Genomic DNA, 114,574 nt, shown 5'->3' on the forward strand with positions numbered 1-114,574 from the left:
GTTCCGCCCTGAAGTTTTGGCATACTTTGTCGATAACCGGGTCTTTGGCAAAGGAATTCCACTTATGTCCCGCTTATTTCGGCACCTGTTTTTATTTTGCACACTGTCGCTTCTTTCACTCTCTGCACGCAGTCAGCCCGCCTCGGATGATCCGCCCAGCGTCAGCCGTTTCGATGCGGTGCGCATCAACGATCGCCTGAATGTGATGGTGGCTATTCCCGGTAAAAACGGGGGCGCAATGCAGGTCTGGCAGGCTTATGATTGCCAAAAACCTTATGCCGAAGCGCTTTACCGCCACATGGTCGATGCAGAAGGCAGCCCACAAGGCCGGTTTTACGGCAATGAATATGGCCGCTACAGCGCACCTCAGCCTGGCTCAAATCAGGATCCGGCTGTTCTGAAAAAAATCTGCGGATTACCCGAAAGGTCAGTGCTATGGGAAAAAATTGAATCTGCTGATAAGTATGGTGCCACGACACTGATTGACATTGCCAGCCTGAAGCGTGAGGCAGAGATATTGCGGGTCCGGGTCGGCACTGATTATGCGGCCAGCGATTTCGATCCACCCTATGATGCGCCCTACAGTCTAAAGGTCGAAAATTACCGTTTTAACTGCGAAACCGGTGTCAGTACACCGTTATCCGCATTTGATATTGATGACAACGGTTACGTAACCGATTCACTGGATGGAGGCCAGCTGGCGCGCCGTAAAACCGCTTTTGATCTGACGCCTCTGCTGCAAAAAACTTTTGCCCAGCTCTGTACGCTGCCAGATGTTAAGAGATTTCATGCACTGGGCCACTTCAGACCCGCTTCGCATAAATCGCCCGGTTCGATGGCACAACAGATGCTACCCGACCTGAATGGCAATCCGGCCTCGGTGCTGGCCGCCGTCCCGCTTGCCCCTGCCCTGCAGCAACAACTGAAAACCCTGGTCCATCCCTGGGCCACACCGCGTTTTCAGCAGCTCAGCTGGGTCGAAAATAGTCGGGAAGGTCGCGTCAGCGTGCATATGGTGGCGGATGACGCTGGATTTATTCGCAAGCTGGAGGATTACGGTATCTGGAAAGTGCAGCGTCTGACGATTGCCAATGATATCCAGCTCGCCTATACCATGTCGATTTCCTATTCCCCTTCGCGGTTAAAACAACTTAGTTCGACGCTGCGTTATCCGCTAACCGCCGGACAGCACTATCAGAACGACGCGGTGAGTGAGAGTAGCGTGGGCAAGGATGAAGACAGTCATCAGCGGGAAACCTGTGCCGTCTCCAGCGGTGGCGACGCGCGAGAGATTAACCTGGCATTTAGCGGACGCTATCTGAAGGTAACCTGTACCATTGCGACAGACAAACAGCCTGTCACCGTCATAGAGAGTGCCTGGCTTGAAGACCTGCGGATTTTAGCGCCACTAAGGGCAAAAACAGGTGATAAACCGATGGGCGCTATCACCCTGAGTGATGTGAAGATTATTCGCTAGAAAAAAGGGCCGCTTAGCGGCCCTTTTTTTAATCTTTATCTTTCAGGTAACGGCAGAGATAGGAACTTGGCTCGCCAACCTGCAGATGAAACTCGCTGTGACCCGGCACATTAAACACCGAACCCGCTTCAAACCATTTCCACTCGGTCTCACCTGGCAGCAACACCTTAAGCGAGCCGCTAACGACGGTCATCTCTTCCGGCTGGCCGGTACCAAATGTGTATTCACCTTCAGACATCACGCCGACGCTGGCACGACCGGTGCTCGCACTGTCAAAACCAATAGATTTAACTTTTCCGTCAAAATACTCACTAACGTTGAGCATAATAGTTCTCCAGAGCACATGTTGTGTGTCTGGCAGTGTAGAAGGGAACCCGCTGATCTGTCACGCGAAATGATAGTCGTTTGTGATCTGTTCCGGCGGGAGAGATCAGACGCGCAGAGCGAAAAAGCGTTAAGCCAGTATTCCAGGCAGCTTTGTTGTGCGTCGGCAAGGGGATGTCGGGAATAAAGAGGCGATGGGCATAACTCAGGCAACGTACTGACAAACGGCGAAATGACGCTGAATATCAGGCTGGCCTCCCTGCCAGCCGCAATGCTTCACTCTTTTTCGACGTCTTCGTAGCGCGCTTTAGCATCGTGCGCTTCTTCTTCCGTCTCATGCTCACTGATTAATGAATTCGGTTTGGGATGATCAGCACGCAATTCATAAAAGGTTACCTTATTACCTTCAGGCCCCTTTTCAACAGTCACAATTTTCGCTTCACGCGGGTACGGCGGTCTGGTAGGCATACTGTGTCCCTCTTGTCTGAACAACATTCCACAGGACAGGCTGCTGCCTGTCATAGGATAAGTATAGACAATGCCATCTGAAGCGGGATCAAAGCGGGAAAAATCTGAGGGTTAGCTGGCGCGCGCCAGAGAAAGTGACAGCAGAATCTCTTCCACCACACACTCCGGTGCCTGCATGGCATTCACCTGATGATGGGCCGCCGCCTGGTAAAGGTGCGCGCGTTCACGCAGTACATCACTCATCTCGTCAGCAATCGGACGTCCGGTTAAGGTCGGACGCTGGGCCGCTTCAGGTTCGCTTTCCAGTCGCTCTGCCAGCACTTCGGGGGACGCGCTGAGCCAGATCACCTGCCCCTGCTCCTGCATAAAACGGCAGTTCTCTTCAGCCAGGATCATGCCACCGCCCGTGGCAATGACCGTCCTGGGGGCCGTGACTGCTTTCAGCGACTCCGTTTCACGGGCGCGGAAACCTTCCCAGCCTTCCGCCTCGACAATCTCCGTCACGCTGCGTTGCGTGCTGAGTTGCAGATGGTGATCGGTATCCGTAAAGGCGTAGCCCAGCGCCTGCGATAACGCCTCGCCGACCGTGGTTTTGCCGCAACCGCGAGCGCCAATCAAAAAGATGGGTAGTGACATCAGGGCCGTTCCTCCGCCTGACCGCGCGATGCGGCTGCATGGTTAGCTGATTAATGCGACGCATCATAACTGGAAATTATTATGGCCTCCACCTGTCAGGCATGATTTACGCTTTTTCCTCACATGAACAGCGATAATCTCTCTATTTTCAAGGGGAAATGCATGCACGTTTTGTGCATCAGGTGAGTAACCGGGCGCTAAAAAACGCATAAAACGGCGGCTGAAATGGGCTGGCAATATTTGCTTACCGCCCGGATTTTACTTTTCGTGTTGACGACCCCATATACTGATAACAATCGCCACAGGAGAGTCATCATGCAACGCGAAGAACAACAACTGATTGATGGGCTGTTCAGCCGTCTGAAACAGGCCGAAAGCCAGGCCGTGGCACGCGATGCCGCTGCCGAACAATTGATTAACCAGCATCTTCAGGCGCAGCCAGGCGCGCCTTACTACATGACGCAGGCAATCCTGATTCAGGAAGCGGCGCTGAAAAAACTCAATGAGAAAGTGTCAGCGCTGGAAAGCCAGGTGGCACAGTTGCAGCAACAACAACAGCAGCAGCCTGCACAGAGCAGCGGCGGCTTCCTGTCGGGACTGTTTGGCAGCGGTTCGCGTCAGCAGCCTCCCGTTCAGCAGCCGCAGCAACAGTCGCCGTGGAACAGTGCGCCGCAGCAACCGGCACAGCAGCAGTATGCCCCTGCCCAGGCACCCGCGCCACGCGGCACCGGTTTCCTTGGCGGCGCTCTGCAAACTGCCGTGGGCGTCGCGGGTGGTGTCGTGATGGCCGACATGCTGACCAGCATGTTCCACCATTCACAGCCGGAAGAGATTGTGAATATCATCAATGAGCCGCCGCTGCCGGAGGTGAATGATAATCTCAACACCTTCAACGGTGGCGATGACAATGCCGATAACTTTAACGGCGGTAACGACAGCGCCTTCCTCGACCAGAACACGGGCTGGGACAGCAATTATGCCGACAACAGCGATCTCAACGATTTTGGCGGCAACGATTTCGACGACGACGACAGCTTCGTTTAAGTTGAGCGTTTTTGCTGGGTGAGCCAGCTATCCAGTTCATTCGCAAACTGCTGGCGGTCACGCGGACTCATCGTCGCGGGGCCGCCGGTCTGCACGCCGCTTGACCGCAGCGTATCCATAAAATCACGCATCGTCAGGCGTTCGCGTATCGTCGCCGGTGAGTAACGCTCGCCGCGCGGATTCAGCGCTGCTGCCCCCTTCTCAATCACCTCAGCCGCCAGCGGAATATCGGCGGTGATCACCAGATCGCCGGGCTGACAACGTCTGACAATCTCATTGTCCGCCACATCAAAGCCAGCAGGCACCTGCAGCGTGCGCAGATACGGCGATGGCGGCACGCGCAAAAACTGGTTCGCCACAAAAGTGACCGTGGTCGCGGTACGATCCGCCGCACGGTAGAGCACCTCTTTGATCACATTCGGACAGGCATCGGCATCGACCCAGATAAACATCATGATTCCTTACAGTCAGAGAAGCCTGAGATCTTGCCGGGTTCCTCTTAAATGGCAAATTTAATTTGCGCCACGCTTTCCAGCGCGCTTGCAGCTGACTTGTTATTCGGGCTGGCTGAAGTAAGCTAGCTCACTGAGAAAAACGAATAATGTCCTAAGGAGATGGCGATGCTGGCAAAGAAAATCGGATTTATCGGCGGGGGAAACATGGCGAAAGCCATTATCGGCGGACTGGTCAACAGCGGCAAAATCGCCCCGTCTGATATCTTCGTTTACGATCGCAAAGCTGAGACCAACCAGGCGATGGCAGAGCAGTATGGCATCAACGCAGCAGAGAGCGCGGATGCGCTGGCGCGTGAAGTGGACATCCTGTTCGGCGCAGTAAAACCGAATGTCATTCTGAAAGTATTAAAAGAGCTGGCAGGCAGCCTGAAAAAAGAGGCGCTGGTGGTGTCGATTGCCGCTGGCGTGACGCTGGACTCGCTCTCATCCGTGCTGGGTTACGATCGCAAAATTGTCCGCGCAATGCCGAATACGCCCTCACTGGTGAGCGAAGGCATGACCTCGGTAACGCCTAACGTGCTGGTTGAGCAGGCGGAGATCGACGAAGTCGTGGCGATTTTTGAGAGCTTCGGCAAAGCGGCCGTAGTGGATGAATATCTGATTCACTCTGTGGTCGGCGTGAGCGGTTCTGCACCGGCCTACGTGTTTATGTTTATCGAGGCGATGGCGGATGCAGCCGTACTGGGTGGCATGCCGCGTGCTCAGGCCTATCAGTTTGCTGCGCAGGCGGTGAAAGGCGCGGCGCAGATGGTGCTGACCACCGGTAAACATCCGGCTGAACTCAAAGATATGGTCTGCTCTCCAGGCGGCACCACCATTGAAGCGGTGAAAGTGCTGGAAGAAAAAGGCATGCGCTCGGCAGTGATGGAAGCGATGCAGCAGTGCATGGCGAAGTCAGAGAAACTGAGTCGCAGCTAACCGGTGAGAAAGTACGCAGGGCGGCCCGTCAGCCTGGTCCGCCCTGCGTGCAGCTTAACTGATTTTCGCCTGACAGCGCGCCACCGCGTCAGAAAGCGTCATGGGGTGCTGCATCTGCTCCACCAGCTCAGCGGTCAGCGTATACATACCGCATGAGCAGATCGCCGCCAGTTGCCCCTGCTGACCATAAAACGCCATAAACTTTTTATCCTCCAGCGAACCGATTAGCTGGAATTCATCCCATTCTGCCGCGTGGCCAACATACTCATAACGAGTGCCATACTGGGTCGTCCAGAAGAACGGCACCCGATCAAAAGCGACGTTTTGATCCAGCATATTCCATGCGGCAGTCTGTCCCTGCTGATGTGCAACGCGATAGTGCTCAATACGCAGCGGCCCCTGTGCCGCCGGATAGGTGGCGATATCCCCCGCCACCCAGATATTATCAGCGACCCGCAACTGATCATCCGCCTGCAGGCTGCCATCCTCTGCCAGCGGCAGATCGTGAATAAAGTCGGTGGCCGGTTTAACCCCGGTCGCGAACAGCACAACGGTAGCATCCAGCTTGCGTCCGCCCTTCAGCTGCACGCCATTTACCTTCTGGTCACCCTGCAGTGCTTCGATCTCGCCCTGCACCCACTTCACGCCGTTTTGCTCATGAAGCTGGTAGAAATAGCGACCAATCTGCTCGCCAAACCGTTTAGCAAAAGGCAGTGCCTGGCGGGCAATGACTGTGACGTCAATATCGCGGTTACGCAGTGCCGACGCCAGTTCGGTACCGATAAAACTGTTGCCGATAATCACGATTTTATGGCTGGCATCCACCACCTGAAGCAGCTCATCGGTCTGCGCTTTGCTACGCAGCAGATGAACCCCGTCAAGATCGCTGCCCGGCAAATCGGGAAGAACAGGCGTCGCGCCGCTGGCGATCAACAGTTTGTCGAACGCAAGCGTCCCGCCATCGCCGAAGATTAACCGCTGTTGCTGTGCATCCAGCCGGCTCACTGTAGCCTGGAGTCGTTCAACGTGCTCCATCACATCCGCTTTCAGCAGCTGCGGCACTTCGTTAATATCCATTTTTCCCGACGGCACAAATTTGGTCAGCGCCGTGCGGTCATAAGGTGCATCGGCTTCACGCTCGACCAGTATCAGGCGGCCTTTAAAACCTTCATGACGCAGACGCCATAGCGCTGCGCTACCCGCCGCGCCGCCACCTAATACCACATAGACCGGTGCATCTGCCCCGCTGCCAATGGGTGCTGCGGGTGACATCGCTTTGGGGTTTATCAGTACCCGGCCCTCTTCAATGCGAAGCGGGTACTGTTTGAGATCGGCTAACGCCAGCGGTTCACACATTTTGCCATCGGCGATATCAAACGCGGCTTTATGCCACGGGCAGACCAGCCGATCGCCGCAAATCGCGCCCTGTTCAAGCGGTGCGCCAGCGTGTGGACATTTCGCCTGAAAAGCACGGACGTTGTCACCGTCGCGAATCAATAATAGATCAACATCGCCGAGCGTCTTTTTAACCGGCTGTCGCTGCGGCAGATCGTTCAGGTCGACGGTAAATTGATAGTTCACGGCATGGCTCCTTTCACTGTTTCTGGTCTTATGCTGCACGGCAAAAAAGCCCGCTGCGCAATCCCCTACAAACAGTAAGTGTGGCAAAGGAACCGGGAAGCCTGATGAGGAATCTGTTTCAGAAAGATAACCTGCTGTTGTGGCAGGTAATTTAATCGGCGTTGAAGGGGAAGTGAATCCGCATCGGGCGGCAGATAGAAGCGGCCACCTGCGTGGCCGTGGGCATCATCAGCTCTTTTTCAGGCACTGACTCATAAAGGTTTTACGGGCATCGCCTGCCAGTTTTTTATCACCGGCTTCACCGTTACAGCTTTTCATTTTCATCTGCTGCGGTGACATCTGCGACATCTTGCTGTCCTTTTTCAGGCATTCACTCATAAAGGTTTTGCGCGCATCCCCTTTGAGATCCTGTGATTTCGCATGCTGGTTGCACATCGTCATTTTCTCCTGCTGCGGAGTTTTCTCCGCAGCACCTGCCAGCCCGCTGACCAGCAGGCCTGCCATCATCATCGCCATTAAACCGACTTTCATCTTGATAACTCCACAGTGGATTGTCCTCTATTATTCTGGCAGCGAATAAGCAAAGCAGAAAATGTTTGAGGTCAAAGTGATGGGAAGATCCCATTCCCGACCTGTTCCGGGATCAATACTGGCGGGGATGATGGAGCAGCTTTTCAATGTAATTGCGCAGCAGGCGTGCATCGTTATCATCAGCATCAGCCACGTTGTCCATAGCGCTTTCAATGCTGGTGGTGATTGCCAGATGTTGTTGCGGCTCCAGCTTGCGAACCAGCGCAGTGACAACGATCTCCAGTGCTTCAATCTGCGCCATTTGCTCTTTCGCTGTCGCCTCTTTTTCAGCCAGCTTTACCAGTAACTCAGCAATCAGGTTTTTCATGCTGTTGTCTCAGCGGTGGAGAAAAGCTGAAATTATCACCACGCTGGCTAAAAAAACAGAGGGCGACAGCCATTTTTTCAGTGGCTTAGCCCACATTTATCCCATCTGTTCAGCCATTTACGGTTATTTTGCTGGCGAAACGTTTTGTGGGGTTGCACTGCCGCGGTTAAATGTCGCTTGCCTGAAATGAAACAGAGAAGCTTAACGAGGATTTACGAATCCGTGACCCGGCCCGCCACCGTGTCCGCCCCAACCGCCGCCGGGAGGCGGGAAAATACATCCACTTAATGCAGTCACTAATCCCACAACAGCCACCAGCTTAATGATTCGTACCCTATCTACCTCAGAGTGAAAAAATCGGGCTGAGTGTATGAAGCCGCTGGCATGGCGACAAGTGAGATTCCTCTGCTTCAGGCGGCTATTCATCTTTGCTGACCAGACTTAACGTTTTACCGCCAGTATGTCGTCGTATTCTCAACATCCCGGTGAGTTTGTTAACAGGACTATTTGTGTAAATCGGGAGGGTGAACACTTTACAGACTGACGAATTTTGCGCATTGTGAGCGCATTACATTTACAGGATAAAATCATGACTCTCTCTCTGGCTACTTTCAGTGACATCCTCTCCCGGCGCGACTGGGAGAACCCGGTCGTGACCTCGCTGCATCGTCTGGATGCCCATCCGCCATTCGCCAGCTGGCGCGATGAAGCGGCGGCGCGCGATGATCATCCTTCGGCGTCACGGCAATGTCTCAACGGAGAGTGGGGATTTAGTTACTTTGCTCAGCCTGAAGCGGTGCCTGCCAGCTGGTTATTGCAGGATCTGCCGGATGCCAGCACGATTCCGGTCCCGGCTAACTGGCAGATGCACGGCTTCGATGCGCCCATTTACACCAACGTACAATATCCGATTCCCGTTAATCCTCCGCTGGTTCCCGCCGGGAATCCCACCGGATGTTACTCGCTCACATTCACGACTGACACAGCCTGGCTCGATTCGGGACAGACACGCATCATTTTTGACGGCGTAAATTCGGCTTTTCACCTGTGGTGCAATGGGCGCTGGATTGGCTACTCTCAGGACAGCCGCCTGCCCGCCGAATTTGACCTGAGTCCTCATCTGCGACCGGGCAAAAACCGGCTGGCGGTGATGGTGCTGCGCTGGAGCGACGGCAGCTATCTGGAAGATCAGGATATGTGGCGGATGAGCGGCATTTTCCGCGATGTCACATTACTGCATAAACCGCAGGTGCATCTGGCCGACGTTCAGCTGGAAACCCGGCTCAGCCCGGAGTTTACCCGTGCCGAGCTACGCGCCCAGGTCCGCGTCGCCTTACCGCCGGACGCCACCTCGCGCTATCAGCTGCGCCTGACGCTGTGGCAGGGTAAACAGCAGGTTGCGCAGTGTCAGCAGCCGCTGGGCAGCGCGATCATTGACGAACGGGGTCACTATCCTGAACGCGCCCTGCTCAGCCTGCCGGTTGAACAGCCCGCGCTGTGGAGCGCCGAAACGCCCCACCTCTATCGTGCGACGCTGGCGCTGCTGGATGGCGATCAGCAGCTGGTCGAAGTGGAAGCTTACGATGTTGGCTTCCGTCAGGTCACCATCGACAACGGCCTGCTCTGCCTCAACGGCAAACCGCTGCTGATCCGGGGCACCAACCGCCATGAGCACCATCCGGAGCACGGTCAGGTAGTGGATGAGGCGACGATGCGCCGTGACATCGAGCTGATGAAGCAGCACAATTTCAATGCGGTCCGCTGTTCGCACTACCCTAATCATCCGCTCTGGTACCGGTTGTGTGACCAGTACGGGCTTTATGTCGTGGATGAGGCCAATATCGAAACCCACGGCATGCAGCCGATGAACCGGCTCTCCGATGATCCCCGCTGGTTCGCGGCCTACAGCGAACGCGTCACGCGCATGGTGCAGCGCGATCGTAATCACTGCAGCATTATCATCTGGTCGCTGGGCAACGAGTCAGGACATGGCGCCACCCATGACGCGCTCTACCGCTGGGTGAAAAGCAGCGATCCAACCCGTCCGGTGCAGTATGAAGGCGGCGGTGCAGATACCGCCGCAACCGATATTATCTGCCCGATGTATGCCAGGGTTGATGAAGATCAGCCGTTCCCGGCAGTGCCGAAATGGTCGCTTAAGAAGTGGATCGGTCTGCCGGGCGAAACGCGTCCGTTGATCCTGTGTGAATACGCGCATGCCATGGGCAACAGTTTCGGCGGTTTTGCGAAGTACTGGGAGGCCTTCCGTCAGTTCCCGCGACTGCAGGGCGGCTTCGTCTGGGACTGGGTGGATCAGAGCCTGACCCGCCATGATGAACAGGGCAACTCCTGGCAGGCTTACGGCGGTGATTTTGGCGATAAGCCTAACGATCGTCAGTTCTGTATGAACGGGCTGGTGTTTGCCGATCGCACGCCACATCCAGCGCTTTATGAAGCGCAGCGCGCCCAGCAGTTTTATCAGTTTACCGTTGATCCCCGCGATCCGCTGAGCGTTACGATCAGCAGCGACTATCTGTTCCGCCACAGTGATAATGAAGTGCTGCGCTGGTCCATTGAGCAGGAAGGAGAGGTGGTGACAGAAGGCGAAATAGTGCTGGATATCACCGCGCAGAGTCAGCAGCGGATCACGCTGCCTACACCGCCCGCGTTATACGGCGAATGCTGGCTGAACGTCGCGATTCATCAGATCAACGCCACACCCTGGAGCGTTGCTGGCTGGCGCGTCGCCTGGCACCAGTGGGCGCTGCCCTCGGCGCTGGCGATGCCATTACAGCCAGAGGCTGCCGAAGCACCTGTGCTGCACAATGATGCCAGTGACATTGTTGTCACTCATCAGCAGCAACGCTGGCATTTTTCACGCCACAGCGGCGAACTGACGCAGTGGTTTGTCAATGAGGAGCCGACGCTGCTCTCCCCTCTTCAGGACTGCTTTATCCGCGCGCCGCTGGACAATGACATCGGCACCAGCGAAGCGGAACGGGTTGATCCTGATGCCTGGGTTGAACGCTGGAAAACGGCGGGTTATGACCAGATGAGCAGCAGTCTGGTATCGATCACGGCGAATACGTTGTCGCAGGCAGTGCAGATTGAGACGCTGCATGGCTGGCTCGCCAACGGTGAGCTCGCGTTCATCAGCCGTAAACGTTATGTGATCAACGTGCAGGGTGAGTTACACCTACAGCTGTCGGTTGAGCAGTCGCGCGGATTGCCACCGCCCGCACGCATCGGCTTGCGCTGTGAGCTGGCACACATCCCGCAGCAGGTTAGCTGGCTGGGCCTGGGTCCGCATGAAAACTATCCCGACCGCCAGCTGGCCGCGCAGTTTTCCCGCTGGCAGCTGCCGCTGGATCAGCTTTCAACGCCCTACGTTTTCCCCAGCGAGAATGGTCAGCGTGGCGGTACGCGTCAGCTCGACAGCGGCAGCTGGCAGGTCAGCGGCGACTTCGCTTTCTCGCTAAGCCGCTTCAGTCTGGAGCAGCTGCGGGAGACTTCACACCGCCACCTTCTGCGTCCTGAAACGGGCTGCTGGCTGCATCTGGATGCGTTTCACATGGGCGTTGGCGGCGATGACTCCTGGAGCCCCAGCGTCAGTCCTGAGTTTTTACTGACTCAGCAGCGCTGGCAGGCTGAGCTGACGATTTCTCAGCCAGCGGCAGCTCGGTCTTCGGACGCCGGTAAAAACGCTTCAGAAACAGCACATTAATCAGCACCACCACGGCGGTGGCAAAAAAGACCCAGCGGAAACCTGCCACCGCCGACACCGCAGCCCCCAGTAGCGGGCCTGCGACATTGCCGAGATACATAAACGACTGGTTATAGCCGAAGATTCGCCCGGTGATGTTGTCGCGCGAATGACGTACCAGAAGCGTCTGCACCGCAGGCATCATTGCGCCATCGGCGAAGCCCAGCAGAAACCGCAATATCCCCAGCTGTGTCGTGCTGGTCACAAACGACATCGCAACAAACAGCAGCAGCGAGATAACCATTGTCGCCAGCAGGATACGCTGCGTGCCGATGCGATCGCCGAGTCGCCCCAGCCGGGGTGCCGCCAGCAGCGCTGAGACGCCTGGCAGCGCGGCAATCACGCCACTCAGAAAAGCGATATTCTCCGCAGTCGGTGCCAGTTCACGCACAAACAACGTCAGAATCGGGTTCACCGACCCGTTGCACATCTGAATCACCATGGTGGTAAAAAAGAGGCAGAGCATCAGCTTTGGGTTATCCAGCGAGCGGAAAACCTCGCGTCCGCTGAGCTTATCTTTTTTACTGACCGGGATATAACCGGTCTCTTTAATCAGGAACAGCGTCACCAGAAAGCTGACCATCAACAGCACCGCAGTGACAATAAACACCGTACGCAAACCGACCCAGTCGGCCAGCAGCCCGCCCAGCATGGGCCCCAGAATCACCCCGCCAATCTGACCGGTTGAGACACAGCTCAGCGCCCAGCCGCTTCGTTCACGCGGAACCTGAGCCGCCACCAGCGCCATGGCGTTGGGGATATATCCGGAGGTTAGCCCCATCAGGGCACGCAGCAGCAGCAACTGCCAGGCCTCCGTGACAAAAGCCTGCAGCAGGATCACCACGCCCATGCCAAAAGCCGCACGCAGCAGCATCAGTTTACGACCTTTGCGATCGGCCAGGCTGCCCCATAGCGGCGCCACCGCCGCCGAGACCACAAAGGTGATACTGAAGGTAAGACCCGACCAGAGGCTCAGTGATTCGCCACCGGTTACGCCTAGCTGTTCAAGGTAGAGCGGCAGAAACGGGATAATCTGACTAATCGCCAGTCCGGTAAAAAAGCAGCCAAACCAGACCGAGATCAGGTTTATCTTCCAGGGTTCAATAGTGCGTGGCATGAGCAGACGATATAAAGAGAGGGTAGGCTCAGTCTAACGCGCGCATTCTCAGCGTGACCGACAAAACATGGCACAGAGAGTGAAAGAACGGATTCTGCTTTGATTCGGCTCAATTACCGGCACAAATTTCACCGACGCAGGAATTCAGAGTGCGAAGCGCGCGGATGACAGACGGCACTGAAATGCGCTTCTTAAACGCCCCCTCATCAATATGGAAAAATATGTCATTCTGTTACTGACAACCCCGCTCCCCGCTTCTATGTTTAAAAAACCGCCAGCCGTGGCGGTGTGGCGATCATTCTTATCGGTGCGACGTCCTCCGCAAAAAACGGTGCAGACCATCCGGCTACGCTGAGGCAAACCAGCTTATTTCATACAGATACGCCCTTACTCAGCAGTAAGGGGCAGTGGCGTGTTTCAGCGGAGGTGGGGAAATGAGAGTACAACCAAATAGCGCCAGCCGTGCAATCAGCGACTATTTTAAAAGCCCGGCCTGGCGGACACCGCCAGAGTCCGATCTGCTGGCGGTGATCCTGCGTGAAATAATGGAAGCGGGCGAGCCCGCTACCAGTAAAGTGCTGATTGCGCGGGTGATCGATAAACTGGAAGTAGAGGGCGACGAGATGCAGTTGCAGCGTTATCGCACCTTGCTGGCTCAGTTGATCGACACGCAGCCGGAGCCGTAAATCAACCGGCGTCTACTTCACCCAGCGTAACTTATCCGCTTCGCTGACGCTGGCACGTCCGCTGCTGCGCTGAAACAGGCAGAGCTCCCGTCCCCGCTTATTTTTCATGTGCTGCTGCGGGTAGCGTCCCTCCAGCAACAGTGCACTGTAACCTGTGTTGTCGTCATATTCGATCGGTTCGCCCAGCACCCTGACTTTGCTCAGGTGGCTGGCGTTGACGCACGCCTGAACCATCACCTCGCGGCTCTTTTTCCAGGCGTCTTCACTGGACGCATGCGCCAGTGTGCTGCTGAGTAACAACGTGGGCAGAAATGCCACTATGCGTTTCATCTTCTTCTTCGCTCCTGTTCCGGTCCGCGGACGCTAAAAAAATTCCCGCCGGGGCGGGAATAAACAAGACGAGCACTATCTATTGTGTGACGAGGAAGTTTCTCAAACGCGCAGCTATCCTCGCCTGCTGTTATGACAAGCCTATGACATTCTGGCCATTAGCCACAATAAACTGAGCTGATATTGCCATTTTTATCGGCCAGGAAATTAAGCCGGTTGAGATTAAAGTCCATGGTGACGGCTGAATTATAGGGGATCGGACGCACCTGCTGTTCGAAGTGCTGACCCTGCAGTGCGGTCAACGGTTTGCCGATATAGTGTTGAAACTGTGAGGCGCCGCAGCGGTCAGCGTCGGGATCCTGCGCCACACGGGCAGTGTCGGGTTGAGAGGCAGATTGACAGGCGGTTAATGCGAACAGACCGACTACCAGCAGCCCTTTTCCATAAAATCTCACGTTTATTCTCCTGTTGGACGTGTAACACCTTGCCCAAGAGTAGCAAAACGCGCCGGCAGACCTGAACCCTTAAAAGGTAAAGTTGTTACAGCAGGATTAAGCCAACTGCTGGGCAGGCGTCCTTTTGAGATTAATCGCATTTTCAGCCAAAAAAAGTCACCGTGAACCCCTACAATTTCTTAAGAATTTTCTTACCCAGCCCCGTGGAGGTCATAATGGAACTGATTATTTTTGTTGTCTGCGCAATGCTAATGACCGCCCTCGCGGTCAAAGTGCGTTAAGCCATCTCAGGCTGATTTTGCGCCGTTCTTTCCAGCAGCGTTCTGAATGCAGCCAGTGGCATCGGCCGGCCAAGGAAGTAACCTTGCCCTTCTTCGCATGAGAGCTGTTTTAGCTGGTTTAACTGCGCTTCTGTCTCAATGCCTTCTGCTGTGATCGTCAGGGCAAAGGCGCGAGCCAGCGCAATAATCCCCGCGACCACCGACTGTGCCTGCTGCGACTCCGGGAAATCTTTCATCCAGGAACGATCGATCTTCAGGCCATTAAACGGGAAGGTTTTCAGGTAGCCCAGCGCGGCATAGCCGGTGCCGAAATCATCAACAGTCAACCGGACACCCAGCGAACGTAATCCCTGCATGATTTCCAGCGCATGCTGTGGGTGTTCAAAGGTAACGTTCTCAGTAATTTCGAGCTCCAGCCGGGTTGCCGGCAGGCCACTTTTCTCGAGCGCGTTCGCGACTCGTTGCACCAGGTCGCTGGTGCGAAACTCCATTGGCGATATATTGACTGAAACATAGCGTTCGCCGCCCCACCCCAGAGCATCCTCACAGGCGCGCATCAGCACCCAGTCGCTGATGGTGGCGATCAGACCGCTCTCTTCCGCCAGTGGAATGAAGTGGTCGGGCGTTATCCATTGATCCGGGGCAATCTGCCAGCGAATCAGGGCCTCAGCGCCCGCCAGCTGCCCCGTCAGCAGTTGATAGCGTGGCTGATAGTGCAGGCGAAACTCATTGTTCTTCAGCGCTTTCTCAATCCGCCGCGCCATTTCACGTTTATCTTCCCGCTGGCTGGTCATCTCATTGGCATACCAGACCCACTGATTGCGTCCCGCGTCACGCGCTTCATTCAGCGCAATATCTGCCATTTCCAGCAGCGCTTCCGGGTGGCTGGCATCCTGAGGTGCGCAGGCAATCCCCATGCTGATGGTAAGATAGTGGACATGCTGGCCGGTGCTGATCGGTTGCTGAACCTCATGCACCAGCTGAGCACAACGCTGATCGACCCGCTCACGGTTCGCTTCACGTAATACCAGCACAAACTCATCGCCACTCAGCCGCGCCACCAGCTCCTGCGGACCAATACAGCGCTTCAGTCGCTGTGCTATCTGGCTCAGCACCTCGTCGCCTGCTGCATGACCCCAGGTTTCGTTAATCGGCCGGAACTGATCAAGATCGAGTGTGACCAGCGTCAGCGGCGCGGAGCCATCCGTTATTGCAAGGTGTAGCGTCAGAAACTCCAGCAGCTGCATGCGGTTCGACAGGCCGGTTAAGACGTCGTGACGCGACAGGAACTGAATGCGCGCCTCAGCTTCCATACCCTGAGTGATATCCGATACCGTACCGCGAAACCCGATGCGTTTCGCGTCGTGCCAGATGGTTTTTGCCACCAGCTGGCCGATGCGACGATTGCCGTGCGCAGACATGAACTGACAGCGCAGCGGCATCTGCTGTCCGTCCTCCTCCTGACGTCGCAGCCAGGCAACCAGCGAATGGCTGGGATGCGTCAGCAGATGATCGATGTGACGCCCCAGCCAGTGCGTAATGTCATGGCCGGTAACGGTATGAAAGCGCGCTGACAGATAGATTAGCCGGCCCTCTGCATCCGTCTCCCAGATCCAGTCTGACGCCGCCTCAGCGAGATCGCGAAACCGCGCTTCGCTGTTGGCAAGCTCCTGCTGACTGATCGCCAGCATAGCGAAACGCCGATCAGAGATAATTGCATTTGAGAGCGCATGGCGACTGACGCGACGGGTAATTATGGCGATGATGATCGCCATCAACATCAGCAGTGGCAGCAAAAACCAGATCAGGCCCATGCCAGGCATCTTTGAGGTCCAGCGCAGCACAATCGGGTCGCCCATCGGCAACGTTAACATCATCCGGGGTTCACGCAGGGCATCCTCCTCACTGGCTGGCACGCGCAGTTCGCGTACATCCAGCGATGTTCCCAGCGCCTTTAATTTTTCAGGCGTAAACAGACTCACAAATATCATGATGGACGGAGGCCCCGCCACTGGCGTCACCGCCCTCACTTTGCCACTGGTGATAGGGGCAGCAACCACGATGGCGGGCAGATGATTGATCAGCACATCACGATGCATCGCTTTGTTGTTAAGCTGACGTGCCGCCGCAATAAATGCAGAGGTCTCTTTGCCCAGCCAGGCCTCCAGCGGCGTATCCACCAGTTTGCCGTTAATGACTGAATAACGGGTGTTGCCTTTACCATCGACCACGAAAACACCCTCGTAGTGATACTCCTCATACAGGCCTGGACCAAAGTTCTCTTCGTCAAACGCCCAGACTTTGTCCACACTGACATGGAGATTTTGCCAGGCTTCGCCCCAGAACGCATAATCCCGGATATCCGTTACCATCGCCTCCTGACGACTTTTCCACGCCTGCTGCATCAGCAGCCGGTCATGCTCAACCGATACGCTGTTTTGCCGCTGCGCAATCGTCAGCACCATCAGCATCGAGAGCGCCAGCACGCCAAACAGCAGCAGCGAAAGGACACGCAGGCTGCGCCGCGTAAAGCGGACAGTGCGATCTTCAGCAACATGTCTGAATGGCAACGCGGGTGGCGCCGGAGGATTAAAAGTCATTAAGAGTGCCCACTACACAACCAGGGGTTGAGATGAAAGGCCGGCAATACCACACAGGGTGCTGACCCGATTAGTTTCCTCAGTTATCGGCTCGGGCACTCGGGTGTTTAGTCTGCGATAAACATTTTGCGCTTAAATATTGTGTTACAGGCTGACTCGACAGCGATCGGGGGCATTGCTACTATGCGCTTACCTTCGCTGGCTGAGTCGCCTATGAACATCAATTCCGACAGAGTGACCCTGACGCTGTTCTACGTCGGCAGCTTTGTGGTCTATTACCTGGTTACCATGCTGATCACCCTGTTCCCTAATTACGGCGTGCTGCGTAATGACGGCCTGCTGGTGCCCGTGCTCTGTCTGTTTGAATTTGCTGTGATCTACCCGCTTTATCGCTTCTACTGCCAGCGCCGTACCGATTTACCGCTGGGTGAACTTTATACCCTGCAAACCCTGCTCTTTACCGGCGCGTTGTTTGTCCTGATGGCAGCACAGATGCAATTTATGCAGCCGGAAGGCTGGCTGGTGATGCAGGCGCAGCAGGGACGTAATTCGCTGCTTATCCTGCTGTTGACCGCCGTGTTGCTGGCGCCGGTTTTTGAAGAAGTGCTGTTCCGCGGTTTTCTGTTACAGGGGTTTCTGCTGTGGGCGCCGCGCAGCCGCTTTGCCTGTATGCTGCTCACCTCGCTGCTGTTTGCGGTAATGCATACGCAGTATGTGCACTGGCAGACGCTTATCGCCCTGACGCTGTTTTCACTGCTGCTCTGCTATGCCCGGCTGCGGAGCAACAGTCTGGCGCTGCCCATCTTCCTCCACACCCTGAATAACCTGATTGCGCTGCTGCCCGCCTGGTATTTCGCGGGTTAATGCAGGCATCACTCCTCTTCTTACACGCTGACAGACGCCGGCATGACCCTGCGGGCGGACCATAGCTCACACTGACAATGCCGCACCGTCACGTTTGTCTATACTGGATGTTAAAAAGGGATAAAAAGCACCGCAGTCCGTACCACCAGACCGTGCAAAGGAGAGGAACTATGTTGATAGGATTTGTGTTGTTAGTGAGCGCGTGCGGCTACGATGCCTGCGAAGCGCTGCCGGTCTCGGAGCGCATCTATCCGACAAAGGTCGACTGCGAAACGATGGCGAACCGCATTCATAAAGTCAGGCCGAATGTGGTCCTGCTTTGCGGAGAGGTCCATCGCTAATTCAGGACCAGGTTCAATAAAGCGGCGCTGTAACATTGCAAGCTGGCGCTTTAGCGTACAAAATATAAGCTGTTGTTAACCATTACCGTAGTGAATCCCATGAAAACATCACGCCCCCGTCGTCCTGGTGGACGCTGGGTATACTATCTTTTGTATGATGGCATTCTGTGGCCCTGCCCCGTCCGATGGGAGTGGGAGAGCAGCTATGGCGGCTGGTTGCCATTTTACTACACGCCAACCTTTGAATTTGTGGTGGGCGATCCCCGCAAAGCGTATCGCATTGCGCGCAGTGACGTGCGGGCTAAACAACGGCGTGAAGATGCCTTTGTCTGAATAACACGATTATCCCGGCAGACATGAGGCTGTGAGCCGGCAGAGCTCCCCTTCCAGCGCAATCATCACCATCAAAACGTTGCACGGCGTGTGACGCCCGGTCCCCTTCATCGACTCATGCCCAGATCATGGCGGCCCAGCGAATCAACAGCAGACCACCGCAAATGCATAAAAGAACCAGCACCATCTTCCAGTACTTTTTGGCCGCCCGGTATCTTGTCACCTCGGTTTCCTCTCATCAGAAAGCGAAGATGCGCCAGAAGGCGCATCAGTTTCGGTCAGTAACAGGACCGAGGGGATAGCATAACGTCCGGGCCACCAAAAGGCGACCCGTCGCCGGCATCAGTTGTTCAGGGTGTAATCCAGCGTAATTTCCGCATTCAGAACCTGAGAAACCGGGCAGCCTGCTTTGGCTTTATTGATAATCTCGTCGAAAGTTGACGCATCAATGCCTGGCAGAGAGATGGTGCTGGTCAGCGCCACTTTGGTGATGGCAAAGCCGTCGCCTTTTTTGTCCAGCGACACGTCGGCCGTGGTATCAATGCTTTCCGGCGGATGACCCGCGTTACCCAGCATCAGCGACAGCGCCATAGAGAAACAGGCTGCATGCGCTGCACCAATCAGTTCTTCCGGGTTGGTGCCTTTACCGCCTTCAAAACGGGTATTAAAGCCATAAGGTTGCTGGCTCAGCACGCCGCTCTCGGTGCTGACGGTGCCTTTACCTTTGATATCGCCTTCCCAGTGCGCCGAACCTTTCTTGTGAATGGTCATGTCATTCCTCCTGTTGGTAAAGAAGCTAAGTATAGACAATGCATTCATTTTCGCAGGCTAATTCACCGCACGCGGACGTGGCTTGTGCTTGCTGGGGCCAGCAACGCCTCCGCCTGGACCAGTGAATCGCGGGTGATTTCACTAATGGATTTTGCGCCGGTCAGTGTCATGGCAACGCGCATCTCCTTCTCAATCAGGTTCAGCAGGTTTTCAACACCGCGCTGACCGTGGGTCGCCAGCGCATAAATAAAGGCCCTTCCCAGCAGCACGCTGTCTGCGCCCAGCGCGATCATTCTCACCACATCCAGCCCGTTACGAATGCCACTGTCCGCCAGAATCGTGATGTCACCTTTGACGGCATCGGCAATCGCGGGCAGCGCCCGCGCCGAAGAGAGCACACCATCCAGCTGACGTCCGCCATGATTCGAGACCACGATGCCGTCTGCGCCAAAGCGCACCGCATCCCGCGCATCTTCCGGATCGAGAATACCTTTGATCACCATCGGTCCGTCCCAGAACTCGCGGATCCACTCCAGATCTTTCCAGCTGATCGAGGGATCAAAGTTGTTCGCCAGCCAGCCGATATAATCTTCCAGCCCGGTCGGCTTACCCAGATAGGCGGAGATATTCCCCAGATCGTGTGGACGCCCCTGCAGGCCCACATCCAGTGCCCATTGTGGATGAGTAACCGCCTGCCAGTATCGACGCAGCGCCGCATGATTACCGCTCATCCCGGAGTGCGCATCGCGATAGCGTGCACCCGGCGTCGGCATATCCACGGTAAACACCAGCGTTGAGCAACCGGCGGCTTTGGCGCGTTCCAGCGCATTGCGCATAAACCCGCGATCACGCAGCACATAGAGCTGGAACCACATTGGGCGGTTGATCTGCGGGGCCACCTCTTCAATCGGGCAAACCGAGACTGTCGACAGCGTAAACGGAATGCCTTTCAGGGCGGCAGCGCGCGCGGCCTGTACTTCACCCCGACGGGCATACATGCCGCACAGACCGACCGGTGCGAGCGCAACCGGCATCGACAACGTTTCATTAAATAATGTTGTCTCAAGGCTCAGTTCCGACATGTTCTTCAGGATGCGCTGACGCAACGCTACGTCAGACAGGTCCTCCACGTTACGTCGCAGGGTATGCTCGGCGTAGGCACCGCCATCAAGATAGTGAAACAGGAACGGCGGCAGGATACGTTGCGCGGCGGCGCGATAATCACTGGCAGCTGAGATAATCATCAGTCAGATTCCTTAGGGTTGCGTATGTCGTTATCCGGTAAACGGGTGATGCGCGCCTGACGCGCTTCATCTTCATGCAGGCTTTTCATGGTGGTGTGCACAAAACCCAGATGGTGCATCGCCGCCTGACGGGCCGTTTCGGCGTCGCCCGCAAGGATTGCATCAAGCAGCGCCTGATGCTGTTCCGTCAGGCGGCCGAAAATCGCAGGCTGGGTGTACATGCGCTGACGGGTCTGCATCACCGATGACTGCAGCAGCTCAAAAAAACCGCGCATGGTCTGCAGCAGCACCACATTGTGCGACGCCTCGGCAATCGCCAGGTGGAAGCGCACATCCGCCTGCGCGGCGAGATCGGGATCGTCACTCTCCTTGAGTTTCAGGGTGGCGTCGAAAGCGAACTGCAGCTTCTCTTTGTCGCTGTCGGTGGCGCGCAGTGCGGCATGCCAGGCGGTGCTGGCCTCAATGGCATGGCGCGCTTCCAGAATGTCGTAGCGGTAGTCGGGATCGTCGCGCAGTAACTGACGAATCGGCTCGACGATGCGTTGCTCCGACCAGGGAGCCAGCTGCTGACGGAGCCAGGTGCCGCCGCCACGTCGGCTGATCAGCATTCCGCTGCTGATCAGCTGCTGTATCGCTTCCCGAAGCGAGGAGCGGGAGACGCCAAGCTCCGCAGAGAGCTGACGTTCGGCGGGCAGTCGCATACCCGGTTCAAGCTGATGTTCGGTGATATACGCCCGGAGGCGCATCACCAGCGGATCGACATGGCTGTTCATGGGATCATCCACGGGAAGACATAGGCCTGAAGTGTGGTAATCACACCGACCATACAGGTGAAAATCAGGCTGTGTTTAACGGTAAACCGGAACAGGTCGGACTCTTTCCCCACCAGCCCGACCGCTGCACAGGCGATGGCGATCGACTGCGGCGAGATCATCTTACCGGTCACGCCGCCGGTGGTATTCGCCGCCACCAGCAAAATATCGGAGACGCCAATCTGCTGGGCAGTGGTGGCCTGTAACGCGGCAAACAGTGCATTCGATGAGGTATCTGATCCGGTCAGGAAGACACCCAGCCAGCCGAGGAACGGCGAGAAGAAGGTAAATGCGTGGCCGGTGTGTGCCAGCGCCAGTGCCAGCGTCGCAGAGAGGCCGGAATAGTTGGAGATAAACGCAAACGCCAGCACCATTCCGATGGAGTAGATTGGCAGCGCCAGCTCTTTCAGCGTTTCACCAAAGGTCTGCAACGCCGCCTTTGGTTTCATGCGCAGGAACAGCATAGCGATGATGGCTGCGATTAAAATGGCGGTACCCGTGGCGGAAACCAGATCCAGTTTATAGATTGCCGGATAAGGCGTCGCACTGCTGACGACCGGTGGCATCCGCGCCACCAGCTCATTCAGCATCGGAACCGGCACAGCCAGCACCCAGTCATAGAGCGCACCGCCTTTGGCAAACAGCGCTTTAAACGGCGGAATGCTCCAGAGCGTGACGGTGGCAGTAAGAAACAGGAACGGCATCCAGGCACGGATCACCTGGCCCAGCCGATACTTCTGCGGAGGCAGCAGCGGATCGCCCTGCTTCGCCTCTGCATCGGCAAACCGAAAGATACGCACCGGTTTCCAGACCCGCAGGAATAGCGTCAGCGAAACCAGCGAGGCGAGTGACGAGATAATATCGGGCAGTTCAGGACCCAGGAAGTTAGAGCTGAGGAACTGGGCAATGGCAAAGGATCCGCCCGCGACAACCACCGCTGGCCAGGTCTCTTTCACGCCGCGCCAGCCATCCATGATCGCCATGATCCAGAACAGCACAATCAGGGTCAGCAGCGGCAGCTGGCGTCCGGCCATCTGACCGATGGCAAAACTGTCCAGCCCGGTCACCTGGCCCGCCACTATAATCGGAATGCCCATCGCACCAAAGGCGACCGGCGCGGTGTTTACAATCAGGCAGAGGCCGGCGGCGTAGAGTGGATTAAAGCCGAGTCCCACCAGCAGCGCGGCAGTAATCGCCACTGGCGCACCAAAGCCTGCAGCGCCCTCCAGGAAGGCCCCGAATGAGAAGCCGACAATCAGCATCTGCAGACGCTGATCGGGCGTAATCGAGAGGATAGAGGCGCGGATAATATCGAACTGGCCGGTTTTGACCGAGATCTTGTAGACGAATACCGCCGCGACAATAATCCAGGCAATCGGCCACAATCCATAGAGAAAGCCATAACCCACGGCGGCCAGCGCCTGTGCAACCGGCATCTGATAGAGAAACAACGCCACCAACAGCGCCAGCACCACTGTAGTGGTAGCCGCCAGATAGCCTTTCATCTTCAGCTTAATCAGCGCAAAGAAGAAAAAGAGAATCGGGATCAGAGCAACAAGGCTTGAGAGCCAGATATTACCCAGCGGATCGTAGTTTTGTTGCCAGATCTGCATGCCAGTATCTCCAGAGGAAGAGGTGACGAAGCATGTAGCCGCAGCGCTGCATGCCCTGTGCCCCGAATTGGTCAGACCAAAATGCTTTATCGGGGCTTATGGCAAGAGATAGTTAATTTATTGTTAATCCGTGGCAATAGAAGTTGCGCGAATATTTCTGGAGTGTGAACCAGAGAAAATTATTGCTTTGATTGGTCCGACCAAAATCAGCTACTCACGCCGGGAAAGGCCCGCTGATAGCTGCGTGGATGGAAACGCAGAGTCAGGACGACCAGCAGCAGCGTAACCGCCGCCTGCAGAATCCAGATGCTGGCGAACTGGCCGGTGAACGCATGCAGCTGACCGGCGATAAACGGCATGCTGCCCGCAATAATAAAGCCGACGCCCTGCATAAAGGCCACCAGCCGTGCGCCAGTCTGGGGTTTTTCAAGATGATCCAGCGCCAGCACCAGTGCCAGCGGAAACGCCCCGCCCAGTCCGACGCCCGCAATCCCCGCCCAGAGCCACGGCGCCCCTTGTGGCGCAAGCAGAAAGCCGAGCATGCCGCTGAGCTGCATCGCCAGCGTGAACAGCAACAGCGGACGACGATCGCGGCCTCGAGCCAGCAACGGCAACAGCAGCGCACCCGAGACCTGACAGGCGATCATCATACCAAGCAGTGAACCGCCCGCCTGTGTGCTCCAGCCGAGCTGATGATAAAAGTCAGGCAGCCAGGCAACACAGATGGCATATCCTCCGTTCACCAGTCCAAAGCTCAGCGCCAGCGTCCAGGCACGGGTTTTTCGCCACAGCGAAGGCATCTCTGCTGCCTCTGTCCGGGCTGTGGGTGGCGCGGTGGTGATAAACAGCCAGACCAGAATAGCCAGCACCACCGGCAGCGCCCAGCTACTCAGCGCGCCCTGCCAGCCAAAATGTGCGCTCAGCCACGGCGAGATAGCCGCGCCAATTCCGCCGCCCCCCATCAGCGCGGCGGCCCAGAGTCCGGTCACGCCGGCGCTCCGGCTGCCAAAACGCTGACGGATCAATCCCGGCATCGCCATCTGTACAATGCCAATGCCTGCCCCACCCGGCACGGCAGTCAGCACCAGCCAGCGGCCATCAGTAACCAACAGCCGACTCACCAGCGCCAGCAACAGCAGCACCAGACCGCCGAGCAGCAGTCTGCGCACCGCAAAACGCTGCATCAGCGGGGCGCTGATTAACGCAATCGCGCCCATCATCATCATCGGCACCGCAGGTAGCAGCGATGCCGCCAGTGACGACAGACCAATGCTCTGCCGCAACTGGCCGAGTAACGGACTGACCGAAGTCATCAGTGGCCGCATATTGAGTCCTGCCAGCACCAGCGCCGCCAGCAGCAGATTGTTCTCTCTCTTCATCTGAGATCCAAGCAGTTAAAGGTTGCCAGCCTGGCAGCAGTCGCTACTATCTGGAAATGAAATATTACTCTGCCAGGTAGTGGAAAAATGAATCGTCAGCCCATGTTTACCCCGCAGCAGTTGCTTAGCTTTGTGGCGGTGTGCGAAACCTTCAGCTTTACCCGCGCCGCCGACAGAGTGCACCTGTCGCAATCCACTGTCAGCCAGCAGGTGCGGCGTCTTGAAGAGATGTTAGGAAAGGAACTGCTGGTTCGCACCTCGCATCAGGTGCAGATCACCGAAGAGGGCGAAAAACTTTTAGGCTACGCCCGCCGGATTATTGCTCTGAATGGCGAAGCGCACGATGTGCTGAGTGACCAGTGGCGCGACGGCGTGTTGCGCCTTGGCGTGCCGGAGGATTTCGCTGCACCCACTGCCGGCCTGCTGGCGCACTTCAGCCGCGACCATCCGCAGTTGCGGCTGGATGTGATGAGTGGCATGCAGGTGGAGTTGCGTCGCGCCTGGCAGCGTGAAGAGCTCGACATCATGCTGATCAAGCAGCCTTACGGCGAGCGTCCGATGGCGTCGCGTCCCGAACCCCTGCTGTGGCTCGACAGCGCGGAGTGGCCCTGCTTTGAACAGACGCCGGTGCCGCTGGTGCTGTTTCCCCAGCAGGGGCTCTATCGTGACGAGGTGTGCCAGACGCTGGATGCGCTGGGTCGAAGCTGGCGCATTAGCTACAGCAGCGCCAGCCTGGTCGCGCTGGCCGCCGCCAGTGCGCAGGGACTGGGACTCACGTTACTGCCCGCCAGCTGCCGCCTGCCGCAACATCGGGTGCTGGGTCCTGAGCAGGGACTGCCGTTGATTGATACCTTTGAACTGGCACTGTTCTGCCGCCAGCCGCAGGATCCGTTGCAGCGCGAACTGGCAGAGTCACTGGCGGCCTTTGGCCAGCTGCGCTGGCAGTGAGATATCGAATAGTCGTCAGTGGAAAATAACGCAGCAGGGTGAAGCGTCGTTTGTCAGATTAATGTCTTGTTCACTTTGCAGGAGCCTCTGATGCCTATTTCCTCTTCACCGAGCCGCCGCGATTTCCTTGGACAAGGTGTTCGCTGGACCGCCGCAGGCGGCTTACTGGCCGCCGGTCTCGGGCAGGCCAGTGCCGCCACGTCCTCACCTTCACCCGCTATCAATCCCGACCAGTCCACCGCCCTGCCACAGCAGGATCACTACCTGCTGCGCAATGTGAGGCTGGAAGAAGGGTTTATTCGCGAGGATGACGAAATCGTCGCGACCCGGACCGGGCGTTACGACATCAGCGTACGCGACGGTAAAATTGACCAGCTGGTGCCCGCAGGCCAGGGCGACAGCACGCTGCCGTCCTGGGACGCACAGGATGCCCTGCTGCTGCCCGCCACGCAGGATATGCACATTCACCTGGATAAAACCTTCTACGGCGGCCCGTGGCAGGCTCCGCGTCCCCGTCAGGGCAAAACCATCATGGATATGATTGCGCGCGAACAAGTCCTCATTCCGCAACTGCTGCCGCACTCTCAGGCGCGCGCTGAAACCTTGATCGCTCTGCTCCACGCCAAAGGCACCACCCGCGCCCGCAGCCATTGCAACATTGATCCGGTCAGCGGCCTTAGGAGCCTGGAACATCTGCAGGCGGCATTAGCCCGGCACCCCGATTTTCCCTGCGAGATCGTTGCCTTCCCGCAGCACGGCCTGCTGCACTCGCAGGTTGACGGGCTGATGCGCGAAGCAATGCAGCACGGCGTTGAGTATGTCGGCGGGCTGGATCCCACCAATGTCGATGGTGCGATGGAGAGGTCGCTGGATGCGATGTTCCAGATTGCGCTCGATTACCAGCGCGGCGTGGATATTCATCTGCATGAAACCTCCCCTGCTGGCGTGGCGGCGATTCAGTACATGATTGACACCGTGGCGAAGAATCCGGTGCTAAAAGGCAAAGTGACGCTGAGCCACGGTTTCGCGCTGGCGACCCTGACCGGCAGTGCGCTGGACAGGATGATCGAAGGGCTGGCGGAGCAGCAGTTCAGCGTCGCCTCCACGCTGCCGATCGGCAAGCTCACCATGCCAGTTCCACAGCTACAGAAAGCGGGTGTGAAAGTGATGACCGGCACAGACAGCGTCATCGATCACTGGTCACCCTTTGGCACGGGCAGCATGCTGGAAAAAGCGAATCTTTACGCACAACTCTATCGCGGCTCGGATGAATTCTCGCTGTCGCGGGCGCTGGCGATTGCCACAGGCGACCGGCTGCCACTCTCTGCTCAGGGTCAACGCCAGTGGCCCGTGACGGGCGATGACGCGAGTATGATGCTGGTGGCGGCAAGCTGTTCCGCCGAAGCCGTAGCCCGAATTTCGCCCGTCGTCGCGACCTTCTCGCGCGGTAAACCGGTGTTTGCACTGGCCTCAGCCTGACACAGCAAAACCGCATTGGGTTCACAGACGACCAACTGACGTGAAGTGATGGGAGCCTGCGCCTGAAGCAAAGCATCGCGGGCCACCACCCGTTTCACTGAGCCAGACTCAATCGGCCGCGAGCCAGCCCTCCCCCAAAACAACAGAGCCTCCACAAGGGAGGCTCTGCATTTACCTGAGCGAAGTGCGGGTTACGCGCTTTTGGCCCATTGATTATTCGACATTAGTTCCATTGCCAGCGCGTATAAGCGACGATCTTCCTGATCACAGGGCTCATCTTCCGCATAACACGCAATCATCGAAGCGATCTTATCAGCCGATAAGCCCTCTCCATGAATATGCAGTGTCAGTACGGCGCGGCCTACTATTTTAAGCACATTTTCATGTGGTCCCTGGATGCGTTTACTCAATGCAAATACCCTCTACCGGTCGTTGTACCAGGAATATGGCGCGCTAAATATAAAGCAATTAGCTCAGGATTTTTATCGGCACGGAGAGTGATATTTTTTAATGATTAATTCTATTACTGGAGTGATTATTAAGGAATCATCTGATTAACAATGAAATAAATATTTAAAAACGGAGGGTTATAAAACAATGCATGGTCCTGGTAAATTATCGCTTTGAAATGAAAAGCTTTACATTCAGCGAATCGATTAAAAAAAACCGTCTTTTCCAGGCAAACTTCAGTCTATTCCTAAGCGTACCGGCAGAGATAGTTTCATACCGTTAACCATCGAGGTTCCCGTTGCTGTCAGGCGTGCTTTCTGCCAGACTTGCCCCGCAATAATGCCCTACACTTTCAGCCTCAGAGGCCGCGCCCGTGACCGCTTTTTCTACCCTCAATTCGCTTCCCGACAGCCAGCTCGATAACCTGCGCGAGATGGGCTACACCAGCATGACGCCCGTGCAGGCTGCTACGCTGCCCGCCATTCTGCAGGGACGCGACGTGCGTGCGCAGGCGAAAACCGGCAGCGGTAAAACGGCTGCCTTTGGTATTGGTTTACTGCACCATATTGACAGCACCCGCTTTCAGACTCAGGCACTCATCCTGTGTCCAACCCGGGAACTGGCCGATCAGGTGGGCAACGTGCTGCGCCAGCTGGCCCGCTTCACCCGAAATATCAAAGTCCTCACCTTGTGTGGCGGACAACCGATGAGTGCACAGCGTGACTCGCTGGTGCATCCACCGCATATCGTGGTCGGCACGCCGGGTCGTATCCTCGACCACATCAACCGCGAAAACCTCAAACTGGACCAGCTCAACACGCTGGTACTGGATGAGGCAGATCGGATGCTGGAGATGGGTTTCCTCAATGATATGGAAACTATCATTGAGGCGACGCCCGCCTCGCGGCAGACGCTGCTCTTTTCCGCTACGTGGCCCGACGGCATCACCGCCATCAGTACCCGCTTCCAGCGTGATGCGCTGAGCGTGGTAACTGAAGAAGTCAGCGAACTGCCTTCAATTGACCAGCAGTTCTTTGAAGCCAGCCACAATGAAAAACTGGGTCTGCTCATCGCGCTGCTTAGCGACCGTCAGCCCTCATCCTGTGTGGTCTTCTGCAACACCAAACGTGAATGTGACGATGTCGCTGCGGCGCTTAACGCGCGTGATATCAGCGCCCTGCCATTGCATGGTGACCTGGAACAGCGCGATCGCGAACGTGTGCTGATCCGTTTTGCTAACGGCAGTGGACGCGTACTGGTTGCCACCGATGTCGCCGCGCGCGGACTGGATATCAAATCACTGGCGATGGTGGTCAACTACCAGCTTGCCTGGGATCCTGAAATCCACCTGCACCGCATCGGTCGTACCGCACGTGCAGGCGAACATGGCGTTGCCGTCAGCCTGGTTGCTGCCGATGAAATGGCGCGCGCACATGCACTGGAGGATTTCCTGCAGCAAAAACTGCCGTGGGTTTCTGCCAGCACGCTGAAAAAAGGCAGCAGCAAGCCTCTGCCTGCCGCCATGATGACATTGTGTATTGATGGTGGTCGTAAAGCCAAGATGCGTCCGGGAGACATTCTGGGTGCGCTGACCGGTGAAGCGGGTTATCGCGCCGATCAGATCGGTAAAATCGTTCTGACCCCAACCCATGCCTACGTGGCGATTGAAGCGAACCACGCTAAAGCGGCACTGGTGAAACTCAAGCAGGGCAAAATCAAAGGCAAAACCTGCCGGGCGATTCTGCTGAAGGACTGAATAAAATCGGGCGAGGTTATTACCTCGCCCGATTTCTTATGGCTCTTCGATTTGTGTCACATGCAGCGTGGTTTTATCCCCTTTGCCCTGTACCTTACCACTGACACGTACTTTGTCTTCCGCGGTGTAGGTTTTACCATCAAAGGTCTTCTTCGGTGCGATAATCGGTAACGTACCGGTGTTGTCGCGGAACTGATAGCGCTCGCCCTGCTCTTTCTTCACGATGTAACCTTCCAGCGTCACATACCCGCCCTGACGGAAGTCGCGGATCTGATCAATATGTGTCTGACCGGTATCTTCTGAGCCTTTATAGCCCGCATCCTGCTTGTGCTGCGGCGGTGGCACATCACCCGCTTTGTATCCGCCCTCTTCAGCCGACACACCCGCGCTCATCATCACCAGCAACGACGCTAAAATCACTTTTTTCATTTCACACTCCTTTATTGGAAAGGTGTCCATGTTGAACCTTCAGGGTTAAGCCTGGCACAATAATTGGCGTCCGTTTTATTTCACCTTTCTCTTCTCACCTTTTTCCGTTTGCTGCCGATAACCTGTTCACACCCTATTTCACCAGCTGCGTTAATGCAGAGGCAACCATGGATAATTTTCAGAAAGAGATCGATGAGAGAGCGAACCTCGCATTATCGAACAAGTTTGAGCTGCTGCTGTTTCGCTTAGGTTCTGATCAGCTGAAAGGCAAGTCTGAGCTGTTTGGCATTAACGTCTTCAAGCTGCGTGAAATTGTACCAATGCAGACCATCACCAAAGCCGCGGGAATGAGTTCGCCGCTGCTGGGTATGGCCAGTATTCGCGGTCAGTTCATTCCGGTCATCGACCTGCCTGCTGTGGCAGGTTGCGTACCCGAAACGGGCCTTAACCTGCTGCTGGTCACCGAGTATGCCCGTAACACCCAGGCATTTGCCGTGGAATCCGTGGATAACATCGTGCGTCTCGACTGGAGCCAGGTCCATACCGCTGAAGCCGGTATCGGCGGTCGCAACATTACCAGCATCGCCTGCCTGGACACCGATAAGCAGGGCAGCGAGCTGGCGATGGTGCTGGACGTTGAGCAAATCCTGTATGACATCATCCCGTCGTCACGCGGCGTCGAGCCTGAAGCGGCCAAACCGCGCGCCTTCAACTATCGCCCGGGTGCGGTTGCAATTGTGGCAGAAGATTCCAAAGTCGCGCGTCAGCTGCTGGAGCAGGGACTGAAGAGCATGGGCATTCCGGCGCTGATGTTTAACACCGGCCTTGATGCCTGGGAAAAAATTAAGCAGCTAAGCCAGGAAGTGCAGGCTTCAGGCGAGTCGATTCACGACAAAATTGCCCTGGTACTGACCGATCTGGAGATGCCTGAGATGGATGGCTTTACGCTGACCCGCAACATCAAGCGTGACCCGATTCTGAAAACGCTGCCGGTCGTGATCCACTCCTCACTCTCTGGAAGCGCCAACGAAGACCACGTGCGTAAAGTGGGAGCCGACGGCTATGTGGCAAAGTTTGAGCTGAATGAACTTTCAGACGTGATTTTCAACGTTCTCGATACCGCCCGTTAAGTAAACACGGGCCGCAAAGAATGCCCGGCACACTTTTACTTTTTTGATCAGCGGAATCGCTGACCTGACCAGGAAACGACTATGCACATTGAAACTTTACCTGTTACGCCCGCACCTGCGACGCCTTCTCCTCAAAAGGTATTACGTGGCCGTTTACGTCAGCTGGCCTGGATTAGCGCCGTCAGTTTAAGCGTCGCGTTCTGGGTAGGCCTCTACTTTTTAGTTTTCTGAATCCATTCATGTTTGTCTGGATCGGGCTGTCAGCACCACTGCTGACAGCCCTTTTTTTTGCCTGAATTCCGCCTCCGCTCGTTTGTTAACCTTTTCTGATGCTTTTCACTGATTATTTATTCACGCTGCGTGATTACTTAAAAATTATTAAAGATACAACTCCGCACTCCGATAACTGTATGCGCGAGATCACATTTTGCCTGCGGCTGTGACCACAGACTTCAGCACGGCTTTGCGTACAACAGCAGGGAATCTGAGTGTTGCTAATAAATTGATTAATACAATAACGGGGAAAAGAACATGTTCAGCATCAGGAATATGAAGGTCGGAATGCGGCTTGCAGCAGCCTTCGGCATTATTGTGACGTTACTGATAGTGATTGGTGTGACATCTATTACCAGAATTAACAATATCAATACGGCGATCTCGTCGATCGTTGATGATCGCTATGTGAAAGTACGACTGGCATTTGATGTGCGCGATGGCGTCAACGATCAGATCAAATACCTGCGCGGCATGGTGATCGACACGACACATCCGGAAAATAATGTGAAACGTTATGGTCAGCTGGATGAAGCCACGCAACGTACCAACCGCGCCATGAAAAGGATTGAAGACATTCAGGTCACGCCAATCGGTAAGAAAAAGATCGCCGGTCTGCTGGCCTCTTCTCAGGCATTTGAAAAGGTCAAAGCCGAATTAATTACCCTGGTAAAAGCGGGCAACTTTGATGCAGCAAGCATCTATGTGTTGAAATCAATGACGGCTACCCAGAATAAATTCCTGCAGGATGCCGTGGATTTTGCCAACTCTCAGGATGCACAGCTGCGGACTGAAGGTCAGGGTATTGTGGAAAACGGCCAGTCTGCTATCTCCATCACGCTGATTTTCTCCGCACTGGCCATTCTTGCTTCTATCATGCTGGGCTACTTCCTGACCCGTTCAATCGTGCGTCCACTGGTTGCAGCTGTTGATGTCGCTGAACGTGTGGCGGCCGGCGATCTGAGTACCCAGATGCAGGTGACCTCACGCGATGAAACAGGTGTTCTGATGCAGGCATTGCAGCGGATGAACGATAACCTGCTGTCAATTGTGACGGAAGTGCGTACCGGCTCCGACACTATCGCGGTTGCATCAACGCAGATTTCCAGCGGCAACCTTGATCTCTCAACCCGAACTGAGCAGCAGGCCAGCTCCCTGGAAGAGACCGCCTCTGCGATGGAGCAGATGACGTCGACGGTGAAACACAATGCCGACAACGCGCGTGAAGCTAATCACCTGGTTTCCACCACCTCAAGCGTGGCACGTGAAGGTGGCGTGGTCATGGAGCAGGTCATCGAGAAGATGGAAGCCATCGCCCTCTCCTCACGCAAAATTGTCGATATTATCAGCGTTATCGACTCGATTGCCTTTCAGACCAATATCCTGTCCCTTAACGCCGCCGTAGAAGCCGCGCGCGCGGGTGAACAGGGTCGTGGCTTTGCCGTCGTGGCGAGTGAAGTGCGTAATCTGGCACAGCGCTCAGCTTCCGCAGCCAAAGAGATTAAGGTGCTGATTGAAGATTCTGTCGCTAAAGTCGATGAAGGCAGCAAACTGGTGACGCATGCAGGTTCAACCATCGGTGAAGTGGTGAACAGCGTGCAGAGCGTGGCAAACATTATGAGCGAAATCACGATCGCCAGCAGCGAACAGAGCAGCGGCATCCATGAAATCAATCAGGCAATTACTCAGATGGAAGCGGTAACGCAGCAGAATGCCGCGCTGGTACAGGAAGCATCAGCCGCCTCTCAGGCACTGCAGGATCAAGCCGAGCGCATGGCACAGGCGATGAGCGTGTTCAATACCGGCAAGCTTTCTCTGCAACCCGTACTGCGTTAATCCTTCTTAACGGCCCGCCCCGGCGGGTCTTTTTTTACGCGATGATGGAGAGCGGATAGATTTCAGGCGGTTAACACTGTTCCGAGACAAAGAAAGCTGACGCCACCCGACGCGTGCAGGAAGGGTTTAAGGGTTAAGGGTTGAGGGTTGAGGGTTGAGGGTTGAGGTTTGAGGTTTGAGGTTTGAGGTTTGAGGTTTGAGGTTTGAGGTTTGAGGACAGGAATAGCGGACACAAAAAAGGCCGCCAGAGGCGACCTTTTATTACTATAAATGCAACAACGCTATAAAGCTCACTAGCCTTTATCAGAGCGCGCGAAGCTGGCTCTGAGTTGCAATCCTTGCCATGTTCACCTGAACGACGACAGATTTGCAGAAAATGCATTTCGCTCCATGCGGATTGGCTCTTGTAACATCAAAATGTGATGTACGAAACTGTGAGCCATTACAGTGAGGACACTTAAAAGTAATTTTCAGTCCTTAGAGACCAACAACGTTCGCAGCAGCTGGGCCTTTGGCGCCATTTTCTACTGTGAATTCAACTTGCTGACCTTCATCTAATGAACGGAAATCGGTGCCCTGGATTGCAGAGAAATGTACGAATACATCTTTGCTGCCGTCTGCAGGAGAAATGAAACCGAAGCCTTTCTCTGCGTTAAACCATTTAACGGTACCGCGAATTTTGTTAGACATGCTTAAATCCTTAATATATCGAGCCTTCCGGCATAATGGCCTGAGAACAGATTTTAATCAGAACGTAAGAGAAGACTCAAAAAGAAGGGATGTCTCGCGACAAACTTAGAGATGAGAACTGCTTTGGTTACTTACTTTGATAGTGTCTGTTAATCAAACCGACGATTCATTAGGCCACACTTCTCACAGTGACGCAACTCCTAATTCAAATTAATCGTAATCCGTCGACTGGAGAACATGAAAGCGCGAGACTCTCTCAGGGAAGCAGCCTGGCAGGGCTCTGCAGCGATGCGTTCCTGCCGACATAAAGAGAAGTGGAGATACCCACAGAGCAAAAAAAGGGCGAGGCTCACACCTCGCCCAAAATATGCCGATCATCAATCGTAGTAAGGAACCTTACGATCCACGCCGTTGATATTGATCAGCACAAAACCGGTCGGCGCGGTCTTGTTAGTCGGTGTACCCGCCGCAGTCGCCAGCGTCACCACCCCTTTCTCGTTGGCACCGATACCCGCCAGCCCATTGTGCATGCCGAAACGTGCAGCGGGTTTCAGGTTGCTGATTTTGGTGATGTCATCAACCATCGTCATATCTGACTGGAACAGCGAGCAGGAACCGGTATCAAACCGGGTGGGACCCGTGGTCTTCAGATTGAACATGGTCTCGCCGCTATTGGCTTTCAGCTTGACCCAGATTACGGCATAGGTGGTCCCTACCCGGCCATAACGAATGTCCAGCACAGAAGGTTGTCCCATATGGTAAGCATCGGCCCAGACCGTCTCCAGTCGCTGCAGGTTGATCAGGGTTTTACCTGTGGCCGGCATATTTACCGGTGAACCGGCGGTGCCGGACGGCGTGGTGGCATCCGCTTTACCGATCAGCTCCATCACCCATTGCTGGTTAGGCGCCGGGAAATAGAGCTGCCCCAGCCGATACCAGTTATCGGTAGCGGTGTTGTTCACCACTTTATAGCCACTGTAATAGCCGGCACGCAGTGAACCGGTCATGAACGTGCCGTAGTTCTCATCCCGACGGTAGCCATATTCAAAAGTCGATAGCCATTTGTTTCCGGCTATATCATTGGTGATTTTCGCCCCCGCCTGCAGGTTGATATGACGCATCACCACGCGGGCATTGTTGAGATTGAGCGGCGTGGCGCAATCTTCAATGTTAAGCGTTTCGATGTTCCAGCCCCCGTCCGACAGATCACCCGGGTTAGTCGTGTGCTCAATCCAGACGTTGCGCATGACTCCCTGTGTGACGCGCGGCATGTAGAGCGTGGCGTCCCCATAGCCCGACTGGAAGTTAGCATTACACAGCTCAATCGCTGTTGAGTGGTCCCAGTTTCCCTTTGGTGTATTTGACCAGCCGACATCAAACACACGGGAATAGGTACTGGAGCTGTAGATCTGATCGAATTTACTGTCGAGCGTATCCTGCAGTTTAAAGACAGTTCCCCCGGTGCTTTGAGCCTTGAAGCAGAAGATATTGACGATCTGGCCTCCAACAATCGTATTTTCAAAGAATGGCTGAACGTTGCTGCACTGTTCAGGCGTGACGGTGACTTTGAGAGAGGTGTCGACAGTTCCGGCGTTAGCCTGTCCGTGCCAGCAAATGCCTTTAATGACGATTTTGCGCGCATTCACCTTGAATACCGTATTCGCGCTTTTGTCAGAGACAATGGTGGTGCGGGGTGACGATCCGAGTTCGGTATCATCACCGCTGATACCAAAGAACGGCAACTCCGTATCGGTGAGATCGATGGGTGAAATCAGGAAGCGGCCACCCGGAAATCGCACCGGCATCGCTTTCACGTAGGTGTTGTAGGTCTGGGTCCATGCCAGCATCCGCTTGAAAGCATCAGTATCATCGGTGACGCCATCCCCTTTCGCACCGAAGTGCAGAATGTTCACTTCCGTAGGATCGTTGATGGTGCGTTTCCAGTAGAAACCGTTGCCTATCGCCACCGTACCGCCATCATCTTTCAGCGGTGTCGTACTCAGGAAACCGACAAAGTCTGCGCCACCCCGGAAGCTGGAGTCCTTATCGTAATAGCGTTTAAGGCTGGCGACTTCACCTGATTTTGGTGGAACAGTGGTACGCAGTTCAGCAAAAGAGTTAACTTCGATCATAGAATCCTCCTCAGGATCACAGAGATATCGCGCTGAAATCAGCGCACTACTTAGCCGCAGCCGGATGGCCGCAAAGGGAGTCCCACATGTCGTTGTGGGTGTTGATGGCGCGCACCGTACGAACGTCCATTTTTTGCGCGTCATCGCCGTAGGTATAAAGAGGGGAAAAAAGTACGCAGGCAGAGTCGGTAATCGCTACCGGCTCAGGGTTTGTGGTATTTCGACTGCTGCAGCTTGTCACGAGCAGCAGCGTCATCAAGGCTATGGTTGTCGGTCGCCACACGGTTAGCCTCCTCGCGGTTGTGTTGTTGCTGGTGCGCCACCGCGCTAACGCGAGACGCCTCCTGTTGCGCGTTATCGACGTCAGAACGTGCTTTTTGCTGCACTTTGCCGATTTTTTTGCCGCCGAAATAACTGGCGCCCAGCGCCGCAATCACGCCAGCGAGTGCGGCCAGCCAGTGCCAGCTGCCGCCCAGTAAGGTGGTAATGAGAGTCATGGTTTCGCTCCTCCCGCCTGCTCCTTCGCGGTGAGCAGGTTTTTCTGACGAACAAACTGGGCAATCACCCCCATCGCCACCATGAACGCGCCCACGAGCCCCAGGTAGTTGTGTGGCAGAATCGATTTCACGTCTTCCGGCAGCACGTTCCAGGCATCAACGGCGGCAGAGGGGAATGACTGCGCCCAGGCGCTGAGCATGGAGCCCAACGACGCAAGCCAGACAGACCAGGTTTTGAAGAGCAGGCGGGCATGAGAGACAAACTGCAGGGTGGTAAAGCGCTGCAGCAGCAGCAGAATGATGATTGCCGTCAGCACGGCAATGAGAAACATGAGCCATCTCATAGCAGCCCCCTGTAAATCGCATAGGTGCCGGTGCGCATCATCTCCGCATGACGCCGGGCCCGGCCCGGCGTCTGACGCGCCCAGAGGCTGTTCATCATCGCGTCAGCCGCATCACTAAACTGTTCAGCGATGATGGAGGTGAGCATGTTTTTGAACTGCAGGACGCCCTCCACGCCCAGTTGATACGTCATGCTCAGCAACACATCGGTGCGAGCGTCATTGCACTTTGTCAGCGCATCGCGCAGCAGCTCCCTGCCCTGCATCTCCTGAACTTTGTTTTCCAGAATGCACTGCTTCCAGACATCACCGACGCGCCGTGGCACGCGGAAAGTGTAATTACTGAGCGACGCCCCTTTTGGCCCAATGCGTATGCCGCCCGCCACCGTGGGGAAACCCAGCGTGTCGAGATAAGGTGTGTCGACATATCCCTCTTCAAAATTCAGTACTGCGATGATCTGGCTCATACGGACTCCTCAATGACGAATTAAGGCCTTCAGCCTTGTGAAAATAAATACATAACGCCCGCTGATCATTAACAAGCCCGGCACAGCAAAGGGCCTTGCTGAAGCTGCAGCAAAACTAAACAGTAATTCAGCAGATTGCGCCCAATGAGAGCTGGAGATAACAAAGCGTTAGCCGGAACGAAAAACGGCGCGCGCTTCCGCTTCAGCTCACGGCGTAGAGATGAACATGCGGAAGACAGCAATTGTCGAAACTGGGTGTTTCCTGACTGGTCACGCGGGGTGTTGTGATTGCGCGATCAACGCGCGGGGCGACCTGACGCTGGCAGATTTGCTCTGCACGCCTCAGGGTTGGTGGTTCAGCTGGAAAGTTCAATGCCTGATCGATGCTCTGTTGCAGGCTGCTGAGAGGCTGGCGCCGCCGATGGCGACGCGTACGTGCGTTGCCAGTGAAAACGCTTTTGCCATAGTGAATAATCGCCATAACTCCTCCTGTGAATGAGTATTTGGCGATGGGGTGGCAGGCGCGAGCTTTCGGGAAACCGAACGGACCCGAATGTCGTATATCGCGGTCGCACGCTCACCGCCCGGCTGCGTAAGCAGCCAGGTGGAAAGTAAGCGAGGGGAAATAAACGGCATCTGACGACGCTGCATTTGCGCATCCACCCCATCCCAAAGTTCACTGACTTTTGGGTGGTATGATTCGCGCTTGTGCAGCGCCTGAATTGTTTAAGAGCGGGTCATCCCTGAAAAGAACGTCTTCGTTCATCCATGTCCAAATTATTAACAGGTTCTTATGCTTTATCAAACACTGTTGGTTAATTTTTTATTTACTGCTGGTTAAATTTATGAATTTATGCCGATTATTTTTTTGCAGCTCTCCGGAGAAAAGCGGCAGAAACGGCTTTAGCCGAGAATTTGATAGTGTCGCGCCTGGCTCATAATCACTTTTGCGAGCACCTTCAGGCTGGTGACCTCATCACGATTGAGATACCACGTTTCATAGCGTTTATTATCTGATATCACTGCAATTTTTTTATGCTGCAGCTGCAGGCGTTTAAGGTAGAGCTGCTCGTCGAGGGTAAAAATATAGATACCATCGCCGTCAAACATCCGCACGCTGATATCCACAAACAGCTGATCGCGCGGTGCAAAGGTGTCAGCCATAGAATCACTGTTGATAGCGATCAACCGAATGTTTTCCGCCGGACGGCCGTTGAACAGAACCCGTGCCTCATCCAGACCATATTCAATCGCCTGGATAGTCTCGACAAACTCATCGCGCGCGGGCAGGCCCGCAGCACTGCGCTGACCAATGTCGAGGCTATCAATACGAAACACACTCTTTTGGCCAGTGAGTGTACTCATCGCTACAGGTTCAGTGGATTGCTCCATGCCGTACTGGAGCCACTCTACCCTGACGCCTAGCAATTGACTGAGTGCCAGTAAATTGCCGCCATCAGGCACTGACTGCGCGTTAAACCACTTCCACACGCCTGGCGTTGAAATTTTACAGCCTTGCTGCTGCAGAGCTCTGGCAACCTGTTTGTTTCGTCCATGTCCGACAATGCCGGCACTCTCACAGGCCGCTATCAGCCTGGCGGTGAAAGCTTGTCTTGTACTTTCTTTTTTAACCATTAGTTAATAATCAGCCATAGAAGAGATACTGGATGTTATTTTCGTTATTGCTACCAGTTCATTTTATATTACCGCTCGTTTACTACCTAACCGCTTTATCAAGCAATGCTAACTATCATTATCCGCTTCAGCCTGCGGCTAAACAAAAAATATTGCCTCAGGCCGCTTGCAGCCCCGGCTTTCAGGAATGTTCCGTAAGAAATTGCGTGAATATCAGGCAGCATAATTGCCAGGGATGACGAGAACAGAACAGAAAATGATCTGATGCGCAGAAAATCCTATCTTTCACTGGTCCGAAAAATCGGGATAAAAAAAACGGGAGCCTTTGAAAGACTCCCGCTTTGTTAAAAATTATCGTCGTTATGGGCGGAGCGTATCGTCTCCCCACGCTATCCATTTATAGGTGGTCAGCGCCTCTAACCCCATGGGGCCACGGGCATGCAATTTCTGTGTACTGACCGCCACTTCCGCGCCCAGGCCAAATTGACCCCCATCGGTGAAGCGGGTGCTGGCGTTGACATAAACCGCTGACGAGTCGACCTGACGAACAAAACGCGCGGCATTACGCGTATTACGGGTGAGGATAGCATCTGAGTGCTGTGTGCCGTGCGTACGAATGTGATCGATCGCCTCATCCATATCCGCCACCAATTTAACGTTAAGATCCAGCGACAGCCACTCGTCATTGTATTGCTGAGGACTCACGGGTTTAACCGGGGCGGAGCCATGCTGAAGTTGTGCCAGCACGTTGCTGTCAGCATGCAGCGCGATTCCTTCCTGCGCCATTCGCGCGCTGAAAGCTGGCAGAAAACGTTCGGCCATCGCCTGGTCCACCAGCAGCGTTTCTAGTGAGTTACAGGCGCTGGGACGCTGTTTCTTGGCGTTGACGATCACATCAAGTGCCGGTTCAATCTCCATCGTCTCATCAATGTAGATATGGCAGACGCCAATGCCGCCGGTAATCACCGGAATGGTGGAGTTCTCGCGACACAGTTTATGCAGCCCGGCTCCGCCGCGCGGGATCAGCATGTCGACGTAGCGATCCAGCTTCAGCAGCTGATTCACCAGCTCGCGGTCAGGATTTTCAATCGCCTGGACAATGGCTACCGGTAAACCGTGCTGCTTCAGCGCGTTCTGAATGACCCGAACGGTGGCCGCATTGGTGCGCCAGGTCTCTTTGCCGCCACGCAGAATAGCGGCGTTGCCGGTTTTCAGGCACAGACTGGCGACGTCAACCGTCACATTAGGGCGCGCCTCATAAATCACCGCAACGACGCCCAGCGGCACGCGACGGCGTTCAATGCGCAGCCCGCTGTCGAGCTGACCACCGTCGATTAACTGCCCTACCGGATCGGCAAGCTGACAAACCTGGCGCACATCGCTGGCGATGCTGCTGAGGCGTTGCGGATTAAGCGTCAGTCGATCTAATAACGCGGCACTCATGCCGTTCTGACGCGCATCGGCTAAATCCAGCTCGTTAGCCGCCAGAATGTCAGCGCTCTCGGTTTCCAGCCGGTCAGCAATCGTCATCAGAACATCGTTCTTTTCTGCCGTTGACAGATCGGCCACGGTATACGCTGCGGCACGCGCCGCTTTTCCCATCTCTTCAAGCATTGTCCGCTCCTTAACTGACGATCATGTCGTCGCGGTGAACCGCCACCGGGCCATATTCATATCCCAGGATCTCGCTGATCTGCTGACTATGATGACCGGCGATCATTCGCATCGCGTCGCTGTTGTAGCGTGAAACGCCGTGAGCGATATCCCGGCCCTGCAGGCTGCGAATGCGGATCACTTCACCGCGAGAGAAATTCCCCTGGATCGCCCGGATCCCTTTCGGCAGCAGCGAACTGCCACGTTCGATAATGGCTGCCAGTGCACCGTCATCGACGGTAATCTCACCCGCCGGAGGCGCACCGAAAATCCAGCGTTTACGGTTTTCCAGCGGCGATTGCTGCGCATGGAAGCGCGTACCGACCGGCTTGCCATCAATCACATCGCTGATCACGCCGCTGCGGCTGCCCGAGGCGATGATCACATCGATACCGGCACGACAGGCAACATCCGCCGCCTGAAGCTTAGTCGACATGCCGCCAGTGCCGAGCCCGGAAACGCTGTCACCTGCCAGGGCGCGCAACGCATCATCAATGATATGCACATCACTGATCAGCTCAGCCTCAGGATTGTTACGGGGATCGGCGGTGAACAGTCCCTGCTGATCAGTCAGCAGCAACAGCTTGTCGGCGCCGCCGAGCATGGCCGCCAGCGCCGAGAGATTGTCGTTGTCGCCCACTTTGATTTCAGCGGTGGCGACAGCATCGTTCTCATTGATCACCGGCACAATATGGTTATCCAGCAGCGCACGCAGCGTGTCGCGGGCGTTCAGAAAGCGTTCGCGATCTTCCATGTCGGCACGGGTCAACAGCATCTGACCAATATGAATACCGTAGATAGAAAATAACTGTTCCCACAGCTGAATCAGACGACTCTGCCCCACCGCAGCCAGCAGCTGCTTTGAGGCGATGGTCGGTGGCAGTTCGGGGTAGCCCAGGTGCTCGCGTCCGGCGGCCATTGCGCCAGAAGTCACGATCACAATGCGGTGGCCTGCGGCGTGCTGCTGCGCGCACTGACGAACCAGTTCCACCATGTGCGCCCTGTTCAACCGGCGAGATCCGCCGGTAAGAACGCTGGTACCCAACTTGACCACTAAGGTCTGACTGCCACTCATATTTCCTGCCGTAGAGAAAAATTTTTACGAAAGGACGTTTTAACAGGAGTCGATAAGGAAGCCAACAGCCAGCGGGGGAAAAGCACGAAATTACGCGGACAAGGAGGTAGACCAAAAGTTCATGGTTAACAAGAAATCATGAAAAGTGTCATAAAAAGTTCATCACTGACGGGTAAAAAGTCCGTGTTTTACAAAAACTTTCATTTTTTTACGGTGTTCACATTGGGATTGATAGCAAATGAAGAAAAGCACACTGGCCATGCTCCTCTCCACGCTGACGCTGGCTTCTGCCGCGCAGGCTGCCGAAATCTATAACAAAGATGGCAACAAACTGGATTTGTACGGCAAAGTTAAAGCTGAGCACTACATCAGCGATAATGCCAGCCAGGATGGAGACAAGTCCTATACCCGTATCGGCTTTAAGGGTCAGACACAGATTAACGACCTGATGACCGGTTATGGTCAGTGGGAATATCAGTACAACGTTAACAACTCCGAAGGCAGTGACGCCAACAACGGCAATAAAACCCGCCTCGGGTTTGCTGGTCTGAAATTCTCTCAGTACGGTTCGGTAGATTATGGCCGTAACTACGGTGTGCTGTATGACGTTGAAGCCTGGACTGACGTTTTCCCGGAATTCGGCGGTGACGGTACAGCCCGCTCTGATAACTTTATGACACAGCGCGCCACCGGTGTTGCGACTTATCGTAACAATAACTTCTTTGGTCTGGTCGATGGCCTGAAATTTGCGCTGCAGTATCAGGGCAAAAATGACGCGTCCAGTACCAACACCCGTACTGACATTAACCGTCAGAATGGCGACGGCTACGGTGCGTCTCTCGGCTATGCTCTGGGTGATTCTGGTGTGAGCCTGATGAGTGCCATCACCTCATCTGACCGCACCAACCAGCAGCAGGCGCGCGCTTATGGCCGCGGTGACCGTGCGGATTCCTGGGGCGCAGGCGTGAAGTATGATGCTAACAGTGTCTACCTGGCCGCAATCTACACTGATACCCGCAACATGACGCCAATCAGCGGCACCAACCGTACCACCGGCGCAGCCGTTGCGGGCGCAGCCAACAAAGCGCAGAACATTGAACTGGTGGCGCAGTATCAGTTTGATTTCGGCCTGCGTCCATCTATCGGGTATGTACAGACCAAAGGCAAAGATATCGAAAACGGTATCGGCGATGCGGATCTGGTGAAATATATCGATGTGGGCGCGACCTACTACTTCAACAAAAATATGTCCGCCTTCGTTGATTACAAAATCAACCAGCTGGATGACGACAATGCGCTGTCGCTTAACAACGACGACATTGTGGCGATGGGTGTGACTTACCAGTTCTGATTTCAGGCTCGCAAACCGGGCAGATTTGGAGCTGGCAGCAACGCATAAATTCAACACGCAGGGAACACGGTCAGAAGAGGAAAGCGTCCCGGCCAGGACGGCGCGGGCCGAGCGTGCCATGGATGGCGGCTTTTGCGTCTTTCCGATCTGACCGTGTTCTCTGAGAAGGCTCGATCCAACAGCGGGTCAGACTTCAACAAAAATGGCGAGTTTTTAAACTCGCCATTTTTTTCGTCTTTATTTCACTACACTACCCTATCAGGCGCTCAGCTTCACCGGTTTCTCATCAAAATCGCTGGCTGGGATCAGATCCAGCTCGAACTCTTTCAGCATCGCTTTCAGACGGGTATGGAAATTCCGTAAGGTCTCTTCCACGCGCGCCGTGTTCTCTTTCCCTTTGATGGTTGCCACCGACCAGTCACCCTCTTTATCGAACAGACCGATATGGTAGACATAGGTAAAGTGGTCAGCCTGTGCTTCCAGCTCCATCCACCAGCCCCAGAACTCTCGCAATTCCGGTGCCGGTTTCACATTGACGCAGGCAGCCAGGCAGTCGAAGAAGAAACGGGTTTCGCCACATTTCCCATCGCGAATATAAGGCCCAAGCTCCGTAAAGCGCTTAAGCAGGCGACTGCGGGGATGACCACTTGGTAACGTCATGCTGATTCTCCATAGGTTTTGACCGCTATACAGCCTTGATTTCCGGACGGCCAGCACGACGCTACACCGCATGGGCCCGATGACGTCATATTTCACTTAGCGGCAGCCCGGAAGAATTCCGCTACTAGTTGTAGCAAATACTGTAAATTTTGCCAGTCACCTTTTTAAACGCTTCTCCAGCCAGTCACAAATTTCATTCAGCGCCTTATCAAAACTGGCCATCACCGGCTTCACCGGAATTCGCAACGCTTTGCCGTCTGAGGAAGAGTTTGCGATAAGCCTGCTCTCCTCTTCCGGGCTGAAGAGATCGTTTTGCCAGTAGCCCGACAGCATCGGCGTGGGCGTCCGGCGGCCCAGTAATCCCTGGGTTTTAAGCGAATAGCGGTTGAGTTCAGTGCGCAGCGCACTGTCGGAGGCGGTGGCCATACCCAGCCGGCTCGCCAGCATATCCATATACATATCCGGGATCGCATCCTGCAACGCCGTCTGGGTCAGCAGAGCATGCACAATCGGGCCCAGACAGGCGACCCCACGCAACCGCTGCGATTCCAGATAGGCCAGCCGCACGGCCACGTTAGCGCCAAAGCGATAACCGAATGCCGCCACGCGGGTATGGTCGACCCAGGGCACATTGATTAGATCGCGCAGCACCTGCTGATGCAGAAAACTGGTGTCCTGATTCAGCGTCCATTTCACCGAGTTGCCCACTGACGGCACATCAATTGTCAGCATAGCAATGCCACGCGGGGCAAGGTAATCATGGAACAGGCGATAGTGATCGCTCTGTAACGAGTCGAGTGCGCCGCAAAACAGTACGGTGGGATAAGGCGCTTCAACATCCGGCGGCATATGCAGAAAGCCGCTGACCGGACTGCCGCCCGGAATAGCAAACGTCAGGATTTTCAGTTCGCCAGGCAACCGCTGAGTCGCCTCTTCATAGGCACGATTGGCCAGCGTCTGTGCCTGGTCAGCCAGTTCATCGCCTTTTATATAGGGATAAGCCGCAACGCTATAAAGATGGGCCGCATGTAGCCAGTCGTCGCCCGCCTCGCTGTCGTCGGATGCCTCCAGCGCTTTCTGCTGCCAGATGCCCGCCTGCTTAGACCATTCGAAATGCCAGTTGCCGCCGCGAAAACCAATCACGGTGTCGAGCAGCGTCTCATCAGTATGTTCAGCGTTGCTGATGGCAATACGTGCCAGCACTTCACTGATCTCCTGCGGCGTCAGGCCTCGCCATGTCCACATCAGCTTATTCAGCATGCGATACCAGCCGCGCTGGCTGTCACCCTCCAGGGCAGAGTGGACATTCGGGGTAGCGTGATGTTGGCGGCGAACCAGGGAAGAGGTTTCAGGATGTTTAAAGCGCGGCTTGAATAGCTCCTCGCTGAGATTTTTGCTCGACATACTCACTTCTCCTGCAACAGAACGGCGATGGCTAAGTGTACTGTACGGCAATTCGGGGTGCGAGGCTCAGAATGCACAACGCCCGGAAAACCGGGCGTTGTCTGATGTATATCAATCAGTTTTTTACAATCGGCGGGATATAAACGACACCCATATCCCACGGCTGCTCGATCCAGGTATCCTGCGGAATATCGACGATGTAATCATCAACCAGTGAACGACCGGCGGGTTTAGCGAAAATGGTGCAGAAACGCGCTTTCGGATACATTTCGCGAATCGCCTGCGCGGTGCCGCCCGTATCGACCAGGTCGTCGATTACGATAAAGCCTTCACCGTCGCCTTCTGCGCGCTTCAGGACTTTCATTTCACGCTGATGATCGTGGTCATAGCTGGAGATGCAGACGGTATCAACGTAGCGGATACCCAGTTCACGTGCCAGCAGCGAAGCCGGTACCAGACCGCCGCGGCTCACCGCGATAATGCCTGTCCACTGTTCAACAGGGAGCAGACGCTGGGCCAGTTTGCGGGCATGAATCTGAAGCATGTCCCAGGTAACGACGTATTTTTCGCTCATAAATAGAAATCCCAGCCAACCGAGGTGGCGTAAAAATGTGCAACGGGGAAAAGGTTGCGCGAGATTATAAGGAGTTGACGCACTAAAAACCAGCACCCGTGCGCCGGTTGCGGCTTTTTAGCGCGTCTGAGAGCGCACCCGGTAAAAAACAGTGATATTCTCAGGACTGGCTCGTCAGATTCTCTGACGGCGATTTTTCACTGGAAACTCGCGATGTCCGGCCTCGCCGGTACACTGACACAGGAGACCTGTCGTGTCTGAATTGTCTCAACTCTCTCCACAGCCGCTGTGGGATATTTTCGCTAAGATCTGCTCTATTCCCCATCCCTCTTTTCACGAAGAAGCGCTGGCGAACTACATCACTGGCTGGGCTAAAGAGCAGGGCTTCTGGTGTGAGCGCGATCAGGTCGGCAACATCCTGATTCGTAAGCCCGCCACTGCAGGCATGGAAAACCGTACTCCGGTCGCGCTGCAGGCGCATCTGGATATGGTGCCGCAGAAAAATAACGACACCGTTCATGACTTCACCAAAGATCCTATTCAGCCGTGGATTGATGGCGAGTGGGTGAAAGCGCGCGGCACCACGCTGGGCGCCGACAACGGCATCGGCATGGCTTCTGCGCTGGCGGTACTGGCTGATAACAGCCTGACGCATGGTCCGCTGGAAGTGCTGCTGACCATGACCGAAGAGACCGGCATGGATGGCGCTTTCGGTCTGCAACCCAACTGGCTGCAGGCTGAGATCCTGATCAACACCGACTCTGAAGAGGAAGGTGAGATCTATATGGGTTGCGCAGGCGGTATCGATTTCGTCTCCACCCTACCGCTGACCCGTGAAGCCGTGCCTGCTGAGTTCCAGACCCTGAAACTGACGCTGAAAGGGCTGCGTGGCGGTCACTCCGGTGCCGATATTCATATGGGCCTGGGCAACGCTAACAAACTGCTGGCGCGTTTCCTGGCAGCCCACGCGGCTGAACTGGATCTGCGTCTGCTGGCGTTCAGCGGCGGTACGCTGCGTAATGCAATTCCGCGTGAAGCCTTCGCTACCGTCGCGGTAGAAAGCCACAAAGCGGATGCGCTGAAATCAGCGGCAGCGCAGTTCCTGAGCGCCATCAAAAACGAGCACGGCATCAAAGAGCCGAACATTGCACTGGTCACCGAGCCGCTGGCGCATCAGGGCGATGCCCTGAGCACTGACAGCCGCGATCGCTTCCTGAACCTGCTGAACAGCACGCCAAACGGCGTGATCCGCAATTCAGACGTGGCGAAAGGCGTGGTCGAAACCTCACTGAATATCGGTGTAGTAACGATGGAAGCCGATCACGCAGAGATTAACTGCCTGATTCGTTCGCTGATCGACACCGGCCGTGATTATGTGGTGCAGATGCTGACCTCGCTGGGCCAGCTGGCCGGCGCGCAGACGAAAGCGAAAGGCGGCTACCCAGGCTGGCAGCCGGATGCAGACTCCGCCATCATGGCGCTGACCCGTCAGACCTACATCGCGCTGTTTGATAAAACCCCTAACATTCAGGTGATTCACGCCGGTCTGGAGTGTGGTCTGTTCAAAAAGCCGTATCCGGACATGGATATGGTCTCGATTGGGCCAACCATCACCGGGCCGCATTCGCCGGATGAGCAGGTTCACATCGAAAGCGTGGGTCTTTACTGGAAACTGCTGACCACCCTGCTGAATGTGGTGCCAGAAAAGTAATTCTGTCACAAAAAAAGTCAACCAGGCTCCGGCCTGGTTTTTTTATGCCTGTGACTTTTCACCAGCATAATTCGCTACCTTTTTCGCGCTTTCCCCTACTATTCCGCCACGTTCTCACGCTTCGCTGGTCACAGCCGCCATTATGTCCAGATGTCTGGATGGCTAATAAGATTTCGTGCTAGCTTATGCGCTTTCGGCTGTTGCCGCGCCTGAAGGTTCAGGAAAAAATGCGGCCAGTGTTTCTTCAGGAGAATCATCACATGCCAGGGGTAAACTGCCTTGAGATGCGTAATATCTCCATCGCTTTTGGCGGTTTTTCCGCGCTATCGTCGGTGGATTTCCGCAGTGAGGGCCATTCGGTTCATGCGCTGACCGGCGCTAACGGCGCGGGCAAGTCTACGCTGATGGCGATCCTTTCCGGCGCGCACAGTCACTACAGCGGCGAGATCCTGCTGGACGGCGAGCGGGTCTCCATACGTACACCGCGTGACGCGAAACAGCTGGGTATCCATCTGGTTCAGCAGGAAGTGGATGTCGCCTTGGTACCGCAGCTCAGCGTGGCGGAAAACATTCTGCTGGATCGGCTGGCAGAGCCAGGCCACCGCTATCGCTGGGGCGAGATTCGCCGTCAGGCCCGGGCCTTACTGGCTCAGCTCGACGTGGCGCTGGACGTTAACCGGCTGGTGGAGCGCTGCACCCTGGCGGAAAAACAGCAAATTCTGCTGGCGCGGGCGCTGTCGCATCACTGCCGCTTCCTGATTCTCGACGAACCCACTGCCCCGCTGGATCAGCACGAAAGCGAGCGGCTATTTGCCGTGGTGCGTCGTCTTAAGGCCAGCGGTATCGGCGTGGTGTTTATCTCTCACCGTATCCATGAACTCAAAGCGATCTGCGACCAGCTGACGGTGCTGCGTGATGGCCGGTTAATCGAAACCGGCCCGATGGCGGCGCTGAGCGGTGAACAGATCGTGGAGAAGATGCTGGGCCATCAGCTGACCGATATCTTTCCGGCCCGCCGCGAACAACAGGCACAGCCACTGCTGCTGGCGGTGGAAGGATTGCACGATGAGCAGCTGCTGCAGGATATCTCGCTGCGGCTGCATAAAGGTGAAATTCTGGGGATTGCCGGACTGGCCGGTGCCGGCAAAACCGAGCTCTGCAAAGCGCTGTTTGGTGCCAGCAAAAGCCGCGTCAGTGGCGGTGAACTGCACGGTCAGCCGTGGCGACCCCGTTCGCCGCACGACTCGGTCAGTCGTCGTATGGCGCTGGTGCCGGAAGAGCGTCGCAAAGAGGGGATCTTTATTGATGAATCCGTCGCAATGAACCTCAGCGTCAGCGCCGACGACAGCTTTTCGCGCTGGAGCCTGTTTGGTCATCGCCAGGCATGGCGCTGGGCAGAGCAGGTTATACGGCAGTTGCAGGTGCGCACCACCGGTCCGGCACAGACACTGCGACGTCTCTCCGGCGGCAACCAGCAAAAGGTGGCCGTTGGCAAATGGCTGCGCAACAACGCGGATGTGCTGATCTTCGATGAGCCGACCAAAGGCGTGGACATTAAAGCCAAAACCGAGCTGTTCACCCTGATCGATAACCTGGCGCGCGAAGGGAAAGGCATTATTTACGCGTCGGGTGAATTTTCTGAACTGGTCGGTTTATGCGACCGGATTTGCGTGCTCTGGGATGGACGCATCGTGGCCGAGCTGGCTGCACGCGACGTCACTGAAGAGACGCTTTTGCTCTATTCCACCGGAGGAACCCCTGCGTGAGCAGCAAAGAAACCAGCCTGAACCTGACCCCCTCGCCATGGCGTCACCAGTTGTTCGACTTTCTCTACAAATGGGGCATGTTGCTCACGGTAGTGATCCTGATTGCCGCCTTTGGCCTGGCCTCCGACAGCTTCCTTGAACCCAATAACATCATCAATATTCTGCGATCGATTGCCATTGTTACGGTGATTGCGATTGGCGTATCGATATCACTGACCGTGGGCGGCTTTGATCTGTCGGTCGGCTCGACCGCCTCACTGGCGAATGCGTTAGTGATTTCACTGTTTGTCTGGTACGGCTTCGGCACCACCACCGCGATCCTGATTACCCTGGCGCTTTGCACGCTGGTCGGTCTGTTTAACGCCTTCCTGATTGTGATCCTGCGTATCCCCGACATGCTGGCGACGCTGGCGACGCTGTTTGTGATTCAGGGTGTGGCGATGACCTACAGTTTTGGCGGATCGATCACTGAAAACATGGTGCTGCCGAGCGGTGATATGGCGGAAGGCACTATTCCGGCGACGTTTGGCCTGCTCGGCCAGGTGCCAACCATTGTCATCATCATGCTGGTGGTGACCGTCGCCGCGCAGCTGGCGCTGTCTCTGACCAAACATGGTCGCCGGATGTACGCGCTGGGTGGCAATCCGGAAGCGGCGCGCCTCTCCGGCATCCGCACCACCCGTTATCGGGTCCTGGCTTATGTGATCGCCTCACTGCTGGCCGGTCTGGGCGGCATCCTGCTCGCCTCGCGTATTGGTTCATCGCAGGTTAACGCCGGAAGCGGCTACCTGATGGACGCTGTCGCGGCGGCATGGATCGGCTTCTCGCTGGCTGGCTCCGGCAAGCCCAATGCGCTGGGCACGCTGGTCGGCGCGGTGATTCTCGGCGTGCTGCAGAACGGTCTGGTGATGCTCTCTGTTCCCTACTACGCCATGGACATTATTAAAGGACTGGTGCTGGCTTTAGCACTGGCGATTACCTATATCCAGCGCCGCTGAGGCGCGTTTACCGGAGTTGATAACAATGCAAAAAATAACACTCTCGCTGCTGGCCCTGAGCCTGCTGAACGCCAGCGCTGCCTTCGCGGAGACCGTCACGCCGGTACCTGCGGCTATCGCCAGCCATGATGGTCCGATCCGTATTGCGGTGATCCGCAACCTTGGCTCTGATGACAACACCACCCAGTTTGTGGCCGGTGCCATTCAGCAGGGTCGCCAGCTGGGCTTTAAAGTCAGCACCTTCCTGAGCAACGGCGACGATGCGCGCTTCCAGGATTTCGTGAATCAGGCGATCAGCCAGAAATATGACGGCATCGTGCTGTCGCACGGTAAAGCGCCCTACGCCAGCGGCCTGGTGAAGCGCATTGCCGACGCGGGCATCAAGCTGTCAGTATTTGATACGCCGGTAGATAGTCCGATTCCGGGCGTCACCGTCACCGCGCAGGATGACGCTTCACTGGCGCAGCTGTCGCTGGGTCAGCTTATCCATGATTTCAACGGCAAGGCGAATATCGTCAAGCTGTGGGTTGCCGGTTTTCCGCCGATGGAACGCCGCCAGGTGGTCTATGAAAAGCTGCTGAAAGAGAATCCGGGCATTCATCAGCTGGAGTCGATTGGCGCAGTTTCAACAGACGTGCAGGGCGACACCGCCAACAAAATTGGTGCGATTCTGGCGAAATACCCGAAAGGCAAAATCGACGCAATCTGGGGTGCCTGGGATGCCTTCAGCCAGGGCGCTTACAAAGCGCTGCAGGAGAATGGCAGGACCGAGATCAAGCTCTACAGTATTGATGTCTCGAATCAGGATTTGCAGCTGATGCGTGAGAAGAACAGCCCGTGGGTGCAGACGGTAGCAGTCGACCCTAAAACCATTGGCGCGGTGAATATGCGGCTGGTGGCGAAGAAGATTGCCGGTGAAGAGACGCCTGCGACTTACCAGTTTAAAGCGGCATCGATCTCTCAGCAGCAGCTCGGCAGCCAGCCTGGCGCAGTGAACGTCGCGTCGCTGAACAAGATCATTCCGGGCTGGGGCAGCAATGAGGATTTCGTCGCGCCGTGGTTTGCTACCCTGGCGGCGAAATATAAGAAATAATCCGGCGTCAGCCTTGCCGAACGGTGAGGCTGACCGTTACAGACCCAGCAGAAGTTGACGCTCAAGCTGGGGATCGACCATGGTGACATGCAGTCCCACCAGCCGCACGCCGCGCCCGGCACGACGCTCATCCCAGGTTTTCCGGGCGATGGCAATCATGTCCTCTTTATTCAGTACCGGCCAGATATGCTCCTGGGTCGTCTGCTGAAAATCACTGAACTTGAGTTTAACGCCCTGACGCGCCACCTGCCTGTCGGGTCGGATCTGCGTCAGCCGGCGATCCAGCTCGGCATAGAGAAAATCGATAATCTCCAGGCAGGCATCCCAGTCGCTGATATCTTCCGCCAGCGTGCGTTCCACCCCCAGCGATTTACGCTCGCGCTCCACAATGACGCTGCGGTCATCAATGCCATTGCTGCGCTCCCACAGCACCCGGCCAAACTTACCAAAGCGCTTTAACAGTAGCGCCAGATCGGCCTTCTGCACGTCACCGCAGGTCACCAGCCCCATCTCCTCCAGCTTTTTGGCCGAGACTTTGCCAACACCGGGGATCTTCGCCAGCGGCAGCGTCAGCAAAAAACCGGCCATCTCCGGCGGCGTAATCACGAACTGCCCATCGGGCTTATTCAGGTCAGAGGCAATCTTTGCCAGAAACTTAATCGGCGCGATGCCCGCTGAAGCGGTCAGCCCGGTTTCACGGTAGATGGTGGCGCGGATCGCCTGCGCCATCAGTGTGGCAGAGCCGTGACAGTGCGGGCTGTCGGTGACATCCAGATAGGCTTCATCAAGGGAGAGCGGTTCAATCAGCGGGGTGTAGCGGGTAAAGATGTCGCGAATTTGTGCGGAGGCTTCTTTGTAGGCATCGAAACGTCCTGGCAACAAACGGAGATGCGGGCATAGCTTGAGGGCCATGCCAGTTGGCATCGCGCTGCGCACGCCATATTTGCGGGCCGGATAGTTGGCGGTGCTGATGACGCCACGACGTTCACGGCTGCCACCAATCGCGATCGGGATGTCGCGCAGCTGGGGATTATCACGCATCTCCACCGCGGCATAGAAGCAGTCCATATCGACATGAATGATTTTACGCATACCCCCTCCGGCACTGGATAAGTATACAGTTGGCAGGGGTAACTGCAATATTTGTCGCGCCCACAATTAAAGTTTACAAATTTGTGGCCGAATATCCTTCAGTAAATCGCGAATCTGGCTGCCAGCGTCTTGCTAAAAAAACAGACAATGTTTAATGTTGCGCTGCGATAGCGGACAGTTCCGATAATGCAAACAGAGACGCACAATTTGCGTCATGTTCTATTCACCTCAAGGTATACACAGCATGGGCAAAATCGCACTCCTGTTTGCGATGATTTTACTGCCAGCCCTCAGCATGGCAATGACACCCGAACCCGTCCAGACAGCGGCACCGGTCAGCAAAGAATTAAAGAAACAGTTACTGGGTACCCCGGTCTATATCCAGATCTTCAAGGAAGAACGCACCCTCGAACTCTACGGCAAAATCGGTAATGAATACCGCCTGCTGGATACCTACCGCATCTGTAACTTTTCTGGCGGCCTCGGCCCGAAACGCCGTGAAGGCGATTTCAAAAGCCCGGAAGGTTTTTACAACGTGAAGCTGAATCAGCTGAAGCCGGATAGCCGTTTTTATCGCGCGATCAACATTGGCTTCCCGAATCAGTTCGATCGTAATCAGGGCTACAGCGGCAACTACCTGATGATTCATGGCGACTGTAAGTCAATTGGCTGCTATGCCATGACGAACGCCTATATGGATGAGATTTTTACTTATGTGAACGCGGCGCTGCGTAATGGCCAGCAGGATGTCAGCATCAGCATCTATCCGTTCCGCATGACTGACAGCAACATGCAGCGTCACCGCTACTCCAGCGATGCCAGTTTCTGGCAGCAGCTCCAGCCCGGATACGCTTATTTTGCTAAATATCACCAGCCGCCGACGGTCAACGTCGCCAGCGGTAAATATGTGATGAACAGCAGCCCGGCACCGGTTTTAGCCAGTCCCGAAGCGGCCTCCCGTTCATTCCTGGCGCTCTCCAAGGCAGAATAACGCCCATTCACCTGGCGCAATCCGCTGCCAGGTTTCATTGGCCGTCAGTGGCTGCGTAGCAATCACCGTCACCACGTCATGCGGCGTGGTGTGCTGCTGAAAATCAACCTCCACATCCTGATCCAGTAACTGCGCCCGGCCAAAGGGTGCACGACGGGTGATCCAGAAGAGGTTGGTGGAGCAAAAGGCCATCAGATATCGCCCGTCTGACAGCAGCATGTTAAACACGCCCTTCTGCCGCAGCGTGCCAGCCAGCTCCCCGATAAAACGAAACACCGCAGGCCAGTTGCCCGGCGTGCGTGGATAGCGCGTCGCCAGCTGATGCAGGATCCAGCAAAACGCCTTCTCGCTGTCCGTTTCGCCTACCGGCCGGAATGTGCCGGTCTCCAGTTGCCGATACCCCTTGAGCTGTCCGTTGTGCGCATAGGTCCAGTGACGGCCCCACAGCTCACGGGTAAACGGATGGGTGTTTTCCAGCGACACCTGACCACGATTCGCCTGGCGGATATGCGCCACCACCGAATGTGATTTTATCGGGTATTCCTGCACCAGACGCGCAATCGGTGAGTTAAAGCTCGGCAGCGGATCTTTAAACGTACGGCAGCCTTTATCTTCGTAAAAGGTAATGCCCCAGCCATCTTTGTGAGGCCCGGTCCCACCGCCACGCTGAACCAGTCCGGTAAAGCTGAAACAGATATCCGTGGGAACATTGGCGCTCATCCCGAGCAATTCGCACATAGCCACCGCCTCTGATTAAGTGGCCTCCGCCTGTGGGAGGCCAGCGCTGTTACTTCACCATCTCTTTTTCGATCAGCAGCATCAGGATGTGGATCACTTTAATGTGGATCTCCTGAATGCGATCGGCATAACCAAAGTGCGGCACCCGGATTTCAATGTCGGCACTGCCTGCCATCTTACCGCCATCTTTACCGGTCAGGGTGATCACTTTCATTCCCTGCGCACGGGCAGCTTCAATCGCTTTAATGATATTGGCAGAGTTACCGGAGGTTGAGAGGCCCAGCAGCACATCGCCCGGACGCCCTACTGCTTCTATGTAGCGCGAAAAGACATAGTCATAACCAAAATCATTACTGACGCAGGAGAGGTGGCTGACGTCAGAGATGGCAATCGCCGGATAGCCAGGACGATTTTCACGGTAGCGACCGGTCAGCTCTTCGGCGAAGTGCATCGCATCGCAATGTGAACCGCCGTTACCGCACGAAAGTACCTTTCCGCCAGCCTTAAAGCTGTCAGCCAGCAGTACCGCAGCACGCTGGATCGCATGGATATTGGCATCGTCGCTGAGGAATTTATTCAGCGTATCAGCAGCTTCATTGAGCTCAGAGCGGATGATGTCCTGGTACATAGGGATGTCCTTTTTTAGGAGAGGTTAATCGCAGCAAGTTTAACGGAATGGCCGGTCAGCGCAAAGCGTCATGCCACGTCGGTCCGGACTCTAACGCGGAATATTGTTGCCGAAGGTGCTGCAAAAATGGGCTAAAACAGGTTTTTGTGAGGCAGGTTGTAATTGCGATGTAAACAAATTGATAAATGCTCTCAACTGCTCTAAACCTCTCTGTATAACAGGTCAGACCTCTTACTACTTGGAGCGGTTCATTATGATGGTTGTTTCGATACTTGCCACGGTGGCGCTGATTGGCGCCCTGTTCTACCACCGCCTGTCGTTACGGCTCAGCAGCGCCATTCTGTTGCTGTGGACTGCGGCGATGGCTGTTGCGCATCTCTGGACGCCATGGCTGCTGCTGCCACTGGCGATCATTCTGCTGCCGTTTAACCTGCCGTCGCTGCGCCGCAGCCTCTTTTCAACGCCGATCTTTCAGCGCTTCCAGAAAGTAATGCCGCCGATGTCGCGCACCGAGAAAGAGGCCATCGATGCGGGTACCACCTGGTGGGAAGGCGATCTGTTCCAGGGCAAACCGGACTGGCAGAAGCTGCACAACTATCCTCAGCCACGCCTGACTGCCGAGGAGCAGGCCTTTCTTGATGGCCCGGTCGAAGAAGCGTGCCGCATGGCCAACGATTTCCAGATCACCCATGAGCTGGCCGATATGCCGCCGGAACTCTGGGCATATCTGAAAGAGCATCGTTTCTTCGCGATGATCATTAAAAAAGAGTATGGCGGCCTCGATTTCTCTGCCTATGCACAAGCCTGTGTGCTGCAAAAGCTGTCGGGCGTCTCCGGGATTCTGGCGATTACTGTGGGTGTGCCTAACTCACTGGGTCCGGGCGAACTGCTGCAGCACTACGGCACCGAAGAGCAGAAAAATCATTACCTGCCCCGGCTGGCACGCGGCGATGAGATCCCCTGCTTTGCGCTGACCAGCCCGGAAGCAGGTTCAGATGCCGGCGCGATCCCCGATACTGGCGTCGTCTGCATGGGCGAATGGAAAGGTCAGCAGGTGCTGGGTATGCGCCTGACCTGGAACAAGCGCTACATTACACTGGCACCGATCGCCACCGTGCTGGGCCTGGCGTTTAAACTTTCCGACCCGGATCATCTGCTCAGCGACAATGAGAATCCTGGTATTACCTGTGCGCTGATTCCGACCAACACGCCCGGTGTGGAAATTGGCCATCGCCACTTCCCGCTTAACGTGCCTTTCCAGAACGGGCCGACACGCGGCAACGATATCTTTGTGCCGATTGACTATATTATCGGCGGTCCGGAAATGGCCGGCCAGGGCTGGCGGATGCTGGTGGAATGTCTGTCAGTGGGTCGCGGCATTACGCTGCCATCGAACTCAACCGGCAGCCTGAAAAGTGTGGCGCTGGCAACAGGTGCTTATGCCCATATCCGCCGCCAGTTCCGCGTCTCAATCGGTAAGATGGAAGGGATTGAAGAGCCGCTGGCGCGCATTGCGGGTAATGCTTATGTGATGGATGCGGCCGCTACGCTGATCACAGCCGGCATTATGCAGGGTGAAAAACCGGCGGTGCTGTCGGCGATTGTGAAATATCACTGCACCCATCGCGGTCAGCGCGCCATTATCGACGCTATGGATATTGCCGGCGGTAAAGGCATTATGCTCGGGAACAGTAACTTCCTGGCCCGTGCCTATCAGGGTGCGCCGATCGCTATTACCGTGGAAGGCGCGAACATTCTGACGCGTAGCATGATTATCTTTGGTCAGGGCGCGATTCGCTGCCATCCTTATGTACTGCAGGAGATGGCGGCGGCAGCCAGCAACGATGTGAATGCGTTTGATCAGGCGCTGTTCAGCCATATCGGTCATGTGGGCAGCAGCACGATGCGCAGCCTGTGGCTGGGCTTAACTGCCGGACGCACCAGCGCCAGCCCGACCCGCGATGGCACCCGCCGTTATTACCAGCACCTGAACCGCATCAGTGCCAACCTGGCGTTGCTCTCTGATGTGTCGATGGCGGTGCTGGGTGGCAGCCTGAAACGTCGCGAGCGTATCTCGGCGCGTCTGGGCGATGTGTTGAGTCAGCTCTATCTGGCCTCCGCAACCCTGAAACGCTATGACGATGAAGGTCGCAACGAAGCCGATCTGCCGCTGGTTCACTGGGGCGTACAGGATGCACTGCATCAGGCAGAAGTGGCTATTGACGATCTGCTGCGTAACTTCCCGAACCGTCTGGTGGCGGGCGCCTTGCGGATGACGATTTTCGCTGGCGGTCATCACTGCCCTGCTCCGTCTGACCGTCTTGATCATCAGCTGGCAAAAATGCTGCAGCAGCCGTCAGCCACCCGCAGCCGACTGGGCCGTGGCATGTACCTGACGCCGAGTAAACATAACCCTGCCGGTCAGCTGGAACAGGCGCTGCAGGATGTGATGGCGGCAGAAGGGATTCATGACAGGCTGTGCAAACAGACGAAGCAGCACCTCTCCTTTACCCGTCTGGACGCGCTGGCGAAGCGTGCGCTGGATCAGGGCTGGATTGATGCCAAAGAGGCGGAAGTGTTGCAGCGTGCCGAAGTCAGCCGTCTGCGTTCGATTAACGTCGATGAGTTTGAGCCGGAGGCACTGGCAGTACCGGTGCCAGAGAAAGCCCCTCAGCCTGCATCACGCGCGAGTGAGGCGGCATAGGGTTAGCGTTGCATCGGCTCAGGGAGCATACGCCTTCCGTAAAGACGCAAAAACGCCATCCATTGCATGCTCAGCGCGGGCCATCCATGGCCCGCGATGCTTTATTCCAGGCGTATGGTCCCATCGCTTGAAGTTCAGCGCTCTTCATCAGTAGGGCGGCACTATGCCAAATCAGGGGAAATCTGGCCGCAATAATTAAGGGTCAGAAGAGGAAAGCGTCCCGCGTCAGGACGACGCGGGCCGAGCGAGCCAGGGATGGCTTTAGCGACTTTCCGATCTGTCCCTGTTACCGGCGCGGGCACACTCTTATAGCCAGCTTTTGATTTACCTGAAAGCCGACATCATGTCGGCTTTTTTTATCCTGCCTGACGGATGCGGGCAATCAGCGCATCCACATCTTCGACGTGATCGGCTGCCAGAATCAGCGTGCGACCCAGGTTAATCGCATTACGGATGCAGTCAGTGCGCATCGCCGGATCGGCAATCAGCTTCATATCCGCCACATGTGACATTCCCACCGTGCGGCGAATCAGCTCAGTGCCGCAGTAACCGATGGTATCGGCCCATACTTTACGCAGAAACGCTTCCGCATAGCCTGGATAAGCCAGCGCCTCATCGCGGGTTTTCTCTGCCGCCAGCGCCAGGAAGCCTGAAGCAAACGTCGTCCAGAGTTTATGCACATCGCTGAGGCGCTGCTCGCGGGCATCGGCGGCTTCGCGCGGAGGCAGCAGACCTGGCAGGCCGCAGTAGTTAATCAGCAGGTTGCCTGCCGCAGTACCAACATCAAAACCGATGGGACCAAAATAGCCAAATTCCGCATCAATCGCTTTCAGGCTGCCGTCAGCAACGAAAATCGAGCCGCTGTGAATATCCCCATGCAGCAGTGCTTCGGCGTGAGCAAAGAAACGATGCTTAAGACCGCCCACCGCGATGCGCAGGGCATCATCATTACGCAGGCTGGCGACCAGCGGTTCAAGCGCTTCAGGATAGCTGTTGCGCTCATGATTGGTGTAAGGATCGTTGAAGAAAAGATCTTCAGTGATTTCACACATTTCCGGATTGATGAAACGCGCCACTTCCGCTTTTTTCTGATGCGGATGCAGGATGAAATCGGATGTATGAAACAGGGTTTGCGCCAGATAGTTGCCTAACTGCTGAGCCGCTTCCGGGTAGTAAGCGCCCTTCACCAGCTCGCTACGCCAGATGCGATGGCTGGAGAGATCTTCCATCACCATCACCGCCAGCTCCGCATCGTAATGGGTGATCTTCACCGTGTGCTGCGGACAATATTTGTAGTGCTCGACCAGCGTCTGCGCTTCCAGCCGCGCCCGATCCAGCGTCAGCGGCCAGGACTCCCCCACGCAGCGCACATAAGGCAGTGCCTGCTTGACGATAACGCGACTGATGCCCTGATCGTCATAAATCTTAAACACCAGGTTGAGGTTGCCATCACCAATCTCTTCTGCGCTGCTCAGCGCGGCAGGATTGTCCACGCCGCCAAATTGTCGGGCATATTCCACAGCATCAGCAGCAGTAAAGGTACGGTATTGCGACATTGCCTGTTCCTCATCATTCGAAGGGGGTCACTCAGGTGTAATAAGCCGTTCAGACGTCTATACATCCGTTCAGCATGTTGGCACAATACGCATCATTAACGCAACATGGATTTCACCCACAATGCAGACACTTCAAACCACCAGCTTACAGGTTCGTGACAATCAGCTCTGGATTCTGGATCAGCAGGCATTGCCGCAGCAGAAGAACTGGCTGCCCGCACACAGCGTGCCTCAACTGATTGAACATATTCATGCACTGCGGGTGCGCGGTGCGCCGCTAATCGGCCTCTCTGCCTCACTGCTGCTGGCGCTGCTGGCAGAACAGGGGCAGCCGCGCGCTGAACTGGCTCAGGCGCTGGAGACCCTGCGCGCTGCGCGCCCTACCGCCGTCAACCTGATGAACAATCTTGACCGAATGAAAGGGGCGCTGGCCCAGCCGGACTTTGCTCCTGCGCTGGCTCAGGAAGCCTGGCGGCTGGTGCAGGAGGATAAGCAACTGTGTGATGCCATCGCTGATGCGGGTTGCACGCTGGTGAAACCCAACAGCCAGCTGCTGACTCACTGTAATACCGGCGGGCTGGCAACGGCGGGTGTAGGCACCGCGCTGGGCGTCATTGCCCGCGCCCATCAGCAGGGCCTGATTAAGAATGTCTGGGTTGATGAGACCCGTCCGCTGTTACAGGGCGGCCGCTTAACCGCCTGGGAACTGGGCGAGCTGGCGGTTCCCTACACCCTGATTACCGACTCCATGGCCGCCAGCCTCATGGCCCGTGGCGACGTAGATGCGGTGTGGGTCGGCGCTGACCGCATTGCCGCCAATGGCGATGTCGCCAATAAGATCGGCACCTACAGCCTGGCGGTGCTGGCGCATTATCATCAGATCCCGTTCTACGTGGCGGCCCCGCATACCACGCTGGATCGCAGCTGCCCTGACGGCGCAGCGATTCCCATTGAGCAGCGCGCCGCCAGCGAAGTGACGGGCGTTGCAGGCAGTTTTGGCAGCGTGCAGTGGGCGCCAGAAGCAGCCTGGGTTTATAACCCGGCGTTTGACGTGACGCCAGCGGCGCTGATCAGCGGCTGGGTGCTGGACACCGGCGTGGTGACGCCTGACCAGGTACAGGACGGCATCTTCCAGCCGCAGTAATGGTCTGCGAGGCGTTTGCCGCTATGGCAGACGCCTCGCATAACAGGCTGACAGATTACGCCAGACGCGGATAGGCATCCGCTATCTTATCGCCGGTAAAGTTCGCCACCCAGCCTTCCTGATTGTCGAAAATACGGATAGCCGTGAAATGGGGTGACGACCCCATATCAAACCAGTGCGGCGTTCCTGCTGGCACTGAGATCAGATCGTTTTTTTCGCAGAGGATCTGCAGGATCTCGCCATCCAGATGCAGGCAGAACAGCCCGGCCCCCTCGACAAAGAAACGCACTTCATCTTCGCCGTGCGTATGTTCATTGAGAAATTTCTCCCGCAGCACGGTTTTCTGCGGGTTATCAGCACGCATGCTGATCACATCCCAGCTCTGATAGCCCTTTTCCGCCACCAGCCGATCAATCGCATGCTGATAGGCGTTGATCACCGTTTCGGGATCCGGATTTTCACCCAAATCACGATCGGCTTCCCAGCGCTCGAAACGGACACCTTTGGCATTCAGGCGGTCACGAATCGCTTCCGCGTCAGTGCTGTGCCACACCGGCTGGCTGGCTTCACGGTCGGTAAAAATAGTCAGTGCGCTCATGCTAAATCGACTCCGGGTTAATCTGGGAAAAATCCGTCACCTGACGATGGCGGCTCTCATTGTCCGCATCGCCACGCAGTAATTGCAACGTCTGCCAGCCCGCCTCTGCGGCGGCATCCAGCTCCTGATGAATATCGGAGAGGAACAGCAGCTGCTCCGCTGGCTGGCCAATGTCAGCAGCGATAGTGCGATAAGCCGCGACGTCGCGTTTGGCGCCGACGTGGGTGTCAAAATAGCCACTGAACAGGCCAGTAATATCACCTTCGTCGCTGTAGCCAAATAACAATTTCTGCGCCGCAACCGAGCCGGAGGAATATACATAAAGTTCAATGCCCTGCGCCTTCCAGCGGCTGAGCGCAGGCACGACGTCGGGATAGAGATGACCGGTAAAACTGCCGTTCACGTAGCCATCACGCCAGATCATGCCCTGCAGCGCCTTCAGGCCGGTCGATTTGCGATCCTGGTCCATAAAGCCCAGCAGAATATCTGTGACGCCAGCCAGATCGGCCTGCAGCTGACCAGCTTCTTCGCGCACCGACTGCAGTGCGGCCGCCACGTCCGGCTGGTGCGCATTTTCACGCAGGAAATCCGGCAGATGCTTGCGGGCATAGGGAAACAGGATGTTATGTACAAAGCGGATATCGCTGGTAGTGCCTTCGATATCAGTAACAATGGCGCGAATCATGCTTTCTCCAGCAGGCGACGTTGACGTTCACATTCAAATAAAAATTCCAGACCTTCCAGATGACGGCGGGCTTCGCTGACATCCCGGCCCCAGCAGGTTAAGCCGTGGCCGCGCAGCAGAAAGCCGTAATGCAGCGGAAAACGTGCGGCGTAATCTTCAATTTCTGACGCCAGCGCCGCGATATCCTGGCTATTGTCGAACACGGGAATCGCCAGCGTATCCAGATGAGTATGCTGACCACTTAACGATTTTTGCATCTCATAGCCGTGCAGCAATAGCGCCGCACCCTGCTCCACCCGCGACAGCACGGTCGAATTCACCGTGTGGGTGTGCAGCACCGCGCCCGCCTCAGGAAAGAGGCGATAGATCATCGTGTGCAGGCCGGTTTCTGCCGACGGCTTACGGCCAGAGAGCGACTGGCTGGTGGCGATATCGACCTCAATAAAGTCATCCCGCGTCAGCGTGCCTTTATCTTTGCCCGATTCACTCAGCAGGCAGACATGTTCATCGCGGCGCACGGACATATTTCCGCCGGTGGCCGGTGCCCAGCCTTTTTCGCCAATCCAGTGACAGGCGGCGACCAGCTGATCTAACGGAAGACTCTGCGACATAAAGGTTCCTTGCGGTGAAATGAGATCACAGGTGGCTCAGATAATGATAATGAAAATACAACAGCTCAAAAATGTTAAACAGCAAGCAAGCGTACGTGACTTTCGAATCATCTTCTCCGGGTCCTGCCAAATGATCCGTGTGTCAGCAAGGCGGCAAGCGCGCTTATCCCCGGGAGCTGACACTCGTCAGTGACCGGGGTAAGCAAGCGTAGCCAACGCCGCTGCCGCGCGGAGCATGTCGGCAGGACAAGGCGGCAAGTGCGCGCATCCCCGGGAGCTGACACTCGTCAGTGACCGGGGTAAGCAAGTGCAGCCAACACCGCTGACGCGCGGAGCATGACGCATTTAGCCGTCTAAGCGTCTTGATTGCCAAATACTACCATCCTGTTTATAGTGGCACAAACACCGGGTGACACCGCATCAATTTTCGCGCTTAAGGCCTGACACCATGACGCAGCACAACCTGATCCCCGAGAGTAAACTTCCCCTACTCGGCACCACGATTTTCAGCCAGATGAGTGCGCTGGCGCAGCAGCATAACGCCATCAATCTCTCTCAGGGCTTTCCCGATTTCAGCGGCCCGGACTATCTGCAGCAGCGGCTGGCGTATCACGTCAGCCAGGGCGCGAATCAATATGCGCCGATGACCGGTGCGCTGCCGTTACGCGAGGCGATAGCGGAGAAAACCGCGCGACTTTATGATTACCGTCCTGATGTTGACGCGGAGATTACGGTGACGGCGGGCGCGACCGAAGCGCTCTATGCGGCGATTACCGCACTGGTGCGGCCGGGCGATGAGGTGATCTGCTTTGATCCCAGCTACGACAGCTATGCGCCTGCGGTGGAGTTGTCTGGCGGCGTGATGAAACGCATTACGCTGCAGCCGCCCGCTTTTCGGGTGGACTGGCAGGCGTTTGCTGCGCTGCTGAGTGACAAAACCCGGCTGGTGATTCTGAATACGCCGCACAACCCTACCGCTACCGTCTGGCAGCAATCCGATTTCGCCGCGCTGTGGCAGGCGATTTCGGCGCACCCGGTTTATGTGCTGAGCGACGAAGTTTATGAGCACATCTGCTTCGATGAGGCGGGCCACGCCAGTGTGCTGGCCCATCCTGATTTGCGTCAGCGCGCCATCGCGGTGTCGTCGTTTGGCAAGACGTTCCACATGACCGGCTGGAAAGTGGGCTATTGCATTGCGCCTGCGGCGATCAGCGCTGAACTGCGCAAAGTGCATCAATACCTGACCTTCTCGGTGAATACCCCGGCGCAGCTGGCAATCGCCGATATGCTGCGTGAGCATCCGGAACACTATCTTGAGCTGCCAGCGTTCTATCGCGATCGACGCGATCGGCTGGCCACGGCGCTGAGCAACAGCCGCTTTAAGGTTCTGCCCTGCGAAGGGACCTACTTTTTACTGGTCGATTACAGCGCCATCTCCGATCGGGATGATGTCAGTTTCTGCCAGTGGCTGACCCGTGAAGTCGGCGTCGCCGCGATACCCCTGTCGGTGTTCTGCGCCGATGCTTTCCCCCATAAACTGATCCGCCTCTGTTTTGCCAAACAGCCGGCGACATTAGATGCCGCCGCGGAGCGCTTATGTCAGCTTTGAAAATCACGCTATTGCAGGAGACGCTGAGCTGGATGGATGGCGAGGCCAACCTGCGCCATTTTGACGCGCAGCTGGCCGGACTTACCGGACGCGATCTGATTATCCTGCCAGAGATGTTTACGACCGGCTTTGCGATGGAGGCGGCGAAAAGCTCGCTGCCAGAGGCGCAGGTGGTTGAGTGGCTGCACCAGCATGCCCGCAGCACCGATGCCCTGGTCGGCGGCAGCGCGGCAATTCAGACAGAACACGGCGCGGTAAACCGCTTCCTGCTGGTCGAACCGGACGGCACGCTGCATCAGTATGACAAGCGTCACCTGTTCCGTATGGCGGACGAGCATCACCACTATCAGCCCGGCGAACAGCGGCAGGTGTTTGAGTGGCGCGGCTGGCGCATTCTGCCGCAAATCTGTTACGACCTGCGCTTCCCGGTCTTCTCGCGCAACCGCAATGATTACGATCTGGCGCTCTATGTCGCCAACTGGCCTGCGCCACGTGCGCTGCACTGGCAGGCGCTACTGTTAGCGCGGGCGATTGAAAATCAGGCTTACGTGGCAGGCTGTAACCGCGTTGGCAGCGATGGCAATCAGCATCACTACAGTGGCGACAGCCAGATTATCTCACCGCAGGGGGAGATCCTCAGCGCGGCCGAGCAGCATCAGCGCGCCCGGCTTGATGCCGAGCTGTCACTGGACGCGCTTCAGGCTTACCGCGAGCGCTTCCCGGCCTGGCAGGATGCAGACCGGTTTTCGCTGTAAACCACCGCCGGCTAACTGCCGCGATAAGTTGACCAGGACCAGGGCGAAATCAGAAATGGCAGATGAAAATGGCTGCCCGCCTCGGCGATCATAAAATCGATCTGTGCACTGACGTAGAGCGCATCCCGACCGGCGACGGCAAAATAGTCGCCGATTTCCGCCGTTAAACGGTAGTGGCCCGGCGTCAGCGGCTCAGGCGTCAGATCTTTCAGACGCCCGTCGCTGTCCGTTTCACCCTGTGAAATCGGAAACCAGCCTTCCGGGCTGTTCTGCTCCAGTGAAATCGCCACGCCGCTGGCCGGTTTACCCAGCGCCGTGTCGAGAATATGGGTGGTCACAGTGCTCATTGAATCGTCTCCTTAAGGCGTAACAGGGTAATTTCACGCAGTTGATCCAGCGCCTCCTGCTGCTCGGTAACATCGCTATTCTGCAACCGACGCTGCAACTCTGCGAGCATCTGTTCGCCGCTGCGCCCTTTGGCACGAATCAGAAACACCCGGCCAAAACGCGCTTCATACGCCTTATTCCCCTGCTGCATCGCCTGTTGCAGAGCATAATCGGCCTGCTGCATCGCGGACTGCTCCCCACGCGACAGTACAGACTCTTTGTCCGCGCCGTTCGCGCGTTCGCCAATGCGGGGATGGGCCGACAAGGCCGCTTCCAGCTCGGGCTGCTGCCACTGGCGAGCCAGCGCATCGGCAGTGGCCAGTAGCGCCTCAATGGTGGCAAAAGGCCGGCCCGCCACCATCGACTGCTGCCAGTGCGGGATCGCCACACAGTGCCGGATGGCCGACTGCGCCTCGTCAGCTGACAGCTGATTAAATGTGGCTAACTCCATATTTTAACTCCGTCCGGCAATCAGCGAGACCGCTTCCAGATAAGCCTGCAGCGCAGGAGCCACATCGTCAACCGCCACCGACTCTGCCGGATGATGACTGATGCCGCGATGGTTACGCACAAATAACATGCCGACCGGCCAGCGTTCAGCGATAGCGATAGCGTCATGCCCGGCCCCGCTCGGCAGTGACAGACTGCGACCCTGCACCGTTTCCACCGCATGGCTCAGCGCCTGTTGCAGCGCGGAGTCACAGGCGGTAGCACCGATGCGATAATATTCGTTCGACTCGAAGCGAAGTCCACGACGCAGCGCAATCGCCTCAGCCTGCGTTAGCAGGCTGGAGAGCAGCGTCTCCAGCGGATTATCCAGCGGACCGCGCACGTCCAGCGACAGCGATACCTCGCCGGGGATCACATTCACTGCACCCGGCGCGCAGTTAATCGTGCCCACAGTCGCGACCAGCTGCGGATCCTGCTCACGGGTGGCCTGCTCGATAAACACCATCCACTCGGCGGCGGCGGCCAGCGCATCTTTGCGATGCGTCATCGGCACCGTTCCCGCATGGCCCGCTTCGCCGGTGAAACGACAGTTGAGGCGGCGCGCACCGTTAATCGCCGTGACCACACCCAGCGCCAGATCTTCCTGCTCCAGACAGGGGCCTTGTTCGATGTGCAGCTCAAGATATCCGACGATATCCTCAACCCGCCGCGCCGCAGATGCGATCCTGTCGCTGTCGAGACCAACATCGGCCATCGCCTGCGCGACAGTAATGCCGTTGCCGTCGGGATGTGTCACCCAGCTTTGCGGCCAACTGCCGGTAATCCCGCGACTGCCAAGCAGCGTAATGCCAAAACGGGTGCCCTCTTCGTCGCCAAAGCCAATCACCTCAATGGCCAGCGGCAGGCGGCGCTGATGTTCATTTAGCCACTGTACGGTTTCAATGGCGCTGAGCACGCCCAGCATCCCGTCGTAGCGGCCGGCGTTGCGCACCGTGTCGAGATGGGAGCCGAGCAGCAGCGCATGCGCACCCGCTTCTGCCGCCTCATAGCGCCCACAGATATTGCCGACTTCATCCTGCCACACCTGCATCCCCGCTGCCTGCATCCACTCACCGACGCAGGCGTTGGCGCGCAGATGTTCCGCCGACAGGTAGACGCGGGTCAGGCCCTCAGCCGTTTCGCTGATCGCTGCCAGCGCATCACAGCGCGCCATCACGCGCTGTGCAGCGGCCTGAGCTTCGCTGGCACTCATCATCATGCCTGGCTCCCGTAGTGATCCCAGGCGGCCTGCGCACCCGCGCCCTGCGGCGTGCGATAACCAACATGAGTCAGCACTGTTTCCAGCGCCGATAGCGTCTGCATCACGCAATCTTTGCGCGCGTTGTAACCCATGGTGCCGATGCGCCACACCTTGCCATGCAGCGGACCAAATGAGGTGCCAATCTCAATGCCGAAATCCTCCAGCATCAGTTTGCGCACCTGATCGCCGTTGACACCTGACGGGATCATCACGCCCAGCACGTTGTTCATCTTGTTTTTCAGATCGCCAAAGGTCTCCAGCCCCATTCCCTGAATGCCTTTCAGCATCGCTTCACCATGCAGTTTGTGACGGGCGATGCCGTTATCCAGCCCTTCCTGCAGGATCAGACGGGCACACTCGCGGGCGCCAAACAGCGCACTGGTCGCTTCGGTGTGATGGTTAAGCCGCTCCGGCCCCCAGTAATCCATGATCATGCCGAGATCAAAATAGTTGGAGTAGATCATTTCATCATCTCCATCCTGATGCGCCTCGGTGCGGATCCCCTGCTCCACGCATTTGCGTTTGCGGATCACCGCTTCCATCTCTGCGCTCAGGGTGATCGGCGACGTGCCCGATGGGCCGCCCAGGCATTTCTGCATCCCCGCCGATACGGCATCCAGTCCCCAGGCATCCGTTTCCAGCGGGTTGCCCGCCAGCGACGCGGTGGCATCGGTGTAGAACAGCACGCCGTACTGTTTACAGATCGCCCCCAGCTGCTCAAGTGGCTGCAGCATGGTGGTCGAGGTATCGCCCTGCACGGTCAGCAGCAGGCGTGGCCGCACTTTTTTGATCGCATCTTCAATCTGGTCCGGGGTAAAGACTTCGCCCCACGGCACTTCGATGGTGTGAACGTCCGCACGACAGCGGCGGGCAATTTCGCACAGCAGATGACCGAAGCGGCCAAACACCGGGACCAGCACTTTGTCGTCAGGGCGGATAGCGGAGAGCAGTATCGATTCGATGCCGGCACGAGAGGTGCCATCAATCAGCAGCGTCCAGCGGTTCTCTGTGCGGAACACGCCGCGATAGAGCGCCATCACTTCGTTCATGTAGTGGGTCATCGCGGGATCGTACTGACCCAGCAGCTGGCTCGACATGGCGCGCAGCACGCGGGGATCGGCGTTGATCGGTCCCGGTCCCATCAGCAGACGCTGTGGCGGATTGAGTTGCGGGTATTGTGTTATATCCATCATCATTTCCTTTTCTGATGCCCGACAGGCTATTTTATTTGCCATTCTGGCCCCGAGCAGTGCTCACACAGGCTGCTTTAGCAACCTGAACGCCCGTAAGGGCGGCCCTGAAGGGGCGAGCACAGCGAGTCATCCTCACGTACTTCGTGTACGCTCCGGTTGTTCCGCGCTGTCCGTGGTCAGACTGTCTGCAACAATAAACGCCTGTCAAACTAAACATTTAGAGACGAACCGAAGAGATAAACTGCTTCAGCTCCGGCGTCTGCGGCTGGGCGAACAGCGTTTTACTGTCGCCCTGCTCCCAGACGCGCCCCTGATGCATAAAGACCACACGATCGCCCACGTCGCGGGCAAAGCTCATTTCATGGGTGACGAGGATCAGCGTCATTCCCTCTGCCGCCAGCTGCTCCAGAACTTTAAGCACTTCGCCCACCAGTTCAGGATCGAGCGCGGAGGTAATCTCATCACAGAGTAAAACTTTCGGCGTCATCGCCAGCGCACGGGCGATCGCCACGCGCTGCTGCTGACCGCCAGAGAGGCTGGCAGGATAGTAGTTAAGACGTTCACCCAGCCCGACTTTCTCCAGCATCTGCGCCGCCAGCGCACGGCACTCGGCCTCGCTTTTCTTCAGCACCCGGCGCGGCGCCAGCATCACGTTCTCCAGCGCCGTCATGTGCGGGAACAGATTGAAGCTCTGAAATACCATTCCGACCGAGCGGCTGATTTCACGCGCCTGCGAATCACGGTCAGTAATCGTCATCCCGCCGAGCTTGATGCTGCCCTCCTGATAGCCTTCCAGCCCGTTCATACAGCGCAGCAACGTGCTTTTGCCGGATCCACTACGACCAATGATCGAGATCACCTCGCCCATGTCGATATCCAGATCCACGCCTTTCAACACATGGTTGTCGCCGTAATATTTTTGCACCTGATTAATGGTGATGAGCGGCATTGAATTTTTTCTCCAGATACTGGCTGTAGCGAGACAGCGGATAACACATCAGGAAGTAGCCCAGCGCCACCAGCCCAAAGACTTTAAACGGCTGATAGGTCACATTGTTCAGAATGGTGCCCGCCTTAGTCAGCTCAATGAAGCCGATAATTGAGGCCAGCGCGGTCCCCTTGATCACCTGCACGGCAAAGCCCACGGTCGGCGCGATACCGATGCGGATCGCCTGGGGTGCCACCACCCGCCATAGCGTCTGACCAAAGGTGAGGCCGAGGCAGCGCGACGCTTCCCACTGCCCTTTCGGCAGGGCGCGAATGCTGCCGTACCAGATGTCCACCAGAAAGGCGCTGGTGTAGAAGGTCAATGCCAGCGAAGCTGCGGTCCAGGGCGCGACATCAATGCCGAATAGCCCGACGCCGAAAAATGCCAGGAACAGCTGCATCAGCAGCGGCGTGCCCTGAAACAGCGCGGTGTAACCGCGTATCACGCGCGTCAGCCACTTGCGTTGCAGCAGACGCAGAAACAGCAGTGGCAGCGTTACCAGCGTTCCGCCGGCAAAGGCCACCAGCGACAGTAACAGGGTCCAGCGCGCCGCCAGCAGCAGGTTGCGCAGGATGTCCCAGTCAGTAAAGGTCGTCATCATGATGGCTGCACTCCAAACCATTTACGGCCAATTGCCAGCAGCAGATGGCGCATCGCAATCGACAACGCCAGGTAGATCAGCGTGGTCACCAGATAGACCTCAAAACTTAAGAAGGTGCGCGACTGAATCAGGTTAGCGGCGAAGGTCAGCTCCTCATAAGAAACCTGGGACACCACCGACGACCCCAGCATCACGATGATGCACTGACTGACCAGCGCCGGGTAAATGCGCTGCAGCGCAGGTGGCAACACCACCCGCAAAAATGTCTGGCTGCGGGTTAATCCCAGCACCCGGCCTGCTTCCCACTGCCCTTTGGGCGTGACCTGAATTCCGGCACGGATGATCTCGGTACTGTAAGCGCCAAGGTTGATCAGCATCGCCAGCAGCGCCGCCTCGCCAGCGGTGAGTTTCAGCCCCAGCGCAGGCAGACCGAAAACAATAAAGAACAGCTGCACCACAAACGGCGTATTGCGGATCAGCTCGACATAGATGCCCCACAGGCGGCTCATCCAGCTGGGTTTGCCACTGCGCAGCGCCGCGCCCGCAATGCCCAGCGCCACACCACCGGTCGTCGCCAGCACCGTCAGCTGGAGGGTGACCCACAGACCGGAGAGCAGCTCCGGCCAGTAGGGCCACAGGGCGGGAAAGTTAAGTTGCCCGGTCATGAATCCGTCCTCAGGCGCCGAGGTTGGCGGGCAGCGGCGCTTTGAGCCACTCTTCTGACAGTTTATTCAGGGTGCCATCTTTGATGCCCTGCTCAATCAGCGCATTGACTTTCGCTTTCAGCGCAGGCTCATCTTTCTTCAGGCCGATAAAGCAGGGGGAATCTTTCAGCATAAACTGCGCGACAGGCGCTTTAGCCGGATTCTGGCGTGCAATCGCGGCGACCACCAGGTTACCGGTGGCGACATATTGCACCTGACCGGAGAGATAGGCAGACAACGTGGTGTTGTTATCTTCATAGCGTTTTATCTGCGCATCTTTCGGCGCAACGTCGCTGAGCACCATGTCTTCTACCGCACCGCGCGTGACGCCAATCGACTTGCCGCTCAGCGCCGACGCCGCTTTGATCTCATCGCCTTTCGGACCAAATACGCCCAGGAAGAACGGCGCATAGGCGCGGGTAAAGTCGATCACTTTCTCACGCTCGGCATTTTTACCCATGCTGGAGATAACCAGATCGACCTTGTCAGTTTGCAGATAAGGCACGCGGTTGGCACTGCTGACCGGCACCAGCTGCAACTTAAGTTTCATCTGCTTTGCCAGATATTTCGCCGTGTCGATGTCATACCCCTGCGGCTGCAGGTCAGTGCCGACCGAGCCAAAGGGTGGGAAATCCTGCGGCACAGCGACGCGGATGACACCGCGCTTCTGGATGTCCTGCAGTTGATCGGCCAGCGCACTTCCCGCCTGAGCCATCAGTAATGCTGCAGCTGCTACCGCCATTAAAACTTTTTTCATTATGCACCCCGGTGAGATTAACATGAAACAAAAGATTCTTTGGGATGCATTCTGCAACTAATGTGCCAATGCGGGTGGCAATTAAAAAAGGGTTAGACGGCAGAGAGTTCCGTTGAAACTGGACGTAATCGGAACGATTACGCCGGGAAAGATGTGTTCTGAAATGGGGCAAAGCACCAAAACGGTGCCTGTTAACGGTGCTCCAGTTCGTCAAACTGCTGATACAGGTCAGCGATCTGATGAATCCGCTGACGTCCCTGAGCCAGCATTTCATGCAGCAGGGAATTAGCAATCAGGTTAACCAGACTCATGGCGGCACTGTAACTGTCGAAGGCGGAGACGCTGTCCAGCGGCGTACAGAGTTGCCAGCGCGCCAGCGCAATCACCGTCTGCGCCTGCGGCTCACACAGCGCCAGCAGCGGGATACCGGCTGCCTGCAACTGCTGCATCAGCGGGCGAATGATGCGTGGACGACGACGAAAGGCCATCACGATGACCATGTCGTCCGGTGTGATATCCACCAGCTCCTCTGCCAGCGTCTGGCCCGGCTGCGGCAGAATATGCACCTGTGAACGCGCCTGCACCAGTTGCTGGCGCAGGTGCAGCGCCACCGGGTAGGCATTGCGCATACCGATGATAAAGATGCGTTTTGCCTGCGACAGCTGCTGAATAACCTCGTTAAAGTGCTGTGCATCCAGGCTGTTAACCCACTGCGTCAGATTCGCCATCTCCTGCTTATAGTGGCGTGCCAGCAAGGTATTGCCCTGCACGGCATCACGATTATCTGTCAGCGGCATGCCGCTCTGACGCAGGATGCGTAACTCATCACGCATATCTTTGTATTTCTCGTAGCCCAGACGCTTAAACAGCCTGCTGACCGTGGCTTTCGACACACCACTGAGCCGCGCCAGCTCGGCGCTGTTGTAGCTGATCAGGTCATCGAAATGGTCAAACACGAAGTCAGCAATGCGCTGTTCCTGTGGCGAGAGCTGGGGATAGTGACTTCTGAGTCGTTCATCAAGCTGTTGCATAAGGCGTCCTGTAACTTTTGTTTCAGCACTTTTGTTTAGCAAAACCTAGCACAATTTACGCCAGGTTAACCGGCGCATTGTCATCGCAGGGTGAAAACTGGAACAGCTCTTGCTTTGTTATGGGTTCTGTCACCCGAAGAATGAGAAAACGATGATTCAAAGCAATATGGCCCCGCAGGGGATGGCGGTGACGCCGCACCATCTGGCGAGTGAAAGCGCACTCGCGGTACTGCGTGATGGCGGTAATGCCATTGAAGCGATGGTGGCCGCCGCCGCAACTATCGCGGTGGTCTATCCACACATGAATGGACTGGGCGGCGACGGTTTCTGGCTGATTCTGCCGCCCGGTGGTGATCCTGTCGCTATCGACGCCAGCGGCGCAGCAGGTTCACTGGCTCACCGCGATTTTTACGCCGATCACCCGAAAATTCCACATCGCGGACCGAAAGCGGCGCTGACCGTAGCCGGTACAGTCAGTGGCTGGCAGGAGGCACTGATGCTCTCTAAGGAGATGGGCACCCCGCCGCTGCCGCTGGCTCGTCTGCTGCGTGATGCCATTCGCTACGCCGCCGACGGCATTCCGGTGACCGCTTCACAGAGCGCCGCCACCGCGACGTTTCGCAGTGAGTTGCAGCATCAGCCCGGCTTCAGCGCCACGTTTATGCCTGACGGCGAGGTGCCGCAGCCCGGCAGCCGTTTTACCCAGCCCGCACTGGCGAACACCCTGAGTCAGCTCACCGAAGAGGGACTCGACAGTTTTTATCGCGGCCCGCTGGCTCATCATCTGGCCGACGAGATGGCGACACTGGGCATGCCGGTGACGCTGAACGATCTGCAGCAGCATCGCGCCCGCCGCACAACGCCACTGCACCTCGCACACAGTGAAGGCGACATCTGGAATATCGCCCCGCCGACGCAGGGCATGGTGTCGCTGGCCATCCTCGGCATCACCGACCGGCTGGCGATGGCGGAGGCTGATGACGCGCAGACGGTGCACCGCATCGTTGAAGCCACCAAGAAAGCCTTTGCGCTGCGGGACAAACACATCACCGATCCGCGTCACGTTACCGAAGATCTGCAGGCGCTGCTGGATAGCGATCACCTTGCCACACTCGCCAGCCAGATCACCGATGGTGAGGCGGCAGCCTGGGGGAGCGGACGCGGCCCGGGCGATACCGTCTGGATGGGCGTGATGGACAGCAGCGGTCTGGCGGTCTCCTTTATTCAAAGCATCTATCACGAGTTTGGCAGTGGTGTGGTGCTGCCCGGCACCGGTATTACCTGGCAGAACCGTGGCGCGGCGTTTAGCCTGGATCCTGACCACTTACTCGCCCTTGCGCCCGGCAAGCAGCCGTTTCATACCCTGAATCCCGCCGCTGCATGCCTGAAAGATGGCCGGACAATGGTGTATGGCGCCATGGGCGGAGATGGACAGCCGCAGACCCAGGCGGCGATTTTTACCCGCCATGTCATTCAGGGCCTGCCGTTACAGCAGGCGGTCAGTGCGCCGCGCTGGCTGCTGGGCCGGACCTGGGGTCAATCGTCCGACTCACTGAAACTGGAAGGCCGTTTTGACGACGAAACGGTATTGATGCTGCGTCTGTGGGGACATGAGGTGGAGCTGCTGCCGGACTTCAGTGAATCCGTTGGCCATGCGGGCGCCATCGTGCGTCACAGCAACGGCATGTTTGAGGGCGCAAGCGATCCGCGCAGTAACGGCAGCGCTGCCGGTTTTTAACAGGAGCGAATCATGAATCAACACGACTGGGCCAGCTACATCGGCCATATGGAGCAGATACTGCAACTGGAACTGGATGACGCCCGCCGCGCTGAACTGCTGATCCAGCTGTCGCGTATCGCGGAGATGGCGGCACCGCTGATGGCGTTTCCGCTGGACGATCGGCTGGAAGTGGCAGGAGTATACCAGGCATGAGATTAGGTGATGTTTCGATTCAGAGCCTGCAGCGGGCGATCCAGCAGGGTGAGATCAGCGCGGTGGAGGTAGCGAAGAGCACGCTGCAGGCCGTTGAGCAGCATAATCCGGCGCTGAATGCCTGGACGGAAGTGACCGGGCCGCGCATGTTAAAAGAGGCCAGCGCGATTGATGCGCAGCGGCAGCGCGGCGAAACCCTGCCACCGCTGGCGGGCATCCCGTATGCGGTGAAAAACCTGTTTGATGTGGCGGGTCACAGCACACTGGCCGGTGCCAGCCTGTTCCGCGATCGCCCCGTGGCACAGGCAGATGCGTTTGCCGTGGAGAAACTGCGTCACGCAGGCGCGCTGCTGTCGGGCATGCTGAACATGGATGCTTATGCCTATGGTTTTACCACCGAAAACAGCCACTATGGTGCGACGCACAATCCGCGCGATCTGAGCCGCGTGGCGGGCGGCTCTTCAGGCGGTTCAGCCGCCGCCGTGGCCGCCGGGTTGGTCCACTTTTCACTGGGCACCGACACCAACGGCTCGATTCGGGTGCCCGCGTCGCTGTGCGGTATTTTTGGTCTTAAGCCAACTTTTGGTCGTCTGTCACGCAGCGGCAGCCATCCGTTTGTCGCCAGCCTTGATCACATCGGCCCACTGGCGCGCCGGGTTGAGGACCTGGCACTGGTGTATGACCTGTTGCAGGGCGCAGACCACGCTGACGCGTTTCAGGCTGACCGTCCACTGGCCGAGACGCTGCCAGGGCTGTCACAGGGCAGCGAAGGATTGCGCTGTGGCGTACTGGGTGGTTTTTTTGCCCGCTGGTGCGATGAGGATGCCCGCGCGGCCGTCGCGGCAGTTGCAGCCGCGCTTGAGGCTCAGGAAGAGGTGCTGATGCCGGAGGCGGAGCTGGCCCGCTCGGCGGCGTTTATCATGACCGCTGCCGAGGGCGGCAATCACTATTTGCCTGCCCTGCGCCAGATGCCGGAGCAGTTTGAACCGAACTCACGTGAGCGTCTGCTGGCCGGTGCCATGATGCCTGGTGCCTGGTATGTGCAGGCACAGCGTTTCCGTCGCCATTTTCAGCAGCAGGTGTTACCGCTGTTTGATCGGTTCGATGTGCTGATCGCCCCAGCGACGCCCTGCAGCGCGATTACTATCGGTCAGCAAACTCTGACGATTCAGGGTGAGTCGCTGCCCGCCAAGGCGAGCATGGGAATGCTGACGCAGCCGATCTCCTTCCTGGGATTGCCGGTCTGTACCGTGCCGCTGGCGACCCGAAGTGGCCTGCCGATTGGATTACAGCTTATCGCCCGTCCGTTTAATGAAGAGGCAGTACTACGCGCCGCCTGGGCACTGGAACAACAGGGCATTACGATGCCGCAAATGAATATGGCAGGAGCCTGATGAACAGAGAGATTAATTTACCGCAGGTGCTCACCGAGGTAACGGCGCAGTTTTATCGCTACGAGCAGGCGCTGGTAAGCAATGACGTGGAAGAACTGGATGCGCTGTTCTGGCATGACCCGCGAACCGTGCGTCTTGGGGCGGGTGAGAATCTGTATGGCATTGATGAAATTCGGGCCTTCCGTGCCGCGCGTCCTTCAGCCGGTCTGAACAGGACGCTACGGAACACCGTGATTACGACTTTTGGCGAGGATTATGCGGTCTGCAGCACCGAATTTACCCGCCCTGGCAGCGATAAGATTGGCCGTCAGCAGCAGACCTGGGTGCGAATGCCCCACGGCTGGTGCATCGTGGCGGCGCAGGTCAGTCTGATGAGCTGACGGCATCCGGCGCTGCTCCCGTTCAGAACGGGGCAAGCGCCGGAACTGTCTTAAGGTGCCGGGTGAGTTGCGATCCAGTGGTCAGCAATCTGCTGGCGGGTACAGATCCAGACGTCGTCGTGCTGCTGGATGTGATCGAGGAAGTTCTGCAACGCGCGGAATTTGCCAGGGCGACCCAGCAGGCGGCAATGCATGCCGACCGACATCATCTTCGGCGCCGTCTCTCCCTCTTCATACAGCACATCGAAGGTGTCGCGCAGATAGGTGAAGAACTGTTCGGCGGTGTTAAACCCCTGCGGCGAGGCAAAGCGCATATCGTTGCACTCAAGGGTGTAAGGAATAACCAGGTGCGGTTTTACCGTGCCATCCTGGCAGGTAACCTGCGTCCAGAACGGCAGATCATCGCCGTAGTAGTCACTGTCGTAGCTGAACCCACCCTGCTCCACCACCAGCCGACGGGTGTTCGGGCTGTCGCGCCCGGTGTACCAGCCTGTTGGCGCTTTCCCAAACAGATCCACCAGCACATCCACTGCCTGCTGCATATGCTGACGTTCAGTTTTTGCATCCATGCCCTGATAGTGGATCCAGCGCCAGCCGTGGCTGACCACATCGTAGTCCGCCTGTTTAATCGCCTCGACAATTTCCGGATGACGCGCCAGCGCCATCGCCACACCAAACACGGTTAGTGGCAGACCACGTTTCTGAAATTCATTGTGGATGCGCCAGAAGCCGGCGCGGGAGCCGTACTCATACAGCGACTCCATCGACATGTGACGATCGGTATAGCTGGCTGCACCGATGATGTCGGAGAGGAACTGCTCTGAGCCCGCATCGCCATGCAGCACACTGTTTTCTGCACCCTCTTCGTAATTCAGGACAAACTGCACTGCCACACGGGCGTTATTGGGCCAGGCGGCGTGCGGCGGATTGGCGCCATAACCGATTAAATCGCGCGGATAGTTTTTGTTAAAGCTGTACTCTTTCTTCTCTGCAGCGTCAGTCATTACTCCACCTGTTTTGATTCGGGAAAGTTCCGTTAGTTTAGATGTTGAAACGCACCTGAGAGAGGTTTCTGCAAAGGCCAGGCCAGATCGCCATGTTTGCTGGTGCCAAAACCAAGCGCCACCAGCGACTCGACCATTTTCACCGCTGCGCTGACGCCATCAATCACCGGCAGGCCCAGCTCCTGGGTCAGCGAAGCCGCCAGCGTCGCCATTCCGCCACAACCCAGCACAATCGCCCCGCTGCCATCTTCCCGTTTCGCCTGAATACAGCGCTGCCGCACTTTTTCCTGCGCCAGACCGCTGCCATCCTCCAGCGCCAGTACCGGCAGATCGATGGCATGCAGCGCGGCACAGTGATGGGTAAAACCATACTGCTGCAACAGATGACGCGCAATCACCAGCGTGCGCGGCAGCGTGGTGACAATGGAGAAACGTGTCGCCAGCAGCGTGGCGGTGTGCATCGCCGCCTCCGCAATGCCGATTACCGGCCCGCTGGCCAGCTCGCGTGCGGCCAGTAAACCCGGATCGCCGAAGCAGGCAATGACATGTCCGCTGACACCCTGCTCCCTGCCTAGCTTGATCTGCTCCAGCACGCCGATGGCGGCGATCGCCTCATCGAAGTGCCCTTCAATGGAGGGCACACCCTGCGACGGCGAAACCGCCAGAATTTCGGTGCCCGGCGCGGCGACCGCACGCGCGGCCTGAGCGATAGTTTCGGTCATCGCCAGACTGGTGTTGGGATTAATGACCTGAATCAGACTCATGAAGCGACTCCAGAGACTGAGGCAAACAGTCGGGAGAAATCGGGCAGGGTTTCTCCGCTGCGCTCAAAGTGCAGGCTGGAAACGATGTGCTCAAAGTGATGCTGAAGCGCGAGAGTCAGCGGTTCCAGCGCACGAGCGCGCAGTAACGCCAGAAGATTTGCGTGATCGTCACAGCGACAGCCGCGCTGCCAGGGCGCGCCCCAGGCGGCAATTACCAGTGAGGAGCGCTGAGTCAGGCTGGTCACCATGCCGGTGAGCACCTGATTACCGGAGATCGCCTGTAGCTGAATATGAAACGCGGCGGAAAGCCGGATGGCTGCCGGACCATCATGATCGGCGTGCGCCTGGTTTTCCTGTGCAATGAGCTGCTCCAGTGCCGCCAGATGCGGAGGCTGCAGATGCGCCAGTACCGCAGGCAGATTGGCGCACTCCATTAAACTGCGGGTTGAGAAGATGTCACGTGCCTCTTCAACGCCGGGTGTCGCCACCTGCGCACCACGTTTGGGCGTCAGGGTGACCATCTGCACCGCCGCGAGGCGCTGCAGCACTTTGCGGATGCCGGTGCGACTCACCCCAAAGACCGCGGAAAGTGCCTCTTCCGGCAATTTACTGCCCGGCGGCAGCTGGTGCTCAACAATAGCGTTCATCAACGCCTGGTAAATCCCTTCATCTTTGTCCTGCAGATGAGTGGCGTCTCGCTGGCCTGTTTTACTCGTCATTACCTGCTCCGGTCGCTCGCTGTGTGCCACTATCGTATACGTGAAAAATAAATATTGTATACAACAAAACAGATCTGGCCTGAATCCTGCAATACCGTCTTACCAGATTATTCATTCCACTTTCAGGTACAGGAGCAGGTTTCATGCCAAAACAATCAACGGTGGCCAGCGCGGCCTCTGAAGCCAGTGCACGTTACAGCCCACGGCTTTGTAACGAAGACCTGGCACCGACTCGCAATCAGAACTGGTCGTGGTACAACATCTTCTCTTTCTGGATGTCCGATGTGCACAGCATGGGCGGCTATGTGGTAGCCGCCAGTTTCTTCACGCTGGGATTAGCCAGCTGGCAGGTGCTGCTCTGCCTGCTGGCCGGGATTTGCATCGTGCAAATCTGTGCCAACCTGGTGGCGAAACCGAGCCAGATGGCGGGTGTCCCTTATGCGGTGATCTGCCGTCAGGCGTTTGGCGTGTTTGGCGCCAATATTCCGGCGGTGATTCGCGGGCTGATCGCGTTCGCCTGGTATGGCATTCAGACCTATCTGGCGGCGAATGCCCTGATGCTGGTGCTGCTGAAGTTTGCGCCGTCGCTGACATCAATGACCGTGCCACACTGGCTGGGCCTGTCGCTGCTGGGCTGGTGCTGTTTCGGCATTATGTGGTTACTGCAGGCGATGGTGTTCTGGCACGGCATGAACGCCATTAAGCGGTTTATTGATGTCGCTGGACCGGCGGTCTATGTGGTGATGGTGGCACTGGCGGGCTGGATTGTATACAAGACCGGTTTCGATGGCATCTCCTTTACCCTCGCCAGCAAATCGCTGACCGCAGGCGAACAGACCTGGCAGATGATTACGGCCACGGCGCTGGTGGTCTCTTACTTCTCCGGGCCGCTGTTAAACTTCGGTGATTTTTCACGCTACGGCAAGAATATGTCCGAGATTCGTCGCGGCAACCGCTGGGGCCTGCCGTTTAACTTCCTGCTGTTCTCTGTGGTGACGGTGGTGATTGTCTCGGGCACCCAGTCGCTGTTTGGCAAAATGATTACCGATCCTATCGAAACCGTGAGCATGGTCGGCAACGATCTGGCGGTCGCGATTGGTCTGCTGACCATGATTACCGCCACCATCGGCATCAACATCGTGGCGAACTTCGTTTCACCCGCGTTTGACTTCTCGAACTGTTCCCCACAGAAAATCAGCTTCCGCACCGGTGGGATGATCGCCGCCGTTGGTTCAGTGCTGTTAACGCCGTGGAACCTGTTCCAGTCGCCTGAGCTGATTCACTACACCCTGGATGTGCTGGGATCCTTTATCGGGCCGCTGTTCGGGATTCTGTTAACCGATTTCTATCTGATTAAGCGTGGCCGTATCTCAGTCGACGATCTGTTTAATGACACGCCATCTGGTCGTTACTGGTATCGCGGTGGCTTTAACCCCAAAGCAATTGGCGCGCTGCTGCCGTCGGTAGCGATTTGCCTGGTGATTAGTTTTATCCCTTCCCTGCATCAGGTGGCGAACTTCAGCTGGTTCATTGGTGCTGGTCTGGCGGCGGGCTGCTATCGCTTTATCGCCCGTGAAGATCGTGAAGCTGAAGATGTGACCCGCGCGCATGGCGAGGTAGTGGCGCAGAAGAATCAAGCCGTCGCTGAATAGCAGACAGCAAAAAGCCGATTCATTTCTGAATCGGCTTTTTTAAAGAGATTGGCGGAACGGACGGGGCTCGAACCCGCGACCCCCTGCGTGACAGGCAGGTATTCTAACCAACTGAACTACCGCTCCGCGCTTTGTTCCCCGTCGGGAACGAGGCGCATAGTAATGGCAGGTTGTTACGGCGTCAACGCTTTTTCCAGGTGAATAAATCGTTTGCTGTTTTTTTCAGCTTGGCGTTGATTTTATCCACAAAAACAGGCCATTCAGCCACGCCACAGACAGCTGCCACCCTTTTTCATCACCAGATCCAGACGGGACTCATGGGCAACCACTTCCTCTTCGCTGGCCGTGACCACGCGCAGTGCAGAGGCGGGACGGACGATGCGCTGAATGCTCTCTCCCTGCGCCTCACGGGCACTTTCACTTTCCGATAAGAACGAGAGCGACGTCTGACCACCGGTCATGGTCAGGAAGACTTCCGCCAGAATCTCGGCATCGAGCAGTGCGCCGTGCAGAGTACGCTTGGTGTTGTCTATTTCATAACGCGAGCAGAGCGCATCAAGGCTGTTACGCTTGCCGGGAAACATACGACGCGCCAGCGCCAGGCTATCGGTAATTTTGCAGAAGGTTTCGGTTTTCTCAATGCCACGGTTCAGCTTTGAGAACTCGTAGTCCATAAAGCCGATATCAAACGGTGCGTTGTGAATGACTAATTCAGCACCGCGAATGTAGTCGAGAAACTCATCAGCGATGTCGCTGAACGCGGGCTTGTCGGCAAGAAATTCATCTGCAATCCCGTGGACACCAAAGGCTTCAGGATCGACCAGCCGATCGGGCTTGAGATACATATGAAAATTGTTGCCGGTCAGGCGACGGTTAATCACCTCCACCGCACCAATCTCAATGATGCGGTGCCCCTCATAATGTACCCCGATCATGTTCATGCCGGTGGTTTCAGTATCGAGAACGATCTGGCGGTTATTTGCAGTGCTCATAAGACCCGTTTTATGTCAGACTTAGCGTTTTTGAGAGGAAGTCTACCAGAGATGCGCAAACAGGTAGAAATATTCACCGATGGATCCTGCCTCGGAAATCCCGGTCCCGGCGGTTATGGTGCGATTTTACGCTACGGTCAGCATGAAAAGACGTTCAGCGCGGGCTATCACCTTACCACCAATAACCGGATGGAGTTGATGGCGGCGATTGTTTCGCTTGAAGCGTTGACTCAACCCTGCGATGTGGTGCTCAGCACCGACAGTCAGTATGTGCGCCAGGGAATCACCAGCTGGATTCATAACTGGAAAAAGCGTGGCTGGAAAACCGCCGATAAAAAGCCAGTAAAGAATGTCGATCTCTGGCAGCGTCTCGACTTAGCACTCAGCACCCACAAAATTCAGTGGGAGTGGGTTAAAGGGCATGCCGGACATCCGGAAAATGAACGCTGCGACGTGCTGGCCCGCACTGCAGCTGAAAACCCTGCCTTTGAAGATATCGGTTATAAAGCCGAGTCCTGATCCTCTGCCTTGCGGAACTGACGCGTCGCGTTGACCGTCTGGCGGATCTTGCTGGTACTCAGGCTCTTCTTTGCCCGTGTCGGCAGCAGCGGGAAGGTGCGTTTACGTGCCACCACAATATTCAGGCAGCCCAGCGCCGGTAAGTGGGCGCTGATCAGTTTCCCGCCCTGTCGATGCCACGGCAGCACCTGAAACCGGGTGCGATAAACCACTTCATAATTCAGCAGCCCCAGCCAGTCGAGCAACCGCATCTGGCTGAACATCCGTCCGCTCCACGGCGCCTTGCGAGTTAATCCCGGCACCATTTTGCTCACGCCAAGCAGGCTGAAGGGATTAAAACCGCTGATGATCATCCAGCCATCATCGATTAACACCCTGTCCACTTCGCGCAATACCCGATGAGGATCCTGGCTCCAGGCGAGCGTATGGGCCATCAGACAGGCATCCACCGACTTCGACTCAAACGGCAACTGCATCGGGTCGGCCAGCACCTGCAACTGCTCACCTTTACTGCCCACATTGACCTGATGTGAAATAGCACAATTTTCTGTGTTGATTTCTGCGCTGAGATTGCCAAGCTTAAGCATATGAAAGCCATATAGCTTTCCGAGGTAAGGCTGAAGCTGCTGCGTTAACGCGTCGCGGAAATACTCTCCCCACGGCATATCGCGCCATGACAGCGGAGCGTTCAGAATCTGGCGTGATTTAGCGGGCTTCATGCTTTACGCTCTTCCTTTTACTACGACCTGCGAGAGGTGATGATGAATCTTACCAGTATTCCTGCGTTGCAGGACAACTACATCTGGGCACTGACGGATGATCAAGGTAAATGCCTGATTGTCGATCCCGGCGAAGCCCAACCGGTGTTAGAAAAAATGGCGTCCAACGGCTGGGAGCCGGTCGCCATCCTGCTGACTCACCACCATAACGATCATACCGGTGGAGTGAAAACCCTGTGTGAGCATTTCCCGCAACTGGAGGTGTACGGCCCTCAGGAAACCGAGGCCAAAGGAGCCAGAACGATCGTCAGCGAAGGGGATAAAGTCACGGTTCTGGGGCTGACTTTCGACGTGATTCATACCCCTGGTCACACTTTAGGACATATCTCATATTACAGCGCCCCTTATCTTTTCTGCGGAGACACCCTCTTTTCAGGTGGCTGTGGACGCCTTTTTGAGGGCACAGCAGAGCAAATGTATGATTCGTTTCAAAAGCTTAATCAGCTACCAGGAGAAACCTTAGTCTGTTGCGCGCATGAATATACTTTATCCAATTTGAAGTTTGCTGCGGCTATTCTGCCTCATGACCCGCAAATAATGGCCGAATATCAGAAAATTAAGGACTTACGCGCTGAAAATGGCATTAGTCTGCCTGTAAAACTGGCGCACGAACGGTCAATTAATTTATTTCTCCGTTCGCAAGACGTTGATTTACAACGCGCTTTAAACGTTAATGTTTCTGATGAACCGCTATGGCATACATTTGCTGTTCTACGCGAGAAGAAAGACGCTTTTTGATTTTTCGGGTTGTGTTGTGAAAAGTCGTCACGTATAGTTGCTCGTCTTTTAAGCGAACTATTGACACACATATGAAGGCTAAAGCGATATTACTCGCCTCAGTCTTGCTGGTGGGATGTCAGGCGTCCAGGAACGATGCCAATATTCCCGAACAGCATGCACAGAGTCTGTCTTCAGCTGGTCAAGGTGAAAATGGAAAGTACGGAGACGAGTTTTTGTCGCCGCGATGGCAGGAAGATGGAACTGGCCTCGCAGCAGACGCAGATCTCTGGAGTTTCATTAGTGACGAGTTGAAGATGGGGATTCCGGAAAACCCGGCAATCCGCGAACAAAAAAGAAAATTTTTAAAAAATAAGAGCTATCTCCACGATGTAACATTACGGGCAGAGCCGTACATGTACTGGATAGTCGAGCAGATACAGAAACGTAAAATGCCGATGGAACTGGTACTGCTACCCATAGTGGAGAGCGCTTTTGACCCCCGGGCAACGTCATCCGCCAATGCCGCTGGCATCTGGCAGATTGTTGCAGCTACGGGTCGAAACTATGGTTTGAAACAAAACCAGTATTACGATGGGCGACGTGATGTGGTCGCATCCACGAAAGTTGCGCTGGATATGATGCAGCGTCTTAACACTATGTTTGACGGTGACTGGTTATTAACCATCGCCGCCTATAACAGTGGTGAAGGACGTGTGCTTAAAGCGATTAAGCAAAACAAGGCGCGCGGTAAGCCGACTGACTTCTGGCATTTATCGCTGCCACGCGAAACAACCGTGTATGTGCCTAAAATGTTAGCTCTGAGTGAACTGCTCAAAAATAACAAGCGTTACGGTATCAAACTGCCGACACCTAATGAAAGTCGTGCTCTGGCGCGAGTGGAAGTGGGTCAGCAGATACAGCTGACGCAGGCTGCCGAAATGGCAGGTATGTCGCTCACGAAACTGAAGAGCTTCAATACCGGCTACAAAGGCGGTGCAACAGCGCCAAACGGCCCGCACTATATTATGGTGCCGAAGTCGAACGTCGCTAAACTGCGTAACTCACTGGCTTCCGGTGACATCGCAGCAGTACAGCCGACGCAGCTTGCAAAAGCCAGCGCGAGTGGCGGGTATAAAGTGCGACGCGGGGATACGCTTTCTGGTATCGCCGCTAAACTTGGCGTCAGCGTCTCGACACTGAAGCAGGAAAACAACCTGCGCGGTGCTGATATCCGACCGGGTCAGACTCTGACTATCGGTTCGAATGGCACCCGACTGGCTGATAACGGCAACAGCATCACCTACCGTGTTCGTAAGGGTGATTCTCTTGACAGTATTGCCCGTCATCACGGCGTCAATATTAAAGACGTGATGCGCTGGAACAGTGTGCTGGACAATGCGAAAGATATTCAACCCGGCGATAACTTAACGCTGTTTGTGAATAATAACGCAACCCCTGATACCTGATACGTTGAAAAGGCTGACAATTGTCAGCCTTTTTCTTTTATGCATCTGCCGCCGTTTACGCATTCCCCTCCCCTTCCCTTGCCTTCTGCTGGCAGCCTTAATGTCTCTTACTAACGTCCTGAACTGAACTCCACCAGTAGCGGATTATGGTCGGACGCGCGCGTGACCAGTACGGATGCTTCGCTCACTCTGAGATCGCGATAGAAGACGAAATCCAGCGGGCGGCCAAACGCTTTACGACGATGGTCGGCAGTAAACATGACTTCTTCCAGTTTCATCCGCTGTGCAAACCGGTAGAGCGCATTGATGCGCTGACGGCTCCATGCATTAAAATCACCGGCCATAATTACCGGTCCCTGGTGGTGCATAATCTGCTCACCAATAGGTCCCAGCTGTTTACTGTAAACGTCCACACCGAGGCTGAAGTTAACCGCATGGATGTTGACGACCATCAGCATATCACCGGCCGGCAGAGGGTAAGCCGTGACCAGTGCCGATTTTGACAGCCTCAGCAGAGGTTCTCGCTCACGTAACGGACAACAATAGACCGGGTGCGCAGAGGCAAGTGTCATCACTCCAGAGGGGTGCTGAGGCAGCACAAACGCGGGCACCTGATCGGCAGCCAGATAGTTACTGGTCGCAAACTCCACCAGTTCAGGTGTGGTCTGCGCCTCCTGCAGTAATACAAGATGTGCATCCTTACCAAATCCTTCCAGTACTGACATCCAATCCGCGCGTTGCTGCTTAAAGATGTTCCATACCAGGACCTTGAGGTTTGGATGCGCTGGCAACGGGGCGCCGGGAGGCAGTGCCTGACCGAGATGGAGCATCGCGCCAGGTGGAAAGATCTGTTCCACTGGTTGTCCTGCTACATATCGCATTGCATAAGTTTTTTTGCGCACTTTCCCGCCTGGCTGATGATTCAAAAATACAGTTAACACCTGTCTGTTATAGGGATTCTAGACCGGGGTTTCAATGGATGCAGGTGAATGTCGGAATTCATCACGCATTTCCAGCATAAAGCAGCCCTTTTTCGCTCGCTAAGCAAATCGAGGCAGATCGGGAGGCGATGTTGTCTTTATCATCATTGAGCCCTGACAGTGGGCAGACAATTAAACAGCTCTGTTTTAGGGGTAAGGATATTAGCCGTCTTTCGAACTTTATGATCGATTGTGAAGTGGCGGAGGGAGCACCTGTGCAGCCACTACGTTTGCCGGTCGGGATGCGCCTTAATGCGGTTGACTGCTACAACACTGGGGTGAGCCAGCCTGGGTGCGGGCTTTATCGATTTTCTCACTGACTGGACAGCTGAGCAGCGACAGCGTATATGAACGCTTTAGAGGCTGGCGTTGTCGGCGTTTAACCGAACACATTCGTAATGGTGGAATCGACAACGGGATTATTGCTTTATGTTCAGATTATCAGCTGTCGTTAACATGATCCTGCAGATCGATGGGAATCAGTGCGCGAACTTCCCGGGCTGATTTAGCTGCAATGGAAAAAGCCCTGACCGTTAAGTCAGGGCTTTCCAATTAAGTGGCGGAACGGACGGGGCTCGAACCCGCGACCCCCTGCGTGACAGGCAGGTATTCTAACCAACTGAACTACCGCTCCACCGATTCTTTCACGGTTCTCAGCAACCGGCTGAGAACCGTCTGTTCCTGTTGCTTTCCTTGTCAGGGGAAAAGGAACGAATTTAATGCCTGGCAGTTCCCTACTCTCGCATGGGGAGACCCCACACTACCATCGGCGCTACGGCGTTTCACTTCTGAGTTCGGCATGGGGTCAGGTGGGACCACCGCGCTAAAGCCGCCAGGCAGATTCTGTTCTCCGCGCCGCCCCTTAAGGCCGCGCAGATATATCCGGTACAGGCTGAAAATCGTGTCTCTCAAAAACGCCTCTGGCGTTGTAAGGTTAAGCCTCACGGGTCATTAGTACCGGTTAGCTCAACGCATCGCTGCGCTTACACACCCGGCCTATCAACGTCGTAGTCTTCAACGTCCCTTCAGGACTCTCAAGGAGTCAGGGAGAACTCATCTCGGGGCAAGTTTCGTGCTTAGATGCTTTCAGCACTTATCTTTTCCGCACTTAGCTACCGGGCAATGCCATTGGCATGACAACCCGAACACCAGTGGTGCGTTCACTCCGGTCCTCTCGTACTAGGAGCAACCCCCCTCAATTCTCCAGCGCCCACGGCAGATAGGGACCGAACTGTCTCACGACGTTCTAAACCCAGCTCGCGTACCACTTTAAACGGCGAACAGCCGTACCCTTGGGACCTACTTCAGCCCCAGGATGTGATGAGCCGACATCGAGGTGCCAAACACCGCCGTCGATATGAACTCTTGGGCGGTATCAGCCTGTTATCCCCGGAGTACCTTTTATCCGTTGAGCGATGGCCCTTCCATTCAGAACCACCGGATCACTATGACCTGCTTTCGCACCTGCTCGAGCCGTCACTCTCGCAGTCAAGCCAGCTTATGCCATTGCACTAACCTCACGATGTCCGACCGTGATTAGCTGACCTTCGTGCTCCTCCGTTACTCTTTAGGAGGAGACCGCCCCAGTCAAACTACCCACCAGACACTGTCCGCAGCCCGGATCACGGGCCTACGTTAGAACATCAAACATTAAAGGGTGGTATTTCAAGGTTGGCTCCACGCGAACTGGCGTCCGCGCTTCAAAGCCTCCCACCTATCCTACACATCAAGGCTCAATGTTCAGTGTCAAGCTGTAGTAAAGGTTCACGGGGTCTTTCCGTCTTGCCGCGGGTACACTGCATCTTCACAGCGAGTTCAATTTCACTGAGTCTCGGGTGGAGACAGCCTGGCCATCATTACGCCATTCGTGCAGGTCGGAACTTACCCGACAAGGAATTTCGCTACCTTAGGACCGTTATAGTTACGGCCGCCGTTTACCGGGGCTTCGATCAAGAGCTTCTCCTTACGGATAACCCCATCAATTAACCTTCCGGCACCGGGCAGGCGTCACACCGTATACGTCCACTTTCGTGTTTGCACAGTGCTGTGTTTTTAATAAACAGTTGCAGCCAGCTGGTATCTTCGACTGGCTTCGGCTCGGGGAGCAAGTCCCTCCACCTACGCGCCAGCGTGCCTTCTCCCGAAGTTACGGCACCATTTTGCCTAGTTCCTTCACCCGAGTTCTCTCAAGCGCCTTGGTATTCTCTACCTGACCACCTGTGTCGGTTTGGGGTACGATTCTGTGTTACCTGATGCTTAGAGGCTTTTCCTGGAAGCTGGGCATTTATCACTTCAGCACCGTAGTGCCTCGTCGTCACGCCTCAGCGTTGATAAGGGACCGGATTTACCTGGACCCTCCGCCTACACGCTTAAACCGGGACAACCGTCGCCCGGCTGATATAGCCTTCTCCGTCCCCCCTTCGCAGTAACACCGAGTACAGGAATATTAACCTGTTTCCCATCGACTACGCCTTTCGGCCTCGCCTTAGGGGTCGACTCACCCTGCTCCGATTAACGTTGAACAGGAACCCTTGGTCTTCCGGCGAGCGGGCTTTTCACCCGCTTTATCGTTACTTATGTCAGCATTCGCACTTCTGATACCTCCAGCATGCCTCACAGCACACCTTCGACGGCTTACAGAACGCTCCCCTACCCAACAACACATAGTGTCGCTGCCGCAGCTTCGGTGCATGGTTTAGCCCCGTTACATCTTCCGCGCAGGCCGACTCGACCAGTGAGCTATTACGCTTTCTTTAAATGATGGCTGCTTCTAAGCCAACATCCTGGCTGTCTGTGCCTTCCCACATCGTTTCCCACTTAACCATGACTTTGGGACCTTAGCTGGCGGTCTGGGTTGTTTCCCTCTTCACGACGGACGTTAGCACCCGCCGTGTGTCTCCCGTGATAACATTCTCCGGTATTCGCAGTTTGCATCGGGTTGGTAAGCCGGGATGGCCCCCTAGCCGAAACAGTGCTCTACCCCCGGAGATGAGTTCACGAGGCGCTACCTAAATAGCTTTCGGGGAGAACCAGCTATCTCCCGGTTTGATTGGCCTTTCACCCCCAGCCACAGGTCATCCGCTAATTTTTCAACATTAGTCGGTTCGGTCCTCCAGTTAGTGTTACCCAACCTTCAACCTGCCCATGGCTAGATCACCGGGTTTCGGGTCTATACCCTGCAACTTAACGCCCAGTTAAGACTCGGTTTCCCTGCGGCTCCCCTATACGGTTAACCTTGCTACAGAATATAAGTCGCTGACCCATTATACAAAAGGTACGCAGTCACCCCCATAAAGAAGGCTCCCACTGCTTGTACGTACACGGTTTCAGGTTCTGTTTCACTCCCCTCGCCGGGGTTCTTTTCGCCTTTCCCTCACGGTACTGGTTCACTATCGGTCAGTCAGGAGTATTTAGCCTTGGAGGATGGTCCCCCCATATTCAGACAGGATACCACGTGTCCCGCCTTACTCATCGAGCTCACAGCATATGCGCTTTTGTGTACGGGAGTATCACCCTGTACCCTGCGACTTTCCAGACGCTTCCACTAACACACATGCTGATTCAGGCTCTGGGCTGCTCCCCGTTCGCTCGCCGCTACTGGGGGAATCTCGGTTGATTTCTTTTCCTCGGGGTACTTAGATGTTTCAGTTCCCCCGGTTCGCCTTGCAGCACTATGTATTCATGCTGCAATGATGCACAGAGTGCACCGGGTTTCCCCATTCGGACATCGACGGCTGTAGCGGTTCATATCACCTTACCGTCGCTTTACGCAGATTAGCACGTCCTTCATCGCCTCTGACTGCCTGGGCATCCACCGTGTACGCTTAGTCGCTTAACCTCACAACCCACAGGCGTTTTACAACGCTGCGAGCTGCAAGCATTTGAGAGACTCGAACGTGTCGCGCTTTTCATTCTTATTACGGAGAATGAAAACGACACGTCGTTTCAATTTTCAGCTTGTTCCGGATTGTTAAAGAGCAAATATCTCAAACGCGCCACGGCTGCTTACGCAACCAGAACGGTTTTGAGATACTGTATGGAGACATCTTTCACCTGTCACCAAGCAGGTGGCGTCCCCTAGGGGATTCGAACCCCTGTTGCCGCCGTGAAAGGGCGGAGTCCTAACCGCTAGACGAAGGGGACACGATAGTGTCACGACTTCGCAGCCGTCCTGCTCATTACTTTTTATCAGACAATCTGTGTGGACACTGCGCGGGAAGGTATCTTCAGGTAAGGAGGTGATCCAACCGCAGGTTCCCCTACGGTTACCTTGTTACGACTTCACCCCAGTCATGAATCACAAAGTGGTAAGCGCCCTCCCGAAGGTTAAGCTACCTACTTCTTTTGCAACCCACTCCCATGGTGTGACGGGCGGTGTGTACAAGGCCCGGGAACGTATTCACCGTGGCATTCTGATCCACGATTACTAGCGATTCCGACTTCACGGAGTCGAGTTGCAGACTCCGATCCGGACTACGACGCACTTTGTGAGGTCCGCTTGCTCTCGCGAGGTCGCTTCTCTTTGTATGCGCCATTGTAGCACGTGTGTAGCCCTACTCGTAAGGGCCATGATGACTTGACGTCATCCCCACCTTCCTCCGGTTTATCACCGGCAGTCTCCTTTGAGTTCCCGCCATCACGCGCTGGCAACAAAGGATAAGGGTTGCGCTCGTTGCGGGACTTAACCCAACATTTCACAACACGAGCTGACGACAGCCATGCAGCACCTGTCTCAGAGTTCCCGAAGGCACCAATCCATCTCTGGAAAGTTCTCTGGATGTCAAGAGTAGGTAAGGTTCTTCGCGTTGCATCGAATTAAACCACATGCTCCACCGCTTGTGCGGGCCCCCGTCAATTCATTTGAGTTTTAACCTTGCGGCCGTACTCCCCAGGCGGTCGACTTAACGCGTTAGCTCCGGAAGCCACTCCTCAAGGGAACAACCTCCAAGTCGACATCGTTTACGGCGTGGACTACCAGGGTATCTAATCCTGTTTGCTCCCCACGCTTTCGCACCTGAGCGTCAGTCTTTGTCCAGGGGGCCGCCTTCGCCACCGGTATTCCTCCAGATCTCTACGCATTTCACCGCTACACCTGGAATTCTACCCCCCTCTACAAGACTCAAGCCTGCCAGTTTCAAATGCAGTTCCCAGGTTAAGCCCGGGGATTTCACATCTGACTTAACAGACCGCCTGCGTGCGCTTTACGCCCAGTAATTCCGATTAACGCTTGCACCCTCCGTATTACCGCGGCTGCTGGCACGGAGTTAGCCGGTGCTTCTTCTGCGGGTAACGTCAATCGATGCGGTTATTAACCACATCGCCTTCCTCCCCGCTGAAAGTACTTTACAACCCGAAGGCCTTCTTCATACACGCGGCATGGCTGCATCAGGCTTGCGCCCATTGTGCAATATTCCCCACTGCTGCCTCCCGTAGGAGTCTGGACCGTGTCTCAGTTCCAGTGTGGCTGGTCATCCTCTCAGACCAGCTAGGGATCGTCGCCTAGGTGGGCCATTACCCCGCCTACTAGCTAATCCCATCTGGGTTCATCCGATAGTGAGAGGCCCGAAGGTCCCCCTCTTTGGTCTTGCGACGTTATGCGGTATTAGCCACCGTTTCCAGTGGTTATCCCCCTCTATCGGGCAGATCCCCAGACATTACTCACCCGTCCGCCACTCGTCACCCAAGAGCAAGCTCTCTGTGCTACCGTCCGACTTGCATGTGTTAGGCCTGCCGCCAGCGTTCAATCTGAGCCATGATCAAACTCTTCAATTTAAGTTTGATTTGCTTAAACAAGTTAAGCGGTGCTCATCTGTAAAACGTCATAATGAATTTCATTATGTGTTCACTCGTGAGGCTTTGATATTTTTTTACGTCCTAAGACGCTGATATCAATCCTGCGAGTGCCCACACAGATTGTCTGATAAATTGTTAAAGAGCAGTGCGAACAGTGCGTTAGCGTCCTGTCGCGAGGTGGCGTATATTACGCTTTCCTCCTGCAGAGTCAACCTCTATTTCAGAAGTTTTTCTCCGGCGGCGCAGTCTCCTGTGCCTCTCAACCCGTTTTCCGTTGCCGGTTTGCCGTGTCAGTGGAGGCGCATTATAGGGAACGGCTGAGATAGCGCAAGTGCAAATTACAACTTTTTCACTGTTCGCCTGAAATTTGCACAAAAGCGCCGTTTTAACCCTTTTTAATGCGTCCTGGCAGCTCTGCAAGGCTATTAATTACCCAATCTGCTGCGGCTTCACCTTCAGCGGTAATCGGTTTGCCACTGCGCACCAGCACTTTGGTGCCGACACCGGCAGCCTGCCCGGCCAGCATATCCTCCAGCTTGTCACCCACCATATAAGAAGCAGCCATATCAATGTGCAGCTCTTCCTGTGCCGTCAGCAGCATGCCTGGCTGCGGCTTACGGCAGTCACATTCCTGACGAAACGCTTCAACTGTTGCTTCAGGATGGTGAGGACAGAAATAGATGCCATCAAGATCAACGTCGCGATCGGCCAGCGACCAGTCCATCCACTCAGTCAGCCGCATAAAGGTATCTTCGGTAAACATACCGCGCGCGATACCAGACTGATTGGTCACAACCACCAGCGCATATCCCATTGCCTTCAGTTGTTGCAGCGCTTCAATGGTGCCGTCAATAAACTGGAAGTCATCAATCTCATGGACATAGCCATTATCGACATTAAGGGTGCCATCACGATCAAGAAAAATAGCGGGGACTTTATTCGCCACGTAGAAACTCCTGCTGTAAAAATTGCCGATCAGTATCGCATGATTGCTATAAAAGGGAGAATGTCAGATTGAATCACTTTCATTGATTTAGACGTCTGGATGCCTTAACATCCATCCAGCTTTTATAATGAACAAAAGCGACGAGGTTTCCCACACCACGGACAACGCAATACGATAATTAATAACATAATGATTAAACTTGAAAATATCACCAAAGTGTTTCAGCAAGGCTCGCGGACTATTCCGGCATTAACGGATGTGAGCCTGCATGTGCCTGCCGGACAGATTTATGGCGTTATCGGCGCTTCCGGTGCCGGTAAAAGTACACTGATTCGTTGCGTTAACCTGCTGGAGCGCCCAACCTCGGGCCGCGTACTGGTCGATGGGGCGGATTTAACCGCACTCAACGAACGCCAGTTAACCCAGGCGCGCCGCCAGATCGGCATGATCTTCCAGCATTTTAACCTGATGAACTCACGAACGGTTGCGGGCAATGTCTCTCTGCCACTGGAACTGGGTAATCTCTCGCGTGCGCAGATCAACGCTCGCGTCACTGAGTTGCTGGAACTGGTGGGATTATCCGATAAGCATGATGCCTGGCCCGCCAATCTGTCGGGCGGACAGAAGCAGCGCGTCGCGATTGCTCGTGCCCTGGCCAGTAATCCCAAGGTCCTGCTGTGTGATGAAGCGACCAGCGCACTGGATCCCGCGACCACACGTTCAATTCTGGAATTGCTCAAAGACATCAACCGCCGCCTGGGGCTGACGATTCTGCTGATTACCCATGAGATGGATGTGGTGAAACGCATCTGCGATCAGGTTGCGGTCATCAGTCACGGTGAGCTGATTGAGAAAGATAGTGTCAGCGAAGTCTTCTCTCATCCTAAAACGCCACTGGCGCAGCAGTTTATTCAGTCCACGCTGCATCTGGATATCCCGGATGACTATCAGCAGCGTCTTTCTGCCACCGCATCTGAAAATACCGTGCCGCTGCTGCGACTGGAATTCACCGGTAAATCGGTTGATGCGCCGCTGCTTTCCGAAGCGGCCCGCCGTTACAACGTGAATAACAACATTATCAGTGCGCAGATGGATTACGCCGGTGGCGTGAAGTTCGGCATTATGCTGGCAGAAATGCACGGCACAGAGAGCGATACCCGCGAGGCGATTGCCTGGCTGAAGGAGAATCATGTGAAAGTAGAGGTGTTAGGTTATGTCTGAAGCGATGATGTGGTTGCTGGGACGGGGCGTGTGGGAAACGCTGATGATGACCTTCGTCTCAGGTTTTTTCGGTTTTGTGCTGGGCCTGCCGGTCGGCGTTTTACTCTATGTGACCCGTCCAGGACAGATTCTTCAGAATCAGGGTCTTTATCGCGTGCTTTCCGCGCTGGTAAATATCTTCCGCTCGATTCCTTTCATTATCCTGCTGGTCTGGATGATTCCCTTTACCCGCGTGATCGTCGGCACCTCAATCGGACTGCAGGCGGCTATCGTGCCGTTGACCGTCGGTGCTGCGCCGTTTATTGCGCGTATGGTTGAAAACGCCTTACTGGAACTGCCAACCGGCCTGATTGAAGCGTCACGTGCCATGGGTGCCACGCCAATGCAGATCATCCGTAAAGTTCTGCTGCCGGAAGCGATGCCGGGCCTGGTGAACGCGGCGACCATCACGCTGATTACGCTGGTCGGTTACTCCGCCATGGGTGGCGCGGTGGGTGCCGGTGGCCTGGGCCAGATCGGTTATCAGTATGGTTATATCGGATATAACGCCACTGTGATGAATACGGTATTAGTGTTGTTAGTGGTTTTAGTGTATCTCATTCAATTCTGTGGCGACCGCATCGTGCATGCTGTGTCCCATAAGTAAGCAATATCACATTATTAAGAAGGAAAGGATATGTCTTTCAGATTCAAGAAAATTGCCGCTGTGGGTGCACTGATTGGCGCGATTGCGCTGGCAGGTTGCGATCAAAAAGAGAAAGACCCTAACCACATCAAAGTGGGCGTGATTGTCGGTGCTGAGCAGCAGGTTGCTGAAGCCGCGCAGAAAGTGGCTAAAGATAAGTATGGTCTGGACGTTGAGCTGGTCACTTTCAACGATTACGTTCTGCCGAATGAAGCGCTGAGCAAAGGCGATATCGACGTTAACGCCTTCCAGCACAAACCTTACCTTGATCAGCAGATCAAAGATCGTGGCTACAAGCTGGTTTCAGTGGGTAATTCTTTCGTCTACCCAATCGCGGGCTATTCGAAGAAGATCAAATCACTGGATGAGCTGCAGGATGGCGCGCAGGTTGCTATTCCAAACGATCCGACCAACCTGGGCCGTACACTGCTGCTGCTGCAGAAAGTCGGTCTGATCAAACTGAAAGATGGCGTGGGCTTGCTGCCAACCTCACTGGATATCACTGAGAACCCTAAGCATCTGAAAATTGTTGAGCTGGAAGCGCCACAGCTGCCACGTTCACTGGACGATCAGCAGATTGCTCTGGCAGTGATCAACACCACTTACGCGAGCCAGATTGGCCTGACACCCGCGAAAGATGGCATTTTCGTCGAAGATAAAGATTCACCTTATGTGAACCTGATTGTCGCGCGTGAAGATAATAAAGATGCGGAAAACGTGAAGAAATTCGTTAAGGCTTACCAGTCTGACGAAGTTAACGCAGAAGCTAATAAAGTCTTTAACGGCGGCGCGGTTAAAGGCTGGTAATTCAGTCCGTGATCTCCCTAAGGGCGGCGCTATGCCGCCCTTTCTGCTATTGGGTGCCCTGCCCGACTTGTTATTTATTCTTGTCCTTGTTTCAATAACGCCACTTTTTGAAACCTGAGGATGTTGCCATGCGTTTTTTACCGCTCTGCTTGTTAGCATTGATGCTGACAGGGTGTGTTCATGAGTATCACCCGATAAGCAGCGCACCGTCCCGGCCGCAGCAATCCAGTGAACCGACCCATAAGCCTGTGGCACGACCCGCACCCGTTAAGCTCTATACCGATGCCGCCGATCTGGTCAGTAAGCCGTTCCGCGATCTGGGTGAAGTCTCCGCTGAAGATTGCCAGATGAGCAATCAGAACTCCCCGGCCAATATCGCTACAGCACGGAAACGTCTGCAGATCAAAGCATCACAGATGAAAGCCAATGCAGTGCTGCTGCATCAGTGTGAAATCGTTACCGGCACACCAGGCTGTTATCGCCAGGCGGTGTGTCAGGGTTCAGCGCTGAAAGTCAGCAATCAATGAGTGAATTCGCCTTTGCGCAAATTGGGGTAATTCGTTCGCCGTGGAAGGAGAAGTTTGCCGTACCGCGTCAGCCAGGCCTGGTGCAGGATGGCGGCGGCGAGCTTCATCTGCAGCCACCTTACAATCAGCCGGAAGCGGTACGTGGACTGGAAGCGTTCAGCCATCTCTGGCTGCTGTTTGTTTTCCATCAGACGATGGAAGGTGGCTGGCGTCCCACGGTTCGCCCTCCCCGTCTGGGCGGCAATGCGCGCATGGGTGTTTTCGCGACACGTTCCACGTTCCGTCCCAACCCCATTGGGATGTCGCTGGTTGAACTGAAAGGTGTCAGAATTGAGAAGCAGCAGGTGATTCTGCAGCTTGGCAGTCTGGACCTGGTCGATGGTACTCCGGTAGTGGATATCAAACCTTATCTGCCTTTTGCCGAAGCGCTGCCTCATGCCCAGGCAGGTTTTGCTCAGGCTGCCCCTGCGGCTGATATGCCGGTTCGCTTCTCCGCACTGGCCCAGCAGCAGCTTCAGCAGCAGTCGCGCTACCCCAATCTGGCACGCTTTATCCGTGAAGTGCTGGCACAGGATCCCCGTCCGGCTTATCGTCAGGGCGAAACGCAGGCGCGGGAATATGCGGCCTGGCTGATGGATTTTAATGTCCGCTGGCGCATTGATGATGCCGGTACTGAAGTGATCGCTATCGACCCGCGTTAAAACCCGCTTTTGAGGCGGTGATCTCACTGGTACACTAGCCGCCAGCAAAATTCTGTCTGTGACTTTCCGATCAACTGGAACCGTAATCAATGCGTACTACTCAATATCTGCTCTCTACTCAGAAAGAGACGCCTTCCGACGCTGAAGTGATCAGCCACCAGCTGATGCTGCGCGCCGGTATGATCCGCAAACTGGCTTCTGGCTTGTACACCTGGTTACCGACCGGGGTTCGCGTGCTGAAAAAAGTCGAAAACATCGTGCGTGAAGAGATGAACAACGCGGGCGCTGTTGAGATTTTAATGCCGGTTGTGCAGCCCGCCGACCTGTGGCAGGAGAGCGGTCGCTGGGAGGAGTATGGCCCGGAACTGTTACGTATTGCCGATCGCCACGAGCGTCCGTTCGTGCTGGGTCCGACGCATGAAGAGGTGGTCACTGACCTGATCCGCAACGAACTGAGCTCTTATAAGCAGTTGCCGCTCAACCTGTATCAGATTCAGACCAAATTCCGTGATGAAGTGCGTCCACGTTTTGGCGTGATGCGTTCACGTGAGTTCATCATGAAAGATGCTTACTCGTTCCATACGTCGCAGGCGTCGCTGCAGGAAACCTATGACGCGATGTACCGCGCCTATAGTCAGATCTTCAGCCGTATGGGACTGGATTTCCGTGCTGTGCAGGCCGATACCGGCTCTATCGGCGGCAGCGCATCACATGAGTTCCAGGTGCTGGCGCAGAGCGGTGAAGATGATGTGATTTTCTCTACCGATTCTGATTACGCCGCTAACATTGAGCTGGCCGAAGCCGTCGCACCGGCCGGTGAACGTGCCGCACCATCTCAGGAGATGCAGCTGGTCGAAACACCAGACGCAAAAACCATCGCGGAGCTGGTTGAGCAATTCAATGTACCTGTCGAAAAGACAGTGAAAACGCTGATTGTTAAAGGTGCAGAAGAGAGCGGTCACGCGCTGGTTGCCCTGCTGGTTCGCGGCGATCATCAGCTGAATGAGATCAAAGCAGAGAAGTCAGCCATCGTTGCATCGCCGCTGGTGTTCGCGACGGAAGAAGAGATTCGCGCCGCAGTGGGTGCGGGTCCGGGTTCAATCGGGCCTGTGGGTCTGCAGATGCCGATCATTGCTGACCGTACCGTGGCGAAGATGAGCGATTTCAGCGCCGGTGCCAACGTCGATGGTAAACACTACTTCGGCATTAACTGGGAGCGCGATCTGCCGCTGGCCAGCGTTGCGGATATCCGTAATGTGGTCGAAGGCGATTTAAGCCCGGATGGCAAAGGCACGCTGCAGATTAAACGTGGTATTGAAGTCGGTCATATCTTCCAGCTCGGTACTAAGTATTCTGACGCGCTGAAAGCTTCCGTTCAGGGTGAAGATGGCCGTAATCAGGTGATGAGCATGGGCTGCTACGGCATCGGCATCACTCGCGTGGTGGCGGCAGCCATTGAGCAAAACCATGACGATCGTGGCATCATCTGGCCAGCCGCACTGGCACCGTTCGAGGTGGCGATTCTGCCGATGAATATGCAGAAATCGTTCCGTGTTAAAGAGCTGGCAGAAGAGTTATATGCCACGCTGCGTGCCAAAGGCGTTGAAGTTATCCTGGATGACCGCAAAGAGCGTCCGGGCGTGATGTTTGCCGATATGGAACTGATCGGGGTACCACACACCATCGTCATCGGCGATCGCAATCTCGACAACCAGGAGATTGAATACAAATCACGTCGTGCCGGTGAGAAGCAGATGATTAAGCAGGATGAAATTGTTGAGTTCCTGCTGAAAGCACTGAACAAGTAAATTGTGAAGGAAAGGTCAGATAACTTGCTTGTGTGGCCTCTAACAGCTTAAGAGTTTGCCCGGTTGCTGTAATTCCGTATCTGCTCAGGAAACAGGGTCAGATCGGAAAGACGCAAAAGCCGCCATCCATGGCATGCTCGGCCCGCGCGATTACGCACCTCATCCATGAGGTGCGCCCTGACCGGGCCAACGCATGGCGTTGTTCAAAAACGCTCCCGGCGTTTTTGTCCATGGCGCGGGACGCTTTCCTCTTCTGACCCTGTTCCCTTCGCCATGCGCTTATTCGTTGCTGCCAGAGTCACGCTGAGCTGCCTGATCAGTACTCAAACGCCCCGCCTGCGGGGCGTTTTTTATTGCACCTTGCCGCGCATCGATTTCGTCGAACTGCGACGGGCTTTTCCTTCCAGACGACGCTCTTTCGAGGCGCGGGTCGGCCGCGTAGCGCGCCGGGCTTTTTCCACGGTACTCAGCTCCTGGATCAGATTGACCAGACGTTGCAGCGCCGCTTCACGATTCATCTCCTGACTGCGATACTCCTGCGCCTTGATCACCACCACGCCATCTCCGGTAATCAAATGATGACTGGCAGTGAGCAGCCGCTCTTTATAAAACGCGGGCAGCGAAGAAGCAGCAATATCAAAGCGCAGATGAATGGCCGTGCTGGCTTTGTTGACATGTTGTCCACCAGCGCCCTGAGCGCGAATAGCCGTCAGCTCGATCTCACTCTCCGGAATCTCAACCGAACGGGATAGCATAATCATCAGCTTGCTCCCCACACCTTAATCACGTTGACCTCCGATAACCTGTTCATCAAATTAACCTTTTGTGCTCTGATTCATTCCGTCCCAGACAGCGGAATCTGTCACTTTAGCAGTGATTCGCGCACTGTTCCTGCTTTACGCAGGCTGATTTCCTCTAAATGGCTATGATATAGTCGCCAGTTAACCAGAGTATCGACGCTCTGCTGAGGGGGGCCATGTGCAAAATTATTGTGAGTTAGTTCGCCGGAAATATGCCGAAATCGGCAGCGGAGACTTAGGTTACATTCCGGATGCGATTGGCTGCGCATTGAAGGCACTTAATGATATTGCCGCAAATACTGAGCTAAACTCTTCTGTCAGGGAACAGGCGGCCTACGCCGCTGCTAACTTATTGGTGAGCGACTATGTTGATAAATGAAGCGTACCAACCTATCAATTGTGATGACTACGATAATCTGGAACTCGCCTGCCAGAACACCTGGATGCTGTCGCTGGAAATGAAAGATGGCGAACAGCTCAAGGCAAAGGCCAAAGAGATTTTTTCACGCAAGAACGTGGAATATCTGGCTATCGATCTTTCCGGTGAACATCGCGAATTACGTCTCGACCATATTGCCAGCTTTACCCATCCCGAACTGGGTACGGTGGTTGTCAGCGCTGAGTAATAGACGCATCACGGGCGGGACCTTCCCGCCCTGTTAACCCTCAGGGCTGCAACGAACTGTAGTACGCCGCCAGATCAGCTATATCACCGTCACTCAATCCCGCTACAAATGCCTTCATCACCTCAGCCTGGCCGCCAGTGCGCTCGCCCTTTTTGTAGGCGTGCAAAGCCTGTTCCAGATAAGGTGCGTGCTGCCCGGCCAGATTGGGATAGAGGGGCACAGCCGCTTTACCTGCTGCACCATGGCAGGCCATGCAGCTCCCTGCTTTTTGTGCGCCGCGTTGCGCATCGCCCGCAGCCCACGCTGGTAATACGGCGCCCACTAAAAAGGCGATAAACCATTGCTTCATTATTGTTGTTCCCCTGCGCTGCATGCCCTGTCCCAGACTATCTGCCAGCCCTGTTGATCAACAGCTGCGCCAGCGTGGGTGACAAACAGATTCGGAACACAGATCAGCGTCTGGTTATAAAAGATTAACGGCAGCCGTTCTCGCTGCCACGGAGGTATCTGCAACTCCTGCCACAACTTTTTCATTTCCCTTCCACCCTGACGGCCCACCAGATGAACGTGACCCTGCGCATGAAAGCGTACGCTGACCTGCTCATCCGGCTGAGGATAACGCAACAGGCTCTGCGCCTGGCTGGCGTGTAACGTGCCGAGATTCTGTGGTAACACCAGCGGCTGGCTGAGATCGGGCCATGCCAGCTCGGTGGCACGCAGTGAACTGCGCAACGGCAGCCAGTAGAGCTGCTGACGGTAGCGGCGGAGTTCAGCCTGACCGAATCGCAGCTTCGGCTGCGCATCCTCCCGGCTCGCCATGACTTCATCGCGAATACGTTTCAGCGCTTCACGGGAGGGCATCCTGCCGCCCTGCCCGGCGATCCAGCGGCGCAATAACGCATTAGCACGCAACTCACTCATGACCATCAAGGGCGGAAAGTGCAGGCTGCCATCTGGCTGGATGAGCTCATTGAGTTGTCCGGTGAGCAGTTCATCCAGTAACTGCTCCTGCTCACTGCACAACGCCGCACTTCGGGCTGTCGCCTCAGCAAAATGGGGCCAGCGCTGGTAAAGCGCCGGCAGCAGCCGCTGACGAAGGAAGTTACGGTCGTAGCGAAGATCCTGATTACTTTCATCTTCGATCCACACCAGCTGATGGGTTCTGGCATAGGCTTCAAGCGACAGCCGCGACTGATTCAGCAGTGGACGCAGCAGCTGGTGCGAACCCAGCGCACGCGCAGCAGGCATCGCCGCCAGCCCGGCCGGACCGCTGCCGCGCTTCAGCGCCAGCATAAAGGTTTCACACTGATCGTCGAGGTGCTGCGCGGTCAGTAACACTTCACCCGGCAACAGTGCCGCACTGAGCGCCTGATAACGGGCGGTGCGGGCGGCGGCTTCAATGCCGTTTTCCCTGCCATCCACGGTAACGTGCAGTACCTCACATGGCAGTTGCCACTGCTCGCATACCGACAGGCAGTGCGCTGCCCAGCAATCGGCATTCGGGCTAAGCCCATGATGAACATGTAACGCCCGCAGATGGGATTCGGGATGCTGCTGCTGCCAGCCGCGAAGCTGATGCAGCAGCACGGTTGAATCGAGTCCGCCACTGAAGGCAACCACCAGCGCGGCATCAGGTTGCAACATGGCGTCAAAAGCGGGCAAAGGCATGGCAGGATCCAGAAAGTCGGGCCACTGAATGTCGCCCGCTGAGCGCGCTATTTTACGCCTGATAAAGCTCCAGCGGCAAACCATCCGGATCGGCAAAGAACGTACACTGTTTACCCGTCAGTTCATCGATGCGAATCGGCTCGCAGATTACGCCTTTACTGGCCAGCGTTGCGACAGCGGCGGCCACATCCGGCACGGTAAAGGCCAGATGACGCAGGCCACACGCTTCGGGATGACTGACGCGCGCCGGCGGCTCAGGAAAAGAGAACAGCTCAATAGTGTAGCGATCCTCCAGGGCCAGGTCGCCTTTCCAGGAGTCGCGCGCTTCACGGTAATATTCGCCCATGAGACGAAAGCCCAGCACGTCACAATAGAACGCTTTGCTGCGCTGATAGTCGGAAGCGATGATGGCGATGTGGTGAATAGCGGTTAACTGCAACATGTTGAATATCCTGATTCGGGCAGGCTGTCCCCAGACACCCTGCCGCTATTAGTCGTTTAAAGATTTATGCCGGATCGTTTTTCAGCACGCGGACGCGATACTCGCCCTCTTCCGTCAGACTGGCACCGTGAATATCGGTCTCGAAGCCCGGATAATGCCGGCCGATACTGCACAGCATCAGCAGGAAATCGAGCACGGCACGGCTCTTCTCCGTAATCATCTCTCCTGGCATCACCAGTGGCACGCCTGGTGGATAAGGCAGAATCATGTTGGCCGACACCCGCCCGACCAGTTCGCTGAGATCCACCGTTTCGATGTTGCCCTTCACCTGTTGCTGAAACGCCTGATGCGGCGTCATCTTCATTTCGGGCAGGACATCAAATGCCTGCAGCATCAGTCGCGGCAGGTCATGATGACGGATCAGTTGATGAATCCCCTGCGCCAGCGTCTGAATGCGCATATTGCGATAGAAGTCGGGATCTTCAGCGTAGAGATCCGGCAGCATGTTCTTTACCCGCAGATTGAGATCGTAGGCGCGTTTGAACTCAGTCAGACCGCGCAGCACGCTCATCGCTTTGGTTTTGTCGATGCCAATACTGAAAAGGAACAGCAGGTTGTAGGGGCCGGTTTTCTCCACCACGATGCCGCGCTCATCAAGAAACTTCGCCACCAGCGCTGCCGGGATCCCCTCGTCTGCCATCTCTCCCAGCTCGCTCATTCCTGGCGTCAGGATAGTGACTTTGATCGGATCGAGGTACATATGATCGCGATCGGCCTGCGTAAATCCGTGCCAATCCTCGTCGCCGGGCTGGATCGCCCAGCATTGCGCTTCGTCGACCTGTTCCGGCTGCCAGATATCGAAAAACCAGCTGTCGGACTCTTCACGCAGGCGCTGAACCTCACGACGAAAGTGCAGCGCACGCTCAACCGAGCGATTGATCAGCCGCTTGCCGGGATTACCACGCAGCATTGCAGCAGCAGTTTCAATAGAGGAGACGATGGCGTAATTGGGCGACGTGGTGGTGTGCATCATATAGGCTTCGTTAAACGTCTGTTCGTCGTAGTCGCCTTTAATGTGAATCATGGATGCCTGCGAAAACGCCGCCAGCAGTTTATGGGTCGATTGCGTTTCATACACCACTTTGCCCGGGGTGCGCTCGCCACTCATACCACTTTTCCCGGCATAAATCGGATGGAAATTGGTGTAAGGCACCCAGGCTGAATCGAAGTGAATCGACGGCACATCCAGCGTCTCTTTAATGTACTGGGTGTTATAGAGCAGCCCATCGTAAGTGGAGTTGGTGATTACCGCATGAACCGGCCACGTGGCGCGATCGGTCGTCGCGACTTTCTGCGTAATGCTCTCGCGGGTGAATTCATGCTTTGGAATCCCGCCAAGAATCCCCAGTGCATTGCGGGTCGGCTTCAGCCAGATGGGGATCAGATCGCTCATCATCAGCAGATGCGTCAGTGACTTGTGGCAGTTGCGATCGATCAGCACGGTGCTGCCCGACGGTGCCGCATACATGCCGACAATTTTGTTCGACGTTGAGGTGCCGTTGGTCACCATGTAACTCTGTTCGGCACCAAAAGTGCGTGCGATATACTCTTCCGCTTCAAGATGTGGACCGGTGTGATCCAGCAGCGAACCCAGCTCGGTAACGGAAATTGAGATATCTGACTTCAGGGTATTGGCCCCGAAGAAATCATAAAACAGGCAGCCTACCGGGCTCTTCTGAAACGCGGTACCCGCCATATGGCCCGGCGTGCAGAAGGTGTACTTGCCCTCTTTCACATAGGTGAACAGCGCTTTAGTCAGTGGTGGCGTAATGTGGTCGAGATAGTCATCGGTATACTGCCGGATATGCAATGCAATATCGTCGGCGGCATTCAGCGCATATTCAAAAAAGTGCAGTGGCATGCGCATCTCATTGATGCTGATGTCCATCTGAGAGTGGGTGTTGATAAAGGCATACAGTGGCAGGTATTCGTTGAGCTGATTAATCTCACCGCACAGTTCCGGGCTGTTGTGCGCGTCCCAGTCGAAGATGACGCCGCTGATACGCGGATTGTGTTCGATCAGTTTCAGCAGATCGTCACTGTTTTTTGGGTAAAGCAGCTGGAAGCCTTGCAGATTTAACGCCGCGTCGAGTTCGCGTAACGGTTCATCTTTATAAAACACGCCGTGCGCGCCCATGATCGCCAGAATATTCAATGCCCATCTCCGTGATTGTTGTGCAACCGGACAAGCATAACCGCTAACCAGGGGAAGGTGTAGCAAGGGGACGATCAGATGAGGCTGAAAGGCATCAGGCAGCGTACCGCGTTAAACCCATGGCATAAAAAAAGCGGACCGAAGTCCGCTTCCTGATTGGCTGAGCCTGAATCAGGCGTAGCCGTAGCTCATCAGGCGCTGATAACGACGATCCAGCAGCTCTTCAGTGCTTAATCCATCGAGATCGGCCAGATCAGCCAGCAGCTGTTGCTTCAGAGACTGCGCCATATCAACCGGACGGCGATGTGCACCACCCAGCGGCTCAGGGATCACTGAGTCAATCAGCTTCAGCTCTTTCAGACGGTGAGCGGTAATGCCCATCGCTTCAGCAGCCAGCGGCGCTTTGTCAGCGCTTTTCCACAGAATGGAGGCACAGCCTTCCGGCGAGATCACTGAATAGGTGCTGTACTGAAGCATATTCACTTTATCGCCCACGCCAATCGCCAGCGCACCGCCAGAACCGCCCTCACCGATAACCGTACAGATAACCGGTACTTTCAGGCCAGACATTTCACGCAGGTTGCGGGCGATCGCTTCAGACTGCCCACGCTCTTCCGCGCCCACGCCAGGATACGCACCCGGTGTGTCGATGAAGGTGATGATTGGCATTTTGAAACGCTCAGCCATCTCCATCAGGCGCAGCGCTTTGCGATAGCCTTCCGGTGCTGGCATGCCGAAGTTACGGCGAATCTTCTCTTTGGTTTCACGGCCTTTCTGATGCCCGATGATCATCACCGGACGTCCATCAAGACGCGCAATCCCGCCCACAATCGCTTTGTCATCCGCATAAGCACGGTCGCCCGCCAGCTCATCGAAATCGTCGAAGGCGTTGCGAACATAGTCAAAGGTGTAAGGACGTAACGGATGACGCGCCAGTTGAGCAATCTGCCATGCGCCCAAATCAGCGAAGATTTTACGGGTCAGCTCAACACTTTTCTCACGCAGACGCTGAACTTCTTCATCCAGATTAACGTGTTTATCATCCTGACGACCAATTGAAGTCAGCGAATCGATCTTCGCTTCCAGTTCTGCAATTGGCTGTTCAAAATCCAGGTAATTAAGACTCATAATGTTCCTGTTCTAGTCAAACTCCAGTTCCACCTGCTCCGATCCAATCAACGAGCGCAGATCGTTAAGTAAACGATCGCTGGGCGAAATTCGCCACGCTGCACCAAAGCGCAGCTTCGCTCGCGCGTCGGCTCTCTGATAGTAGAGATTCACCGGAATAGTCCCTGAACGATGAGGTTCCAGGGACTGACGGAGCCGGTTTAATAGCTGGTCATCAATTTGCCTGTCCGTCAGCGAGATAGCAAGTCCGCGCGCGTATTTTTCGCGAGCTTCGTCGATGTCCATGACTTCACGCGCGGTCATTTTAAGCCCGCCACTGAAGTCATCAAAGCTGACCTGTCCGCTGACGATCAGGATTCGGTCTTTCTCCAGCAACTGCTGGTATTTATCTAACGCATCGGTAAATAACATCACCTCAAGACGACCGGAGCGATCGTCCAGAGTACAGATACCAATTCGGTTGCCGCGCTTGGTGACCATTACCCGCGCGGCGATCACCAGACCAGCCGCCACAGTAATTTTACCCCGATCGGTAGGATGCATATCTTTCAGACGCACCCCGCCAACATAACGCTCAATTTCTTTCAGATACTGATTAATCGGGTGGCCGGTAAGATATAGCCCCAGCGTTTCCCGCTCACCATCCAGCTGCACCTGCTCAGGCCACGGCGTGACGCTGGCGTACGATTTCTCAACCTGCTCCGGCTCCTCCGCCAGCACGCCAAACATATCTGCCTGGCCAATCGCCTCCGCTTTCGCGTGTTGATCGGCGGCTTTTAACGCGTCACTGAGTGAACTCATCAGGGCGGCGCGGTGCGGTCCAAGGCGATCGAAAGCCCCGGACATAATCAGTTTTTCCATCACCCGACGGTTGATCTTTTTAGTGTCAGTACGGGCACAGAGATCAAACAGTTCGCGGAAATAGCCACCTTCATTACGGGCGTCGATAATCGCTTCAATCGGGCCTTCACCCACGCCTTTGATCGCGCCGATACCATAAACAATCTCGCCCGCGTCATTAACATGGAAGGGATAGAGACCCGAGTTAATATCGGGCGGCAGGACTTTCAGCCCCATCCGCCAGCACTCATCAACCAGGCCCACCACTTTCTCGGTGTTATCCATATCGGCGGTCATCACCGCCGCCATGAACTCGGCCGGATAGTGCGCTTTCAGCCACAGGGTCTGATAGGAGACCAGTGCGTAAGCCGCAGAGTGTGACTTGTTAAAGCCATAACCTGCAAATTTTTCTACCAGATCGAAGATCTTCATCGACAGTTCGCCGTCGATGCCCATGCTTTCGGCACCATCGCGGAATATGGAGCGCTGTTTGGCCATCTCCTCGGGTTTCTTTTTACCCATGGCGCGTCGCAGCATATCTGCGCCGCCCAGGGTGTAACCGGAGAGAACCTGGGCGATCTGCATCACCTGTTCCTGATAGAGGATGATGCCGTAAGTCGGTTCCAGCACCGGCTTCAGGCTTTCGTGCTGCCACTGAATGTCGGGATAAGAGATCGCTTCACGGCCATGCTTACGGTCAATAAAGTTATCTACCATGCCGGACTGCAGTGGGCCAGGACGGAACAGCGCCACCAGTGCGATCATATCTTCGAAGCAGTCGGGCTTCAGACGCTTAATCAGATCTTTCATGCCGCGCGATTCAAGCTGGAATACCGCTGTGGTTTCCGAGCGCTGCAGCATATCGAAGCTTTTCTTATCATCCAGCGGGATTGAGGCGATATCGATCGGCTCCAGCCCCTGCTTCTCCCGGCGCGGGTTGATCATCTTCAGCGCCCAGTCGATGATGGTCAGCGTACGCAGACCCAGGAAGTCGAACTTCACCAGGCCGGCATATTCCACATCATTTTTATCGAACTGAGTGACCGGGAACTGCCCGTGTTCATCGCAGTAAAGCGGCGCGAAATCCGTGATTTTCGTTGGCGCAATGACCACGCCACCCGCATGTTTACCGGCGTTTCGCGTGACCCCTTCCAGCTTACGCGCCATATCGATCAGCGCCTTCACCTCTTCATCTGCGTCATACATCGCAGGAAGCTGCGGTTCAGCAATAAAGGCTTTTTCCAGCGTCATGCCGGGATCGGGCGGGATCAGTTTTGAAATGCGATCAACAAAGCCGTAAGGATGACCCAGCACGCGGCCCACATCGCGGATAACCGCTTTCGCCGCCATGGTACCGAAGGTGATAATCTGGGAAACCGCTTCACGTCCGTACATATCAGCGACGTGTTCGATGACCTGATCGCGCTTCTCCATGCAGAAATCGACGTCGAAGTCGGGCATCGAGACGCGTTCCGGGTTCAGGAAACGTTCGAACAGCAGGTCAAATTCCAGCGGATCGATATCGGTGATTTTCAGCGCATAGGCCACCAGCGAACCGGCACCGGAGCCACGACCTGGGCCCACCGGCACGCCGTTATCCTTGGACCACTGGATGAACTCCATCACGATCAGGAAGTAGCCGGGGAATCCCATCTGGTTAATAACGGTGAGCTCAATCTCCAGACGCTCATCATATTCCGGACGTTTTTCTGCGCGCTCAGCTTCGTCCGGGAACAGGAACGCCAGGCGCTCTTCCAGCCCCTCGCGGGATTTCACCACCAGATAATCTTCGGTAGTCATATCACCGGTCGGGAACTGTGGCAGGAAATATTCGCCCAGTCGCACCGTCACGTTACAACGCTTAGCAATCTCTACGCTGTTCTCCAGCGCTTCCGGGATGTCCGAGAACAGCTCGCACATCTCCTCTTCGCTGCGCATATATTGCTGAGGACTGTAGTTGCGCGGACGCTTGGGATCATCCAGCGTATAGCCTTCATGAATGGCAACGCGAATTTCGTGCGCATCGAAATCTTCTGCATTGATAAAGCAGACTTCATTGGTGGCAACGACCGGTATTCCCTCTGCAATCGCAAGTTCAACGGCTGCATGCAGATAGCTCTCTTCGTCCTGTCGGCCAGTACGGATCAGCTCCAGGTAGTAGCGATCGGGGAAATGTTGCTGGTAAAACGACAGGCACTGCGACACCAGCGCATTGTTACCGCGCAGCAGGCTACGACCTACATCGCCGCGTCGCCCACCCGACAACAGTATTAATCCTTCCTGCAATTCGATCAGCCAGTCGCGATCGATAATGGGTCCGTCCACGCCATAACCGCGCTGATAGGCGCGGGAGATCAGCAGCGTCAGGTTCTGGTATCCGGTATTACTGGACGCCAGTACGGTAAGCTGTGTCAGCTCATCCCCCATCAGCTCACTGGCCACGTTGAAATCGGCACCAATGACCGGCTTTATCCCTGCGCTGTGCGCGCCACCGTAGAATTTCACCAGGCCACAGAGGTTAGTGAAGTCGGTAATCGCTATCGCCGGCATGCCAAGGGCAGCCGCTTTCTTGATTAGCGGCCCGGTTTTTGCCAGGCCATCAACCATCGAATAGTCACTGTGGACACGCAGATGTATAAAACGGGGTTCAGCCATATCAGTTTCCGGTTAAAACAGCGTCAGGCTATTAAAGCGTAAGGGTCTGGCGGGCAGCCAGTACTTCAGCATCGAGCAGCGCATTACGTACGGGCGCAAAACTACGACGGTGGTGCGGCGTGGCGCCATATTGTGTCAGCTTTTCCATATGCAGCGCCGTTGGATAGCCTTTGTGTTGTGCAAAACCATACTGCGGGAACAGCAGATCCAGTTCGGCCATCTCACGATCCCGCGAGACTTTGGCGATGATCGATGCTGCACTGATTTCGGCAACCAGGCTATCCCCTTTGACGACGGCCTGTGAAGGCATAGGCAATGCCGGGCAACGGTTACCATCAATCAGCACATAGTCGGGCTGGATACTCAGGCCAGCTACCGCACGCTGCATCGCCAGCATGGTAGCGTGCAGAATGTTGAGCTGATCGATCTCTTCAGGTTCTGCGCGTCCCAGACTCCATGCCAGCGCCTTCTCTTTGATTTCGTCGTACAACGCCAGGCGGAGTTTTTCCGACAGTTTCTTCGAGTCCGCCAGGCCGGTAATCGGATTTGCCGGATCGAGGATCACCGCAGCAGTGACCACCGCGCCAACCAGCGGACCGCGCCCCACTTCGTCCACACCGGCAATCAGTCTGGCGACAGGATAGATAAAATCAGGCATTCACCAGCTCCAGTACTGCATCCGCTGCCTGCTCATCGGCGTTCCAGCGGATCTGTTGATGTAATTCATGAAACGTCTGCAGCAAAGTTTCGCGCTCAGGCCCGGCATGCAACAGCGGATCTAACGCTGCAGCCAGGGCGTCGGGCTGACACGCATCCTGCAGTAACTCTTTGACCAGCTCACGCCCTGCCAGCAGGTTTGGCAGCGAGACGTAAGGGGTTTTCACCAGCCGTTTCGCCAGCCAGTAAGTGGCCGGTTTCATGCGATAACCGACGACCATCGGGCATTTTGCCAGCATGCACTCCAGTGCGGCAGTCCCGGATGCCAGAAGTGCGGCATCGCTTGCAATCATCGCCTCACGACCCTGTCCATCCAGCAGATGCATCGGCAGTTCAGGCGCAACGTCAGCTTTAATCTTCTCAAACTGTTCACGGCGACGGGCGTTAACCAGCGGCACCACGATTTCCAGCGCCGGATAGTGACGACGCAATAATTGGGCTGTTTTCAGGAAGTCAGCACTGAGCATTTCCACTTCCGCACCACGACTGCCCGGCAGCAGTGCCAGACAGAGCGCATCGTCCGCAATGCCGAGATGACGGCGCGCAGCCTGCTTATCAGGTTGCAGCGGCATGGCATCCGCCATGGTGTGACCGATAAAGCGGCAGGGAACGTTATAACGATCGTAGAAGGCTTTTTCAAACGGCAGGAAGGCCAGCACCAGATCGGTATTTCGGCCGATCTTAAACACGCGCTTTTGCCGCCATGCCCACACCGAAGGACTGACATAGTGGATCGTACGGATGCCCGTACGTTTGAGATTGCCTTCCAGCGTGATATTAAAATCGGGCGCATCAATACCGACAAAAACGTCGGGTCTGAGCTCGCTAAAACGTCGGGTGAGATCGCGGCGGATTGTCAGCAGGCGTCGCAGGCGACCCAGCACCTCGACAATGCCCATTACCGCTAACTCTTCCATCTCATACCAGGCTTCACACCCTTCAGCCTGCATCAGTGGGCCCGCCACACCGACAAAGCGTGCATCAGGATGGCGCACTTTCAGGGCACGAATCAGACCTGCACCAAGAATATCGCCGGAGGTTTCTCCGGCGACCAGGGCAATCGTTAAAGGACGCGCTGACATGGATTAACGAATTAATCCACGGGTTGAACGGGTAAAGAAGTCGTAGAAAGGCTGCACTTCGCTGTGCTGTTGCGCAATGGCTTCGATCTCCGGCTTCACTTCTTCCAGCGTTCTGCCACTGCGATAGAGCAGCTTGTAAGCGTTGCGAATCGCATGCAACGACTCTTTGCTGAAGCCACGACGCTTAAGACCCTCAATATTGATACCGAACGGCGTCGCATGGTTACCCTGCGCAATAACGTAAGGCGGAACATCCTGCGCCACGCCGGAACAGCCACCAACCATCACGTGTGCACCGATGATGCACCACTGATGTACCGCTGTCATGCCGCCAATAATGGCGAAATCATCGACCGTCACGTGACCACCCAGGGTGGCATTGTTCGCGAAGATACAGCGGTTACCAATCACGCAGTCATGCGCAATGTGGACATTGACCATCAGCAGATTATCGCTGCCCACTGTGGTGACATGGCCACCCTGCGTGGTGCCGCGATGAATCGTCACGCTTTCACGAATACGGTTGCGATCACCGATCTCAACCCGTGTTGGCTCACCGGCATATTTCAGATCCTGATTCACTTCGCCAATTGAGGCAAACTGGTAGATCTGATTATCTTTACCGATACGCGTGTGGCCATTCACCACAACGTGTGACTTCAGTACTGTTCCTTCACCAATCTCAACATTCGCGCCGATAAAGCAAAACGGGCCAATGTGAACACGGGCGCCAATGATAGCGCCCTCTTCGATGACAGAACTGGGATGGATAGTGGCGGTTGGATCAATCACGAATTATGCCTCCCGGCTGCGGGCACACATCATGGTCGCTTCACAAACGATTTTACCGTCAACAGTCGCCACGCCTTTAAAGCGGGTCAGACCACGGCGGGTTTTCTCGAAAGTGACTTCCATGATCATTTGATCGCCTGGTACCACAGGACGCTTAAAGCGGGCACTGTCGATACCGGCAAAGTAATAGAGTTCGCCTGGCTCCAGTTTACCTACGCTTTTAAACGCCAGAATACCGGTGGCCTGCGCCATCGCTTCCAGGATCAGAACGCCAGGAAAAATCGGTTTACCAGGGAAGTGCCCCTGGAAAAACGGTTCATTAACAGAAACGTTCTTCACTGCACGCAGGTATTTGTGCTCTTCAAATTCCAGCACACGGTCTACCAGCAGAAACGGATAGCGATGCGGCAGCAGCTCTAAAATCTCTTCAATTTTCAGAGTATGAGTTTCAGTAGTCAAAATACTCTTCCTGTCCTAAAAATCTGATGACATCAATAACACGGCCTGCACAGATCAAAATGATCTTCCGCAGGCCGCAAATAGGTACTGTGGCGCCGGGCTTCCCTGCTTAACATTTTTATTATGAAAGCCGGTCAGTTTTGGGATGGCGGTTAGTCGTCTTTGCCGACCTTGCGCTCGATGGCTTTTAAGCGTTTGCTCATATCATCGATGTTCATCACCAGCGCTGCAGTTTTACGCCAGGTTTTGTTGGGTTGCAGCGGAATGCCTGACGAATAAACGCCTGGCTCTGTGATAGGACGCATGACCATACCCATACCGGTCACCGTTACTTTGTCACAGATTTCCATATGGCCGTTAATGACGCTGGCACCGCCAATCATACAGTAACGTCCAATCTTCAGACTACCCGCCATGATCACACCGCCTGCAACCGCAGTATTGTCGCCAATAACTACGTTGTGAGCGATCTGGCACTGGTTGTCTATGATAACACCATTGCCGATCAGAGTGTTATCAAGCGCACCGCGATCGATGGTGGTGCAGGCCCCTATTTCGACGCGATCGCCGATAATTACCGCGCCTAACTGCGGGATTTTCACCCAGTTACCGCGATCGTTGGCATAGCCGAAACCATCAGAACCGATGACGGTACCTGACTGAATCAGACAATCCTGGCCAATTTCGATCTCGTGATAAACAGAGACGTTGGCCCAGAGACGGGTGCCACTGCCAATACGGGTTTTTTTGCCAACAAAACATCCCGCACCAATAACTACGTTGTCACCCAGCTCAACATCCGCTTCGATCACTGCATTGGCGCCAATGGCGACATTGTTGCCGAGTCGGGCTGAGGGGTCAATTACCGCGCTGGGGGCGATATTTTGCGCCGGCTGTGGCGTGGTATCGAGTATTTGTGCCATACGCGCATAAGTCAGGTAGGGATTTTTCACTACCAGCGCTGCGGTATTACACCACTCCAGATCCGCTTCCGTCAGCACCACGGCTGAGGCCTTAATCAGGGCGAGTTGCTCGCGGTAACGGCTGTTTGCAAGAAAAGTGATTTGGCCAGTTGTGGCGGATTGCATAGAAGCAATGCCGGAGATGACGATATCGCCATCTCCGTGCAATTCTGCATCCAACTGCTGGGCTAAATCAGCCAGTCGAATAGATGACATGAATTATTTAACCTGTTTCAGCACGTCAGCTGTGATGTCTTTTGCGTTTGATGCATAAGCCACCGCGTTGGCGTCGATCACGACGTCGTAACCATCGCTGTCAGCGACTTTCTTAACGGCATCCTGAATACGGCTCAGCAGCTTGTTACGCTCTTCCATCTGACGACGACGGTTATCCTGCTCAAAAGCCTGTGCTTTTGAAGAGAACGCTTCACGCTGAGACATGACATCTTTTTCCATGCGGCTGCGTTCGCTTGCCTTCATGGTAGAACCGTCACGCTGCAGACGCTGCATTTTAGTTTGCAGATCGCGCTCCTGGCTCTGCAACTCAGTTGCACGGCCTTTGAACTCGTTTTCCAGCTGTTTAGCAACAGTCGCACGTTGCGGTAACTGTTGGAAAATGCTGGACACGTTTACCACTGCAATTTTGTCAGCAGCCTGAACACCAGCGGAAACCGCTAAAGCAAGACCCAGACCTGCGGCACACAACAACTTTTTCACTATAAACTCCTTACCATCAACGTTTGTGTCAGCGACACAGTGTTTGCGCCGGAACAGCAACAGGTGCTGCCCGGCAGCAATACTTCAGCTATGCATCCTTGCTCAGAACATTACCAGGTTTTACCAATGTTAAACTGGAACTGCTCTGACTTGTCTCCATCGACTTTCTTGAACGGCTGGGCGTAAGAGAACACCAGCGGGCCAAGCGGTGACATCCACTGCAACGCAACACCGCTTGATACACGAATGTTGTTTGGATCGCTGTAGTCAGGAATGCCTGCCGCACGCGTTTCCGCTGTATTTTCCCAATGGGTATCCCACGCGGTACCGGCATCGACGAACACCGAGGTACGCACCGAGTTAGCATACTTCTCGCTCAGGAACGGCGTTGGCGTGATCAGCTCAAGGCTGGCGATCGCCATGGCGTTACCGCCCACCGCATCGTCAGACTTACAAACGCCATTTGGATCGGCAATTCGGCAGTTCGACGAGTTGTTATTAAAGTAGGCTGCTTTCGGTCCAATGGTGTTGGACTGGAAGCCGCGAACCGTGCTTGAACCACCGGCATAGAAGTTCTCGTAGAACGGCATCTCTTTGCCGCCGAGTCCATCGCCATAGCCGATACGACCACGTCCCAACAGCACCCAGGTACGATCCTGGTTAATCGGCACATACTGCTGACTATCCAGCGTGGCCTTATAGAAGCTGTTATCTGAACCAGGAATCGTCACTTTACCATTCAGGTTAGTGCGGTTACCGGATGTCGGGAAGAATCCGCGGTCCAGGGTGTTGTAAGTCCAGCCGTAGTTAAAGGTGAAGTCATCTGCTGAGAATTCGCCTTTGTCATTAAGCTGCTGCGGCTTACCAACCGAGTCAAGGTAACGCCACATCGCAACCTGCGGCTGCATGTTTGACAGGTCATTGTGGACATAGCCCAGACCGACACGCAGGGTGTTGTTTTCGTTAACCGGGAAGCCAAGTGTGCCATCCAGACCATAACTCTTGTTGGTATAGTCAGAAAGGTCAGCATTGTCTGCTTTGAAGTCGTTGTAGAACAGACGACCACCCAGACTCACACCGTCAACGGTGAAGTAAGGGTCAGTAAGCGAGAATTCAGCATAGGTCTGGTAATCGTTTTTGGTCCCGCTGATGCCCACGGTATTACCGGTGCCCAGCCAGTTATCCTGCGTTACGCCAACCTGGAAACTCACACCACTTTCAGTGCCGTAACCGACGCCGAAGTTGAAAGTACCGGTGTTACGCTCTTTAACTTTGTAGACCACGTCAACCTGGTCAGGCGAGCCTGGTACACGCTGGGTATCCACATCCACGGTTTCAAAGTAACCGGTGCGGTTCAGACGCTCTTTACCCTGTTCAACCAGATCGCTGCCCAGCCATGCGCCTTCCATCTGACGCATTTCGCGACGTAACACCGAGTCTTTTGACGTGTCATTACCTTCGAAACGAACATTACGCACGTAGTAACGGTTACCCGCATCCACGTTGATGTGCAGTTTCACGGTTTTGTCGGCGTCGTTGATTTCTGGCTGTGTGACTACACGCGGATAGGCATAGCCGTAGCGGCCCAGCAGTTTCTTGATGTCATCTTCCATTTTCGTGACTTTGGCGCCGTTATAGAGCTCGCCTGCCGGAATTTTGGTCAGATGTTCAATTTCTGCGGAGTGACCCGCCATGCTGCCATTGACGATTACGCCAGCAATTTTGTACTGGTCACCCTCGGTGATGTTCACCGTGATGTAGATGCCTTTTTTATCTGGCGTCAGGCTGACCTGCGTCGAATCGATATTGAAGCGTGCATAGCCGCGATCCAGATAGAAGCTGCGCAGAGTCTCAAGGTCACCTGCCAGTTTCTGCTTCTGGTATTTACGATCGCCGACCACGTTCCACCACGGCACTTCATCACGCAGCTGGAAACGGGAGATCAGTTCATCAGAGCTAAAGGCTTTATTACCGACGATGTTGATCTGCTGAATTTTGGCAGAGACACCTTCGGTAAAGACCAGCTTCAGATCGACACGGTTACGCGGCAGGGGTGTCACCACCGCTTTCACGTTGGCAGTATATTTACCGACGCTGTAGTAGAAATCCTCAAGGCCTTTCTCAATAGAAGAGATAGTGGTGCGGTCCAGCGCTTCGCCGACACGCACACCTGAGGCTTCCAGATTTTGTTTGAGCTGATCCTCTTTCACCGCTTTGTTACCGGTGAAGGTAATGCTGGCAATGGTAGGACGTTCTTTGACCTGGACAATCAGCGTTGTACCGTCTCGCAGGACCTGAACATCCTCAAAGTTGCCAGTAGCGAACAGCGAGCGAATGGTATTTCTGACATCATCGTCATTC

110 protein-coding genes, 3 tRNA genes and 3 rRNA genes (1 of these 116 cut by a window edge) are annotated in these 114,574 nt (G+C 55.6%); 41 read left to right on the forward strand and 75 right to left on the reverse strand.

Annotated features, from left to right (window positions below; translation table 11 throughout):
• Positions 1-64: 64 nt before the first annotated feature.
• Positions 65-1,477, forward strand: a complete 1,413-nt coding sequence (locus KTJ90_RS14930) for a hypothetical protein (protein ID WP_003850058.1) — start codon at positions 65-67, stop codon at positions 1,475-1,477.
• Positions 1,478-1,505: 28 nt separating this feature from the next.
• Here the strand turns inward: KTJ90_RS14930 and ppnP are convergent, their stop codons facing one another.
• From ppnP to aroL, 3 genes are all read right to left on the reverse strand, one after another.
• Positions 1,506-1,802 (reverse strand): pyrimidine/purine nucleoside phosphorylase, encoded by a 297-nt coding sequence (ppnP, locus tag KTJ90_RS14935; RefSeq protein ID WP_003850060.1) that lies wholly within the window; start codon positions 1,800-1,802, stop codon positions 1,506-1,508.
• Positions 1,803-2,077: 275 nt separating this feature from the next.
• Entirely contained in the window at positions 2,078-2,269 is a 192-nt protein-coding gene (locus KTJ90_RS14940) for a YaiA family protein (RefSeq protein ID WP_003850063.1), read from the reverse strand.
• A gap of 111 nt (positions 2,270-2,380) precedes the next feature.
• Positions 2,381-2,905, reverse strand: a complete 525-nt coding sequence (gene aroL, locus KTJ90_RS14945; RefSeq protein ID WP_003850067.1) for a shikimate kinase AroL — start codon at positions 2,903-2,905, stop codon at positions 2,381-2,383.
• A 315-nt stretch (positions 2,906-3,220) separates the two neighbouring features.
• Here aroL and KTJ90_RS14950 point away from each other — a divergent pair, with 315 nt between their 5' ends.
• Positions 3,221-3,949: a DUF2076 domain-containing protein gene (locus tag KTJ90_RS14950; protein WP_003850070.1), complete on the forward strand. Its 729-nt coding sequence runs from the start codon at positions 3,221-3,223 to the stop codon at positions 3,947-3,949.
• Here the strand turns inward: KTJ90_RS14950 and KTJ90_RS14955 are convergent.
• A complete protein-coding gene (locus KTJ90_RS14955; protein ID WP_003850071.1) occupies positions 3,946-4,401 on the reverse strand; it encodes a YaiI/YqxD family protein in 456 nt (151 codons plus the stop codon). The two genes, KTJ90_RS14950 and KTJ90_RS14955, sit on opposite strands and share 4 nt — an antisense overlap.
• Positions 4,402-4,569: 168 nt before the next feature.
• Here KTJ90_RS14955 and proC point away from each other — a divergent pair, with 168 nt between their 5' ends.
• A complete protein-coding gene (gene proC / locus KTJ90_RS14960) occupies positions 4,570-5,382 on the forward strand; it encodes a pyrroline-5-carboxylate reductase (RefSeq protein ID WP_003850072.1) in 813 nt (270 codons plus the stop codon).
• A 54-nt stretch (positions 5,383-5,436) separates the two neighbouring features.
• Here proC and KTJ90_RS14965 read toward each other — a convergent pair whose 3' ends face one another.
• From KTJ90_RS14965 to iraP, 3 genes are all read right to left on the reverse strand, one after another.
• Positions 5,437-6,963 carry an FAD-dependent oxidoreductase gene (locus KTJ90_RS14965; protein WP_154925799.1) on the reverse strand — a complete coding sequence of 509 codons (1,527 nt, stop codon included), beginning with the start codon at positions 6,961-6,963 and terminating at the stop codon, positions 5,437-5,439.
• Between the two features lie 228 nt (positions 6,964-7,191).
• Positions 7,192-7,494, reverse strand: coding sequence for a PsiF family protein (locus KTJ90_RS14970; RefSeq protein ID WP_003850074.1), 303 nt, complete (start codon positions 7,492-7,494; stop codon positions 7,192-7,194).
• Positions 7,495-7,606: 112 nt separating this feature from the next.
• A complete protein-coding gene (iraP, locus tag KTJ90_RS14975) occupies positions 7,607-7,861 on the reverse strand; it encodes an anti-adapter protein IraP (RefSeq protein ID WP_003850075.1) in 255 nt (84 codons plus the stop codon).
• Between iraP and KTJ90_RS14980 the strand changes: the two genes are divergently transcribed.
• Both KTJ90_RS14980 and KTJ90_RS14985 read left to right on the forward strand, forming a co-directional pair.
• The gene (locus KTJ90_RS14980; RefSeq protein ID WP_003850076.1) at positions 7,860-8,051 is read left to right on the forward strand and encodes a hypothetical protein; all 192 of its coding nucleotides are present in this window, start codon (positions 7,860-7,862) and stop codon (positions 8,049-8,051) included. The two genes, iraP and KTJ90_RS14980, sit on opposite strands and share 2 nt — an antisense overlap.
• Before the next feature lie 399 nt (positions 8,052-8,450).
• Complete coding sequence (locus KTJ90_RS14985) at positions 8,451-11,585, forward strand: beta-galactosidase (RefSeq protein WP_499025234.1); 3,135 nt, start codon at positions 8,451-8,453, stop codon at positions 11,583-11,585.
• Here the strand turns inward: KTJ90_RS14985 and KTJ90_RS14990 are convergent.
• Entirely contained in the window at positions 11,470-12,741 is a 1,272-nt protein-coding gene (locus tag KTJ90_RS14990) for a multidrug efflux MFS transporter (RefSeq protein WP_071591687.1), read from the reverse strand. The genes KTJ90_RS14985 and KTJ90_RS14990 overlap by 116 nt on opposite strands.
• 434 nt (positions 12,742-13,175) lie before the next feature.
• On the opposite strand from KTJ90_RS14990, the gene KTJ90_RS14995 reads away from it, so the two are divergent.
• Positions 13,176-13,427, forward strand: a complete 252-nt coding sequence (locus KTJ90_RS14995) for a biofilm development regulator YmgB/AriR family protein (RefSeq protein WP_003850078.1) — start codon at positions 13,176-13,178, stop codon at positions 13,425-13,427.
• A gap of 12 nt (positions 13,428-13,439) precedes the next feature.
• Here KTJ90_RS14995 and KTJ90_RS15000 read toward each other — a convergent pair whose 3' ends face one another.
• From KTJ90_RS15000 to KTJ90_RS15010, 3 genes are all read right to left on the reverse strand, one after another.
• The gene (locus KTJ90_RS15000) at positions 13,440-13,757 is read right to left on the reverse strand and encodes a hypothetical protein (protein ID WP_003850079.1); all 318 of its coding nucleotides are present in this window, start codon (positions 13,755-13,757) and stop codon (positions 13,440-13,442) included.
• Between the two features lie 158 nt (positions 13,758-13,915).
• The gene (locus KTJ90_RS15005; RefSeq protein ID WP_003850080.1) at positions 13,916-14,212 is read right to left on the reverse strand and encodes an I78 family peptidase inhibitor; all 297 of its coding nucleotides are present in this window, start codon (positions 14,210-14,212) and stop codon (positions 13,916-13,918) included.
• Between the two features lie 277 nt (positions 14,213-14,489).
• Complete coding sequence (locus tag KTJ90_RS15010; protein WP_192378136.1) at positions 14,490-17,093, reverse strand: bifunctional diguanylate cyclase/phosphodiesterase; 2,604 nt, start codon at positions 17,091-17,093, stop codon at positions 14,490-14,492.
• A gap of 213 nt (positions 17,094-17,306) precedes the next feature.
• On the opposite strand from KTJ90_RS15010, the gene KTJ90_RS15015 reads away from it, so the two are divergent.
• The 3 genes from KTJ90_RS15015 (at position 17,307) to KTJ90_RS15025 (ending at position 18,631) form a co-directional block, all read left to right on the forward strand.
• The gene (locus tag KTJ90_RS15015) at positions 17,307-17,957 is read left to right on the forward strand and encodes a CPBP family intramembrane glutamic endopeptidase (protein ID WP_003850082.1); all 651 of its coding nucleotides are present in this window, start codon (positions 17,307-17,309) and stop codon (positions 17,955-17,957) included.
• A 170-nt stretch (positions 17,958-18,127) separates the two neighbouring features.
• Complete coding sequence (locus KTJ90_RS15020) at positions 18,128-18,298, forward strand: hypothetical protein (RefSeq protein WP_003850083.1); 171 nt, start codon at positions 18,128-18,130, stop codon at positions 18,296-18,298.
• Between the two features lie 99 nt (positions 18,299-18,397).
• Complete coding sequence (locus KTJ90_RS15025) at positions 18,398-18,631, forward strand: hypothetical protein (RefSeq protein ID WP_008924857.1); 234 nt, start codon at positions 18,398-18,400, stop codon at positions 18,629-18,631.
• Positions 18,632-18,746: 115 nt separating this feature from the next.
• Here the strand turns inward: KTJ90_RS15025 and yniD are convergent, their stop codons facing one another.
• The 6 genes from yniD to KTJ90_RS15055 form a co-directional block, all read right to left on the reverse strand.
• Positions 18,747-18,818: a small membrane protein YniD gene (gene yniD / locus KTJ90_RS15030; protein WP_370581736.1), complete on the reverse strand. Its 72-nt coding sequence runs from the start codon at positions 18,816-18,818 to the stop codon at positions 18,747-18,749.
• Between the two features lie 155 nt (positions 18,819-18,973).
• Positions 18,974-19,402 (reverse strand): OsmC family protein, encoded by a 429-nt coding sequence (locus KTJ90_RS15035; protein WP_003850085.1) that lies wholly within the window; start codon positions 19,400-19,402, stop codon positions 18,974-18,976.
• 62 nt (positions 19,403-19,464) lie between these two features.
• The gene (gene lldD / locus KTJ90_RS15040) at positions 19,465-20,646 is read right to left on the reverse strand and encodes an FMN-dependent L-lactate dehydrogenase LldD (RefSeq protein WP_499025243.1); all 1,182 of its coding nucleotides are present in this window, start codon (positions 20,644-20,646) and stop codon (positions 19,465-19,467) included.
• Positions 20,646-21,419: a transcriptional regulator LldR gene (gene lldR / locus KTJ90_RS15045; protein ID WP_039659034.1), complete on the reverse strand. Its 774-nt coding sequence runs from the start codon at positions 21,417-21,419 to the stop codon at positions 20,646-20,648. The genes lldD and lldR overlap by 1 nt, the downstream gene beginning before the upstream one ends.
• Positions 21,416-23,071: an L-lactate permease gene (gene lldP, locus KTJ90_RS15050; protein WP_003850089.1), complete on the reverse strand. Its 1,656-nt coding sequence runs from the start codon at positions 23,069-23,071 to the stop codon at positions 21,416-21,418. Before lldP ends, lldR begins: the two co-directional genes overlap by 4 nt.
• A gap of 206 nt (positions 23,072-23,277) precedes the next feature.
• Positions 23,278-24,450 (reverse strand): cyanate transporter, encoded by a 1,173-nt coding sequence (locus tag KTJ90_RS15055; RefSeq protein ID WP_499025248.1) that lies wholly within the window; start codon positions 24,448-24,450, stop codon positions 23,278-23,280.
• 87 nt (positions 24,451-24,537) lie between these two features.
• On the opposite strand from KTJ90_RS15055, the gene KTJ90_RS15060 reads away from it, so the two are divergent.
• On the forward strand, positions 24,538-25,398 hold the full coding sequence (locus tag KTJ90_RS15060) for a LysR family transcriptional regulator (RefSeq protein ID WP_003850092.1): 861 nt from the start codon (positions 24,538-24,540) through the stop codon (positions 25,396-25,398).
• A gap of 90 nt (positions 25,399-25,488) precedes the next feature.
• Positions 25,489-26,877, forward strand: coding sequence for an amidohydrolase family protein (locus tag KTJ90_RS15065; protein ID WP_476159510.1), 1,389 nt, complete (start codon positions 25,489-25,491; stop codon positions 26,875-26,877).
• Between the two features lie 191 nt (positions 26,878-27,068).
• Here KTJ90_RS15065 and KTJ90_RS15070 read toward each other — a convergent pair whose 3' ends face one another.
• Positions 27,069-27,287: a hypothetical protein gene (locus KTJ90_RS15070; RefSeq protein WP_008924853.1), complete on the reverse strand. Its 219-nt coding sequence runs from the start codon at positions 27,285-27,287 to the stop codon at positions 27,069-27,071.
• A gap of 413 nt (positions 27,288-27,700) precedes the next feature.
• On the opposite strand from KTJ90_RS15070, the gene dbpA reads away from it, so the two are divergent.
• On the forward strand, positions 27,701-29,083 hold the full coding sequence (dbpA, locus tag KTJ90_RS15075; protein WP_008924852.1) for an ATP-dependent RNA helicase DbpA: 1,383 nt from the start codon (positions 27,701-27,703) through the stop codon (positions 29,081-29,083).
• 36 nt (positions 29,084-29,119) lie between these two features.
• On the opposite strand, the gene KTJ90_RS15080 is transcribed toward dbpA, so the two are convergent.
• Positions 29,120-29,512 carry a YgiW/YdeI family stress tolerance OB fold protein gene (locus KTJ90_RS15080; RefSeq protein ID WP_499025258.1) on the reverse strand — a complete coding sequence of 131 codons (393 nt, stop codon included), beginning with the start codon at positions 29,510-29,512 and terminating at the stop codon, positions 29,120-29,122.
• 167 nt (positions 29,513-29,679) lie between these two features.
• Between KTJ90_RS15080 and KTJ90_RS15085 the strand changes: the two genes are divergently transcribed.
• From KTJ90_RS15085 to KTJ90_RS15095, 3 genes are all read left to right on the forward strand, one after another.
• On the forward strand, positions 29,680-30,642 hold the full coding sequence (locus tag KTJ90_RS15085) for a chemotaxis protein (RefSeq protein ID WP_003850102.1): 963 nt from the start codon (positions 29,680-29,682) through the stop codon (positions 30,640-30,642).
• A gap of 81 nt (positions 30,643-30,723) precedes the next feature.
• Positions 30,724-30,873: a hypothetical protein gene (locus KTJ90_RS15090; RefSeq protein WP_003850104.1), complete on the forward strand. Its 150-nt coding sequence runs from the start codon at positions 30,724-30,726 to the stop codon at positions 30,871-30,873.
• Between the two features lie 300 nt (positions 30,874-31,173).
• Entirely contained in the window at positions 31,174-32,751 is a 1,578-nt protein-coding gene (locus KTJ90_RS15095; RefSeq protein WP_033761898.1) for a methyl-accepting chemotaxis protein, read from the forward strand.
• A 303-nt stretch (positions 32,752-33,054) separates the two neighbouring features.
• On the opposite strand, the gene ymcF is transcribed toward KTJ90_RS15095, so the two are convergent.
• The 10 genes from ymcF to proB form a co-directional block, all read right to left on the reverse strand.
• Positions 33,055-33,225: a cold shock small protein YmcF gene (gene ymcF, locus KTJ90_RS15100; protein ID WP_085980553.1), complete on the reverse strand. Its 171-nt coding sequence runs from the start codon at positions 33,223-33,225 to the stop codon at positions 33,055-33,057.
• A 3-nt stretch (positions 33,226-33,228) separates the two neighbouring features.
• Positions 33,229-33,441 (reverse strand): transcription antiterminator/RNA stability regulator CspE, encoded by a 213-nt coding sequence (gene cspE / locus KTJ90_RS15105; RefSeq protein ID WP_003854408.1) that lies wholly within the window; start codon positions 33,439-33,441, stop codon positions 33,229-33,231.
• Positions 33,442-33,818: 377 nt separating this feature from the next.
• A complete protein-coding gene (locus KTJ90_RS15110; protein WP_003854410.1) occupies positions 33,819-35,573 on the reverse strand; it encodes a putative phage tail protein in 1,755 nt (584 codons plus the stop codon).
• A gap of 203 nt (positions 35,574-35,776) precedes the next feature.
• Entirely contained in the window at positions 35,777-36,070 is a 294-nt protein-coding gene (locus tag KTJ90_RS15115; protein WP_497816727.1) for a hypothetical protein, read from the reverse strand.
• Positions 36,067-36,414 carry a DUF7940 domain-containing protein gene (locus tag KTJ90_RS15120; RefSeq protein ID WP_008924848.1) on the reverse strand — a complete coding sequence of 116 codons (348 nt, stop codon included), beginning with the start codon at positions 36,412-36,414 and terminating at the stop codon, positions 36,067-36,069. The genes KTJ90_RS15115 and KTJ90_RS15120 overlap by 4 nt, the downstream gene beginning before the upstream one ends.
• Positions 36,411-36,878, reverse strand: coding sequence for a lysozyme family protein (locus KTJ90_RS15125; RefSeq protein ID WP_003854415.1), 468 nt, complete (start codon positions 36,876-36,878; stop codon positions 36,411-36,413). The genes KTJ90_RS15120 and KTJ90_RS15125 overlap by 4 nt, the downstream gene beginning before the upstream one ends.
• A gap of 202 nt (positions 36,879-37,080) precedes the next feature.
• Positions 37,081-37,359 carry a transcriptional antitermination N peptide gene (locus KTJ90_RS15130; protein ID WP_003854417.1) on the reverse strand — a complete coding sequence of 93 codons (279 nt, stop codon included), beginning with the start codon at positions 37,357-37,359 and terminating at the stop codon, positions 37,081-37,083.
• Positions 37,360-37,781: 422 nt separating this feature from the next.
• Positions 37,782-38,513, reverse strand: a complete 732-nt coding sequence (locus tag KTJ90_RS15135) for a S24 family peptidase (protein ID WP_008924846.1) — start codon at positions 38,511-38,513, stop codon at positions 37,782-37,784.
• Positions 38,514-38,873: 360 nt separating this feature from the next.
• Positions 38,874-40,127 carry a glutamate-5-semialdehyde dehydrogenase gene (gene proA, locus KTJ90_RS15140; RefSeq protein ID WP_499025266.1) on the reverse strand — a complete coding sequence of 418 codons (1,254 nt, stop codon included), beginning with the start codon at positions 40,125-40,127 and terminating at the stop codon, positions 38,874-38,876.
• A 10-nt stretch (positions 40,128-40,137) separates the two neighbouring features.
• Entirely contained in the window at positions 40,138-41,241 is a 1,104-nt protein-coding gene (gene proB, locus KTJ90_RS15145) for a glutamate 5-kinase (RefSeq protein ID WP_008924844.1), read from the reverse strand.
• Positions 41,242-41,479: 238 nt separating this feature from the next.
• On the opposite strand from proB, the gene ompC reads away from it, so the two are divergent.
• Positions 41,480-42,592 carry a porin family protein gene (ompC, locus tag KTJ90_RS15150; protein WP_499025268.1) on the forward strand — a complete coding sequence of 371 codons (1,113 nt, stop codon included), beginning with the start codon at positions 41,480-41,482 and terminating at the stop codon, positions 42,590-42,592.
• 258 nt (positions 42,593-42,850) lie between these two features.
• Here ompC and crl read toward each other — a convergent pair whose 3' ends face one another.
• The 3 genes from crl to gpt all read right to left on the reverse strand — a co-directional run bounded on the left by crl (position 42,851) and on the right by gpt (position 45,230).
• The gene (crl, locus tag KTJ90_RS15155; protein ID WP_003851176.1) at positions 42,851-43,252 is read right to left on the reverse strand and encodes a sigma factor-binding protein Crl; all 402 of its coding nucleotides are present in this window, start codon (positions 43,250-43,252) and stop codon (positions 42,851-42,853) included.
• A gap of 156 nt (positions 43,253-43,408) precedes the next feature.
• Positions 43,409-44,656, reverse strand: coding sequence for an esterase FrsA (gene frsA / locus KTJ90_RS15160; protein ID WP_105099459.1), 1,248 nt, complete (start codon positions 44,654-44,656; stop codon positions 43,409-43,411).
• Positions 44,657-44,771: 115 nt separating this feature from the next.
• On the reverse strand, positions 44,772-45,230 hold the full coding sequence (gene gpt / locus KTJ90_RS15165) for a xanthine phosphoribosyltransferase (RefSeq protein WP_003851171.1): 459 nt from the start codon (positions 45,228-45,230) through the stop codon (positions 44,772-44,774).
• A gap of 253 nt (positions 45,231-45,483) precedes the next feature.
• On the opposite strand from gpt, the gene pepD reads away from it, so the two are divergent.
• From pepD to KTJ90_RS15185, 4 genes are all read left to right on the forward strand, one after another.
• Positions 45,484-46,941 carry a beta-Ala-His dipeptidase gene (pepD, locus tag KTJ90_RS15170; RefSeq protein ID WP_003851169.1) on the forward strand — a complete coding sequence of 486 codons (1,458 nt, stop codon included), beginning with the start codon at positions 45,484-45,486 and terminating at the stop codon, positions 46,939-46,941.
• Positions 46,942-47,201: 260 nt separating this feature from the next.
• Positions 47,202-48,707 carry a sugar ABC transporter ATP-binding protein gene (locus KTJ90_RS15175; protein WP_286866967.1) on the forward strand — a complete coding sequence of 502 codons (1,506 nt, stop codon included), beginning with the start codon at positions 47,202-47,204 and terminating at the stop codon, positions 48,705-48,707.
• Positions 48,704-49,705, forward strand: a complete 1,002-nt coding sequence (locus KTJ90_RS15180) for an ABC transporter permease (RefSeq protein WP_003851161.1) — start codon at positions 48,704-48,706, stop codon at positions 49,703-49,705. The genes KTJ90_RS15175 and KTJ90_RS15180 overlap by 4 nt, the downstream gene beginning before the upstream one ends.
• A gap of 25 nt (positions 49,706-49,730) precedes the next feature.
• Positions 49,731-50,798: a sugar ABC transporter substrate-binding protein gene (locus KTJ90_RS15185; protein WP_003851159.1), complete on the forward strand. Its 1,068-nt coding sequence runs from the start codon at positions 49,731-49,733 to the stop codon at positions 50,796-50,798.
• 36 nt (positions 50,799-50,834) lie between these two features.
• Here KTJ90_RS15185 and dinB read toward each other — a convergent pair whose 3' ends face one another.
• Complete coding sequence (dinB, locus tag KTJ90_RS15190) at positions 50,835-51,890, reverse strand: DNA polymerase IV (protein ID WP_008924836.1); 1,056 nt, start codon at positions 51,888-51,890, stop codon at positions 50,835-50,837.
• A 244-nt stretch (positions 51,891-52,134) separates the two neighbouring features.
• On the opposite strand from dinB, the gene dpaA reads away from it, so the two are divergent.
• Positions 52,135-52,881, forward strand: coding sequence for a peptidoglycan meso-diaminopimelic acid protein amidase (gene dpaA / locus KTJ90_RS15195; RefSeq protein WP_008924835.1), 747 nt, complete (start codon positions 52,135-52,137; stop codon positions 52,879-52,881).
• On the opposite strand, the gene KTJ90_RS15200 is transcribed toward dpaA, so the two are convergent.
• Together KTJ90_RS15200 and lpcA are read right to left on the reverse strand one after the other, a co-directional pair.
• Positions 52,852-53,619 (reverse strand): class II glutamine amidotransferase, encoded by a 768-nt coding sequence (locus KTJ90_RS15200; RefSeq protein WP_003851154.1) that lies wholly within the window; start codon positions 53,617-53,619, stop codon positions 52,852-52,854. The two genes, dpaA and KTJ90_RS15200, sit on opposite strands and share 30 nt — an antisense overlap.
• Positions 53,620-53,668: 49 nt before the next feature.
• Positions 53,669-54,247: a D-sedoheptulose 7-phosphate isomerase gene (lpcA, locus tag KTJ90_RS15205; protein ID WP_003851153.1), complete on the reverse strand. Its 579-nt coding sequence runs from the start codon at positions 54,245-54,247 to the stop codon at positions 53,669-53,671.
• A 253-nt stretch (positions 54,248-54,500) separates the two neighbouring features.
• Between lpcA and fadE the strand changes: the two genes are divergently transcribed.
• Positions 54,501-56,951 (forward strand): acyl-CoA dehydrogenase FadE, encoded by a 2,451-nt coding sequence (fadE, locus tag KTJ90_RS15210; RefSeq protein ID WP_187512800.1) that lies wholly within the window; start codon positions 54,501-54,503, stop codon positions 56,949-56,951.
• Between the two features lie 356 nt (positions 56,952-57,307).
• Here the strand turns inward: fadE and mtnK are convergent, their stop codons facing one another.
• The gene (mtnK, locus tag KTJ90_RS15215; RefSeq protein ID WP_110411626.1) at positions 57,308-58,507 is read right to left on the reverse strand and encodes an S-methyl-5-thioribose kinase; all 1,200 of its coding nucleotides are present in this window, start codon (positions 58,505-58,507) and stop codon (positions 57,308-57,310) included.
• Positions 58,508-58,628: 121 nt separating this feature from the next.
• On the opposite strand from mtnK, the gene mtnA reads away from it, so the two are divergent.
• Entirely contained in the window at positions 58,629-59,651 is a 1,023-nt protein-coding gene (gene mtnA, locus KTJ90_RS15220) for an S-methyl-5-thioribose-1-phosphate isomerase (protein WP_110411627.1), read from the forward strand.
• Between the two features lie 55 nt (positions 59,652-59,706).
• Here mtnA and KTJ90_RS15225 read toward each other — a convergent pair whose 3' ends face one another.
• The 3 genes from KTJ90_RS15225 to KTJ90_RS15235 are packed head-to-tail and all read right to left on the reverse strand — an operon-like array spanning position 59,707 to position 61,545.
• Positions 59,707-60,249 carry a 1,2-dihydroxy-3-keto-5-methylthiopentene dioxygenase gene (locus KTJ90_RS15225; RefSeq protein WP_003852580.1) on the reverse strand — a complete coding sequence of 181 codons (543 nt, stop codon included), beginning with the start codon at positions 60,247-60,249 and terminating at the stop codon, positions 59,707-59,709.
• Between the two features lies 1 nt (position 60,250).
• Positions 60,251-60,934 (reverse strand): acireductone synthase, encoded by a 684-nt coding sequence (gene mtnC, locus KTJ90_RS15230; protein ID WP_003852578.1) that lies wholly within the window; start codon positions 60,932-60,934, stop codon positions 60,251-60,253.
• Positions 60,931-61,545 carry a methylthioribulose 1-phosphate dehydratase gene (locus KTJ90_RS15235; RefSeq protein WP_110411628.1) on the reverse strand — a complete coding sequence of 205 codons (615 nt, stop codon included), beginning with the start codon at positions 61,543-61,545 and terminating at the stop codon, positions 60,931-60,933. The genes mtnC and KTJ90_RS15235 overlap by 4 nt, the downstream gene beginning before the upstream one ends.
• A gap of 448 nt (positions 61,546-61,993) precedes the next feature.
• Here KTJ90_RS15235 and KTJ90_RS15240 point away from each other — a divergent pair, with 448 nt between their 5' ends.
• Both KTJ90_RS15240 and KTJ90_RS15245 read left to right on the forward strand, forming a co-directional pair.
• Complete coding sequence (locus tag KTJ90_RS15240; protein ID WP_140033666.1) at positions 61,994-63,154, forward strand: pyridoxal phosphate-dependent aminotransferase; 1,161 nt, start codon at positions 61,994-61,996, stop codon at positions 63,152-63,154.
• Positions 63,142-63,909 carry an amidohydrolase gene (locus KTJ90_RS15245; RefSeq protein ID WP_008924831.1) on the forward strand — a complete coding sequence of 256 codons (768 nt, stop codon included), beginning with the start codon at positions 63,142-63,144 and terminating at the stop codon, positions 63,907-63,909. Before KTJ90_RS15240 ends, KTJ90_RS15245 begins: the two co-directional genes overlap by 13 nt.
• 11 nt (positions 63,910-63,920) lie before the next feature.
• Here the strand turns inward: KTJ90_RS15245 and uraH are convergent, their stop codons facing one another.
• The 9 genes from uraH to hpxU all read right to left on the reverse strand — a co-directional run bounded on the left by uraH (position 63,921) and on the right by hpxU (position 71,320).
• Complete coding sequence (uraH, locus tag KTJ90_RS15250; protein ID WP_003852574.1) at positions 63,921-64,256, reverse strand: hydroxyisourate hydrolase; 336 nt, start codon at positions 64,254-64,256, stop codon at positions 63,921-63,923.
• Positions 64,253-64,747: a 2-oxo-4-hydroxy-4-carboxy-5-ureidoimidazoline decarboxylase gene (gene uraD / locus KTJ90_RS15255; protein WP_003852573.1), complete on the reverse strand. Its 495-nt coding sequence runs from the start codon at positions 64,745-64,747 to the stop codon at positions 64,253-64,255. Before uraD ends, uraH begins: the two co-directional genes overlap by 4 nt.
• 3 nt (positions 64,748-64,750) lie before the next feature.
• Positions 64,751-66,004 (reverse strand): allantoate amidohydrolase, encoded by a 1,254-nt coding sequence (gene hpxK / locus KTJ90_RS15260; RefSeq protein WP_154925769.1) that lies wholly within the window; start codon positions 66,002-66,004, stop codon positions 64,751-64,753.
• Positions 66,001-67,236 (reverse strand): pyridoxal-phosphate-dependent aminotransferase family protein, encoded by a 1,236-nt coding sequence (locus tag KTJ90_RS15265; RefSeq protein WP_499026534.1) that lies wholly within the window; start codon positions 67,234-67,236, stop codon positions 66,001-66,003. The genes hpxK and KTJ90_RS15265 overlap by 4 nt, the downstream gene beginning before the upstream one ends.
• Positions 67,237-67,456: 220 nt before the next feature.
• A complete protein-coding gene (locus KTJ90_RS15270; RefSeq protein WP_003852570.1) occupies positions 67,457-68,188 on the reverse strand; it encodes an amino acid ABC transporter ATP-binding protein in 732 nt (243 codons plus the stop codon).
• Positions 68,169-68,825 (reverse strand): amino acid ABC transporter permease, encoded by a 657-nt coding sequence (locus tag KTJ90_RS15275; protein ID WP_033742952.1) that lies wholly within the window; start codon positions 68,823-68,825, stop codon positions 68,169-68,171. The genes KTJ90_RS15270 and KTJ90_RS15275 overlap by 20 nt, the downstream gene beginning before the upstream one ends.
• Positions 68,825-69,493, reverse strand: a complete 669-nt coding sequence (locus KTJ90_RS15280; protein WP_008924825.1) for an amino acid ABC transporter permease — start codon at positions 69,491-69,493, stop codon at positions 68,825-68,827. Before KTJ90_RS15280 ends, KTJ90_RS15275 begins: the two co-directional genes overlap by 1 nt.
• A gap of 10 nt (positions 69,494-69,503) precedes the next feature.
• Complete coding sequence (locus KTJ90_RS15285; RefSeq protein WP_003852569.1) at positions 69,504-70,289, reverse strand: transporter substrate-binding domain-containing protein; 786 nt, start codon at positions 70,287-70,289, stop codon at positions 69,504-69,506.
• Positions 70,290-70,480: 191 nt separating this feature from the next.
• Entirely contained in the window at positions 70,481-71,320 is an 840-nt protein-coding gene (gene hpxU / locus KTJ90_RS15290) for a MurR/RpiR family transcriptional regulator (protein ID WP_499025284.1), read from the reverse strand.
• Between the two features lie 151 nt (positions 71,321-71,471).
• Here hpxU and KTJ90_RS15295 point away from each other — a divergent pair, with 151 nt between their 5' ends.
• Genes KTJ90_RS15295 through hpxZ form a run of 4 tightly spaced genes read left to right on the forward strand, consistent with a single transcriptional unit; the run spans position 71,472 to position 75,027 of the window.
• Positions 71,472-73,058, forward strand: a complete 1,587-nt coding sequence (locus KTJ90_RS15295; protein WP_499025286.1) for a gamma-glutamyltransferase family protein — start codon at positions 71,472-71,474, stop codon at positions 73,056-73,058.
• 12 nt (positions 73,059-73,070) lie between these two features.
• On the forward strand, positions 73,071-73,253 hold the full coding sequence (hpxX, locus tag KTJ90_RS15300) for an oxalurate catabolism protein HpxX (protein ID WP_003852562.1): 183 nt from the start codon (positions 73,071-73,073) through the stop codon (positions 73,251-73,253).
• On the forward strand, positions 73,250-74,647 hold the full coding sequence (locus tag KTJ90_RS15305) for an AtzE family amidohydrolase (protein ID WP_078804135.1): 1,398 nt from the start codon (positions 73,250-73,252) through the stop codon (positions 74,645-74,647). Before hpxX ends, KTJ90_RS15305 begins: the two co-directional genes overlap by 4 nt.
• Complete coding sequence (gene hpxZ, locus KTJ90_RS15310) at positions 74,647-75,027, forward strand: oxalurate catabolism protein HpxZ (protein ID WP_003852558.1); 381 nt, start codon at positions 74,647-74,649, stop codon at positions 75,025-75,027. Before KTJ90_RS15305 ends, hpxZ begins: the two co-directional genes overlap by 1 nt.
• A gap of 50 nt (positions 75,028-75,077) precedes the next feature.
• On the opposite strand, the gene puuE is transcribed toward hpxZ, so the two are convergent.
• From puuE to KTJ90_RS15325, 3 genes are read right to left on the reverse strand one after another with little or no spacing between them, the layout of a single operon-like run.
• Positions 75,078-76,031 (reverse strand): allantoinase PuuE, encoded by a 954-nt coding sequence (puuE, locus tag KTJ90_RS15315; RefSeq protein WP_039658999.1) that lies wholly within the window; start codon positions 76,029-76,031, stop codon positions 75,078-75,080.
• A 32-nt stretch (positions 76,032-76,063) separates the two neighbouring features.
• Positions 76,064-76,795, reverse strand: coding sequence for an allantoin racemase (gene hpxA, locus KTJ90_RS15320; protein WP_003852554.1), 732 nt, complete (start codon positions 76,793-76,795; stop codon positions 76,064-76,066).
• Positions 76,792-77,514: a GntR family transcriptional regulator gene (locus tag KTJ90_RS15325; protein WP_003852553.1), complete on the reverse strand. Its 723-nt coding sequence runs from the start codon at positions 77,512-77,514 to the stop codon at positions 76,792-76,794. Before KTJ90_RS15325 ends, hpxA begins: the two co-directional genes overlap by 4 nt.
• 143 nt (positions 77,515-77,657) lie before the next feature.
• Between KTJ90_RS15325 and KTJ90_RS15330 the strand changes: the two genes are divergently transcribed.
• Positions 77,658-79,166, forward strand: coding sequence for an NCS1 family nucleobase:cation symporter-1 (locus KTJ90_RS15330; protein WP_003852551.1), 1,509 nt, complete (start codon positions 77,658-77,660; stop codon positions 79,164-79,166).
• A gap of 49 nt (positions 79,167-79,215) precedes the next feature.
• On the opposite strand, the gene KTJ90_RS15335 is transcribed toward KTJ90_RS15330, so the two are convergent.
• Both KTJ90_RS15335 and dnaQ read right to left on the reverse strand, forming a co-directional pair.
• Positions 79,216-79,292: transfer RNA gene (locus KTJ90_RS15335), tRNA-Asp, on the reverse strand.
• Positions 79,293-79,426: 134 nt separating this feature from the next.
• Complete coding sequence (gene dnaQ / locus KTJ90_RS15340; RefSeq protein ID WP_008924823.1) at positions 79,427-80,158, reverse strand: DNA polymerase III subunit epsilon; 732 nt, start codon at positions 80,156-80,158, stop codon at positions 79,427-79,429.
• Positions 80,159-80,209: 51 nt separating this feature from the next.
• Here dnaQ and rnhA point away from each other — a divergent pair, with 51 nt between their 5' ends.
• Positions 80,210-80,677 carry a ribonuclease HI gene (gene rnhA / locus KTJ90_RS15345; protein ID WP_003852549.1) on the forward strand — a complete coding sequence of 156 codons (468 nt, stop codon included), beginning with the start codon at positions 80,210-80,212 and terminating at the stop codon, positions 80,675-80,677.
• Here the strand turns inward: rnhA and KTJ90_RS15350 are convergent.
• Complete coding sequence (locus KTJ90_RS15350; RefSeq protein WP_003852547.1) at positions 80,659-81,396, reverse strand: class I SAM-dependent methyltransferase; 738 nt, start codon at positions 81,394-81,396, stop codon at positions 80,659-80,661. The two genes, rnhA and KTJ90_RS15350, sit on opposite strands and share 19 nt — an antisense overlap.
• A 42-nt stretch (positions 81,397-81,438) precedes the next feature.
• Between KTJ90_RS15350 and gloB the strand changes: the two genes are divergently transcribed.
• Together gloB and mltD are read left to right on the forward strand one after the other, a co-directional pair.
• Entirely contained in the window at positions 81,439-82,194 is a 756-nt protein-coding gene (gene gloB, locus KTJ90_RS15355; protein ID WP_003852545.1) for a hydroxyacylglutathione hydrolase, read from the forward strand.
• A gap of 71 nt (positions 82,195-82,265) precedes the next feature.
• The gene (gene mltD, locus KTJ90_RS15360) at positions 82,266-83,642 is read left to right on the forward strand and encodes a murein transglycosylase D (RefSeq protein WP_033742950.1); all 1,377 of its coding nucleotides are present in this window, start codon (positions 82,266-82,268) and stop codon (positions 83,640-83,642) included.
• 110 nt (positions 83,643-83,752) lie between these two features.
• Here the strand turns inward: mltD and KTJ90_RS15365 are convergent, their stop codons facing one another.
• From KTJ90_RS15365 to gmhB, 7 genes are all read right to left on the reverse strand, one after another.
• Positions 83,753-84,544: an endonuclease/exonuclease/phosphatase family protein gene (locus tag KTJ90_RS15365; protein WP_033762764.1), complete on the reverse strand. Its 792-nt coding sequence runs from the start codon at positions 84,542-84,544 to the stop codon at positions 83,753-83,755.
• 635 nt (positions 84,545-85,179) lie between these two features.
• Positions 85,180-85,256: transfer RNA gene (locus KTJ90_RS15370), tRNA-Asp, on the reverse strand.
• 87 nt (positions 85,257-85,343) lie between these two features.
• Positions 85,344-85,459, reverse strand: a 5S ribosomal RNA gene (gene rrf, locus KTJ90_RS15375).
• A 93-nt stretch (positions 85,460-85,552) separates the two neighbouring features.
• Positions 85,553-88,460 (reverse strand): 23S ribosomal RNA (locus KTJ90_RS15380).
• A gap of 230 nt (positions 88,461-88,690) precedes the next feature.
• Positions 88,691-88,765, reverse strand: a tRNA-Glu gene (locus tag KTJ90_RS15385).
• Between the two features lie 88 nt (positions 88,766-88,853).
• Positions 88,854-90,394, reverse strand: a 16S ribosomal RNA gene (locus KTJ90_RS15390).
• The 16S, 23S and 5S rRNA genes sit together here with 2 tRNA genes alongside, the layout of an rRNA operon.
• 406 nt (positions 90,395-90,800) lie before the next feature.
• On the reverse strand, positions 90,801-91,361 hold the full coding sequence (gmhB, locus tag KTJ90_RS15395; RefSeq protein WP_003852609.1) for a D-glycero-beta-D-manno-heptose 1,7-bisphosphate 7-phosphatase: 561 nt from the start codon (positions 91,359-91,361) through the stop codon (positions 90,801-90,803).
• Between the two features lie 189 nt (positions 91,362-91,550).
• Between gmhB and metN the strand changes: the two genes are divergently transcribed.
• The 6 genes from metN (at position 91,551) to proS (ending at position 97,110) form a co-directional block, all read left to right on the forward strand.
• The gene (gene metN / locus KTJ90_RS15400) at positions 91,551-92,582 is read left to right on the forward strand and encodes a methionine ABC transporter ATP-binding protein MetN (protein ID WP_003852611.1); all 1,032 of its coding nucleotides are present in this window, start codon (positions 91,551-91,553) and stop codon (positions 92,580-92,582) included.
• Positions 92,575-93,228 carry a methionine ABC transporter permease MetI gene (locus KTJ90_RS15405; RefSeq protein ID WP_003852613.1) on the forward strand — a complete coding sequence of 218 codons (654 nt, stop codon included), beginning with the start codon at positions 92,575-92,577 and terminating at the stop codon, positions 93,226-93,228. The genes metN and KTJ90_RS15405 overlap by 8 nt, the downstream gene beginning before the upstream one ends.
• 30 nt (positions 93,229-93,258) lie before the next feature.
• Positions 93,259-94,074, forward strand: coding sequence for a MetQ/NlpA family lipoprotein (locus tag KTJ90_RS15410; protein ID WP_003852616.1), 816 nt, complete (start codon positions 93,259-93,261; stop codon positions 94,072-94,074).
• Between the two features lie 128 nt (positions 94,075-94,202).
• On the forward strand, positions 94,203-94,601 hold the full coding sequence (gene rcsF, locus KTJ90_RS15415; protein WP_003852619.1) for an envelope stress sensor lipoprotein RcsF: 399 nt from the start codon (positions 94,203-94,205) through the stop codon (positions 94,599-94,601).
• On the forward strand, positions 94,598-95,302 hold the full coding sequence (gene tsaA / locus KTJ90_RS15420) for a tRNA (N6-threonylcarbamoyladenosine(37)-N6)-methyltransferase TrmO (protein ID WP_003852620.1): 705 nt from the start codon (positions 94,598-94,600) through the stop codon (positions 95,300-95,302). The genes rcsF and tsaA overlap by 4 nt, the downstream gene beginning before the upstream one ends.
• Before the next feature lie 89 nt (positions 95,303-95,391).
• Positions 95,392-97,110 (forward strand): proline--tRNA ligase, encoded by a 1,719-nt coding sequence (proS, locus tag KTJ90_RS15425; RefSeq protein WP_003852621.1) that lies wholly within the window; start codon positions 95,392-95,394, stop codon positions 97,108-97,110.
• 350 nt (positions 97,111-97,460) lie between these two features.
• Here proS and arfB read toward each other — a convergent pair whose 3' ends face one another.
• A complete protein-coding gene (gene arfB, locus KTJ90_RS15430) occupies positions 97,461-97,871 on the reverse strand; it encodes an alternative ribosome rescue aminoacyl-tRNA hydrolase ArfB (protein WP_003852622.1) in 411 nt (136 codons plus the stop codon).
• 217 nt (positions 97,872-98,088) lie between these two features.
• Between arfB and KTJ90_RS15435 the strand changes: the two genes are divergently transcribed.
• Together KTJ90_RS15435 and rof are read left to right on the forward strand one after the other, a co-directional pair.
• Positions 98,089-98,289 carry a YaeP family protein gene (locus KTJ90_RS15435; RefSeq protein WP_003852623.1) on the forward strand — a complete coding sequence of 67 codons (201 nt, stop codon included), beginning with the start codon at positions 98,089-98,091 and terminating at the stop codon, positions 98,287-98,289.
• On the forward strand, positions 98,276-98,536 hold the full coding sequence (rof, locus tag KTJ90_RS15440; protein ID WP_008925644.1) for a Rho-binding antiterminator: 261 nt from the start codon (positions 98,276-98,278) through the stop codon (positions 98,534-98,536). The genes KTJ90_RS15435 and rof overlap by 14 nt, the downstream gene beginning before the upstream one ends.
• Positions 98,537-98,576: 40 nt before the next feature.
• Here the strand turns inward: rof and KTJ90_RS15445 are convergent, their stop codons facing one another.
• The 13 genes from KTJ90_RS15445 to bamA all read right to left on the reverse strand — a co-directional run.
• Entirely contained in the window at positions 98,577-98,885 is a 309-nt protein-coding gene (locus tag KTJ90_RS15445) for a c-type cytochrome (protein WP_105099580.1), read from the reverse strand.
• Entirely contained in the window at positions 98,885-100,204 is a 1,320-nt protein-coding gene (gene tilS, locus KTJ90_RS15450; protein ID WP_283543539.1) for a tRNA lysidine(34) synthetase TilS, read from the reverse strand. The genes KTJ90_RS15445 and tilS overlap by 1 nt, the downstream gene beginning before the upstream one ends.
• Before the next feature lie 52 nt (positions 100,205-100,256).
• Positions 100,257-100,646, reverse strand: coding sequence for a VOC family protein (locus KTJ90_RS15455; protein WP_003852628.1), 390 nt, complete (start codon positions 100,644-100,646; stop codon positions 100,257-100,259).
• 64 nt (positions 100,647-100,710) lie between these two features.
• A complete protein-coding gene (locus KTJ90_RS15460) occupies positions 100,711-102,861 on the reverse strand; it encodes a lysine decarboxylase LdcC (RefSeq protein ID WP_008925642.1) in 2,151 nt (716 codons plus the stop codon).
• A gap of 171 nt (positions 102,862-103,032) precedes the next feature.
• On the reverse strand, positions 103,033-103,989 hold the full coding sequence (gene accA, locus KTJ90_RS15465) for an acetyl-CoA carboxylase carboxyl transferase subunit alpha (protein WP_003852630.1): 957 nt from the start codon (positions 103,987-103,989) through the stop codon (positions 103,033-103,035).
• Positions 103,990-104,001: 12 nt separating this feature from the next.
• Complete coding sequence (gene dnaE / locus KTJ90_RS15470) at positions 104,002-107,484, reverse strand: DNA polymerase III subunit alpha (RefSeq protein ID WP_499025313.1); 3,483 nt, start codon at positions 107,482-107,484, stop codon at positions 104,002-104,004.
• A gap of 31 nt (positions 107,485-107,515) precedes the next feature.
• On the reverse strand, positions 107,516-108,142 hold the full coding sequence (gene rnhB, locus KTJ90_RS15475) for a ribonuclease HII (protein ID WP_485525787.1): 627 nt from the start codon (positions 108,140-108,142) through the stop codon (positions 107,516-107,518).
• A complete protein-coding gene (gene lpxB / locus KTJ90_RS15480) occupies positions 108,135-109,283 on the reverse strand; it encodes a lipid-A-disaccharide synthase (protein WP_003852634.1) in 1,149 nt (382 codons plus the stop codon). The genes rnhB and lpxB overlap by 8 nt, the downstream gene beginning before the upstream one ends.
• A 3-nt stretch (positions 109,284-109,286) precedes the next feature.
• Positions 109,287-110,075 carry an acyl-ACP--UDP-N-acetylglucosamine O-acyltransferase gene (lpxA, locus tag KTJ90_RS15485; RefSeq protein ID WP_003852636.1) on the reverse strand — a complete coding sequence of 263 codons (789 nt, stop codon included), beginning with the start codon at positions 110,073-110,075 and terminating at the stop codon, positions 109,287-109,289.
• A gap of 3 nt (positions 110,076-110,078) precedes the next feature.
• The gene (fabZ, locus tag KTJ90_RS15490; RefSeq protein ID WP_003852639.1) at positions 110,079-110,534 is read right to left on the reverse strand and encodes a 3-hydroxyacyl-ACP dehydratase FabZ; all 456 of its coding nucleotides are present in this window, start codon (positions 110,532-110,534) and stop codon (positions 110,079-110,081) included.
• A gap of 152 nt (positions 110,535-110,686) precedes the next feature.
• Complete coding sequence (gene lpxD / locus KTJ90_RS15495; RefSeq protein ID WP_008925640.1) at positions 110,687-111,712, reverse strand: UDP-3-O-(3-hydroxymyristoyl)glucosamine N-acyltransferase; 1,026 nt, start codon at positions 111,710-111,712, stop codon at positions 110,687-110,689.
• Positions 111,713-111,715: 3 nt separating this feature from the next.
• Entirely contained in the window at positions 111,716-112,213 is a 498-nt protein-coding gene (gene skp, locus KTJ90_RS15500) for a molecular chaperone Skp (protein ID WP_003852644.1), read from the reverse strand.
• 110 nt (positions 112,214-112,323) lie between these two features.
• Positions 112,324-114,574 carry the 3' portion of an outer membrane protein assembly factor BamA gene (bamA, locus tag KTJ90_RS15505; RefSeq protein WP_003852645.1) on the reverse strand. The gene runs 161 nt beyond the window's last position, so the window shows 2,251 of its 2,412 coding nt (coding positions 162-2,412); the start codon falls outside the window, past its right edge — the gene reads right to left on this strand; its stop codon occupies positions 112,324-112,326.

It is taken from the genome of Pantoea jilinensis (assembly GCF_019104105.1).
Taxonomy (GTDB): domain Bacteria; phylum Pseudomonadota; class Gammaproteobacteria; order Enterobacterales; family Enterobacteriaceae; genus Pantoea; species Pantoea eucalypti.

Bases quoted from the DNA above. Each gene is read 5' to 3' on its own strand.
- KTJ90_RS14930 (WP_003850058.1), top strand. From the start codon at position 65: ATGTCCCGCTTATTTCGGCACCTGTTTTTATTTTGCACACTGTCGCTT.
- ppnP (WP_003850060.1), bottom strand. From the start codon at position 1,802: ATGCTCAACGTTAGTGAGTATTTTGACGGAAAAGTTAAATCTATTGGT.
- KTJ90_RS14940 (WP_003850063.1), bottom strand. From the start codon at position 2,269: ATGCCTACCAGACCGCCGTACCCGCGTGAAGCGAAAATTGTGACTGTT.
- aroL (WP_003850067.1), bottom strand. From the start codon at position 2,905: ATGTCACTACCCATCTTTTTGATTGGCGCTCGCGGTTGCGGCAAAACC.
- KTJ90_RS14950 (WP_003850070.1), top strand. From the start codon at position 3,221: ATGCAACGCGAAGAACAACAACTGATTGATGGGCTGTTCAGCCGTCTG.
- KTJ90_RS14955 (WP_003850071.1), bottom strand. From the start codon at position 4,401: ATGTTTATCTGGGTCGATGCCGATGCCTGTCCGAATGTGATCAAAGAG.
- proC (WP_003850072.1), top strand. From the start codon at position 4,570: ATGCTGGCAAAGAAAATCGGATTTATCGGCGGGGGAAACATGGCGAAA.
- KTJ90_RS14970 (WP_003850074.1), bottom strand. From the start codon at position 7,494: ATGAAAGTCGGTTTAATGGCGATGATGATGGCAGGCCTGCTGGTCAGC.
- KTJ90_RS14980 (WP_003850076.1), top strand. From the start codon at position 7,860: ATGCTGTTGTCTCAGCGGTGGAGAAAAGCTGAAATTATCACCACGCTG.
- iraP (WP_003850075.1), bottom strand. From the start codon at position 7,861: ATGAAAAACCTGATTGCTGAGTTACTGGTAAAGCTGGCTGAAAAAGAG.
- KTJ90_RS14985 (WP_499025234.1), top strand. From the start codon at position 8,451: ATGACTCTCTCTCTGGCTACTTTCAGTGACATCCTCTCCCGGCGCGAC.
- KTJ90_RS14990 (WP_071591687.1), bottom strand. From the start codon at position 12,741: ATGCCACGCACTATTGAACCCTGGAAGATAAACCTGATCTCGGTCTGG.
- KTJ90_RS14995 (WP_003850078.1), top strand. From the start codon at position 13,176: ATGAGAGTACAACCAAATAGCGCCAGCCGTGCAATCAGCGACTATTTT.
- KTJ90_RS15000 (WP_003850079.1), bottom strand. From the start codon at position 13,757: ATGAAACGCATAGTGGCATTTCTGCCCACGTTGTTACTCAGCAGCACA.
- KTJ90_RS15010 (WP_192378136.1), bottom strand. From the start codon at position 17,093: ATGACTTTTAATCCTCCGGCGCCACCCGCGTTGCCATTCAGACATGTT.
- KTJ90_RS15015 (WP_003850082.1), top strand. From the start codon at position 17,307: ATGAACATCAATTCCGACAGAGTGACCCTGACGCTGTTCTACGTCGGC.
- KTJ90_RS15020 (WP_003850083.1), top strand. From the start codon at position 18,128: ATGTTGATAGGATTTGTGTTGTTAGTGAGCGCGTGCGGCTACGATGCC.
- KTJ90_RS15025 (WP_008924857.1), top strand. From the start codon at position 18,398: ATGAAAACATCACGCCCCCGTCGTCCTGGTGGACGCTGGGTATACTAT.
- KTJ90_RS15035 (WP_003850085.1), bottom strand. From the start codon at position 19,402: ATGACCATTCACAAGAAAGGTTCGGCGCACTGGGAAGGCGATATCAAA.
- lldD (WP_499025243.1), bottom strand. From the start codon at position 20,646: ATGATTATCTCAGCTGCCAGTGATTATCGCGCCGCCGCGCAACGTATC.
- lldR (WP_039659034.1), bottom strand. From the start codon at position 21,419: ATGAACAGCCATGTCGATCCGCTGGTGATGCGCCTCCGGGCGTATATC.
- lldP (WP_003850089.1), bottom strand. From the start codon at position 23,071: ATGCAGATCTGGCAACAAAACTACGATCCGCTGGGTAATATCTGGCTC.
- KTJ90_RS15055 (WP_499025248.1), bottom strand. From the start codon at position 24,450: ATGAAGAGAGAGAACAATCTGCTGCTGGCGGCGCTGGTGCTGGCAGGA.
- KTJ90_RS15060 (WP_003850092.1), top strand. From the start codon at position 24,538: ATGAATCGTCAGCCCATGTTTACCCCGCAGCAGTTGCTTAGCTTTGTG.
- KTJ90_RS15065 (WP_476159510.1), top strand. From the start codon at position 25,489: ATGCCTATTTCCTCTTCACCGAGCCGCCGCGATTTCCTTGGACAAGGT.
- KTJ90_RS15080 (WP_499025258.1), bottom strand. From the start codon at position 29,512: ATGAAAAAAGTGATTTTAGCGTCGTTGCTGGTGATGATGAGCGCGGGT.
- KTJ90_RS15085 (WP_003850102.1), top strand. From the start codon at position 29,680: ATGGATAATTTTCAGAAAGAGATCGATGAGAGAGCGAACCTCGCATTA.
- KTJ90_RS15090 (WP_003850104.1), top strand. From the start codon at position 30,724: ATGCACATTGAAACTTTACCTGTTACGCCCGCACCTGCGACGCCTTCT.
- KTJ90_RS15095 (WP_033761898.1), top strand. From the start codon at position 31,174: ATGTTCAGCATCAGGAATATGAAGGTCGGAATGCGGCTTGCAGCAGCC.
- cspE (WP_003854408.1), bottom strand. From the start codon at position 33,441: ATGTCTAACAAAATTCGCGGTACCGTTAAATGGTTTAACGCAGAGAAA.
- KTJ90_RS15110 (WP_003854410.1), bottom strand. From the start codon at position 35,573: ATGATCGAAGTTAACTCTTTTGCTGAACTGCGTACCACTGTTCCACCA.
- KTJ90_RS15115 (WP_497816727.1), bottom strand. From the start codon at position 36,070: ATGACTCTCATTACCACCTTACTGGGCGGCAGCTGGCACTGGCTGGCC.
- KTJ90_RS15120 (WP_008924848.1), bottom strand. From the start codon at position 36,414: ATGAGATGGCTCATGTTTCTCATTGCCGTGCTGACGGCAATCATCATT.
- KTJ90_RS15125 (WP_003854415.1), bottom strand. From the start codon at position 36,878: ATGAGCCAGATCATCGCAGTACTGAATTTTGAAGAGGGATATGTCGAC.
- KTJ90_RS15130 (WP_003854417.1), bottom strand. From the start codon at position 37,359: ATGGCGATTATTCACTATGGCAAAAGCGTTTTCACTGGCAACGCACGT.
- KTJ90_RS15135 (WP_008924846.1), bottom strand. From the start codon at position 38,513: ATGGTTAAAAAAGAAAGTACAAGACAAGCTTTCACCGCCAGGCTGATA.
- proA (WP_499025266.1), bottom strand. From the start codon at position 40,127: ATGCTTGAAGAGATGGGAAAAGCGGCGCGTGCCGCAGCGTATACCGTG.
- proB (WP_008924844.1), bottom strand. From the start codon at position 41,241: ATGAGTGGCAGTCAGACCTTAGTGGTCAAGTTGGGTACCAGCGTTCTT.
- ompC (WP_499025268.1), top strand. From the start codon at position 41,480: ATGAAGAAAAGCACACTGGCCATGCTCCTCTCCACGCTGACGCTGGCT.
- crl (WP_003851176.1), bottom strand. From the start codon at position 43,252: ATGACGTTACCAAGTGGTCATCCCCGCAGTCGCCTGCTTAAGCGCTTT.
- frsA (WP_105099459.1), bottom strand. From the start codon at position 44,656: ATGTCGAGCAAAAATCTCAGCGAGGAGCTATTCAAGCCGCGCTTTAAA.
- gpt (WP_003851171.1), bottom strand. From the start codon at position 45,230: ATGAGCGAAAAATACGTCGTTACCTGGGACATGCTTCAGATTCATGCC.
- KTJ90_RS15175 (WP_286866967.1), top strand. From the start codon at position 47,202: ATGCCAGGGGTAAACTGCCTTGAGATGCGTAATATCTCCATCGCTTTT.
- KTJ90_RS15185 (WP_003851159.1), top strand. From the start codon at position 49,731: ATGCAAAAAATAACACTCTCGCTGCTGGCCCTGAGCCTGCTGAACGCC.
- dinB (WP_008924836.1), bottom strand. From the start codon at position 51,890: ATGCGTAAAATCATTCATGTCGATATGGACTGCTTCTATGCCGCGGTG.
- dpaA (WP_008924835.1), top strand. From the start codon at position 52,135: ATGGGCAAAATCGCACTCCTGTTTGCGATGATTTTACTGCCAGCCCTC.
- KTJ90_RS15200 (WP_003851154.1), bottom strand. From the start codon at position 53,619: ATGTGCGAATTGCTCGGGATGAGCGCCAATGTTCCCACGGATATCTGT.
- lpcA (WP_003851153.1), bottom strand. From the start codon at position 54,247: ATGTACCAGGACATCATCCGCTCTGAGCTCAATGAAGCTGCTGATACG.
- fadE (WP_187512800.1), top strand. From the start codon at position 54,501: ATGATGGTTGTTTCGATACTTGCCACGGTGGCGCTGATTGGCGCCCTG.
- mtnK (WP_110411626.1), bottom strand. From the start codon at position 58,507: ATGTCGCAATACCGTACCTTTACTGCTGCTGATGCTGTGGAATATGCC.
- mtnA (WP_110411627.1), top strand. From the start codon at position 58,629: ATGCAGACACTTCAAACCACCAGCTTACAGGTTCGTGACAATCAGCTC.
- KTJ90_RS15225 (WP_003852580.1), bottom strand. From the start codon at position 60,249: ATGAGCGCACTGACTATTTTTACCGACCGTGAAGCCAGCCAGCCGGTG.
- mtnC (WP_003852578.1), bottom strand. From the start codon at position 60,934: ATGATTCGCGCCATTGTTACTGATATCGAAGGCACTACCAGCGATATC.
- KTJ90_RS15235 (WP_110411628.1), bottom strand. From the start codon at position 61,545: ATGTCGCAGAGTCTTCCGTTAGATCAGCTGGTCGCCGCCTGTCACTGG.
- KTJ90_RS15240 (WP_140033666.1), top strand. From the start codon at position 61,994: ATGACGCAGCACAACCTGATCCCCGAGAGTAAACTTCCCCTACTCGGC.
- KTJ90_RS15245 (WP_008924831.1), top strand. From the start codon at position 63,142: ATGTCAGCTTTGAAAATCACGCTATTGCAGGAGACGCTGAGCTGGATG.
- uraH (WP_003852574.1), bottom strand. From the start codon at position 64,256: ATGAGCACTGTGACCACCCATATTCTCGACACGGCGCTGGGTAAACCG.
- uraD (WP_003852573.1), bottom strand. From the start codon at position 64,747: ATGGAGTTAGCCACATTTAATCAGCTGTCAGCTGACGAGGCGCAGTCG.
- hpxK (WP_154925769.1), bottom strand. From the start codon at position 66,004: ATGATGATGAGTGCCAGCGAAGCTCAGGCCGCTGCACAGCGCGTGATG.
- KTJ90_RS15265 (WP_499026534.1), bottom strand. From the start codon at position 67,236: ATGGATATAACACAATACCCGCAACTCAATCCGCCACAGCGTCTGCTG.
- KTJ90_RS15270 (WP_003852570.1), bottom strand. From the start codon at position 68,188: ATGCCGCTCATCACCATTAATCAGGTGCAAAAATATTACGGCGACAAC.
- KTJ90_RS15275 (WP_033742952.1), bottom strand. From the start codon at position 68,825: ATGACGACCTTTACTGACTGGGACATCCTGCGCAACCTGCTGCTGGCG.
- KTJ90_RS15280 (WP_008924825.1), bottom strand. From the start codon at position 69,493: ATGACCGGGCAACTTAACTTTCCCGCCCTGTGGCCCTACTGGCCGGAG.
- KTJ90_RS15285 (WP_003852569.1), bottom strand. From the start codon at position 70,289: ATGAAAAAAGTTTTAATGGCGGTAGCAGCTGCAGCATTACTGATGGCT.
- hpxU (WP_499025284.1), bottom strand. From the start codon at position 71,320: ATGCAACAGCTTGATGAACGACTCAGAAGTCACTATCCCCAGCTCTCG.
- KTJ90_RS15295 (WP_499025286.1), top strand. From the start codon at position 71,472: ATGATTCAAAGCAATATGGCCCCGCAGGGGATGGCGGTGACGCCGCAC.
- hpxX (WP_003852562.1), top strand. From the start codon at position 73,071: ATGAATCAACACGACTGGGCCAGCTACATCGGCCATATGGAGCAGATA.
- KTJ90_RS15305 (WP_078804135.1), top strand. From the start codon at position 73,250: ATGAGATTAGGTGATGTTTCGATTCAGAGCCTGCAGCGGGCGATCCAG.
- hpxZ (WP_003852558.1), top strand. From the start codon at position 74,647: ATGAACAGAGAGATTAATTTACCGCAGGTGCTCACCGAGGTAACGGCG.
- puuE (WP_039658999.1), bottom strand. From the start codon at position 76,031: ATGACTGACGCTGCAGAGAAGAAAGAGTACAGCTTTAACAAAAACTAT.
- hpxA (WP_003852554.1), bottom strand. From the start codon at position 76,795: ATGAGTCTGATTCAGGTCATTAATCCCAACACCAGTCTGGCGATGACC.
- KTJ90_RS15325 (WP_003852553.1), bottom strand. From the start codon at position 77,514: ATGACGAGTAAAACAGGCCAGCGAGACGCCACTCATCTGCAGGACAAA.
- KTJ90_RS15330 (WP_003852551.1), top strand. From the start codon at position 77,658: ATGCCAAAACAATCAACGGTGGCCAGCGCGGCCTCTGAAGCCAGTGCA.
- dnaQ (WP_008924823.1), bottom strand. From the start codon at position 80,158: ATGAGCACTGCAAATAACCGCCAGATCGTTCTCGATACTGAAACCACC.
- rnhA (WP_003852549.1), top strand. From the start codon at position 80,210: ATGCGCAAACAGGTAGAAATATTCACCGATGGATCCTGCCTCGGAAAT.
- KTJ90_RS15350 (WP_003852547.1), bottom strand. From the start codon at position 81,396: ATGAAGCCCGCTAAATCACGCCAGATTCTGAACGCTCCGCTGTCATGG.
- gloB (WP_003852545.1), top strand. From the start codon at position 81,439: ATGAATCTTACCAGTATTCCTGCGTTGCAGGACAACTACATCTGGGCA.
- mltD (WP_033742950.1), top strand. From the start codon at position 82,266: ATGAAGGCTAAAGCGATATTACTCGCCTCAGTCTTGCTGGTGGGATGT.
- metN (WP_003852611.1), top strand. From the start codon at position 91,551: ATGATTAAACTTGAAAATATCACCAAAGTGTTTCAGCAAGGCTCGCGG.
- KTJ90_RS15405 (WP_003852613.1), top strand. From the start codon at position 92,575: ATGTCTGAAGCGATGATGTGGTTGCTGGGACGGGGCGTGTGGGAAACG.
- KTJ90_RS15410 (WP_003852616.1), top strand. From the start codon at position 93,259: ATGTCTTTCAGATTCAAGAAAATTGCCGCTGTGGGTGCACTGATTGGC.
- rcsF (WP_003852619.1), top strand. From the start codon at position 94,203: ATGCGTTTTTTACCGCTCTGCTTGTTAGCATTGATGCTGACAGGGTGT.
- tsaA (WP_003852620.1), top strand. From the start codon at position 94,598: ATGAGTGAATTCGCCTTTGCGCAAATTGGGGTAATTCGTTCGCCGTGG.
- proS (WP_003852621.1), top strand. From the start codon at position 95,392: ATGCGTACTACTCAATATCTGCTCTCTACTCAGAAAGAGACGCCTTCC.
- arfB (WP_003852622.1), bottom strand. From the start codon at position 97,871: ATGATTATGCTATCCCGTTCGGTTGAGATTCCGGAGAGTGAGATCGAG.
- rof (WP_008925644.1), top strand. From the start codon at position 98,276: ATGTTGATAAATGAAGCGTACCAACCTATCAATTGTGATGACTACGAT.
- KTJ90_RS15445 (WP_105099580.1), bottom strand. From the start codon at position 98,885: ATGAAGCAATGGTTTATCGCCTTTTTAGTGGGCGCCGTATTACCAGCG.
- tilS (WP_283543539.1), bottom strand. From the start codon at position 100,204: ATGCCTTTGCCCGCTTTTGACGCCATGTTGCAACCTGATGCCGCGCTG.
- KTJ90_RS15455 (WP_003852628.1), bottom strand. From the start codon at position 100,646: ATGTTGCAGTTAACCGCTATTCACCACATCGCCATCATCGCTTCCGAC.
- accA (WP_003852630.1), bottom strand. From the start codon at position 103,989: ATGAGTCTTAATTACCTGGATTTTGAACAGCCAATTGCAGAACTGGAA.
- dnaE (WP_499025313.1), bottom strand. From the start codon at position 107,484: ATGGCTGAACCCCGTTTTATACATCTGCGTGTCCACAGTGACTATTCG.
- rnhB (WP_485525787.1), bottom strand. From the start codon at position 108,142: ATGCCTGATTTTATCTATCCTGTCGCCAGACTGATTGCCGGTGTGGAC.
- lpxB (WP_003852634.1), bottom strand. From the start codon at position 109,283: ATGTCAGCGCGTCCTTTAACGATTGCCCTGGTCGCCGGAGAAACCTCC.
- lpxD (WP_008925640.1), bottom strand. From the start codon at position 111,712: ATGTCATCTATTCGACTGGCTGATTTAGCCCAGCAGTTGGATGCAGAA.